115 protein-coding genes, 5 tRNA genes and 1 other RNA gene (2 of these 121 only partly in view) are annotated in these 111,266 nt (G+C 63.7%); 57 read left to right on the top strand and 64 right to left on the bottom strand.

The features are described 5' to 3' along the window. From FMA36_RS03760 to FMA36_RS03770, 3 genes are all read right to left on the bottom strand, one after another. Window positions 1-488, bottom strand: partial view of a DUF192 domain-containing protein gene (locus FMA36_RS03760; protein WP_159260936.1) — the 5' portion only. It extends 25 nt beyond the left edge of the window; 488 of the gene's 513 nt are visible here — the first part of the coding sequence; the start codon lies at window positions 486-488; the stop codon falls past the left edge of the window. Between the two features lie 36 nt (window positions 489-524). Further along, a complete protein-coding gene (locus FMA36_RS03765; RefSeq protein ID WP_159260938.1) occupies window positions 525-1,184 on the bottom strand; it encodes an MBL fold metallo-hydrolase in 660 nt (219 codons plus the stop codon). Between the two features lie 75 nt (window positions 1,185-1,259). Further along, a complete protein-coding gene (locus FMA36_RS03770) occupies window positions 1,260-1,640 on the bottom strand; it encodes a host attachment protein (protein WP_159260941.1) in 381 nt (126 codons plus the stop codon). A 129-nt stretch (window positions 1,641-1,769) separates the two neighbouring features. On the opposite strand from FMA36_RS03770, the gene FMA36_RS03775 reads away from it, so the two are divergent. The 4 genes from FMA36_RS03775 to FMA36_RS03790 all read left to right on the top strand — a co-directional run bounded on the left by FMA36_RS03775 (window position 1,770) and on the right by FMA36_RS03790 (window position 5,004). Then, window positions 1,770-2,855 (top strand): XdhC family protein, encoded by a 1,086-nt coding sequence (locus FMA36_RS03775; RefSeq protein WP_159260943.1) that lies wholly within the window; start codon window positions 1,770-1,772, stop codon window positions 2,853-2,855. Beyond that, complete coding sequence (locus tag FMA36_RS03780) at window positions 2,852-3,490, top strand: nucleotidyltransferase family protein (RefSeq protein ID WP_159260945.1); 639 nt, start codon at window positions 2,852-2,854, stop codon at window positions 3,488-3,490. The genes FMA36_RS03775 and FMA36_RS03780 overlap by 4 nt, the downstream gene beginning before the upstream one ends. 80 nt (window positions 3,491-3,570) lie before the next feature. Continuing rightward, the gene (locus FMA36_RS03785) at window positions 3,571-3,921 is read left to right on the top strand and encodes a RidA family protein (RefSeq protein WP_159260947.1); all 351 of its coding nucleotides are present in this window, start codon (window positions 3,571-3,573) and stop codon (window positions 3,919-3,921) included. Between the two features lie 336 nt (window positions 3,922-4,257). Further along, complete coding sequence (locus FMA36_RS03790; RefSeq protein WP_240906467.1) at window positions 4,258-5,004, top strand: CHAP domain-containing protein; 747 nt, start codon at window positions 4,258-4,260, stop codon at window positions 5,002-5,004. A 115-nt stretch (window positions 5,005-5,119) separates the two neighbouring features. Here the strand turns inward: FMA36_RS03790 and FMA36_RS03795 are convergent, their stop codons facing one another. The 14 genes from FMA36_RS03795 to rfaD all read right to left on the bottom strand — a co-directional run bounded on the left by FMA36_RS03795 (window position 5,120) and on the right by rfaD (window position 17,330). After that, a complete protein-coding gene (locus FMA36_RS03795) occupies window positions 5,120-5,581 on the bottom strand; it encodes a 23S rRNA (pseudouridine(1915)-N(3))-methyltransferase RlmH (protein ID WP_159260950.1) in 462 nt (153 codons plus the stop codon). Between the two features lie 3 nt (window positions 5,582-5,584). Next, window positions 5,585-6,034, bottom strand: coding sequence for a ribosome silencing factor (gene rsfS / locus FMA36_RS03800; RefSeq protein WP_159263575.1), 450 nt, complete (start codon window positions 6,032-6,034; stop codon window positions 5,585-5,587). Window positions 6,035-6,123: 89 nt separating this feature from the next. Then, entirely contained in the window at window positions 6,124-6,756 is a 633-nt protein-coding gene (locus FMA36_RS03805) for a nicotinate-nucleotide adenylyltransferase (protein WP_159260953.1), read from the bottom strand. A gap of 19 nt (window positions 6,757-6,775) precedes the next feature. Continuing rightward, window positions 6,776-8,059: a glutamate-5-semialdehyde dehydrogenase gene (locus tag FMA36_RS03810; protein ID WP_159260955.1), complete on the bottom strand. Its 1,284-nt coding sequence runs from the start codon at window positions 8,057-8,059 to the stop codon at window positions 6,776-6,778. A gap of 46 nt (window positions 8,060-8,105) precedes the next feature. After that, window positions 8,106-9,200 carry a redox-regulated ATPase YchF gene (ychF, locus tag FMA36_RS03815; protein ID WP_159260956.1) on the bottom strand — a complete coding sequence of 365 codons (1,095 nt, stop codon included), beginning with the start codon at window positions 9,198-9,200 and terminating at the stop codon, window positions 8,106-8,108. Between the two features lie 6 nt (window positions 9,201-9,206). Beyond that, window positions 9,207-9,779 carry an aminoacyl-tRNA hydrolase gene (gene pth, locus FMA36_RS03820; RefSeq protein ID WP_159260958.1) on the bottom strand — a complete coding sequence of 191 codons (573 nt, stop codon included), beginning with the start codon at window positions 9,777-9,779 and terminating at the stop codon, window positions 9,207-9,209. A gap of 43 nt (window positions 9,780-9,822) precedes the next feature. Continuing rightward, window positions 9,823-10,443, bottom strand: coding sequence for a 50S ribosomal protein L25/general stress protein Ctc (locus FMA36_RS03825; RefSeq protein ID WP_159260960.1), 621 nt, complete (start codon window positions 10,441-10,443; stop codon window positions 9,823-9,825). 113 nt (window positions 10,444-10,556) lie between these two features. Beyond that, window positions 10,557-11,147: a histidine phosphatase family protein gene (locus tag FMA36_RS03830; RefSeq protein WP_159260962.1), complete on the bottom strand. Its 591-nt coding sequence runs from the start codon at window positions 11,145-11,147 to the stop codon at window positions 10,557-10,559. An 83-nt stretch (window positions 11,148-11,230) separates the two neighbouring features. After that, the gene (locus FMA36_RS03835) at window positions 11,231-12,220 is read right to left on the bottom strand and encodes a ribose-phosphate pyrophosphokinase (RefSeq protein ID WP_159260964.1); all 990 of its coding nucleotides are present in this window, start codon (window positions 12,218-12,220) and stop codon (window positions 11,231-11,233) included. Between the two features lie 292 nt (window positions 12,221-12,512). Beyond that, window positions 12,513-13,499, bottom strand: coding sequence for a hypothetical protein (locus FMA36_RS03840; protein ID WP_240906468.1), 987 nt, complete (start codon window positions 13,497-13,499; stop codon window positions 12,513-12,515). A gap of 8 nt (window positions 13,500-13,507) precedes the next feature. After that, entirely contained in the window at window positions 13,508-14,299 is a 792-nt protein-coding gene (gene pgeF / locus FMA36_RS03845; protein WP_159260966.1) for a peptidoglycan editing factor PgeF, read from the bottom strand. Window positions 14,300-14,412: 113 nt separating this feature from the next. Next, window positions 14,413-15,450, bottom strand: a complete 1,038-nt coding sequence (locus tag FMA36_RS03850; RefSeq protein WP_159260968.1) for a class I SAM-dependent methyltransferase — start codon at window positions 15,448-15,450, stop codon at window positions 14,413-14,415. After that, a complete protein-coding gene (lgt, locus tag FMA36_RS03855) occupies window positions 15,447-16,301 on the bottom strand; it encodes a prolipoprotein diacylglyceryl transferase (protein ID WP_159260970.1) in 855 nt (284 codons plus the stop codon). Before lgt ends, FMA36_RS03850 begins: the two co-directional genes overlap by 4 nt. Before the next feature lie 48 nt (window positions 16,302-16,349). Beyond that, window positions 16,350-17,330 (bottom strand): ADP-glyceromanno-heptose 6-epimerase, encoded by a 981-nt coding sequence (rfaD, locus tag FMA36_RS03860; RefSeq protein WP_159263579.1) that lies wholly within the window; start codon window positions 17,328-17,330, stop codon window positions 16,350-16,352. Window positions 17,331-17,491: 161 nt separating this feature from the next. On the opposite strand from rfaD, the gene FMA36_RS03865 reads away from it, so the two are divergent. From FMA36_RS03865 to FMA36_RS03885, 5 genes are all read left to right on the top strand, one after another. Next, complete coding sequence (locus FMA36_RS03865; protein ID WP_159260973.1) at window positions 17,492-17,782, top strand: accessory factor UbiK family protein; 291 nt, start codon at window positions 17,492-17,494, stop codon at window positions 17,780-17,782. 151 nt (window positions 17,783-17,933) lie between these two features. Continuing rightward, window positions 17,934-18,437, top strand: a complete 504-nt coding sequence (locus tag FMA36_RS03870) for a type III secretion system chaperone family protein (protein WP_110569906.1) — start codon at window positions 17,934-17,936, stop codon at window positions 18,435-18,437. Next, window positions 18,437-19,273, top strand: a complete 837-nt coding sequence (gene proC, locus FMA36_RS03875; RefSeq protein ID WP_159260975.1) for a pyrroline-5-carboxylate reductase — start codon at window positions 18,437-18,439, stop codon at window positions 19,271-19,273. Before FMA36_RS03870 ends, proC begins: the two co-directional genes overlap by 1 nt. Window positions 19,274-19,330: 57 nt before the next feature. Continuing rightward, a complete protein-coding gene (locus FMA36_RS03880) occupies window positions 19,331-19,969 on the top strand; it encodes a TetR family transcriptional regulator (RefSeq protein WP_159260977.1) in 639 nt (212 codons plus the stop codon). 224 nt (window positions 19,970-20,193) lie between these two features. Then, window positions 20,194-20,268: transfer RNA gene (locus FMA36_RS03885), tRNA-Gln, on the top strand. A gap of 147 nt (window positions 20,269-20,415) precedes the next feature. Here the strand turns inward: FMA36_RS03885 and FMA36_RS03890 are convergent. Beyond that, entirely contained in the window at window positions 20,416-21,447 is a 1,032-nt protein-coding gene (locus FMA36_RS03890; protein ID WP_159260979.1) for an alpha-E domain-containing protein, read from the bottom strand. After that, window positions 21,429-22,895, bottom strand: a complete 1,467-nt coding sequence (locus FMA36_RS03895; RefSeq protein ID WP_159260981.1) for a circularly permuted type 2 ATP-grasp protein — start codon at window positions 22,893-22,895, stop codon at window positions 21,429-21,431. Before FMA36_RS03895 ends, FMA36_RS03890 begins: the two co-directional genes overlap by 19 nt. A 280-nt stretch (window positions 22,896-23,175) precedes the next feature. Here FMA36_RS03895 and FMA36_RS03900 point away from each other — a divergent pair, with 280 nt between their 5' ends. Then, window positions 23,176-24,087 carry a transglutaminase family protein gene (locus tag FMA36_RS03900; RefSeq protein ID WP_159260982.1) on the top strand — a complete coding sequence of 304 codons (912 nt, stop codon included), beginning with the start codon at window positions 23,176-23,178 and terminating at the stop codon, window positions 24,085-24,087. Continuing rightward, complete coding sequence (locus tag FMA36_RS03905; protein WP_159263581.1) at window positions 24,084-25,145, top strand: zinc-binding metallopeptidase family protein; 1,062 nt, start codon at window positions 24,084-24,086, stop codon at window positions 25,143-25,145. The genes FMA36_RS03900 and FMA36_RS03905 overlap by 4 nt, the downstream gene beginning before the upstream one ends. A 69-nt stretch (window positions 25,146-25,214) precedes the next feature. Here the strand turns inward: FMA36_RS03905 and FMA36_RS03910 are convergent, their stop codons facing one another. Further along, window positions 25,215-26,153 carry a LysR family transcriptional regulator gene (locus FMA36_RS03910; protein WP_159260984.1) on the bottom strand — a complete coding sequence of 313 codons (939 nt, stop codon included), beginning with the start codon at window positions 26,151-26,153 and terminating at the stop codon, window positions 25,215-25,217. A gap of 106 nt (window positions 26,154-26,259) precedes the next feature. Between FMA36_RS03910 and FMA36_RS03915 the strand changes: the two genes are divergently transcribed. Genes FMA36_RS03915 through FMA36_RS03925 form a run of 3 tightly spaced genes read left to right on the top strand, consistent with a single transcriptional unit; the run spans window position 26,260 to window position 28,999 of the window. Next, window positions 26,260-27,003: a (Fe-S)-binding protein gene (locus tag FMA36_RS03915; RefSeq protein WP_159260986.1), complete on the top strand. Its 744-nt coding sequence runs from the start codon at window positions 26,260-26,262 to the stop codon at window positions 27,001-27,003. Further along, on the top strand, window positions 27,000-28,415 hold the full coding sequence (locus tag FMA36_RS03920) for a lactate utilization protein B (protein WP_159260988.1): 1,416 nt from the start codon (window positions 27,000-27,002) through the stop codon (window positions 28,413-28,415). The genes FMA36_RS03915 and FMA36_RS03920 overlap by 4 nt, the downstream gene beginning before the upstream one ends. Next, entirely contained in the window at window positions 28,412-28,999 is a 588-nt protein-coding gene (locus FMA36_RS03925) for a LutC/YkgG family protein (RefSeq protein ID WP_159260990.1), read from the top strand. The genes FMA36_RS03920 and FMA36_RS03925 overlap by 4 nt, the downstream gene beginning before the upstream one ends. Window positions 29,000-29,047: 48 nt before the next feature. Here the strand turns inward: FMA36_RS03925 and FMA36_RS03930 are convergent, their stop codons facing one another. The 3 genes from FMA36_RS03930 to FMA36_RS03940 form a co-directional block, all read right to left on the bottom strand. Further along, a complete protein-coding gene (locus FMA36_RS03930) occupies window positions 29,048-29,317 on the bottom strand; it encodes an HU family DNA-binding protein (RefSeq protein WP_010514654.1) in 270 nt (89 codons plus the stop codon). A 470-nt stretch (window positions 29,318-29,787) separates the two neighbouring features. Next, complete coding sequence (locus FMA36_RS03935; RefSeq protein WP_159260992.1) at window positions 29,788-31,122, bottom strand: calcium-binding protein; 1,335 nt, start codon at window positions 31,120-31,122, stop codon at window positions 29,788-29,790. 151 nt (window positions 31,123-31,273) lie between these two features. Continuing rightward, window positions 31,274-33,334 carry an NAD(+) synthase gene (locus FMA36_RS03940; protein ID WP_159260994.1) on the bottom strand — a complete coding sequence of 687 codons (2,061 nt, stop codon included), beginning with the start codon at window positions 33,332-33,334 and terminating at the stop codon, window positions 31,274-31,276. 160 nt (window positions 33,335-33,494) lie between these two features. Here FMA36_RS03940 and FMA36_RS03945 point away from each other — a divergent pair, with 160 nt between their 5' ends. Continuing rightward, window positions 33,495-33,671 carry a DUF1328 domain-containing protein gene (locus FMA36_RS03945; protein ID WP_078526178.1) on the top strand — a complete coding sequence of 59 codons (177 nt, stop codon included), beginning with the start codon at window positions 33,495-33,497 and terminating at the stop codon, window positions 33,669-33,671. Here the strand turns inward: FMA36_RS03945 and FMA36_RS03950 are convergent. From FMA36_RS03950 to FMA36_RS03980, 7 genes are all read right to left on the bottom strand, one after another. Further along, a complete protein-coding gene (locus FMA36_RS03950; RefSeq protein ID WP_159260996.1) occupies window positions 33,625-34,134 on the bottom strand; it encodes a disulfide bond formation protein B in 510 nt (169 codons plus the stop codon). The genes FMA36_RS03945 and FMA36_RS03950 overlap by 47 nt on opposite strands. A gap of 6 nt (window positions 34,135-34,140) precedes the next feature. Further along, window positions 34,141-35,493 (bottom strand): alpha,alpha-trehalose-phosphate synthase (UDP-forming), encoded by a 1,353-nt coding sequence (locus FMA36_RS03955; protein ID WP_159260998.1) that lies wholly within the window; start codon window positions 35,491-35,493, stop codon window positions 34,141-34,143. Continuing rightward, window positions 35,481-36,236 carry a trehalose-phosphatase gene (otsB, locus tag FMA36_RS03960; protein ID WP_159261000.1) on the bottom strand — a complete coding sequence of 252 codons (756 nt, stop codon included), beginning with the start codon at window positions 36,234-36,236 and terminating at the stop codon, window positions 35,481-35,483. The genes FMA36_RS03955 and otsB overlap by 13 nt, the downstream gene beginning before the upstream one ends. Window positions 36,237-36,331: 95 nt before the next feature. After that, the gene (locus FMA36_RS03965; RefSeq protein ID WP_159261002.1) at window positions 36,332-36,943 is read right to left on the bottom strand and encodes a DUF2155 domain-containing protein; all 612 of its coding nucleotides are present in this window, start codon (window positions 36,941-36,943) and stop codon (window positions 36,332-36,334) included. Beyond that, window positions 36,940-37,158: a hypothetical protein gene (locus FMA36_RS03970; protein WP_159261004.1), complete on the bottom strand. Its 219-nt coding sequence runs from the start codon at window positions 37,156-37,158 to the stop codon at window positions 36,940-36,942. The genes FMA36_RS03965 and FMA36_RS03970 overlap by 4 nt, the downstream gene beginning before the upstream one ends. Continuing rightward, window positions 37,155-37,691, bottom strand: coding sequence for an outer membrane lipid asymmetry maintenance protein MlaD (mlaD, locus tag FMA36_RS03975; RefSeq protein WP_159261006.1), 537 nt, complete (start codon window positions 37,689-37,691; stop codon window positions 37,155-37,157). The genes FMA36_RS03970 and mlaD overlap by 4 nt, the downstream gene beginning before the upstream one ends. Window positions 37,692-37,750: 59 nt before the next feature. Then, on the bottom strand, window positions 37,751-38,119 hold the full coding sequence (locus tag FMA36_RS03980) for an NADH-ubiquinone oxidoreductase subunit NDUFA12 family protein (protein WP_159261008.1): 369 nt from the start codon (window positions 38,117-38,119) through the stop codon (window positions 37,751-37,753). A gap of 257 nt (window positions 38,120-38,376) precedes the next feature. On the opposite strand from FMA36_RS03980, the gene FMA36_RS03985 reads away from it, so the two are divergent. The 5 genes from FMA36_RS03985 (at window position 38,377) to FMA36_RS04005 (ending at window position 44,982) form a co-directional block, all read left to right on the top strand. After that, window positions 38,377-39,972: a TSCPD domain-containing protein gene (locus FMA36_RS03985; RefSeq protein ID WP_159261010.1), complete on the top strand. Its 1,596-nt coding sequence runs from the start codon at window positions 38,377-38,379 to the stop codon at window positions 39,970-39,972. Window positions 39,973-40,015: 43 nt separating this feature from the next. Then, a complete protein-coding gene (locus FMA36_RS03990; RefSeq protein WP_159261011.1) occupies window positions 40,016-40,483 on the top strand; it encodes a RidA family protein in 468 nt (155 codons plus the stop codon). A 77-nt stretch (window positions 40,484-40,560) separates the two neighbouring features. Next, on the top strand, window positions 40,561-41,715 hold the full coding sequence (locus FMA36_RS03995) for a GNAT family N-acetyltransferase (RefSeq protein WP_167518007.1): 1,155 nt from the start codon (window positions 40,561-40,563) through the stop codon (window positions 41,713-41,715). Between the two features lie 220 nt (window positions 41,716-41,935). Beyond that, complete coding sequence (locus FMA36_RS04000) at window positions 41,936-42,922, top strand: zinc-dependent alcohol dehydrogenase family protein (RefSeq protein ID WP_159261013.1); 987 nt, start codon at window positions 41,936-41,938, stop codon at window positions 42,920-42,922. Between the two features lie 284 nt (window positions 42,923-43,206). Continuing rightward, entirely contained in the window at window positions 43,207-44,982 is a 1,776-nt protein-coding gene (locus FMA36_RS04005; RefSeq protein ID WP_159261015.1) for a DEAD/DEAH box helicase, read from the top strand. A 401-nt stretch (window positions 44,983-45,383) separates the two neighbouring features. Here the strand turns inward: FMA36_RS04005 and FMA36_RS04010 are convergent, their stop codons facing one another. Then, complete coding sequence (locus FMA36_RS04010) at window positions 45,384-45,866, bottom strand: hypothetical protein (protein WP_159261017.1); 483 nt, start codon at window positions 45,864-45,866, stop codon at window positions 45,384-45,386. Window positions 45,867-46,181: 315 nt separating this feature from the next. On the opposite strand from FMA36_RS04010, the gene FMA36_RS04015 reads away from it, so the two are divergent. The 5 genes from FMA36_RS04015 to FMA36_RS04035 all read left to right on the top strand — a co-directional run bounded on the left by FMA36_RS04015 (window position 46,182) and on the right by FMA36_RS04035 (window position 50,576). Next, window positions 46,182-46,400 carry a hypothetical protein gene (locus tag FMA36_RS04015; RefSeq protein ID WP_159261019.1) on the top strand — a complete coding sequence of 73 codons (219 nt, stop codon included), beginning with the start codon at window positions 46,182-46,184 and terminating at the stop codon, window positions 46,398-46,400. Further along, window positions 46,397-47,068, top strand: a complete 672-nt coding sequence (locus FMA36_RS04020) for a S24 family peptidase (RefSeq protein WP_159261021.1) — start codon at window positions 46,397-46,399, stop codon at window positions 47,066-47,068. The genes FMA36_RS04015 and FMA36_RS04020 overlap by 4 nt, the downstream gene beginning before the upstream one ends. 88 nt (window positions 47,069-47,156) lie before the next feature. Continuing rightward, window positions 47,157-48,962: a translation elongation factor 4 gene (lepA, locus tag FMA36_RS04025; protein ID WP_159261023.1), complete on the top strand. Its 1,806-nt coding sequence runs from the start codon at window positions 47,157-47,159 to the stop codon at window positions 48,960-48,962. A gap of 144 nt (window positions 48,963-49,106) precedes the next feature. Next, a tRNA-Ser gene (locus FMA36_RS04030) sits at window positions 49,107-49,197 on the top strand. Window positions 49,198-49,667: 470 nt separating this feature from the next. After that, window positions 49,668-50,576: an SDR family NAD(P)-dependent oxidoreductase gene (locus FMA36_RS04035; protein ID WP_159261025.1), complete on the top strand. Its 909-nt coding sequence runs from the start codon at window positions 49,668-49,670 to the stop codon at window positions 50,574-50,576. Between the two features lie 18 nt (window positions 50,577-50,594). Here the strand turns inward: FMA36_RS04035 and FMA36_RS04040 are convergent, their stop codons facing one another. Beyond that, window positions 50,595-51,962, bottom strand: coding sequence for an 8-oxoguanine deaminase (locus tag FMA36_RS04040; protein ID WP_159261027.1), 1,368 nt, complete (start codon window positions 51,960-51,962; stop codon window positions 50,595-50,597). 146 nt (window positions 51,963-52,108) lie between these two features. On the opposite strand from FMA36_RS04040, the gene FMA36_RS04045 reads away from it, so the two are divergent. Beyond that, window positions 52,109-52,672 (top strand): DsbA family protein, encoded by a 564-nt coding sequence (locus FMA36_RS04045; RefSeq protein WP_159261029.1) that lies wholly within the window; start codon window positions 52,109-52,111, stop codon window positions 52,670-52,672. Window positions 52,673-52,777: 105 nt separating this feature from the next. On the opposite strand, the gene FMA36_RS04050 is transcribed toward FMA36_RS04045, so the two are convergent. Both FMA36_RS04050 and FMA36_RS04055 read right to left on the bottom strand, forming a co-directional pair. Next, window positions 52,778-52,852: transfer RNA gene (locus FMA36_RS04050), tRNA-Thr, on the bottom strand. A gap of 238 nt (window positions 52,853-53,090) precedes the next feature. Continuing rightward, complete coding sequence (locus tag FMA36_RS04055; RefSeq protein ID WP_159261031.1) at window positions 53,091-55,211, bottom strand: AsmA family protein; 2,121 nt, start codon at window positions 55,209-55,211, stop codon at window positions 53,091-53,093. 218 nt (window positions 55,212-55,429) lie between these two features. Between FMA36_RS04055 and ilvD the strand changes: the two genes are divergently transcribed. After that, a complete protein-coding gene (gene ilvD / locus FMA36_RS04060; protein WP_159261033.1) occupies window positions 55,430-57,292 on the top strand; it encodes a dihydroxy-acid dehydratase in 1,863 nt (620 codons plus the stop codon). A gap of 100 nt (window positions 57,293-57,392) precedes the next feature. Here the strand turns inward: ilvD and FMA36_RS04065 are convergent, their stop codons facing one another. Continuing rightward, the gene (locus FMA36_RS04065) at window positions 57,393-57,605 is read right to left on the bottom strand and encodes a hypothetical protein (RefSeq protein ID WP_159261035.1); all 213 of its coding nucleotides are present in this window, start codon (window positions 57,603-57,605) and stop codon (window positions 57,393-57,395) included. 494 nt (window positions 57,606-58,099) lie between these two features. Here FMA36_RS04065 and FMA36_RS04070 point away from each other — a divergent pair, with 494 nt between their 5' ends. Beyond that, a complete protein-coding gene (locus FMA36_RS04070) occupies window positions 58,100-58,756 on the top strand; it encodes a hypothetical protein (protein WP_240906469.1) in 657 nt (218 codons plus the stop codon). An 80-nt stretch (window positions 58,757-58,836) separates the two neighbouring features. Here FMA36_RS04070 and FMA36_RS04075 read toward each other — a convergent pair whose 3' ends face one another. Beyond that, window positions 58,837-59,019 (bottom strand): hypothetical protein, encoded by a 183-nt coding sequence (locus FMA36_RS04075; protein WP_159261036.1) that lies wholly within the window; start codon window positions 59,017-59,019, stop codon window positions 58,837-58,839. 111 nt (window positions 59,020-59,130) lie between these two features. On the opposite strand from FMA36_RS04075, the gene FMA36_RS04080 reads away from it, so the two are divergent. Both FMA36_RS04080 and FMA36_RS04085 read left to right on the top strand, forming a co-directional pair. Beyond that, a complete protein-coding gene (locus FMA36_RS04080; protein ID WP_159263586.1) occupies window positions 59,131-59,943 on the top strand; it encodes a DNA/RNA non-specific endonuclease in 813 nt (270 codons plus the stop codon). A gap of 185 nt (window positions 59,944-60,128) precedes the next feature. Beyond that, complete coding sequence (locus tag FMA36_RS04085; RefSeq protein ID WP_159261037.1) at window positions 60,129-60,392, top strand: hypothetical protein; 264 nt, start codon at window positions 60,129-60,131, stop codon at window positions 60,390-60,392. 106 nt (window positions 60,393-60,498) lie between these two features. Here the strand turns inward: FMA36_RS04085 and rpsI are convergent, their stop codons facing one another. After that, window positions 60,499-61,002 (bottom strand): 30S ribosomal protein S9, encoded by a 504-nt coding sequence (gene rpsI / locus FMA36_RS04090; protein ID WP_010510194.1) that lies wholly within the window; start codon window positions 61,000-61,002, stop codon window positions 60,499-60,501. 5 nt (window positions 61,003-61,007) lie between these two features. Next, window positions 61,008-61,490 carry a 50S ribosomal protein L13 gene (gene rplM, locus FMA36_RS04095; protein ID WP_159261038.1) on the bottom strand — a complete coding sequence of 161 codons (483 nt, stop codon included), beginning with the start codon at window positions 61,488-61,490 and terminating at the stop codon, window positions 61,008-61,010. A gap of 231 nt (window positions 61,491-61,721) precedes the next feature. On the opposite strand from rplM, the gene FMA36_RS04100 reads away from it, so the two are divergent. Then, the gene (locus FMA36_RS04100; RefSeq protein ID WP_159261039.1) at window positions 61,722-63,068 is read left to right on the top strand and encodes a hypothetical protein; all 1,347 of its coding nucleotides are present in this window, start codon (window positions 61,722-61,724) and stop codon (window positions 63,066-63,068) included. Next, the gene (locus FMA36_RS04105; protein ID WP_159261040.1) at window positions 63,068-63,934 is read left to right on the top strand and encodes an NAD(P)H-binding protein; all 867 of its coding nucleotides are present in this window, start codon (window positions 63,068-63,070) and stop codon (window positions 63,932-63,934) included. Before FMA36_RS04100 ends, FMA36_RS04105 begins: the two co-directional genes overlap by 1 nt. A gap of 43 nt (window positions 63,935-63,977) precedes the next feature. Here the strand turns inward: FMA36_RS04105 and FMA36_RS04110 are convergent. Then, a tRNA-His gene (locus FMA36_RS04110) sits at window positions 63,978-64,053 on the bottom strand. 44 nt (window positions 64,054-64,097) lie between these two features. After that, window positions 64,098-65,303 (bottom strand): aminotransferase, encoded by a 1,206-nt coding sequence (locus tag FMA36_RS04115; protein WP_159261041.1) that lies wholly within the window; start codon window positions 65,301-65,303, stop codon window positions 64,098-64,100. A 154-nt stretch (window positions 65,304-65,457) separates the two neighbouring features. Here FMA36_RS04115 and FMA36_RS04120 point away from each other — a divergent pair, with 154 nt between their 5' ends. The 6 genes from FMA36_RS04120 to FMA36_RS04145 all read left to right on the top strand — a co-directional run bounded on the left by FMA36_RS04120 (window position 65,458) and on the right by FMA36_RS04145 (window position 72,186). Then, window positions 65,458-65,796, top strand: coding sequence for a P-II family nitrogen regulator (locus tag FMA36_RS04120; protein WP_110569573.1), 339 nt, complete (start codon window positions 65,458-65,460; stop codon window positions 65,794-65,796). 122 nt (window positions 65,797-65,918) lie between these two features. After that, window positions 65,919-67,379, top strand: a complete 1,461-nt coding sequence (gene glnA, locus FMA36_RS04125; protein ID WP_078525224.1) for a type I glutamate--ammonia ligase — start codon at window positions 65,919-65,921, stop codon at window positions 67,377-67,379. Between the two features lie 185 nt (window positions 67,380-67,564). Continuing rightward, entirely contained in the window at window positions 67,565-68,608 is a 1,044-nt protein-coding gene (locus FMA36_RS04130) for an NAD(P)H-quinone oxidoreductase (RefSeq protein WP_206065180.1), read from the top strand. A 12-nt stretch (window positions 68,609-68,620) separates the two neighbouring features. After that, a complete protein-coding gene (locus tag FMA36_RS04135) occupies window positions 68,621-69,412 on the top strand; it encodes an alpha/beta fold hydrolase (RefSeq protein ID WP_159261042.1) in 792 nt (263 codons plus the stop codon). 126 nt (window positions 69,413-69,538) lie between these two features. Further along, on the top strand, window positions 69,539-70,702 hold the full coding sequence (locus FMA36_RS04140) for a TonB family protein (RefSeq protein ID WP_159261043.1): 1,164 nt from the start codon (window positions 69,539-69,541) through the stop codon (window positions 70,700-70,702). 29 nt (window positions 70,703-70,731) lie between these two features. Further along, window positions 70,732-72,186: an AMP nucleosidase gene (locus tag FMA36_RS04145; protein WP_159261044.1), complete on the top strand. Its 1,455-nt coding sequence runs from the start codon at window positions 70,732-70,734 to the stop codon at window positions 72,184-72,186. 96 nt (window positions 72,187-72,282) lie between these two features. Here FMA36_RS04145 and FMA36_RS04150 read toward each other — a convergent pair whose 3' ends face one another. The 5 genes from FMA36_RS04150 to FMA36_RS04170 form a co-directional block, all read right to left on the bottom strand. Further along, window positions 72,283-73,098 carry a TIGR00282 family metallophosphoesterase gene (locus tag FMA36_RS04150; protein WP_159261045.1) on the bottom strand — a complete coding sequence of 272 codons (816 nt, stop codon included), beginning with the start codon at window positions 73,096-73,098 and terminating at the stop codon, window positions 72,283-72,285. A 15-nt stretch (window positions 73,099-73,113) separates the two neighbouring features. Continuing rightward, complete coding sequence (locus tag FMA36_RS04155) at window positions 73,114-73,725, bottom strand: 5-formyltetrahydrofolate cyclo-ligase (RefSeq protein ID WP_159261046.1); 612 nt, start codon at window positions 73,723-73,725, stop codon at window positions 73,114-73,116. Window positions 73,726-73,734: 9 nt separating this feature from the next. Then, window positions 73,735-73,893, bottom strand: a non-coding RNA gene (gene ssrS / locus FMA36_RS04160) — 6S RNA. Between the two features lie 9 nt (window positions 73,894-73,902). Continuing rightward, a complete protein-coding gene (locus tag FMA36_RS04165) occupies window positions 73,903-74,244 on the bottom strand; it encodes a cell division protein ZapA (protein ID WP_159261047.1) in 342 nt (113 codons plus the stop codon). 3 nt (window positions 74,245-74,247) lie between these two features. Continuing rightward, complete coding sequence (locus tag FMA36_RS04170) at window positions 74,248-74,514, bottom strand: hypothetical protein (protein ID WP_159261048.1); 267 nt, start codon at window positions 74,512-74,514, stop codon at window positions 74,248-74,250. Between the two features lie 56 nt (window positions 74,515-74,570). Here FMA36_RS04170 and FMA36_RS04175 point away from each other — a divergent pair, with 56 nt between their 5' ends. From FMA36_RS04175 to thiE, 3 genes are all read left to right on the top strand, one after another. After that, window positions 74,571-74,981, top strand: a complete 411-nt coding sequence (locus FMA36_RS04175; RefSeq protein ID WP_159261049.1) for a hypothetical protein — start codon at window positions 74,571-74,573, stop codon at window positions 74,979-74,981. A gap of 58 nt (window positions 74,982-75,039) precedes the next feature. Beyond that, a complete protein-coding gene (locus tag FMA36_RS04180; protein ID WP_159261051.1) occupies window positions 75,040-75,960 on the top strand; it encodes a class I fructose-bisphosphate aldolase in 921 nt (306 codons plus the stop codon). Between the two features lie 83 nt (window positions 75,961-76,043). Next, on the top strand, window positions 76,044-76,676 hold the full coding sequence (gene thiE / locus FMA36_RS04185; RefSeq protein ID WP_159261053.1) for a thiamine phosphate synthase: 633 nt from the start codon (window positions 76,044-76,046) through the stop codon (window positions 76,674-76,676). A gap of 76 nt (window positions 76,677-76,752) precedes the next feature. Here the strand turns inward: thiE and FMA36_RS04190 are convergent, their stop codons facing one another. Together FMA36_RS04190 and epmA are read right to left on the bottom strand one after the other, a co-directional pair. Further along, window positions 76,753-77,775 (bottom strand): hypothetical protein, encoded by a 1,023-nt coding sequence (locus FMA36_RS04190; RefSeq protein ID WP_159261055.1) that lies wholly within the window; start codon window positions 77,773-77,775, stop codon window positions 76,753-76,755. Window positions 77,776-77,986: 211 nt separating this feature from the next. Beyond that, on the bottom strand, window positions 77,987-79,018 hold the full coding sequence (gene epmA / locus FMA36_RS04195; RefSeq protein ID WP_159261057.1) for an EF-P lysine aminoacylase EpmA: 1,032 nt from the start codon (window positions 79,016-79,018) through the stop codon (window positions 77,987-77,989). A gap of 51 nt (window positions 79,019-79,069) precedes the next feature. Here epmA and FMA36_RS04200 point away from each other — a divergent pair, with 51 nt between their 5' ends. The 6 genes from FMA36_RS04200 (at window position 79,070) to FMA36_RS04225 (ending at window position 84,801) form a co-directional block, all read left to right on the top strand. Next, entirely contained in the window at window positions 79,070-80,134 is a 1,065-nt protein-coding gene (locus FMA36_RS04200; RefSeq protein ID WP_159261059.1) for a lysine-2,3-aminomutase-like protein, read from the top strand. An 86-nt stretch (window positions 80,135-80,220) separates the two neighbouring features. Further along, window positions 80,221-80,787, top strand: a complete 567-nt coding sequence (efp, locus tag FMA36_RS04205; protein WP_078525250.1) for an elongation factor P — start codon at window positions 80,221-80,223, stop codon at window positions 80,785-80,787. A 105-nt stretch (window positions 80,788-80,892) separates the two neighbouring features. After that, window positions 80,893-81,714, top strand: a complete 822-nt coding sequence (locus FMA36_RS04210) for an inositol monophosphatase family protein (protein ID WP_165399199.1) — start codon at window positions 80,893-80,895, stop codon at window positions 81,712-81,714. A 73-nt stretch (window positions 81,715-81,787) separates the two neighbouring features. Continuing rightward, window positions 81,788-82,753: an OmpA family protein gene (locus FMA36_RS04215; protein ID WP_240906470.1), complete on the top strand. Its 966-nt coding sequence runs from the start codon at window positions 81,788-81,790 to the stop codon at window positions 82,751-82,753. 12 nt (window positions 82,754-82,765) lie between these two features. Next, window positions 82,766-83,812, top strand: coding sequence for a flagellar motor protein MotA (locus tag FMA36_RS04220; protein WP_159261061.1), 1,047 nt, complete (start codon window positions 82,766-82,768; stop codon window positions 83,810-83,812). 26 nt (window positions 83,813-83,838) lie between these two features. Next, a complete protein-coding gene (locus FMA36_RS04225; RefSeq protein ID WP_159261062.1) occupies window positions 83,839-84,801 on the top strand; it encodes a peptidoglycan -binding protein in 963 nt (320 codons plus the stop codon). An 82-nt stretch (window positions 84,802-84,883) separates the two neighbouring features. On the opposite strand, the gene FMA36_RS04230 is transcribed toward FMA36_RS04225, so the two are convergent. The 3 genes from FMA36_RS04230 to FMA36_RS04240 form a co-directional block, all read right to left on the bottom strand. Then, complete coding sequence (locus tag FMA36_RS04230) at window positions 84,884-85,498, bottom strand: tetratricopeptide repeat protein (RefSeq protein WP_240906471.1); 615 nt, start codon at window positions 85,496-85,498, stop codon at window positions 84,884-84,886. A gap of 76 nt (window positions 85,499-85,574) precedes the next feature. Further along, window positions 85,575-85,700, bottom strand: a complete 126-nt coding sequence (gene ykgO, locus FMA36_RS04235) for a type B 50S ribosomal protein L36 (RefSeq protein WP_003617324.1) — start codon at window positions 85,698-85,700, stop codon at window positions 85,575-85,577. Between the two features lie 98 nt (window positions 85,701-85,798). Beyond that, the gene (locus FMA36_RS04240) at window positions 85,799-86,737 is read right to left on the bottom strand and encodes a hydrogen peroxide-inducible genes activator (protein WP_159261064.1); all 939 of its coding nucleotides are present in this window, start codon (window positions 86,735-86,737) and stop codon (window positions 85,799-85,801) included. 127 nt (window positions 86,738-86,864) lie between these two features. Here FMA36_RS04240 and FMA36_RS04245 point away from each other — a divergent pair, with 127 nt between their 5' ends. The 3 genes from FMA36_RS04245 (at window position 86,865) to FMA36_RS04255 (ending at window position 88,295) form a co-directional block, all read left to right on the top strand. Continuing rightward, complete coding sequence (locus tag FMA36_RS04245) at window positions 86,865-87,407, top strand: peroxiredoxin (RefSeq protein WP_110569555.1); 543 nt, start codon at window positions 86,865-86,867, stop codon at window positions 87,405-87,407. Window positions 87,408-87,551: 144 nt separating this feature from the next. Further along, complete coding sequence (gene ahpD, locus FMA36_RS04250; RefSeq protein ID WP_159261066.1) at window positions 87,552-88,079, top strand: alkylhydroperoxidase, AhpD family; 528 nt, start codon at window positions 87,552-87,554, stop codon at window positions 88,077-88,079. Window positions 88,080-88,218: 139 nt separating this feature from the next. Further along, window positions 88,219-88,295: transfer RNA gene (locus FMA36_RS04255), tRNA-Asp, on the top strand. A 108-nt stretch (window positions 88,296-88,403) separates the two neighbouring features. On the opposite strand, the gene FMA36_RS04260 is transcribed toward FMA36_RS04255, so the two are convergent. The 11 genes from FMA36_RS04260 to tkt form a co-directional block, all read right to left on the bottom strand. Next, window positions 88,404-89,225, bottom strand: a complete 822-nt coding sequence (locus tag FMA36_RS04260; RefSeq protein WP_159261068.1) for a fructosamine kinase family protein — start codon at window positions 89,223-89,225, stop codon at window positions 88,404-88,406. Then, window positions 89,222-89,695: a low molecular weight protein-tyrosine-phosphatase gene (locus tag FMA36_RS04265; protein WP_159261070.1), complete on the bottom strand. Its 474-nt coding sequence runs from the start codon at window positions 89,693-89,695 to the stop codon at window positions 89,222-89,224. Before FMA36_RS04265 ends, FMA36_RS04260 begins: the two co-directional genes overlap by 4 nt. Further along, window positions 89,696-90,256, bottom strand: coding sequence for a gluconokinase (locus FMA36_RS04270; protein ID WP_167518008.1), 561 nt, complete (start codon window positions 90,254-90,256; stop codon window positions 89,696-89,698). Next, complete coding sequence (rpiA, locus tag FMA36_RS04275) at window positions 90,253-90,957, bottom strand: ribose-5-phosphate isomerase RpiA (RefSeq protein WP_159261072.1); 705 nt, start codon at window positions 90,955-90,957, stop codon at window positions 90,253-90,255. Before rpiA ends, FMA36_RS04270 begins: the two co-directional genes overlap by 4 nt. Window positions 90,958-91,055: 98 nt before the next feature. Then, on the bottom strand, window positions 91,056-91,805 hold the full coding sequence (gene pgl / locus FMA36_RS04280; protein ID WP_159263594.1) for a 6-phosphogluconolactonase: 750 nt from the start codon (window positions 91,803-91,805) through the stop codon (window positions 91,056-91,058). Next, window positions 91,798-92,628: a Cof-type HAD-IIB family hydrolase gene (locus tag FMA36_RS04285; protein WP_159261073.1), complete on the bottom strand. Its 831-nt coding sequence runs from the start codon at window positions 92,626-92,628 to the stop codon at window positions 91,798-91,800. Before FMA36_RS04285 ends, pgl begins: the two co-directional genes overlap by 8 nt. A gap of 28 nt (window positions 92,629-92,656) precedes the next feature. Beyond that, window positions 92,657-93,493, bottom strand: a complete 837-nt coding sequence (locus FMA36_RS04290; RefSeq protein ID WP_159261075.1) for a Cof-type HAD-IIB family hydrolase — start codon at window positions 93,491-93,493, stop codon at window positions 92,657-92,659. Next, window positions 93,490-95,019, bottom strand: a complete 1,530-nt coding sequence (gene zwf, locus FMA36_RS04295; RefSeq protein ID WP_159261077.1) for a glucose-6-phosphate dehydrogenase — start codon at window positions 95,017-95,019, stop codon at window positions 93,490-93,492. The genes FMA36_RS04290 and zwf overlap by 4 nt, the downstream gene beginning before the upstream one ends. 151 nt (window positions 95,020-95,170) lie before the next feature. Further along, a complete protein-coding gene (gnd, locus tag FMA36_RS04300; protein WP_159261079.1) occupies window positions 95,171-96,169 on the bottom strand; it encodes a phosphogluconate dehydrogenase (NAD(+)-dependent, decarboxylating) in 999 nt (332 codons plus the stop codon). Window positions 96,170-96,290: 121 nt separating this feature from the next. Further along, window positions 96,291-99,149, bottom strand: coding sequence for a bifunctional transaldolase/phosoglucose isomerase (locus tag FMA36_RS04305; RefSeq protein ID WP_159261081.1), 2,859 nt, complete (start codon window positions 99,147-99,149; stop codon window positions 96,291-96,293). Window positions 99,150-99,260: 111 nt separating this feature from the next. Then, window positions 99,261-101,321, bottom strand: a complete 2,061-nt coding sequence (gene tkt, locus FMA36_RS04310; protein WP_408885646.1) for a transketolase — start codon at window positions 101,319-101,321, stop codon at window positions 99,261-99,263. 403 nt (window positions 101,322-101,724) lie between these two features. Between tkt and FMA36_RS19940 the strand changes: the two genes are divergently transcribed. The 5 genes from FMA36_RS19940 (at window position 101,725) to FMA36_RS04330 (ending at window position 104,983) form a co-directional block, all read left to right on the top strand. Then, window positions 101,725-102,342 carry an MBL fold metallo-hydrolase gene (locus FMA36_RS19940; RefSeq protein ID WP_475704530.1) on the top strand — a complete coding sequence of 206 codons (618 nt, stop codon included), beginning with the start codon at window positions 101,725-101,727 and terminating at the stop codon, window positions 102,340-102,342. Next, a complete protein-coding gene (locus FMA36_RS19945) occupies window positions 102,296-102,748 on the top strand; it encodes an MBL fold metallo-hydrolase (protein ID WP_475704533.1) in 453 nt (150 codons plus the stop codon). Before FMA36_RS19940 ends, FMA36_RS19945 begins: the two co-directional genes overlap by 47 nt. A 102-nt stretch (window positions 102,749-102,850) precedes the next feature. Next, a complete protein-coding gene (locus tag FMA36_RS04320) occupies window positions 102,851-103,402 on the top strand; it encodes an ankyrin repeat domain-containing protein (RefSeq protein WP_159261085.1) in 552 nt (183 codons plus the stop codon). A 95-nt stretch (window positions 103,403-103,497) separates the two neighbouring features. Next, window positions 103,498-104,568, top strand: a complete 1,071-nt coding sequence (gene hisC, locus FMA36_RS04325; protein ID WP_159261087.1) for a histidinol-phosphate transaminase — start codon at window positions 103,498-103,500, stop codon at window positions 104,566-104,568. Window positions 104,569-104,701: 133 nt separating this feature from the next. Next, entirely contained in the window at window positions 104,702-104,983 is a 282-nt protein-coding gene (locus FMA36_RS04330; protein ID WP_159261089.1) for a hypothetical protein, read from the top strand. 253 nt (window positions 104,984-105,236) lie between these two features. On the opposite strand, the gene FMA36_RS04335 is transcribed toward FMA36_RS04330, so the two are convergent. Next, a complete protein-coding gene (locus FMA36_RS04335; protein ID WP_159261091.1) occupies window positions 105,237-106,553 on the bottom strand; it encodes an MFS transporter in 1,317 nt (438 codons plus the stop codon). Window positions 106,554-106,719: 166 nt separating this feature from the next. Between FMA36_RS04335 and FMA36_RS04340 the strand changes: the two genes are divergently transcribed. Beyond that, the gene (locus FMA36_RS04340) at window positions 106,720-106,932 is read left to right on the top strand and encodes a hypothetical protein (protein ID WP_159261094.1); all 213 of its coding nucleotides are present in this window, start codon (window positions 106,720-106,722) and stop codon (window positions 106,930-106,932) included. A gap of 348 nt (window positions 106,933-107,280) precedes the next feature. Next, window positions 107,281-107,733, top strand: a complete 453-nt coding sequence (locus FMA36_RS04345) for a hypothetical protein (protein ID WP_159263596.1) — start codon at window positions 107,281-107,283, stop codon at window positions 107,731-107,733. 127 nt (window positions 107,734-107,860) lie between these two features. Here FMA36_RS04345 and mdoH read toward each other — a convergent pair whose 3' ends face one another. Both mdoH and FMA36_RS04355 read right to left on the bottom strand, forming a co-directional pair. Further along, window positions 107,861-110,035 (bottom strand): glucans biosynthesis glucosyltransferase MdoH, encoded by a 2,175-nt coding sequence (gene mdoH / locus FMA36_RS04350; protein ID WP_159261096.1) that lies wholly within the window; start codon window positions 110,033-110,035, stop codon window positions 107,861-107,863. Beyond that, window positions 110,023-111,266, bottom strand: the 3' portion of a protein-coding gene (locus tag FMA36_RS04355; protein WP_159263598.1) for an OpgD/OpgG family glucan biosynthesis protein. 262 nt of this gene lie beyond the right edge of the window; the window shows 1,244 of its 1,506 coding nt (coding positions 263-1,506); the start codon falls outside the window, past its right edge; it ends in the stop codon at window positions 110,023-110,025. The genes mdoH and FMA36_RS04355 overlap by 13 nt, the downstream gene beginning before the upstream one ends.

Raw genomic sequence — 111,266 nt, forward strand, 5'->3', positions numbered from 1 at the left:
AGCACGTCGGAATCGACCTTGTCACCCACCACGATTCCCAGTTTTTCGGTAATGCCGGCCTGCAGTTCCAGGGTGGCGCGCACGGGGCCATGGCTGCTGATACGGGCCAGGCTGAGCGGCACGGCATTCTCGACAATGGAGGAGATGCGGTTATCCGCCCCGATAAAGACGATATCGAGCGAGGCCTTGGTGTTCTCCATCCACATGTCGCTCTGGCGCGGATAGGACCATACGAAGATCATTCCGGCATCAGCCGGCACGGAAGGGCGAAACATTTCACCCACCTGCTGCTCACGCGGGGTCATGGCCTTTTCCACCGTGAACACATGTTTTGTGCCATCGGCGGTGGTGATGGTGAGCGGCACAGTGGGCAGCGGGGCCTGCGCGTGGGTAGGTTCACCCGTTTCCTCCGCCGCCATGGCGGGAACGGACACTGCGGCCATGCATGCGGCCAGGGCCAGCCACCGGCCCGCCTTGAAGGACATCATAAGCAAATACTCTCCTGCACCCTTTAAATTTATCCGTCAGGCCAGGAAAGGATTGCCCTTCCGCTCCGCGCCGATTGTCGTTGCGGGACCATGACCGGGCAGGATCGTGACATCATCATCCAATGTAAGCAATTCCCGCCCGATCGCATCAATCAACTGCGCGTGGTCGCCATAGGGGAAATCGGTCCGCCCCACGCCACCCTTGAACAGGGTATCGCCAACAAAGGCGAAGCGGGCAGCGGAATCATAAAACACGACATGGCCGGGCGTATGGCCAGGCACATGACGCACTTCAAAGCTGTGGCCCAGAGCCTCAAGCTTTTCGCCATGCTGCACAAAACGGTCGGGCTTTACATTCTCCAGCCCGGTCAGGCCAAACAGGGCAGCCTGCTGCACAATGGTTTCAAGCAGGGGCGCATCCGCCTTCTCCGGCCCCAGCACCGGCACGGGGGTACCCTGCCGGGCCGAGAGTTCGCGCCGCAGGGCATCGGCCCCGCCTGCGTGGTCAAGATGGCCGTGCGTGAGCCAGATGGCATCAACCGTCAGGGCCTTGTCCGTCAGGGCGGCCATGATGCGGGGCACGTCCCCGCCCGGATCGACCACGACCGCATGATGCGTATCGGGGTTCCACAGGATGGAGCAGTTCTGCCCGAATGCGGTCACGGGCACGACTTCGAGTGACAGGGGTGCTGGCATGATAAAAAGCCCTACAAACAAAAAATGCGCCCCACGTTACCGCGGGGCGCACCGTTACTGAACCATGGCTGCGGCTCAGCGCTCCTTGGCGAGCGGCCAGCCGGTGGCCGGAATATCGAAATGCGGGGCCAGCTTATTGTCCGGCGTGTTGGTCAGGTCATGCTCGAGCACCTTCACCACCAGCGGGCGGGCTTCCACGTCCAGATGCTCGCGGATCTGGTGCATCACCTCACCGGGGGCCGCCAGCGCAAGACCCGGCGCTTCCTTCGCGCGGACGGCCTTGTTCAGGAACTCGGCAATCACCTTGCCATAGGCACCGTTGCGCGGGGCGTCCATGCCCTTGGCGTCGTCGCTCTTGAGGTGAGTGAAGGTGGCCAGGCCGTGTTCGCCGTGCTTGAGAATGCGGGCGTGAATGCTATCGGCCACAACATACCAGACCGGATCGACATAGCTCATATAAAATACTCCATTTATGTATCAGGCCATCCTGTGGTGGCCCGCGTGTTGTTACACTACATGGGGTGTTCGGGCATGCATGTCCAGCGGGTGACAGGCGCGCATACGTGCTGATAAAGTAAAGCTGCCATGACAAAGCTTTCCTCTACGCCCGATCCGCTGGATCTCCTGATCGAATGGGCCCGGGCCGGACTGCCCTGCGCCCTTGCCACCGTTACCTCGACCTGGGGCAGTTCTCCCCGGCCTGCAGGCAGCATGATGGCCGTGTGCGAGAATGGTCGCATTGAAGGCTCGGTCAGCGGCGGCTGCGTGGAAGGCGCGGTCATAGAAGAAGCCACGACCGTCATGCGCACCGGCAGGCCCGCGCCCCTGTCCTATGGCGTATCGAGCGATGATGCCTGGGCGGTGGGGCTGGCCTGTGGCGGGCTGCTTGATGTGTATGTGGCCGCCATCAGTACCCCCACCCACCCGCAGGGCACGCTGCCGCTGGAAATGCTGGAAACCGTAGCCGAAAAGCGCCGCGCCCGCGTGCCCGTAATCATGGCGACCGAGTTTGCCACCGGCGCGTGCCGCCTGCTGTATGACACTACCCCTGCCACCCCCGCCACATCCACGGACCCTGAAGCCCGGCTGGTCGCCCGCGCGCGCGAAGTTTTTGAAACTGGTCGCAGCCTGAGGCTGGAAGATGAAGCGGGGCAGGCCACGTGGTTCCTGCATCTGGTGCCCATGCCGCCGCGCCTGCTGGTGGTGGGGGCGGTGCATATTGCGCAGGTGCTGGCCCCCATGGCGCAGAGCACCGGCTTCTCGGTCACGGTCATTGACCCGCGCACGCAACTGGCCACGCCAGAGCGCTTTCCCGGCATTACGCTGGATACCGACTGGCCGGATGAAGCCCTTGAGCGATTGGGCATCGATAACCAGACCGCCATCGTCACCCTGACGCATGATGCCAAGCTTGATGATCCGACGCTGCAATACGCCCTGGGCAGCGAGGCTTTCTATATAGGCGCGCTGGGCTCGCGCAAAACGCAGGCCTCACGCGTGGCCCGACTGCATGAGAGCGGCTTTGCCGCGGATCAGATCGCGCGCATTCACGGCCCCGTAGGGCTTGCCATTGGCGCGGTAGGGGCAGCGGAAATCGCGCTCTCGATCCTGGCCGAGATCGTGGCCGTGCGGCACAATAAGCCATTGGGGCGGATATCGGGCTGGGCGTGACAGCAGCACCCGGGCGCATCGCCGCCATCGTGCTGGCGGGGGGTACCTCAAGCCGCACAGCACCCGCGCACAAGCTGCTTGCCCCGGATGCCACCGGCCTGCCCATGATTGCCCGCACCCTGCGCGCGGCCACGGCCAGCCGGGCAGACCCGGTCATGGTTGTGCTTGGCCACCGGGAGGCCGAGATCCGGCAGGCGGCATTACAGGGGCCGCAACCGGAGCGGCCGCCCCATTTCATCATCGCAACCGACCATGCCCATGGCCTGTCACGCACGCTGGCGGCAGGCATGCACGCCATTACTGGCGACCCCACCATAACAGGCGCGCTGATCTGCCTCGGTGACATGCCGCTGGTCGGCACGGAATTGCTCGACCGCATGATGGCCACATTTCATGCCCATCCCGGCTGCCCCGGCGTGCTGGCCGTACATGAAGGCAGACGCGGCAATCCGGTGCTGTGGAGCCGCACTCTTTTCCCCGCCCTGATGGCGGGCCAGGGCGATAGGGGAGCCCGCCACCTGCTGGCGCAGCATGCCCCAGCCATGCCCCGCGTGGCGGCAGGTGAGGAAATTGCGGCGGATTTTGATACCCCGGCGCGACTGGCTGAATTCAGGCGCCTTTTCGGGGGGAGTTGACCTCAGCCCGGCCCGGCGCGAAGAGGAAAGGCAGCGCATGTGGCACGCCGCATGCCAACCAACCAACCAGGATCCATAACATGAGCAAGATCATTCGCACCGAGCCCAACCCCATCCTGTCCAAGGTGGTGGAGTATCATGGCTTCCTGTTCACGCAGGGATTCGTGGCGCGCGACCTGTCCGCCGACGTCACGGCCCAGACCAAGGACGTGCTGGCCCAGATTGACGAGGCGCTGGAACTGCATGGCACCGACAACACCCGCCTGCTGCAGGCCCAGATCTGGCTGAAGGACATCAATGACCGTGACGCGCTGAATGCCGTGTGGGGCCCCTGGCTGCCCAAGGGCGGCGCACCGGCCCGCGCCTGTGTCGAGGCCAAGATGGCGCACCCGGACGTGCTGGTCGAAATCATGATCATCGCCACCAAATAAGACCTCGGGGCAGCGGGAAAGGTGCCTGTGAAACATGTCACATTTTTGCAACTTTCCCGCTTTCCCAGAATCATTCTACTTCTGTTCTCCTCGCTGAAATCCTTGGAATAAGCGACGGTAAATCAGGGCATAAACAGTCCGAATAAAGAATATATTCCTATTTTTTTGATCTGATCGTGTTTTTGGGGGAAATATGCAATGTTGCTCTTCATCCTCCACAGCGCAGGCTTGTCAGACTTGCAATGGGCTTGCTACTCGATGAACGCGATGTGAGCGGATCATTTTGAGAATCACCCGGATGCGGTGGAGAGATTGCGAAAAATGCGGATCAGAAACATGAAGCGTGGCGTCCTGCTTTCCGTCCTTACGGCCACTTTCGGATTCATGTTTGCTGAACAGGGTCAGGCCCGTGCCGTACGGCATGTCAGCCATGTGCACCCGACCGCTGCGCATACCACCACCTCTCCCCATGCCACGGTGCGCCATGCTGCCTATCATGGCACCCATACCTATGAGCGCGGGCATGTCATCCAGTGCGTGGCGTTTGCCAAGGCGGCATCCGATGTCGAGATTCGCGGCAACGCGGTAGACTGGTGGTATAACGCTGCAGGCCGTTACGCCCGCGGCAACGCACCGGAGGAGGGCAGCGTGCTCAACTTCCGTGGCACGCGCCGCATGCCGCTTGGCCACGTGGCCGTGGTGCGTCAGGTGGTCAATAACCGCACCATCGTCATTGACCAGTCGCACTGGGGCCAGCGCGGCATCAGCCGCGATGTGCCGGTTATCGATGTTTCCCCCAACAATGACTGGTCCGCCGTGCGCGTGGCGCTTAACAGCCGCAACGGCGCATTCGGCAGCATTTACCCCACCTACGGCTTCATCTACGCCCGGCCTGACACTACCTCGCACATGATGCTGAGCACCTACCAGAAGGCCATGCATAATCCTGCCGTCATGGCGCAGGCACACAGCACCACCCGCCGCAACAGCACGGAAGTGGCGGAAGCGCCCGAGGGCATTGCAGGGCGTGGCTCCTCATCCCTCGCCTATTCGGATGACGCGCCCAACCGTTCGCTGCGCTAAAAAGCCCACGCGGCACCAGGCCTGTCCCCAGAAAGTTTTTGGTGAAGCTTTTTAAAAAAAAGCGGTGCCTCAGGTCATGTACGCCATTTCTTCATGACGACCATACAGGCAGCCTTCAGTCAGGGCGCCCCGCACGATGATAGGGATGCCCGGCTGAAATGGCGCGGGCACGATAAAGCTGCTCGGCCAGCATGCCACGCACGAGCATGTGCGGCCATGTCATCTTGCCAAGCGAGAGCGTATGGTCGGCACGCTGCACAACAGGGCCATCGAGCCCTTCCGCCCCACCAATGACAAAACACAGCGGCCTTGGTGTCTCGATCCACTGTTCAACCGCGCGGGAGAAGGCCACGCTGTCGTAGGTGCGGCCACCTTCATCCATGGCGACGACAATGGCGCGATCGGGCAGGGCTGACAGGATCGCCTGCCCTTCCCTGCGTTTGATCTCGTTGGGCGCACCGCGCCCTTCGGGCAGTTCAACCAACTTGATGCGAGGCGAAAGCCGGGTGGCGTAACGCTCGAACAGGTCGCGCTCCACCCGGTCCTTCATGCGGCCCACGGCAATCAGGTGAAACAAGGCTTACGCCACCGGGCCTGCGGGCGCCTCCGGCGGCACGTCGAGGTCATCGCCCCACATACGCTCCAGCCCATAAAGCGCACGGGCTTCAGCCTTGAACAGATGCACCACGATATCGCCTGCATCAAGCAGCACCCAGTCGGAGCCGGTTGCCCCTTCCGTGCGCACGCGCTTGAGCCCGGCCTCGCCAAGCTTGCGGTCGATATGCGCGGCCATGGCAGCAATCTGCCGGTCGGCAAGGCCGGTGGCGATCACCATGCGGTCAGCAAAGGAGGCGCGGCCTGTCAGATCGATCACCACGATATCCTCAGCCTTGTCATCTTCAAGACTGGTGGTGATGATCTCCAGAAACTGCTCCACGCGCGGGTCAGGCTCACGCGTTTCAGCAGGGGTTGGGCCTGCCACGGCAGCCTTCTTGCGCGGCGTGCCCGGCACCTGCACGGCACTGCCCAGTGAACCCGTGACGGCACGCGGCGCGGCATGGGGGCTGCCGGTACGGCGCTTGGCGCCACTCTCGGCTATAGGCTTTCTGGTTATGGCTGTTACTCCCGTCGGCGGCCATGCGCGGCCTGCGATGCACGTATTTCTGTAGCTGATATAGCGTTCTGCGGCGCGGGAAGAAAGACCCATGCGGGCGGCATGCATGTTGCCAGCGTTCCCGCCCTGCGCGCAGGCAGCCGCCAGCGCGCAAGCCTGCGGGCAATCTGGCCGTGCAATGCGGCAGGATTATAGCCAGGGCGCGGCAATACGGCGAAGGGGGTCATACGCACGATATCGCGCCACCGTCGCCACCGGTTCATCTGCGCCAGCCCATCCGCCCCCATCAGCCAGACGAAATGCACCTGCGGAAAAAGCTGCCGGAGCCGCGCCAGCGTATCGACCGTATAGCGGGTGCCAATGCGGCTTTCGATATCGGTGGCCACCAGCCGCCTGCCCGAAACACCATCAATGCGCGCCCGCACCCCTGCCAGCCGCTGCGCCAGGGGAGCCATGCCCGCCACCGGCTTGAGCGGATTGCCCGGCGAGACAAGGAACCATACCTGATCCAGCCCCAGTTGCCGCAACGCCCGGCAGGCAAGCTGCACATGGCCTTCATGCATCGGGTTGAACGAGCCACCGAGCAGGCCCACGCGCATGCGCCGCCCGTCCCCATGGGTCGGGATTACAGGCGCCATGCCACCGCGCACGGCCAGATCAGGGCCGGACCTGCCCCGTGCCGATCACCTCGTAGCGGAAGGTGGTGAGTTGCTCGAGCCCGACCGGACCACGGGCATGGAACCGCCCGGTGGCAATGCCGATCTCGGCCCCGAAGCCGAACTCGCCGCCATCACAGAACTGGGTGGAGGCATTCCACATCACCACCGCGCTATCCGTGCCGTTGAGGAAGGTGGTGGCCGCCTGCGCATCTTCCGTCACGATGGCTTCGGTATGGGCGCTGCCATAACGGGCGATATGGGCCAGCGCATCCTCGACGCCATCCACCACGCCCACCGAGAGCACGGCATCAAGCCATTCGGTGGCGAAATCCGCATCGGTAGCGGCAGGCAGGTCGGGAATGATTGCACGCGCGCGCTCATCGGCGCGGAAGGTGCAGCCACGGGTGGCCAGATCCTCGATCAGGCCGGGCAGGATCTTTGGCGCAATGGCCTGATCCACCAGCAGGGTCTCGGTGGCGCCACAGATGCCGGGACGGCGCAGCTTGGCGTTGAGCACGATGCGCCGCGCCATTTCCAGATCAGCCGCCGCATGCACATAGGTGTGGCAAAGCCCTTCGGCATGGGCCAGCACCGGCACGCGGGCCTCGGCACACACGCGCTCGACAAGCGACTTGCCGCCACGCGGAATGATGAGGTCGATCAGCCCGGCGGCACCGAGCATGGAGGCCACATGAGCACGATCGGCATCGGGGGGGATCTGCACGCATTCAACCGGCAGGCTGGCAGCCGCAAGCCCCGCCTGCATGGCCGTATGAATCACGCGCGCGCTGTTCAGGCTGTCTGACCCGCCGCGCAGGATCACGGCATTGCCGGACTTGATGCACAGCGCCGCCGCATCGGCCCCCACATTGGGGCGGCTTTCATAAATCATGCCAATCACGCCCACGGGCGTGGCCACCCGGCGGATGCGCAGCCCGTTGGGCCGGTCCCACTCCGCCATGATGTGACCCACGGGGTCCGGCAGGGCGGCAATCTGTTCAAGCCCCTGCGCCATGGCCTCGACCCGCTCGGGGTTGAGCGTCAGCCGGTCGCGGAATGAAGCCGCCCCGGTAAACGCCGCCACGTCACGCGCATTGGCCGCGAGCAGTTCCGGCTGGGCCGCGCGCAGGGCTGCGGCGGCGGCGGTCAAGGCCTTGTTGCGGGTTTCTGTCGTGCTGCGGGCCAGCACGCGGGCCGCCGTGCGGGCGGCGAGCGCCATGGTGCGGATCACGCCCGGCTGCGGTGCGTCGGCCCGCGCGGGGGTTGCAACAGCCTGGTCCATGATCCGTAACTCCCTGATCTATCCCTGAACGGGCACCGTGCCCGTATCAGACGTTAAAGCGGAACAGCAGGACATCACCATCCTGCACCACGTAATCCCGCCCTTCGATGCGCAGCTTGCCCGCCTCACGGGCACCCGCCTCGCCATTGCAGGCGATGTAATCATCATATGCAATGGTCTCGCACGCAATGAAGCCCCGCTCGAAATCATTATGGATGACGGCGGCGGCCTGCGGAGCCTTGGTGCCTTCGGTAATGGTCCAGGCCCGCGTCTCCTTCGGCCCTACGGTGAAGTAGGTGCTCAGGCCCAGCAGGCGGTAGCCTGCGGCAATGACGCGGTCGAGCCCGCTATCCTTCAGGCCAAGGCCTTCAAGGAACTCGACCCGGTCTTCAGCGCCCAGCTGGCTCACTTCGGCCTCGATCGCGGCGGAGACAACAACCATTGCCGCCCCTTCCTCTTCCGCCCGCTTGCGCACGCGCTCGGAAAATTCGTTGCCGGTGGCTGCCGAGGCTTCATCCACGTTGCACACATACAGCACGGGCTTCGAGGTCATGAGCTGCAGGCGGCGCACTGCCTCCTCCTGCCCCGCCGGGATTGCCTTGCGTGCGGGCAGGCCCTCACGCAGGGCTTCGATCAGCGGCTCCATCAGTTCAACCTGGGCTGCGGCCTCGCGGTCATTGCCGCGTGCCTTCTTCTGGAGCGCCACGATCCGCTTCTCCAGCGATTCGAGGTCGGCCAGCATCAGTTCGGTCTCGATGATCTCGGCATCGCGGATGGGGTCCACGCCACCTTCCACATGGGTGATGTCATCATCTTCAAAGCAGCGCAGCACGTGGATGATGGCATCCACCTCGCGGATATTGGCCAGGAACTGGTTGCCCAGTCCCTCCCCGCGCGAGGCACCGCGCACCAGGCCCGCGATATCGACGAATTCGAGGCTGGTGGGCAGGATCTTCTGTGATTTGCCAATCCGCGCCAGTTCCGCCAGCCGCGCATCGGGCACGGCCACGCGCCCGACATTGGGCTCGATGGTGCAGAACGGATAGTTCGCGGCCTGCGCCGACGCGGTCTCGGTCAGGGCGTTGAACAGGGTCGATTTGCCCACGTTGGGCAGGCCCACGATGCCACAGTTAAAGCCCATACGCCCTTACTCCCCGGCCTGCGCGGCCATTCTTGTCATGAACAGTTCCGGCCTGCCATCCGCCAGCAGCGTGGCTTCATCAGCCAGCGTATCAAGCATCGGGTCCAGCCACTCGCGGTCCGTGCGGGAAAAATCGCCCAGCACATGGCCCGTCACACGCTCGCGGCTGCCGGGATGCCCGATGCCAAGCCGCACGCGCCAGTATTCTTTCGTGCCCAGCATGCGATCCATCGACCGCAGGCCGTTATGCCCCGCCGCCCCGCCGCCACGCTTGACGCGGATGCGGCCCGGCTCGAGGTCAAGTTCGTCATGGAAGGCGGTAATGGCCTCGGCGGGCAGTTTGTAGAAGGCTGCCGCCTGCTGAACGCTCTCGCCCGAGAGGTTCATGTAGGTCATGGGCTTGAGCAGCAGCACCTTGTGCCGCCCCACCATGCCTTCGGCAATCTCGCCACGGAAGCGCTTGCGCCACGGGCCGAACCCGTGGCGCTGCGCAATCCGGTCCACCGCCATGAAGCCGACATTGTGACGATTCCGGCTCATCCCCGTCTCGGGATTACCAAGACCGGTCCAGAGCAACATCGTTCAGTCTCCTGTAAGGCGTTTCGTGGCGGTGGGTGGGCAATCAGCCCTCGGCTGCGCCTTCGGCGGCCTCGGCTGCTTCGGGCTCTTCATCAACGCTCGGCGGTGCCACGTTGGCGATGACGAAGTTGTTGTCCTGCAGCACGGGGGTCACTTTTTCGGTGCCCTTGAGGTCTTCCCAGCGCACGTTGTCGTGGAAGTCGAGCTTGGAAAGGTCGGCGGTGAAGAATTCCGGGATATCGGCCGGATCAACCACCACATCAACCGTGTGGCGGACGATGTTCATCACGCCACCGCGCTTGACACCCGGCGAAACCTCTTCACCCGTGAAGCGGATTTCCACTTCCACATGCACCTTGTGGCCAGCGGCGAGGCGCTGATAATCCACATGGATCGGGGCATCGGTTACGGGGTGCAGCTGGATCTCGCGCAGCAGGGCGTGCACGGAAGCACCACCTTCAACGGAGATGTCATAGATGCGCGAACGCCAGCCGGACTTATGCAGCTCACGGTGCACGATGCGGGGGTCAAGCGCGATCAGGATGGGTTCCTGGCCGCCGCCATAGATCACGCCGGGCACGTGGCCGGCACGCCTCGTTGCACGCGCTGCCCCCTTACCAGCCTTCGCGCGCGAAGAGACTTCGATTTTGGTGAATTTGGTCACTTGTCTGCTCCTGAAACACAAGCGCGCGGGCCTCCAGGGGTGCCAGCGCGTGCGCGGCCTTTAACGGAAAACCACGCCTTATGCAATCACCAAGCCCCGACAGCCCCGGTTTTTCAGGAAAGCGCGGTGAGACTCCACACCGGCGTCGCCCCCGGCTCGGCCCACATGGGAGTGGCATTGGGCAGGCGCACGTTGGGCTTGAGGTGCATGGCCGCGCGCAGGGCGCGGAACATCGCGCCATGGCACACGATCAGCGGCACGCCATCTTGCTCAAGCGCACGATTGACCGCCGAGACCGCGCGCTCGCGCAGGTCGGCAAAGCTTTCGCCATCAGGGGGGGTATACTCGCCTGCAATCCAGCTGTCGTACCACGAGCCCATCGGCTTGCCTTCTTCCGACCCGAAGCAGACTTCCTTCAGCCCGTCATCAAGGGCGACCTCAAGGCGGGGGGCACCATTGGCTGCAAGCTGGTCGGCCACGATCTCGGCCGTGCGCCGCGCGCGCACCAAGGGAGATGCGACAATGCGCACGATCGGCGCATGATCGCGCCAGTGCCGCGCCAGTAGCAGGCCCGCCGCCTCGGCCTGGGCAATGCCCGTGGCGTTGAGCGGAATATCGGTGCGCCCCTGCGAGCGCCCCTGCGCATTCCAGTCCGTTTCCCCATGGCGCAGGTACCAGTATGGCCGGGTAATCAGGTCAGTCATGCGTCGTTCCTTCACTCTACTACGCCCTTGGGGGTAGCGCCGTGCGGGCGGGGCGGTCAATCCCGCGCCCTGCCTCAAAGCGTTCAGTCGAACAGCGAGGAGACCGAGCTTTCATCCGAGATGGCCTGCATGGCGCGTGAAATCAGGGCCGCCGTGCTGATCTGGCGGATATTGGCTGCATCCTTTACGGCCTCGGTGGCCTTGATGCTGTCGGTCAGGGTCAGCATGCCCAGCGGGGATTGCCCCACGCGGCTGACCGCGCTGCCAGTCAGCACGCCGTGGGTCACATATGCCTCGACTGCGGCGGCCCCATGCTTCATCAGCGCTTCGGCCGCGTTGCACAGCGAGCCGCCGCTATCGACGATATCATCGACCAGAATGCAGTAGCGGCCCCGCACGTCGCCAATCACGTTCATCACCTCCGACACGCCCGCGCGCTCGCGGCGCTTGTCGATGATGGCGAGGTCCACGTTCAGCCGCTGCGCGAGCTGGCGGGCGCGCACCACGCCCCCCACATCGGGCGAGACGATCATGAGGTTGTGCGGGCCGCCGGGAATGTCCATGGGCGGCGCGTCATAGGGCAGCGGGGGCTCGCCCTCAAGCTTCATGCGGCCACGGATGTCACGCGTGAACAGGGGGGCTGCATAGAGGTTATCAACGGGGATATCGAAGAAGCCCTGGATCTGCATGGCGTGCAGGTCCATGGTGAGCACGCGGTTGGCGCCCGCCTCCACCAGAATGTTGGCCACGAGCTTGGCGCTGATGGGCGTGCGCGGGCCGGATTTGCGATCCTGCCGCGCATAACCGAAATACGGCATGACCGCCGTGATGCGCCGCGCCGAGCCCCGTCGCAGGGCATCGAGCATGATCAGCAGTTCCATGAGGTTATCATTGGTGGGCGAGCAGGTGCTCTGGATGACGAACACATCCTCGCCACGCACGTTCTCATGAATCTCGACAAAAATTTCCATGTCGGCAAAACGCCGCACGGTCGCGTTGCAGAGCGGTAGCCCCAGTTCCGCCGCAACTTTCTCGGCGAGAGGCAGGTTGCTGTTACAGGCGACAATCTTCATCGTGTGACGCTCCCGGGCGGCGGTAGAGGCGCTGGAGGGCGGTTTTTTTCCGCCCCCGTTGTGTATGTGCGGCGTTCTATCAACCGGCACATGGCCTGTCACCTGCCTAAGGGTATGCAAACCTGCACGTCTGCCCCCCGTTGCCGATCCGTCACACCCTTATGGACCGCCAGGCAGGAAGGCGGCTTTTTTCCACAAGCTGCACCAGAACACCGCCTTTTTGGAAAAAGGCGGCACCAAAAAACGTTTATTATTCTTTATCAGGGCTCTGTTTTTAAAGATTCATTCAAGATCACGGCTGTGCGGGAGCAGCGGGGGATGCGCTGACTGCGGAGGCCGGAGCAGGCGCGCTGCCCGGCGTGGGCAGGGTGCCATCGGCGGCAAGCGGCGCGTTTTCCCGGCCGGAATAACGGGTGATGATCTGCCGCACGGCCCCGGCTGCCTCATCGGCGGCGGCCACGGCCACATCGCCCCAGCGGGAATCCAGCGAATGGGCCGCGATATCATGAATCTGGGTGGCGGCCCCTGCTTCATTCCCCTGCGCGTCGAGCACCTTCCATGTCAGCACGATATGCTGCTGGGGTGTCGTCGAGGTGGTGGTGACCGCATCATTGAGCACCACAGTGCAGCGCACGGTGTAATCCGCGCCGGTGGCCGTATGCCGCAGGTCTTCATGCGCATCGGGGAAAGCAGCGGTAAAGGCACGGGCCAGCGCGTGGTCACCATCGCCCGGCGCACCCTGCACGCCCGCGAAATAGACATGGGCGGGGCGGTTCTTGAGGCTGTTGGGGTCTTTTTGCATCTGGGCGGCCTGGATGCCGGTCAGCAGTTCGGCAACGCCGGGGGCCACCTCCTGCGCCGAGCGGGTCTCGGCCTGCCCGTCCGCCGCCTGCCATTGCGCCGCAGGCACCGCGGCACCGCTCATATGGCCGCGTTCCTCGCCCTTGGGGGTCATGACGGCATAGGTGGGAATGACCGTGCCATCCTGCGCCGTGGTGGTCATTTTCAGCCACCAGTCACCGGGCTTGACCGGCTGGCCCATGGCGGGCACCGACTGCGCGAGCATGGCCTCGACCATGGCATGCTGCCAGGCCTGCGTGCCGGCCTCATCCGTGCCTGATGCGGTGGAAACCGGCACGGCCAGCCGCGCGGTGGGGGGCTGCGCGCCGGAGCCATCATGGCGGAAGGGATGCGGCACATCCACGCAGCCACCCAGCAGGGAAAGCCCCACAAGGGCCGCGAGCGTGCCCGACCGGTGGGCAAAAATGTCTGACATCATGGCACCCCTTATACCGCCCGGCAGGCGATAACGGAAATCTGGTGCCCGATCGGCCCGCCGCCTGCCAGCGTGCGGCGCCGATGGCTGAAAAACCGCACATCATCACGCAGGGTATCGAGGCCGAGCGCCATGGCGGACCCTACCGTGCACCGTTCAAGGCGCATGACGCAGTAACCCGGCAGGTCAAACATGAAATGCCCCGCCCGCACAGCCGGACTGAAAAACGCGCCTGCCTCCGCATCACAGGCCAGCACGGCATCGCGCATGTCTGGCCCGACCTCGTAGCTGGCCGGTGCGATACACGGGCCGACGACAGCGGTGATCTCACCGGCCGCGCAGCCCAGCGCGCCCATCGCCGCCACCGTGGCCTCGATAATGCCGCCACACGCCCCCCGCCAGCCGGCATGGGCCGCGCCCACCACCGTGCCCTGCGCATTGCTGAACAGAACCGGCGCGCAGTCAGCCGTAATCACGCCCAGCGCCAGACCGGGCGTGGCCGTGACCAGAGCGTCCCCCTCCGGCCCGGCACCTGTTGGCCAGGGGGCAGTTACCGTCATTACGCGGTCGCCATGCACCTGGGTCAGGCCCAGCAGGCAGTCGGGCGAAACCCCGACATACTGCGCCACGCGGCGGCGGTTTTCACGTAAGGCGCGCGGATCATCCGCCGAGCGGGTCGAGCAGTTGAGCGTGGCATACGGCCCGGTGGAGACCCCGCCAAGGCGGGTGAAGAATCCATGCCGCACGCTTTCAAGGGCCGGGGCCCGCACCACCTGCGCATCCGTAATTGCGCTATCTGTCATCAGTGTTTCCCCTCATCCCGTAGCGGACAAATTTATAGAAGTTTTTGGGCGCCGTTTTTTTTAAAAGGCCGCGTTCTTCGAAGCTTTAAAAAAAAGCTTCACCAAAAAATTCCTTATGCTGACTGCGGTGCACCACTTCCACGCACTCCCGCAAAACCCGGCAACAGGCCCGTCATGCCCACCGACAGCCCCAGCACGCGAAACAGCCGCCCCATCTGCTCAGGCGCTGCCAGCCGCCGCGCGGCCGCCCTGATGTCGTGCGCCTGGTCGGGAGCCGCGCGGGCAAGCTGCTCGCAGCGCGCGCCCAGCCCGAGTGCACCCAAAAAATCGCCCTGCTTCACGCTGCCCCACACATCCACCCCGCCTGCCGCCTGTGCCATGCTGGCAAAATCGACATGAGCAGTCAGGTCCGCCGTGCCGGGATCACATAACGGATCAACCGGTTGGCCTGCCCGTAGCGCCTGCAGGCTGTCGCCCCAGGCCGGGGCATCGTAACCGTAATCAATCAGCAGCGCCGCCCCGCGCCCGCGTTGCAGACGGGCGGCAAGCGTGCTGACAAAATCGAGCGCGGGCTGGCAGGTTTCCAGCACGTCTCCCTCAGGAACAGACCGCGCCAGAGCCGGGTGGCCAGGAGGCAGAACAGCCGCCTGCTCTACAAAGCGCCCCGCCTGCACAAAGCGCTCCGCCCAGCCCTGCCCATGGCGCACAAACTGGCGGATGGGCAGCGCATCGACAAACTCGTTGCCCAGCAGGATGAACGGCCCCTCGGGCAGGCTGGCAAGACCGTCATGCCAGTTGACAGGGGTTGGCGTGGCATCCTTCAAAGCCACTTTCTGGCAGGCTCGCAGGCGGGGCGAGGTCTCGATCAGGTGCACCCGTGCTGCCGCATGGCAGGCAGGGGCCACCCGGCGCAGCAGGCGCAGGGCATCGGCCATGAGCGTGCCCCGGCCCGGCCCCGCCTCAGCCAGCACGAAAGGAGCGGGGCGGCCAAGCTGCTCCCACACCACGGCCACCCATGCGCCCAGCAGTTCACCGAACATCTGCGAGATTTCGGGCGATGTAATGAAATCGGCAAACGGGTCGCGGCCTGCATAATAGGCCGCGTTGGCCCGCGCCATGAAGTGGTCCAGCCGTTCGGGCTGCCCGGTCATGCCTTGCCCTCGGCGGCCTCTTCCGCCGGTTCTGCCATCACTACGGTGCGCGCGGGGCGCATACAGGCATTGAGCATAAGCCCCAGCCCGCCAATGGCCATGGGCACGCACAAAACCTGCCCCATGGTCACGCCAAAGGGCAGGAAGCCGATAAACGCATCGGGCTCACGGAAGCATTCGCACACCGTGCGCGCCACCGCGTAGCCAAACAGGAACAGCCCTGCGATGAAGCCGGGATGCTGGCGCACCTTCAGGCTGCGCGAGACGCACCACAGCAGGGTGAACAGCAAAAGCCCTTCGGCAAAGGCTTCATACAGTTCGGATGGATGGCGCGGCTCCGGCCCGGCATCGGGAAAGATCATGGCCCAGGGCAGCGAGGGCGAGGCAGGCCTGCCCCATAATTCGCCATTGATGAAGTTGGCGATGCGCCCCAGCCCCAGCCCGATGGGCACCACCGTGGTGATCCGGTCGGAAAAGGCAAGGAAGCTCAGCCCGTTGAGCCGCGTAAACGCGATCAGCGCAATGATCACGCCCGCAGCGCCACCATGAAACGACATGCCTCCATGCCATACCTGCAAAATGGCCAGCGGGTGCGTGAGGTAATAGCCAGGCTGATAGAACAGGATATAGCCCAGCCGCCCACCCAGCACCACGCCCAGCGTGGCCCATGTCAGGAAGTCATCGACCTGCAGCGCCGTGGCGGCCCGGGGGGGCAGGGCCGCGAGGCGGCGGGCAATGCGCCACCCCGCCACCAGGGCCACGATATAGGCCATGGCGTACCAGCGTATGGCGAACGGCCCGAAATGGACCATTACCGGATCAAACTGCGGAAAGACCAGAACAGGCAGCATGGGCCGACTTTCAGTAATCAGGAAGGAAGCAGGGGCAGCGCCCGATGCCTAGAGATAGGGATCAGGGGTGGCAAGATAGTCGTGCACGTAACGCCGCACGCCATCCTCCAGCGTGGTGAAGGGGTGGCTGTAACCCGCCGCCCGCAGCCTGCGCATGTCGGCACAGGTAAAGGACTGGTACTGCCCGCGCAGGGATTGCGGCATGTCGATGAACTCGATCCTGGGTGCCAAGCCCGCTGCATCGCACACCGCATGCGCAAGGTCGGCATAAGTGCGCGCAATGCCGGTGCCGCAGTTGAACAGCCCGCACACATTCGTATGGTCCAGCAGCCACAGCATGACATTGACCACATCACCCACCCAGATGAAGTCACGCGCCTGCGCGCCATCGGCCAGGCCCGGCACGTCGGAGCGGAACAGCGTGAGCGGCCCGCCTGCCCGCGCCTCGTCATACTTGACCTTCACCACCGAGATCATGCGCCCCTTGTGGTACTCGTTGGGGCCATAGACATTGAAGAACTTCAGCCCCGCCCATGACAGGCCTGAAAGTTCGCCACGCGCCAGCCGGCGTTGCAAGATCTGGTCAAACGCCTGCTTGGACCAGCCATACAGGTTGAGCGGGTTGAGCCTGTCCAGCCCCGCCGGGTCATCGCTGAACTGCTCGACCCTGTCCGCAGCCCCATAGGTCGCGGCCGATGAGGCATAGATGAAGCGCACCCCCTCATGCGCGCACCACTGGGCCAGCCGGCATGACAGGTCGACATTGGTGCGCCACACAAGATCGCCATCGCTTGCCGTCGTCTCGCTGATTGCACCGAGATGCACCACCGCCGACACATCGGGCCGGGTGGCCAGCCACGCATCAAGCGCCTCAGGCGCCACGATCTGCACGGGGGCATGGTGGCGCAGGTTGCGCCATTTGCCAGCGCTGCCCAGCCAGTCCACCACCACCGTGTCGACCCCGCGCGCGTGCAGGGCCTGCTGCATGCACGAACCGATAAAGCCCGCGCCCCCGGTAATCACGATCACTGCTCCGCACCCCGCTGCTGCCTGCACATTGATTGCGGCACCGAAGGCCGCCACAATCGTGCGGATAGCCCTGAGGCGGCAATGTGTCTATAGTAGCGCCTTTCCCCTTCGCGCGGCAGCCGGGTCACGGTGGCGGCGCGGAACGTCATGGAGTATCCACTATGTCCGACAGGCCCCGCATTTTTGATGACCTTGCCGGTGTGGCCGGCGGCGCGTTCTCGGCACTTGCTGGCGTGCGCGAGGAAATCGGCGCCATGGTCCGTGCCCGCGTGGATGAAACACTCGGCAGCCTGAACCTCGTGCGCCGCGATGAATTTGAAGTGGTGCGTGAAGTCGCGACCCGCGCGCGCCTGGCACAGGGCGAGATGGAAAACCGCATCGCCCGCCTTGAAGAGCGCGTCTCCGATCTTGAAGCCAGCATGACTTCCCCCACCCCCCATACTGGCGGCTGAGCACGAGGCTTGCAGCCAATGCCTGTGGGCCATAGTGTAACGGGACGGTCCGCGCCCTGATTCCCCGCAACAGGACACGGACCGGGTTGCAGAGACACGGAATCCGGCATCATGCCCGGATCTCCTCCACGACGGCTTCGGGGAGTGCCACATGCCTGCTCTGACTCAGATCACGACCTCTCGTAATACAAACCCGCTCGACCAGATGGAACAGATCGTGGGCGGGTACGACTGGAATTTCGAGCGCCGCAGCGATTCGGAAATGGCAGCCGAGGCACCGGGCAAATGGTGCGATTACGGCCTGTTCTTCTGCTGGTCGGAAGAGGTGAACGCCATGCACTTCACCTGCACGTTCGACCTCAAGGTGCCGCCCGAGCAGCGCCGCAACCTGTTTGAACTCGTGGCACTGGCCAATGAGCGGCTGTGGATCGGCCATTTCGGCATGGATCTTGAGCACGGCACGCCCGTGTTCCGCCATGCGGTGCTGCTGCGCGGCTCGCGCGGGGCCTCGATGGAAAGCCTTGAGGACATGATCGATATCGCGCTGACGGAATGCGAGCGCTTCTATCCCGCCTTCCAGTTCGTGCTGTGGGGCGGCAAAAAACCGGCGGAAGCGCTCGAGGCCGCCATGCTTGACTGCGCGGGGATGGCATAATGAGCGAACTCCTTCCGCCGCTGCTGCTCGTGGGATGCGGCAAGATGGGGGGTGCGATGCTCGACGGCTGGCTGAAGGAGGGGCTCGCCCCTTCCTTCATCGTTGATCGCCATCGCGACTCGGTGCCGCCGCCGCATCAGCTCGTACGCAGCATTGATGCGATTCCCGCCAGTTTCCGCCCCGGCATGATCGTGCTGGCCACAAAACCGCAGAAGGTGGATGCGGCGGTGCCCGCTCTTGCGCCCTTTGCCGCCCACGCCCCCGTGCTGTCCGTGCTGGCAGGCCGCACGGTGGAGAGCCTGGCTTCGGCACTGAGCGCCTGCCTGCCCGCAGGCAGCCCGCCCCCTGCCGTGATCCGCGCCATGCCCAACACGCCCAGCGCCATCGGGCAGGGCATGACGGTATGCTATGCCCCGCCCCCCGCCACCGCAGCCGATCGCAGGCTGTGCGCGCGCCTGATGAGTGCCGTGGGCGAAGTGGCCTGGATTGACCATGAAGACCAGATGGACATGGTCACCGCCATTTCAGGCAGTGGCCCGGCCTATGTGTTCCTGCTGGCCGAACTGCTCGAGCAGGTAGGAATCGACCATGGCCTGCCTGCCCCCCTTGCCCGCCAGATCGCGCGCCAGACGGTGGCAGGCTCCGGCGCGCTCATGCAGGCCAGCGGGCTTGATGCCGCTACCCTGCGCCAGAACGTGACCAGCCCCGGCGGCACCACGCAGGCCGCCCTTGCGGTGCTGATGGCGCCCGATGCCTGGCCCGCCACGCTCGATACCGCCCTTGCCGCCGCCGCGAGGCGCGCGCGCGAACTGTCAGGCCCGCAGCCCGTTTCATGACACAGCGGCAGCATGCGGCCCCCATTTCCATCCCTAACCCGGAAGATCAGACCATCCATGGATAACGACCTGTTTGACGCCACCCTTCTCCGCTCCGCGCTGGAGCGTGCCGGTTCGCACGGATGGCGGCACACCACGGTCGTTGATGCCGCGCGTGATGCCGGGCTGAGCCTCGAGACCGCGCGCAAGCGCTTTGCATGCAAGACCAAGCTGCTGTTCATGCTCGGGCGCCTGGCCGATGAATCCGCCCTGGTGGAAGACGAAACGGAAGGCAGCGTGCGCGACAAACTGTTCGACATGCTCATGCGCAGGCTTGATGTGTTCCAGCAATACCGTGAGGGCGTGCGTAGCGTGCTGCGCGCCCTGCCCACCGACCCTGCTCTGGCCCTGCTGCTCGGTGGGGCCACGCTGGAAAGCATGAAGTGGATCGCCACCGCCGCGGGCGTGGACACCAATGGCCTTGCCGGGGCACTGCGCCTGCAGGCGCTGGTGGGCGCATGGACCCTGACCCTGCGCACATGGGACCGTGATGACAGCGTTGACATGGGCCAGACCATGGCAGCCCTGGAGGAGGCGCTCAAACGCGCGGGCCGCTTTGTCTCCTTCGGGCCTGAAGCTGCGGAACCCACGGCGCCCGCAGGCCACGGCCACGACACCGACCCGCTGGTCGACCTGCCGCTTGAGCCTTCAGCCTGACGTGCCAAGGACACTGTTAAAAATAACTCATTGATAAAACATAATAAAACTTCTGAGCGCCGCCTTTTTTTTCAAAAAGGCGGCATTCTTTTGGAGCTTTTTGAAAAGAGCTTCCCCAAAAACTTCTTTCTGATGGCCCCGATGTTTCGGGGACAGACTTTTCAAACCGCGCCTGAGATATTAGAACAGCATCACGCCGCGCGAATCGCGTGACGTCAGCCTGTTGGGGCGTAGCCAAGTGGTAAGGCAGCGGATTTTGATTCCGCCATGCGGAGGTTCGAACCCTCCCGCCCCAGCCAGTTTCCTTTCTGAAAAAACTGTATGTGACCCTCCGGTCCGTATTTACGGGAGCGCGAAGGGATCTGCCTGCGCTGGAAAATAAAAGTTTTCGGGCGCCACTTTTTTTAAAAAAAGCGGCGTTCTTAAAAGCTTTTTACCCTTACCCGCTACCCGCTACCCGCCACTCGCAGGGCCACCGGGGGCCAGAAAGCATCGGCGATCTCGTTCTGGATCAGCCGCAATTCGCGCTGGATCCAGTCCATGTATTCATGCAGGCCGCGCAGGATGATGTCTTCCACCGTCTGTTCGGCCAGTGTCACGCGCAGTTCCTCCACCCGCTCCAGAATCGGCCCGCAATGGCGTAGCCGGTATTCCCCCGCCAGTGAGCCAAGCACGCTGTAGACACAGCGCAGGCTGGTGGAGAGCGAACGCGGAAACCCGTCATTCTTGAGCAGGAAGCCCACGATATTGGCAGGCGTCATGCCCTCGGGCAGCACGCGGCGAAAGGCGTGGTAAGCCGCCGCCGAACGCAGAACGGAAGTCCACTGGCTCAGGTCGATATCCGATCCCACCCCTTCCCCACTGGGCAGCAGGGTGTGGTATTTGATGTCGATCAGCCGCGTGATCTGGTCCGCGCGCTCAAGGTTTTTGCCCAGCAGGTAGAACAGCCAGGCCTGATCACGGTACAGCGTGCCCTCGGTTATGCCAAAATGGGTCTGGCAGTCCTGCTTGAGCCGCGTGCACAGCGTGGACAGATAGCTTGCCCCCACATCATCAGGCCCGAGGTCCATCGCCCAGCGGGTAAACACGTTGAGGTGCATCCACATCTCGGTCGAGATCAGCGGGCGCAGCACGCGGGCGTTCTCGCGCACGCACCGCGCCATGGATACGATCGAATCCGGGTTATCGGGGTCAATGATGTAGAATTCGACCACGGTGCGCTCGGTCGCCACCTTGTGGCGCAGGAAGAACGTATCCTCATCGGCATTGATGCGGATGACGCTGTCCCATCCCGCATCCATGTTGCTGGCATGCACCGATGTGCCCGTGACCTCGATCAGCCGGGCCATGTTCTCGATGCGCTCCATGTAACGCGCCAGCCACATCGTGCTTTCCGCATAACGCGAGAGCAGGTTGCGCAGGCCCGGCAGCACCGGGGTGGGAAAAACCGAAAGCTGTGTCATGACGCCAGCACCCATGTATCCTTCGCCCCGCCGCCCTGCGAGGAATTGACCACAAGCGACCCCTTGCGCAGCGCCACGCGCGACAGGCCGCCGGGCAGCACCCATGTCTCGCGCCCGGTTACGGCAAAGGGGCGCAGGTCCACATGCCGCGCCTCGACACCGGCAGGGCATAGCGTGGGCGAGACCGACAGGCTGATGACGGGCTGGCTGATGTAATTGGCCGGGTCCGCACGCAGCCTGCCGCGAAAATCCTCCAGCTCGGCCTGTGTGGCATGCGGGCCGATCAGCAGGCCGTAGCCGCCGGATTCGCCCACCGGCTTGACCACAAGGTGCTCAAGGTTGGCCAGCGTATAGGCCAGCCCCTCGGGCTCGGCGCAGATATGCGTCTCCACGTTGGTCAGGATCGGCTCTTCATCAAGGTAGTAGCGGATGATGCGCGGCATGTAGGCATAGACCGCCTTGTCATCGGCCACCCCGGTGCCGATGGCGTTGGCCAGCGTGACATTGCCGCGCCGGTAGGCATCGACCAGACCCGGCACGCCGAGCAGGCTGTCGGGGTTGAACACCTGCGGGTCGAGAAAGTCATCATTGAGCCTGCGATAGATGGAATGGACCGGCTGCAGCCCGGCCACGGTGCGCATGTACACCCGCCCGTCCTCCACGGTCAGGTCACGGCCTTCCACCAGCGGTATGCCCATCTCGCGCGCAAGGAACACATGCTCGAAATAGGCGGCGTTGTAGATGCCCGGCGAGAGCAGGACCACCTGCGGGTCATCCACGCCCGCGGGTGCCACCTCCGCCAGCGCGCGGTGCAGGCGGGGGCCGTATTCATCAACCGGGCGCAGGTCCAGCCCGGAGGCAAGGTCGGGCATGAGGCGCAGCATCATCTGCCGGTCCTCGAGCACATACGACACGCCTGAAGGCGTGCGCGCATTATCCTCAAGCACCAGAAAGCGGCCATCGCGGTCGCGCACGAGATCGGTGCCATTGATGTGCACGTACACCCCGCCGGGCACGTCGAGCCCCACCATGGCCTGACAGTAATTGGCGTTGCCCAGCACCAGCTGCGCCGGGATCACGCCATCACGCAATATGCGCCGCTCGTGATAGATATCGTGCAGGAACAGGTTGATGGCCCTGACGCGCTGCTGCACGCCACGCTCGACATGATCCCACTCGGATGCCGTCAGCACACGGGGAATGACATCGAATGGCAGCACACGGTCGATCGCCTCGCGGTCGGAATAGACGGTAAACGTGATGCCAAGGCGGTAGAACTGCGCCTCGACCGCAGCGGCGCGGCGGCGCAGCTCGGCCAGGTCAAAACGGGCCAGCCGGTCGCGCACCTGTTGCAGCCCGGCGGGCGGGATGTCCTTGCGGTTGAGCAGTTCACAGAAAAAATCCGGGACATCATACGTCGCGAACAGCCCGGCGGCCTGTGCCGCCATCTTCATGTCACTCATGCCCTGCCTCCGTTTGCGGGGAGGAGGATCAGGCGTGAAGGAGTCATGTCCACCCACCTGCTGTTTCATTTCGATCCGTTACTAGCGGAGCAAGAAAATCATCTCTTGCCAAGAACGAATCTGCAATCCCTTCCCTTTCGGGCCAGAATGCCGAAAAAATACAATATTGCTGCCACCGCCAATCCTGATACCGTGGGAGTGGCATACCCACCATGTCAGGACCGTACCATCGCCGGGATCACGATGGCAGGCAGAACAGTTTACCGAGGCTCAGGATTACATGAACGCGCGTGCCATGCTGGTCCACCACACACGCTACCGCTACGACCGGCCTGTTCATCTTGGCCCGCAGACCATCCGCCTGCACCCCCTGCCCGGCTGCGCCCCCCTGCTCGCCCACGGGCTGGAGATCAGCCCCGCGCCCAGCTCGCAGGCCTGGTGCCATGACCCGTTTGGCAACCGCGTTGCCCGAGTCACGTTTGACGAGCGTGTCACGTATTTCGATATTACCGTCCAGCTCACCACCGACCAGACGCCCACAGCACCCCGCCCCCTTGCCATCGCACCTGCCGCCCGGATCTGGACGGCGCAGAGCGTGGATGACAGCCCGTCGCTGATTGCGTACCGGCAACCCGCTCCTACCGATGCCCCGACCCGGCCCACGCCACAACTTGACGCGCTGGTGGAAAAATGGCGCGCGCGTCTGCCCCGCCCCACGGCCGAACTGCTCATGGACCTGACGCGCGCCATCGCAGCCGACATCACCTACCGCATCCGCCCCGAAGCAGGCGTGTGGTCACCCGAGGAAACCCTGGGTCATGCCGCGGGATCATGCCGCGATACCGCATGGCTGCTCATTGCCGTCCTGCGCCGCCTGGGCTTTGCCGCGCGTTTCGTGTCGGGCTACCTGTTCCAGCCCGAGCGCGACGCGCCGGAGCAACTGGGCTGCGAACTCCATGCCTGGGCGCAGGTGCATGTGCCCGGTGCCGGATGGGTGGGGCTGGATACGACATCGGGCCTGCAGGCAACACAGGGGCATGTGGCGCTGGCCGTTGCCCCCCGCCCGCAGCAGGCCGCCCCCGTGAGCGGGCTGCTTGACCAGTGCAAGGCCACCTTCGAGGCGACGATGCACACCACCGTGCTGCCCCCGCACGCCGCATGCGGGACGCTTCGGTCGAGCCTGTCTTCATGAAGCTGTTTTTCTGCCAGTCATGCCAGCAGATCCTGTTTTTCGAGAATACAGCCTGCGAGCGCTGTGGCCACACGCTGGGCTACCTGCCCGAGCAGACCGAACTCAGCGCGCTCGATGCCCTCGGCGGTGATTTGTGGAAACCCCTCGCCGCCCCCGATCAGGCGCGCGCGCTCTGCGCCAACAACGCCCATAGCGCATGCAACTGGCTGGCGCAGCCAGGCCAGGCCTACTGCATCGCCTGCAGTTTCAACCGCACCATCCCCAACCTGTCTGTACCCGGCAATATCGAGCGGTGGCAGAAACTCGAGGTCGCCAAGCACCGGCTGTTCTATAGCCTGCTGCGGCTCGGCCTGCCGCTGCGCAACCGCAGGCAGGACCCCGAGGGCGGGCTGGCCTTTGATTTTCTGGACAGCCAGCCTGATGGCACGCCCGCCATGACCGGGCACATGAATGGCATCATCACCATCGCCATCCATGAGGCCGATGATGCCCAGCGCGAACGCCTGCGGCTGGAAATGGGGGAATATTACCGCACCCTGCTCGGCCATTTCCGCCACGAGATCGGCCATTATTACTGGAACGTGCTCATCCGCGATGCGGGGCCCGAACGCCAGGCCACCTGCCGCGCGGTGTTTGGCGATGACCGGCGCGACTATGGCGCAAGCCTCGAGGCCTATTACGCCGCCCCCCCCGGCACCACATGGCAGGGGCGGTATGTCAGCCAGTATGCCACCTCCCACCCGTGGGAGGACTTTGCCGAGACATGGGCGCATTACCTGCACATCATCTCGACACTGGAGACCGCCTGGGCCTATGGCATGTCGCTCAACGCGCGCGGCGCACAGGCTCCGCCGCTACGCGCCAGCGTCACGCGCGACCCCTATACCGAGATGACCTTTGACGAAATCACGCAGGGCTGGCTGCCGCTGACCTATGCCGTCAACAGCCTCAACCGCTCCATGGGGCTGCCGGATTTCTACCCTTTCGTGCTCACGCCCGACATCCTGCGCAAGCTTGCCTTCATCCACGATTTGATACGCGAGAGCCGCGTGGGGTAGTCGGCACGGTTTTGTAAGAAAAACTGCCGGATGCCGCCTTTTTGAAAAAAGCTTCACCAAAAACTTTTGTCATTCCCCTTCAGCCTCACCGAGCACGATGGCGTGCGCACCGGCATGCATGCCGCGGCAGCACGCCCGCAGGGTCGAGATGAAATTGGACAGCAGCGGCACATGCTGGCCCGCGCGCATGGCAATGGCCAGTTCCGCCCGCGGCGCCTTGGCGCCGAGCGAATGATAGGTCACGCCGCCGGAATGGATCTGGTGCAGCGAACGCGGCACGACCGAAACCCCGAGCCCCGCCGCAACCAGCGGCACGGTCGAGGCGATCTGCGGGGCCTGCTGGCCCATGCGCGGCGTAAAGCCCGCATTGTGGCAGGCAGACAGGATGGCATCATGAAAGCCCGGCCCCAGTTCACGCGGGAAGATGATGAAAGGTTCATCGGCCAGCATTTCAAGTTCCAGATGCCTGTAGACAGCCAGAGGGTGCCCCTTGGGCAGCGCCACGACCGTCTCCTCCTCCAGCAGTGGCGAGACCAGCAGCCCCGCCCCATCGGGCACCGGCGGGCGCACGATGGCGATATCGATCGCGCGGTCATGCAGCGCCTTGCGCAGGGCGGGAGTGTTACTTTCCTCAAGGTAGATGGTCACATCGGGCCACACTTCACGGAAGCGGCGCACGGTCAGCGGAATCATGGGCAGCAGCGAGACCGCGCCCGCCAGCCCCACGCGGATATGCCCCTTCTCGCCCCGCGCCAGCCCCGTGGCGGTGGCGATGAACTGCTGCTGCATGCCCAGAAGCGCGCGGGCCTGATCAAGCAGCACAAGGCCGATATCGGTCAGCTTGACGCCACGCGTCAGGCGCTGGAACAGCAGAACGCCGAGTTCATTTTCCAACTGCTTGATCTGCTGGCTCAGAGGTGGCTGTTCCATGCCTAGCTGCTCTGCAGCCCGCGTGAAGCTCCCGTTCTCGGCAACCGCCACGAAATATCGTAAATGCCTTAAATCCATATCCCATATAAATTATATATGGGAATCTCCTTCAATATATATTTGACGAAATAACATGCCATGCGCCACGTTTCGCGCCAACCGTGCTGAGGATGAGTATCCCCTGATGAAAATTGGCCTGTTCATTCCGTGTTATATCGACGCTTTCTATCCCGATGCCGGGATTGCCACGCTGGAGCTGCTGGAAAAACTGGGGCAGGATGTCGAATATCCGCTGGACCAGACCTGCTGTGGCCAGCCCATGGGCAACTCCGGCTGCAACTCGGATGCCGCAGCAGCGGAAGCGCTGTTCGTGCGCAACTTCGCCAGATACGACAAGATCGTCATGCCCTCAGGCAGCTGCACGCACCATGTGCGTGACAATTTCGATGCAATTCCCCAGACGGATGAAGTCCGCCACGTGCGTGAGAACACCTATGAACTGGTGGAATTCCTGCACGATATCCTGAAGGTCGATGCCTTCCCCTGGGCCGAGTTCAACCACACCGTGGGCCTGCACAACAGCTGCGGCACGCTGCGCGCGCTGCGCACGGCCAGCATGTCGGAACTGGGCGAAAAGCCCTTCTCCAAGCCGATGGACCTGCTGAGCAAGGTCAAGGGCATCCGCTTCGCCACCCCCAAGCGGCCTGATGAATGCTGCGGATTCGGCGGCACCTTCTCGGTCACGGAAGAGGCCGTGTCGGCCAAGATGGGCGTGGACAAGGTGCGCGACCACCATCAGGCAGGCGCGGAATACATCGTCTCGGCTGATTCCTCGTGCATCATGCACCAGCAGGGCTGCGCCGAGCGCGCGGGCGTGCCGATCCGCTTCATTCACATTGCGCAGATCCTCAACGGAGCATCCCAATGAGCGACAAGCCCGTCAATCACGCCAGGGCGGCGGAGCACTTCATCGAGGATACGCCCCACCTGCAGTTCCATGATGAACGCCTGTGGGACATGCGCCAGAAGCGCGATGCCCAGATGCACATCCTGCCCGAGTGGCAGGAACTGCGCGAGGAAGCCTCGCGCATTAAGGAACACACGCTCTCACGCCTGCCCGAATACCTTGAGCAGTTCGAGACCAATGCCAGGAAGAACGGCATTCACGTGCACTGGGCGCGCGACGGGGCGGAGCACAACCGCATCGTGGGCGAGATCCTCAAGGCCCATAACGCGCGCAACCTGATCAAGAGCAAGTCCATGGTCACCGAAGAGTGTGACATGCGGCCCTATCTTGCCAAGCAGGGCGTGACCGTAACCGAAACCGACCTTGGCGAGCGCATCCAGCAGCTTGATGACCAGCTGCCCAGCCACATCGTGGTGCCGGCAGTGCACAAGCTGACTGCGGATGTGGCGAAGATCTTCGCCAAGGACTATCACACCGACCCCGAAATCCGCGATCCGCACCTGCTTGCCGAGGCCCAGCGCCAGGCGGCCCGCCCCGTGATCCTGCATGCCGATGCAGGCATGACCGGCGGCAACTTCGTGGTGGCGGAAACCGGCACGTTTGTGGTGTGCACCAATGAAGGCAATGCCGACCTGAGTGCCACGGTGCCCAACCTGCACATCGCCACCATCGGCATCGAGCGCCTCGTGCCGCGCATGGCGGATATGGGCGTGTTCATCCGCCTGCTCTCGCGCAGCGCGCTCGGCTCGCCCATTACGCAGTACACCACCCATTTCCGTGGCCCGCAGAAGGGGGGCGAGATGCATGTGGTGCTCGTCGATAACGGGCGTTCCGCACGCCTGGGCATGGAAGATTTCTGGACCTCGCTCAAATGCATCCGCTGCGGCGCGTGCATGAACACCTGCCCGGTCTATCGCCGCTCGGGCGGGCTGTCCTATGGCGCGGTATATTCCGGCCCGATCGGCGCGATCATCGACCCGACCTTCAACGAGCGCAAATACAGCACCCTGCCCTATGCCTCCACGCTGAACGGCAGCTGCACCAATGTCTGCCCGGTCAAGATCAACATTCACGAGCAGCTGTACAAATGGCGCCGCGTGCTGGTGCAGCACCACGAGATGCCGTTCGTAAAGCGCGAGATCATGCACATGGCGGGCAAGCTGATGGGTCAGCCCAGGATGTACCGCGCCGCCATCAAGGCCACCGAGGTCTCGCTCAGCACCATGCCGCGCTTCGTGCTCTATAACTGGCTCAACCCGTGGGGCAAGCACCGCGAAAACCCCCATCCGGTCAAGCAGACCTTCAATGACTGGTATCGCAAGAACCGCGAGACCGCAGCAAAGCCCGCCGCCGCACCGGAGACCAAGAAATGAGCACCGCACGCGACGAGATCCTGCAGGCCCTGCGGGCCAACCGCCCCACGCCGGAAAACCATCCGCTGCCGCCGGTAGCCACCCTTGGTGACCTTGATGCCAGCCGTGAGCGCTTCATCACCAGCCTCAAGATCCTGGGCGGTGACGTGCTCGAGCCGGTGGAGGGTGAAACGCTGGATCAGGCAATCCTGCGCCGCCACCCCGATGCCAAGGTGATCTGCTCCAACGTGCCCGAGGCACGCGGCACGCTGCCGGTCGAGAAGGTGAAGACCCCGCAGGATGCCGCCACCATCGACGTAACCGTGGTGCGCGCGCCCTTCGGCATTGCGGAAATGGGTTCGATCTTCCTGAGCGAGGCGCAGCTACCCATCAACTCGTTTGCCCATCTGGGCCAGCATATCGTGGTGCTGCTATCGGTTGATCAGCTGACCGCCAACATGCACACCGCCTATCAGGAGCGGCCCGAATTCAAGACCGCCAATTATGGCGTGCTGATGAGCGGCCCCTCCGCCACGGCGGATATTCAGGGCGTCCTGATCCGTGGCGCACAGGGCGTGCGTTCGCTTTCGGTCTGGTTTACCTGATTGCAAAAACGGCTCCTTCCGCGCAGGAAGGGGCCGGACATCAGAAGGTCAGACGGCTTTTTTCAGGTTCGGGCTGGCCTTGAAACGCACAGTCTTGCCTGCCTTGACCTTGACCGGCTCGCCCGTGCGCGGGTTGAGCGCCTTGCGGGCCTTGGTCTTCTTGACCGTAAACGTGCCAAAAGACGGCAGGGTGAAACCACCCTCGCGCTTCAGTTCCTTGACAATGGCGGCAATCAGGTCAGATGCGGCCTGATTGGCCGCAACGCCAGTGCAATCGATCGAATCCTGAATGACGGCTGCAATGAAGGCCTTACTCATCGGAACTGACTACTCCTTCCGGGCTGGAAATGAATTTCGTAAATATCCTGCACCCGTCTTGAAAACAGGCCAGTTGCCCCACCGGGCCGGACGGTCGCGGCTTGTAACCTGATGACTGAGGTTAGACCAGCAATTTTTTGTTATCACATGAAAATTATCGCTGATATGCGCAGCAATAACCGGCTGAATTCATAAAATCGCAGTCTTGGGCATCGATATATACGGTCATGAAAACTTCATATCGATAAGGCATCATCAGGAATTGATTTGAAATTAACCCATTGATGAAAAAAGATAAAATTTTACAGGAATTTTCTTTTTTTAAAAAAAGCCATGTTGTCTGAAGCTTTTTGAAAAAAAGCTTTACCAAAACTTCTTTTAATTTGCCGGATCTCGCATCAGCAGGCTGTTCTGACCACCTGCAGGGAAGCGTACAGGCTTGTTGGAGGGGGCGATTCCGCCCCCCGGTGTCAGCTTTTGAAATTCTGCGTCTTGAGGTCGGTCACGCCTACGAAGGTGATCTGGGTCTTGTCATCAAGGCTGACGGTTGTATTGCCCCCGCTGATGGTGGCCTGGTCGAGCATGGACTGGATGGAAGCCGGAGTCGCATCATAACCGGACAGGAGAATGGCGTTACCGGCCGACTTGCCAAAATCCTGGATGATGTCGGTGCCACCACCCTTGCCCTTGATGAATTCGAATTCGGTCGCGCCACTACCGCCCACAAGCGTATCGTTGCCCATGCCGCCCACAAGCGTGCTGCTGCCCTTGCCCCCTACAAGCAGATCATTGCCACTGCCTGCCACGGCATAGACTGCGCCTGCGGTTCCGCCATCAAGCGTTTCGTTGCCGCTACCGGCATAATACGTGGCCCTGCCGCTGGTGGTGGCGGTCAGGTCCACCCCTGCCGCGCCAAAAATGGTGGCGCTGCTGCCTGTTACGGTGTCGGCCACAAGCATGGGCGTGCTCGCGCTGATAAAGGTCAGTGCGGCCGACTGGCTGGCGTTGATCGTGCTGTCATCAAGGTCCTGCACCACCAGCGCGGTACCGGCATTGATGGTATCATGCGCGCCGCCATTGATGGTGACGGTCGCGTTGTCCGACCTGCTGTTGAAGAAACCATCGCTATCTGCGGTATTGACCGTATCGTATTCGGTATCCTGCACCACGACGCCATTGTACACATCGAGCGTGCTCTCAGCGCCACTGAACTGCGTGGCGGTACCGGTCACTGCGCCGGGAGCGGTCCAGTCGCCGGTCACGGTGGGGGTGCTGTCATAGGCATAGATGGTATCCGTGCCGCCCATGGTGTGGATGACATCCTGCCCCGTTCCGCTGAGGAAGAACGTGTCGCCCGCAGCAGCATAATAATCCACATTGCCTGAACCGCCGGCATAGACCACCGTGCCGTCATCGCCATCCATCACATTGGTCGAACCAGACCCGCCCTGGATGTTGATCGTCTGGTCGAGCACGCCGTTCGTCTCGCTGCCAATCTCCACCGTGCCGGCAGTAACATTGTAAGTGCCTGCTTTGGCCAGTGTCTCGATACGACCGTCCGAATCCTGCCTGAGCGCCCCGTCAATGGCAACCACGCCCACGGCCTGGGCGGCCAGCACCGCCCCCCAGGCGGGGTTGCTGCCATCCCCTTCCAGTGAGGTGATTTCGTTGGGGGATATCCCTTCATCAAGGGCATTCCGGGCATTCTGCGCCGCGTTCTGCTGCAGATCCTGCATCAACCCGGTCGTGTCCTGGTTAAGCCCCAGCGTGAGCCCGGTGGCACCGGCTACGGTCACGTATCCCATTCATTCCGTTCCTTGTCTCACGGCGGCAGGAACCGGCCTCGCCGCAGATGATCCGCTGCCCCTCCCTGCCGGTCAGACCGGGGGAAGCATTCTTTCAGGACCGTATTTGTCAGGAATGGGTTAAGAAATTCGGAATCAGGATTGATCTAAATCAATCCCGTGGCACGCGCTGCTCCAGTTCTTCTAGCCACAGTCTGGCATTGCCATCCGATGGCGCGCGCCAGTCCCCACGCGGCGACAGCGCGCCACCAGCCACCACCTTCGGCCCGTTGGGCATGGCCGAGCGCTTGAACTGGCTGAAACCAAAGAAACGGTTAAGGAACACCCCCAGCCAGTGGCGTATTTCCGCCAGGGTGTAAGTCCGCCTGCCATCGGCGGGGAAACCGGGAGGCCAGTCCCCACCCACCCCATTGCCCCAGGCATGCAGCGCCATGAACGCGATCTTGGAAGGGCGGAAGCCATGGCGCAGCACATGAAACAGGGTGAAATCCTGCAATGCATAAGGCCCGATCAGCGATTCCGTGCTCTGCACCGCCTGCGTTGCGGTGGCGGGCACCAGTTCGGGTGAGATCTCGGTGCGCAGGATGGCCTCGAGCACCGTGCAGGTACGCGCCTGCTCGCGCCCGCTGGCCATGACCCAGCGGATCAGGTGCTGGATCAGGGTCTTGGGCAGCCCTGCATTGACGTTGTAATGCGCCATCTGGTCGCCCACGCCATAGGTGCACCACCCCAGCGCCAGCTCCGACAGGTCGCCCGTGCCGATCACGATCCCGCCTGACTGGTTGGCCAGCCGGAACAGGAAGTCGGTCCGCAGGCCCGCCTGCACGTTCTCGAAAGTTACATCATATACCGCCTCGCCCGCGGCGAAGGGATGGCCCATCTGCTCAAGCATGAGGCGGGCTGCGGGGCGGATGTCGATCTCGCGCGCCTGCACGCCAAGAGCCGCCATGAGTTCATGCGCGTTGTCGCGCGTGGCCCCTGTCGTGCCAAAACCTGGCATGGTGTAGCCCAGCACCGCCTGCCGCCCCAGCCCGCATTCCTCCGCCGCGCGGGCAGCCACAAGCAGCGCATGGGTGGAATCCAGCCCCCCCGATACGCCAATGACCAGCGTTCTGGCGCGTGAAGCGAGCAGGCGGCGCTTGAGTGCGGTGACCTGAATGGTAAACGCCTCATAGCAGTCCTGATCGAGCAGCGCCGGGTCACTGGGCACGAAGGGAAAGCGCGGAATATCGCGCTGCAAGCCCAGCGGGGTTGCAGGCGGGGTGATGGACAGGTCGATGTGCCGCCACGCGCCAACCGCCACCTGGGCACGGTTATCGGCAAAGGTGCCCATGCGCAGGCGTTCCTGGCGCAGCAGGTCAAGATCCACATCGGCCATAAGCGTGACCTGCCCTGCGGGGAAACGCTCGCTTTGGGCCAGTGTGGTACCATTTTCAAAAATCGAGGTCTGCCCGTCCCATGCCACATCGGTGGTGGACTCGCCCTCGCCCGCCGCCGCATAGACATAGGCGCACAGGCAGCGTGCCGAGTGCGACTGGCACAGCAGCGTGCGCGTACGCGCCTTGCCTACCGTGATGTTGCTGGCCGAAAGATTGGCAATGACCGTAGCCCCGGCCAGAGCGGCATCGACGCCTGGGGGGTGAGGCACCCACATGTCCTCGCAGATCTCGGCAGCCACGACCAGCCCCTGCACCGCAAGCGCGTGGAACAGCAGGTCGGTGCCAAACGGCACAACCTCGCCGCCAAGGGTGACCACGCCACCGCGCAGCCCGGCGCCAGGCGTGAACTGCCGCGCCTCGTAAAACTCGCGGTAATTGGGCAGGTAGGATTTGGGCACCACGCCGACCACGCGCCCGTCATGCAGGGCGATGGCGCAGTTATACAGCGCATCCCCCACCGCCAGCGGCGCGCCGACCAGCACCAGCGGCAGCAGGCCCGCCGTCTGCCCGGCCAGCCAGCCAATCGCCTCCCGCACGCCATCAAGCAGCACATCCTGCTGGCGCAAATCATCAATGGCGTAGCCTGACAGCCCGAGTTCGGGGAACACGGCCAGCACGGCCCCCGCCTCGTGGCAGGCACTAATGGCGTGGTGCGTGCGGCGGGCGTTTTCCATCGGGTCAGCAAGGGCCACGGGCAGCGTGCAGGCCGCCACCCGGGCAAATCCATGATGGTACAGGCTATGAAAACCTGCCGTATCCGTGCCGTCTTTCATGGGCTGCCTCCCGCCTGATCTGCGCGCAACCCCGCTCGGGTCGCGACCGCGCCGGGGCCAAAATAACGTATTGCGATGAACCCGTCGCCCTCTGGCGCATTGTTAGGGGGCGGATGTCATGCCCGCGTCTGTCACAACATCGATCGGAAGGAACCGGATCATGGACCTGTTACGCTGGACCATCACATTCCTTGTTCTCGCCCTGATCGCCGCGGTTTTTGGCTTCGGCGGCATTTCGGACACGTTTGCCTATTTCGGCAAGGTGCTCTTCTTCATTTTCATCGTGCTGTTCATCCTTGGATTGTTTTTCGGCCGCGGCCGCGGAACTTCGCCCTGATCCGTAACCCCCGGCGCACGACAGGGATCAGCGCCAGCGCGTAGATCCCGCCCATCGCCGCCATGGAAAGCGGCACGCCGGGCACAAGATAGGTTGCCGCGTCGCACGGCTTGGCCGGGCTACGCGGCATGGAAGCCAGACGCTGCGCGAAACTGCCGCCATGAAACGTGGGCGCGCGGCATTCGGGCAGCGGACTGGACCACCAGCCCTGTTCCACGCCTACATGCAGCCCACCAAGAAAAGCTGCCACAAGCAGCACCGGCATGCACAGCCACAGCGCGCCACGCGCCGCATCACGCGGCAGCACGAGGCCCAGCAACCCCAGCCCCGCCAGCACCCGATAGGGCCAGCGCTCCCACAGGCACAGTCCGCAGGGCACATGGCCCAGCGTGTACTCACTCCACCACGCAACGCCAAGGGCAGCACACCCGGCCAGTACCATCAATAAAGCAGTTGAACGCATGAGCGGTTACGACCGCCCCGCAACAGGTGCCGCCTCAAGTGCCTGCAGGAAATCAGCCGCCCAGCTTATGGCCGTGGTGCTGCTCACCTCCTGCTCCAGCGCCTGCCAGCGCGTGCGCCGCTCCGCCAGCCCCATGGTCAGGGCGGCGTGCAGGGCATCGGCAATCTCATCGGGGTCATACGGATTGACCAGAATGCCTTCATCCATTTCCGGCGCGGCACCGGCAAAATGCGACAGGATCAGCACGCCCGGATTGGCCGGGTTCTGTGCTGCCACGTATTCCTTGGCCACGAGGTTCATGCCATCGCGCAGCGGCGTGATCAGGGCGGCTTCGGCCCGGCGGTAGAACCCGGCCAGCACCTCACGCGCCAGCGGGCGGGTAATGTAGCGGATCGGCGTCCAGTCAAATTCGGAATACGCACCATTGATCCGCCCGGTCAGCTCATCAAGCTGGCGACGGAGCTGGCGGTATTCCTCCACGCTGCCGCGCGAGATGGGAGCGACCTGCAGGAAGGTCACCTTGCCCCGATGCTCGGGGTAGCGCGCAAGCAGCGCCTCATAACCGCGAAACCGCTCTGGCAGGCCCTTGGAATAATCCAGCCGGTCCACGCCCAGCACCAGCTTGGCGCCGCGCAGGCTGCCTTCAAGCCGTTCGACCTCCGGGCCTTCCATGCTCTTTTCAGCCTGTGCGCGGAACTCATCGGGGTCAATGCCGATGGGGAAAGCCTGCCCGCGCGCGGCAAGGCCATTGACCTGAAGGGAATGGTTGAGGTTCTCGGCATCCTCGGGCGTCTGCACGCCAATCAGGTCGTAGCTCTGCATGTCCTCGAGCAGCAGGTCGGCACCGGGCAGCGAGCGCACGAGGCTCCATGGCGGGAACGGAATATGCAGGAAGAAGCCGATGCGGCACTTCACCCCAAGGTCACGCAACGCCTGCCCGAGCGGGAACAGGTGGTAGTCATGCACCCAGATCGTGTCATCAGGCCTGAGCAGGGGCAGCAGCGTGCGGGCGAACATGGCGTTGACCGCCAGATAGGTCTTCCAGTCCGTGCGGGAATAGTTCATCAGCCCGACACGGTAATGGAATAGCGGCCACAGGATGCCGTTGGAGAAATTCTGGTAGAACCCCTCATACTGCAACGGGGTCAGGTCAATGGTGGCGTAGGTGACGTTATCGACCTTGTCGAGCCGGGGCACCGGGTCGCCGCCATGCAGTTGCACCTGCTTGCCCGACCAGCCAAACCAGAGCGATTCCCCCTCGCGCAACGCATCTTTCAGCCCCACCGCCAGCCCGCCGGCGGGCTGGCTGCGCTCACGTGGGGAAGGCACGCGGTTGGATACGATAATCAGCCGCCCCATGCGCCATCCCCCCCCTGTGCCAACCGGGCCAGCCATGCACGGAAGGCCGTCGGATCAGGAAAATCATTGGGAATGCGAAAGCCCACGCCACCGAGGCTGACCGCGGCCCGCATGCCATCCTCATCGGTCACGTCATCGCCCACGAAAATGGGCAGGCGGCCTGCAAAGGGCGCGCTTTTCATCACCGCTTCGACCGCATGGCCCTTGTCAATGCCAGCGGGGCGGATTTCCCACGCCATCTTGGCGGCCTGCACATGAAACGCGCCGTTGGTGGCGCCAACCCATTCATCCGCGATCCGGCCAAGGGCCGGACCCGCATCGGGCGCGCCGCGGTAATGCAGCACCAGCCCTGCCTTCTTGTGCTCGATCCTTACGCCAGGATGGGCCGCGGCCAGCTTCTCCGCCTCATCCATCCATGCCTGGGGCACCGGAGGCAGCGCTGCGCGCTCAATGACCTGGCCCGGCGCATGGCGGATGGCGATGCCATGCTCGCCCGCTACGGCATAAGGCACATCAGGCAGGAAATGGTCGATCTGCTCGATGGGGCGACCCGAAATGACCGCGAGCGCATTACCGCATTTATCGCGCAGGCGGCACAATGTATCGCGCAGGCCGGGCGCCACGACCACGGATTCGGGCGTGGGCGCGATATCCACCAGCGTGCCGTCAAAGTCCAGAAGGAAGGCCGCCCGCGCGGGAGGCGGCAGCCGATCGAGCGAAGGGAGGGAGGGTGTCTTGCTCATGGTAGGTCTAGCCTCTGGCAAAGCGGGATAATACGCAAGCCCACAAGCTGCTGGACAGGGCTGCAGCATTTATACGACACAAATTAAATTATTTTCTAATGCAGCATGAGGGGCGCGGCTCCCTCATCAGCAGGCTCGGGCACCCGGGCAGGCAGCGGCGGGGAAACCGGCTGTGGTGCTCCGGGCGGGGCGGCAGGTGCCGCGCCTGCCGCAGGCGGCACGGGCTGGCCATCAGGCGTAACAGCGGGTGCGGTCTCAGTGGGTGCGGCCACAGCGGCGAGTGGCGGCGGGGCGGGGGCTACATTGTCACCCGCGCAACCCACGAGCTGCACATCATAAAGCGGGTTCTGGAACACGCCGGTGGCGGGCTCGGCTACCGCCATCCAGCCCTGAAAGGCAGCCATGCCCTCATGCGCGTCATGCACGTCGAGCCAGGCAGCGCTATCGGCAGGCAGGGTGGCGGGGCGCTGCAGGCAAGACGTGGCATGCAGGGTCAGGCTTTTATAGGGCATGTCCTGGCCTGTGGGCACGTTGAGCAGCACGACATGGGCATCAAGCTTGTCGAGCACGCGCACCACCGCCACCGTGCGCCCCTGCCACGTATCGGGCGGGTACATGGCGGGCGGCGCCAGCCATTCGGTGGCGTGGGCAAGGCACGGCAGGCCAGCGAGCAGCAGGGCGGGCAGACAACGGAGCACGCGCCTCATGCGTGGGGGCTCCGCAGGGTGTTGACCACGTCGATCAGGATCTGGCGCATGGCCGCCTCATCCACGCCCATCAGCACCGCATCCTCGAACGCATCTTGCAGTATACCCTGCACTTCCTGATGGTTTTCGCGCAGTACCAGCAATTTGTCGCGGCATGAAACCGGCGTGCCATCGCGCTGCGGCCACACGGTGGGCCGGGTGCTCTCACCGCTCATGGCGCATCTCCGCCCGGCGCGGGGGCTGTGGCCTGATTTGCCTTGTCCTGTCGGGCCTTGGTCAGCGTATCGGTCACCGAGAAGATGAATTTGCTGAGCAGTTGCTCGAGACTGATCGCGCCCTGTGTCTCGCCAATCGTGCCGCCGGGGGCAAGCATCTTGTCGTCGCCGCCGGGTGAGAGCGCGATGTATTTGCCGCCAAGCAGGCTGTCGCTGGTAATGATGGCCGCCGTGTCATCAGGCAGCCTGATGTCGGGCCGCACGGTAAAGGTCACCTGTGCGGCATAGGTTTTGGGGTTGACGCTCTCATCGACCACCTGCCCCACCGTAATGCCCGCAAGCCTGACATCCGAGCCGATGGACAGGCCATCAATATGGGCAAATCCGGCATGAAGCCGGTAGCCGGTTTCATGCGGGCGGCCCTTGTCGAGCACGGCATAGGCCAGCAGCCCCGCAAGCGCGGCCAGCACGGCAAAACCGGCAAGAAGTTCCGCTGGCTGACGGCCCGCGCGCCCTGAAACAGCAGCAACCATGGTGGCAAAGCTTCCCCAATATCCAATGGCGCGCACCCTAGCAGGTTACGCCACGGGTTTCATCCCTCGGGGTACCATGCCTCATAATCACTGGTGGTTGAAGCCCGCTGGCCGCCCCGGCAGTCGCTGCCCGGCGGGTGGTACGCATTGGCCGTGCCGGTCTGGTTGGGCTGCCACGGCTGCTGCCAGGGCTGGCGCGCGCTTTCGGGCAGGGGGGCGGCCTCCATGTGGTGCAGCCAGCCCCACCATTCGGGCGGCACGGCGGATGCGTCCTCGCCTTTGAGGTAGATGACCCAGCGCTCGTGGCGCGTTTCTCCGCCGCCGGTGCGGTTGGGAGTGCGGGCCTCATAATAACAGCGGCCATCGGCATCCTTGCCGACCAGCCGCCCCCTGAAGCGGGTATAGATACGGGTGCCTAGATTTGCCATGCCACAAGCCTAATCCGCCAGTACCCGCGCGGTCCACGCGCATATGCGTGCGCAACCCTCACATCTGCGGGATCAGCGCGGGGTGTGTGCCGAGGCGGCCTGCGCTTTCAGAAATGCCGCCTCACGGCGCGGTGATGGCCGTGCGCGCAGGCATTGCATAGTTATCCCCCATATCCACTGTATTCAGTGGCATGTATAGTTGCGACTCCGCAGCAAGCGGGTTCCGCTGGCGTGCAGCCGCCCGGTAAACAGGAAGCATGACAGCACGAAGCCACTGGAACGGCGTGCGTATGCGTACCGTTGAAGCCGCAGCGGACCCAGACGACGCGCCGCGTTCCGTAACCCTGCCCGCCGACTGGGATGACACGGCAGCCGAGGCCGTGGCCCGGCTGGCCCCCGGCCATGGCCCCGCCAACCTGCCCGAACTCGCGGCGCGATGGATCGATGACCTGTGCGCGGGCGAGGTGTCCGGCCCGGTCATTGGCCCGGTTGCGCGTGCGCTGTCGTGCCTGCTGCTCATGCGCCAAGCCGCGCCCACCGAAAGCCTGTGGCATGGCCACCATGACCGCAGGCCCGCCTTCGTGATCAACCTCGCCGCCTTTGTCGAGGCCGATAACAGCTTCATGGCGCACGACTTCGTGGCGGCCCTGCGCCTGCTTGCCCGCGTGCTGCGCACCCTTGCGCACCAGAAGCTGCACATGCGCAATGGCGAACTGCCCCTGCCCGAGCCCGAAGGCGGCGCGGTTGCGCATCTGCGCGCCGTGGCCCTGCCTACTGCCGGTGGAAGCCATGAGCACCCCACGGTTGCGGGCGCGCTGCTGCTCACCAACCTCGATGCCTGCCTTGCCGGGCTGGGGCTTGATTATGACAGCGAGGCCGGACGCGACGCGGCATGCAGCATCGTGGCGCTGGCCACCCTGGTCGCCCATGCGGGCGAAGGGGCGGATGCCATGCCGCTGCCCCCCGTGCGCAGCATCCTGCCCGGCGTGAGCCAGATCGCGCGCAGCGTGTGGCAGGAAGCGGCTGTCGAGACCGACCAGCCCGCCGCCCGCGTCGAGACCGGCTTTTCCATCCCCGGCCCCATCGATGCGCTGCTGGGCGTGGAAGCCTGCGGGCTGGCGCCTGTCTTTTCCCCGCTGCGGGCTGACGGGCGGCTGGCCATGAGCACGCTGGCCCGCCTGGCCAGCCGGGGCCTGACGCTGGAGGCAGCCTTTGCTGCAACCCTTGCAGGCGAGAGCGTGCTGCCCCTGCCGGGTGCCGTATCGCATCAGGCCATGCACCGCGCGCTGAGCGGGTTTGTGGACCGCGTGCCCGCCCGCCCTGATGCCACGCGCGACACGCTGGCCACCCGCGCGGGGCTGGAGCGCGGCGTGCGCCGCCACCTGCCCGCCCGCCATGGCGGCTTTACGCAGAAGACCCGCATCGGCGGCCACCGCCTGTTCCTGCGCACGGGGGAATATGCCGATGGCTCGCTCGGCGAGATCAGCTTCACACCCACGCGGGAAAGCCCGATGGTGCGCGGCCTGATGGACACGCTGGGCCAGGCCGTGAGCATTGGCCTGCAATACGGCGCGCCGCTGGAAAGCTATGTGGAAGCATTTGCCTACACCCAGTTCGGCCCTGCCGGCACGGTGGAGGGCGATCCGGTTGCATCCTACGCCACATCCATGCTCGACTATGCCTTCCGCGCCCTGTCTGATGCCTATCTGGGCCGCAGGCTACCCGATGCTCCGCATGAGGAGATGCTGGCCGAAAGCCCTGCGCCCATGCTGCCGCTCGACCTGCCCGGCTCCGGCAATGACGATGGCGATGACACGCCCCCCCGGCGGCGCGGGCTGCGGCTGGTCGGATAACCCGGCCCGGCATCCCGCCGCCTGAACACAAGGATTGTTGCCCATGTCCGATACAACACCCGAACAGCGCCTCAGACAGCTTGGCATCGTGCTGCCCACGCCTGCCACCCCCGTGGCCAATTACGTGGGCACCGTCATCAGCGGGTCATCGCTGGTGGTGTCCGGCCAGTTGCCGCTGGTTGATGGCAAGCTGCTGACCACCGGCAAGCTCGGCGGCACCGTGGCGGTGGAACTGGCGGTGGAAGCCGCGCGCTACAGCATGATCAACGTGATTGCGCAGGTTAAGGCCGCCGTGGGCGACCTCTCACGCGTCAGGCGCGTGGTGCGGCTGGGCGGATTCATTGCCTGCACGCCCGACTTCACGCAGCATGCCGCTGTCATGAACGGGGCCTCCGACCTGGCAGTGGCCGTGTTTGGCGATGCGGGCCGCCATGCCCGCTCGACCGTGGGCGTGCCCTCGCTGCCGCTCGACTCCGCTGTCGAGGTCGAGGGCCTGTTCGAAATCAGCTGATGTAACCACCACACACGTCCAAGGGAGCCTGTCATGACCGCACCGCCCCGCACCGCCTGCACTCCGGCGCAGGCATCATGACCGGCACCACCATGACCCTGCACCGTCGGATTGCCGAGATCCCGGCGGCGCAGTGGGATGGCTGCGCGGGCGATGACAACCCGTTTGTCAGCCACGCCTTCCTCTCCGCACTGGAAGACAGCGGCTCCACCGGCCCGCAGACCGGCTGGATGCCCCAGCACCTTGCCCTGCGCGACGCTGAAGGCCGCCTGCTGGCGGTCGCCCCGCTTTACGCCAAGGGCCATTCCTTTGGTGAATACGTGTTCGACCATGCCTGGGCGCGTGCCTTCGAGCAGGCGGGCGGGCAGTACTACCCCAAATTGCAGGTGGCCGTGCCGTTCTCTCCCGTGCCGGGGCCGCGCCTGCTCGTTCACCCCACCGCCGCCGATGCCGACAGCCTGCGCCTGCTGGCGGGCCGCGCGCTGCGGCAGGCCTGTGGGGAGATGGAGCTATCTTCCGTGCATATTACCTTCTGCACGACGCATGAATATGAACTGCTGGGTGAAAGTGGCTGGCTGCAGCGCCTTGGCGTGCAGTACCACTGGGATAATCAGGACTACACCAGCTTTGACGATTTTCTGGGCATGCTCGCCTCACGCAAGCGCAAGGCCATCAGGCGCGAGCGGCGTGATGCCAATGCCTGCGGGCTGACATTCCACACCTATCGCGGCACCGAGATTACCGAGGCGCTGTGGCAGGATTTCCATCACTTCTACCTCTCCACCGTGGACCGCAAATGGGGCAGCGCCTATCTGCAGCCCGCCTTCTTCCCGCTCCTGTCCGAACGGCTGGGCGACAGGGTGGTGCTGATGATTGCGAAGCAGGACGGCGTGCCGGTGGCGGGCGCGCTCAACCTGATGGGGCGCGATACGCTATATGGCCGCAACTGGGGACGGCGCGAGGGGGACTGGCCGTTCCTGCACTTCGAGCTGTGCTATTACCGCGCCATCGACTTCGCCATTGCCCACGGGCTGAAACGGGTGGAAGCGGGGGCGCAGGGCGAGCACAAGCTGCAACGCGGCTACCGCCCCTGCCTGACCCATTCCGCCCACTGGATCAGCCACCCCGGCCTGCGTGAGGCCGTGGCCGAATTCCTGCAACACGAGCGCGCGGCCATACGGGCCGAGCTGCCCGCCCTTGATGCCATGACACCCTACCGCACAGAAGAGTAAGCCCGGACATTCCCCCTAAAAGTTTCTGGTAAAGCTTTTTTCAGAAAGCTTCGACAGGCACGTCACCTTTTTGAAAAAAGGCGGCACCCGGGAACTTCTGTTTTTTTTGCAGTCCTTGTGATGATGCAGGTCATGCCGCACGGGCCATGACCATGCTAGCCTGCGGCATCATGGCACCAGCGGCCAGCAGGCCGCCCTGTACAGCCAAAGGAGCGCCACCATGTACGCAATGCGACTGCTCGCCCCCCACACCCCCCTGCAATGGACCGAACTGCCCGACCCGCAGCCGGGGCCGGGGCAGATCCGCGTGACCGTAGGCGCGTGTGGCGTGTGCCGCACCGACCTGCACGTGGTCGATGCCGACCTGCCCTTCCCCGGTCATGCGCTTACCCCCGGCCACGAGATCGTGGGCCGGATCGACGCCATCGGCCCCAATGTGGAAGGGCTGCATATAGGTCAGCGCGTGGGCATTCCGTGGCTCGGGCATACCTGTGGCTGCTGCCACTATTGCCAGACCGACCACGAGAACCTGTGCGACCACCCGCTGTTCACCGGCTACACGCGTGATGGCGGCTATGCCACGAAAGCGGTGGCGGATGCACATTTCACCTTCCCCCTGCCTGATGGAGATGACGACGTAGCCACGGCCCCGCTGCTCTGCGCGGGGCTGATCGGCTGGCGCTCGCTGGTCATGGCAGGCAAGGAGGCGCACAGCATCGGGCTGTATGGCTTTGGGGCCGCGGCCCATATCATTGCGCAGGTGGCGGTGTGGCAGGGGCGCAAGGTCTATGCCTTTACCCGCCCTGGTGACACGAAAACCCAGGAATTCGCCCGCTCGCTCGGTTGCGTATGGGCTGGTGGCTCGGATGAGGCCCCGCCCGAACAGCTTGACGCCACCATCATCTTCGCCCCCGTGGGGGCGCTTGTGCCCGCGGCCCTCAAGGCCGTGCACAAGGCCGGGCGCGTGGTATGCGCGGGCATCCACATGAGCGAGATCCCGGCATTTTCCTATGACCTGCTGTGGGAGGAGCGCCAGATCATGTCGGTGGCCAACCTGACCCGGCAGGACGGGATCGACTTCCTTGAACTCGTGCCGCGCGTGGGCATCCGCACCACCACCACACCGTATGCGCTCAAGGATGCCAACAAAGCGCTTGATGACCTGCGCCACGGCCGCTTTGAAGGCGCTGCCGTGCTGGTGCCCTGAAAAACCGGGAAAAGTTTCTGGTGAAGCTTTCTTCAAAAAAGCTTCGAAAAGAACGCAGCTTTACAAATGAAGGCGGCATCCGGAAACTTTTTTCCGCCCCCGGTCCGCATTGAACGGTGCCTGCGCGCACGCGCAAAAATGCCCCGGCCATTATTAATTCTGGCTTTTGGGGCAATCATTCTTTATGCACCGGCCTTCTCCCCTGACGCATGAACACGGCCGGCGGCCAGTTTCCTTCCTGCGTCGCCCATGTTCTTCATGTTTTTGTCCGGATTGCCCGATACATGCCGTTTCCCGAAACCCACCCCGCCCTGCAACGCGCGCTGGACGAGCGTGGGTACGATAACCCGACTCCCGTCCAGAAAGCGGTCCTGGATGTCGCAGCCGAGGGGCGCGACCTCCTCGTCTCCGCCCAGACCGGCTCGGGCAAGACCGTTGCCTTCGGCATCGCCATGGCCGACACCCTGCTTGGTGGCGCCGAGCGCTTTGGCCCCGCAGGCCCGCCGCTGGCCGTCATTATTGCGCCCACGCGCGAACTGGCCATGCAGGTCACGCGCGAGCTGACCTGGCTGTATGCCCCCGCAGGCGGGCGCATCGTGTCGTGCATTGGCGGCATGGATGCAAGGCGCGAGGCGCGCGCGCTCCAGATGGGCGCGCACATTGTGGTCGGCACGCCAGGGCGGCTGTGCGATCATCAGTCCCGTGGCCGTCTGGACATGTCGGACCTGCGCGTGGTCGTGCTTGATGAAGCCGACGAGATGCTTGACCTCGGCTTCCGCGATGAACTCGAGCAGTTGCTCGACGCCATGCCCAAGACCCGCCGCACGCTGCTGTTCTCGGCCACCATCGCCAAGGAAATCGCCTCGCTGGCGCGCCGCTACCAGAACGACGCCGTGCGCATTGATACGCTGTCGGGTGCCAAGCAGCATGCCGATATCGAATACCGCGCCATCGTGGCCGATGCGCGCGAACTGATCCCCGCCGTTGTCAACGTGCTGCGCTATACCGACAGCCAGACCACCATGGTGTTCTGTGCCACGCGTGAGATGGTGCGCCACATGCAGGCGGCCCTGGTCGAGCGCGGTTTCTCTTCCGTCGCCCTTTCGGGTGAGCTGGGGCAGAACGAGCGCACACGCGCCATCGACAGCCTGCGCAAGGGCCAGGCCAATGTGTGCGTGGCGACCGACGTGGCCGCCCGTGGCATCGACATCCCCGCGCTGGCGCTGGTGGTGCATGCCACCCTGCCGACCGACCCGGCAACGCTTTTGCACCGTTCGGGCCGCACGGGCCGCGCGGGCCGCAAGGGCGTGTGCGTGCTGATGGTGCCCATGTCGCAGCGCCGCCGCGCCGAGCGCCTGATGCAGGGTGCCAAGATCACCGCCACATGGTCCGGCGTGCCGACGGCCGCCGAAATCCGCGCCAATGACGCCAAGCGCCTGCTGGCCGATCCCGTGCTGAACCAGGACGTGGCGGAAGCCGATGCCGAACTGGTGGGCCAGCTTGTTGAAGGCCGCACGAGCGAGCAGCTTGCTGCTGCACTGCTGCAGATGTACCGCGCCCGCCTGCCCGCGCCGGAGAACGTGCGCCACATCACGCCCGATGCCCCGCGCCCCGTGCGTGAGCGCCCCGAGCGTGATGGCCCCCGCCCCCCGCGCGAGAGCTATGGCAGCGGCGAGCCGGGCGCCTGGTTTGCCATGAATGTGGGCCGCCAGGAAAAGGCCGACCCGAAATGGCTGATTCCGCTGATCTGCCGCCTTGGTGGCGTGCGCAAGGCGGATATCGGCGCCATCCGCATCAACGACAGCCAGACGCTGTTCGAGATCACGCCGGAATCGACCGAGAAGTTCCGCTCGTGCATCGCCGCGATCGAGAATGACGAAGTGCAGATCTCACCCGCCGCCGCTCCGGCTGGTGGTGCAGGCCCGCGCCGCAGCGGTCCGCCGCGTGGTGGCCGCCCCTTCGCCCGCAAGCCCGGTGGTGGCGGTGGTCGCCCTGGTGGCGGGTTTGGCGGTGGACCGCGCGGGGCTGCTTCATCGCGCAAGCGCCCGCCACGTTCCTGAGCGCCAGACGTCTTTTTTTGTTTCCTTCATGCCCGGCATCGTCCGGGCATGTTGCGTTTCAGGGCTGTAAAACAGAGCCATCTCGCATGCGACGCGCCTGTTCCTTTTCAGTGGCCTGTCCTCTGTACTTCCAGCCCCCATGCCGCGTGCGCACATAGCACGGTGGGGAGCAGGCCGCAGACGAAGGGTACTGCTACGTGCCGGATCACACACCGGCTGCTGGCGAAGCATTTTTTCAAAACAGTTTCATGAATGCCGTCTATTTGAAAAACCGCAATAACCAGAGAATTTCTGGAAACGGTTATTTCATAAAGGTATAAAAAAATGCCACCTTTTTGAAAAAGGTAGCATTTCAAAAGCTTTGATATTTTTTATCTTAAAAATTGTTCCAGAACAGTTCTTTACTGACTGTTCTGGTTATTGCCGCCAAACAGGCCGCTCACGTCGGAGTTGGTCTGGCTTTTGAGGTTATCCCACCGCTGGCGTTCCTCGCTGCCTGCATCACGCAGTTTGTCGAGGCGGTTTTTGGGCGCGTTGCGAATCGCATCAAGCCGGTCACGGCCGTTCTGGATCTTCTGGTCAACGCGATCGCGGTCATCGGTCAGATTCTGCTTTTCATTATCCCACCGGCCTACCGTGTTCTGGCGCAGCGTATCCTTGCGGTCCTGATAGCTCTGCTCAACGTTCTGCCGCTTGTCCTTCCATGCCTGCTCACGGTCCTGCAGCCGGGTGTTGGCGCAGTCACCGGCCTGTGCCACGCGACCGAGCACATCCCACTTGGAGGTGGTCTGGCTGCCATCACAGTCAGCGGCCCGCGCCGTTATGGACACGCCCGTACCTGCCGCGACAACTGCCAGAACAAGCATATATTTACGAAAATTCATTAACGGAACCTTGTACAAAATGGTTTCTACCTGAAACTTTACAGAAACATATGTCAGATTCCGGTCAGAAACATGACAATGCACTGTCATCATTCCTGAATATAGTAATCAGAAGCTGAAAGCGTAGCGCATGCAGCACATGCCACCTGCCCTGCAAACGCAGGTGAGCCCGATACCCATGGTGGACAGCCCGCGATAATGGCACTATGTGACGCTTAAACACATACTATTCCGAATTATAACCCTGAACCCGGTTGCCCTCCGCCGCCTTTGTTGCGGCAATGCTGCCGCCTGCCAGCAATGGTCCCTGCCGCGATGTGGAATGAACCATACCTTGAAACCTGCTGCCGCTCGGCCCTGCACCGGCTGAAGCTGAGTGGTGAAAACGGACGCCCGACCGGCCTGCGCGATGACCCCTGCCTGCGCAGGCTCACAGGCATGGGTCTGGCCCGCATGCATGGCGAGACCCGCTTCGCCATGACCAAGCAGGGGCAGGCCCGCCACCGGACCGAAATACTGAAACTGGCCCCATGATCACCCATGCCGACATCTGGCGCGCAATCGACCGCCTCGCCGCCGAGCGCGGACTGACCCCTTCCGGCCTTGCGCGGGCGGCCGGGCTGGACAGCACCACCTTCAACCCATCCAAGCGGATCACGCCCTCGGGCCGCCCGCGCTGGCCGGGCACCGAGAGCCTGGCCCGCACGTTAAGCGCCACCGGCATCTCGTTTGAGGGGTTCAGCCGCCTGCTCGCGGGGCATGGTGACCCCGAGGCGGATGGCAAGGTGCATCATTCCCACCTCAGGATCGCCCCGTTCTCGCAACTGGCGCATCCTGAACTGTTCGACGAGACCGGCATGCCTGAAGGCGAGCGGTGGGAAAAATGGGACTACCACGGCATGGCGGACCATCATTCCTATGCCGTGCACGTGGATTGCGATTCAATGGAGCCGATTTTCCGCAAGAATGGCACGCTGATCATCTCGCCCACGGCGGCCATACGCGTGGGCGACCGCGTGCTGCTCCATACCGCGCAGGGCATGGCCTGCTGCGGGCATGTGACCGAGCGCTGGCATGATGCACCCGTGACCGCCCCGCTGCATGAGCTTGTGCGCATCCGCGGCCTCGGTGCCATTGACGGGCAGGAAATCATTCTGGATGGCAACACGCGCATCCATCGCATCACGATGGCGTGCATGTAGGCAGGCGCGCAGCCCTACCCCGATATTTTCCTGCCCGGCATGACAGGTAGCGGCTGACTTTCATGCAAATTTACACTATGTCTCGCCCATGACCGACACGCCCCTCTCCCTGATCCGCAATTTCTCGATCATCGCGCATATCGACCATGGCAAATCGACCCTGGCCGACCGCCTGATCCAGGCCTGCGGCGCGCTGACACAGCGGGAAATGACCAATCAGGTTCTGGACAACATGGATCTGGAACGTGAACGCGGCATCACCATCAAGGCGCAGACCGTCCGCCTGACCTACCCGGCGGAAGATGGCAAGACCTACGTGCTCAACCTCATGGACACGCCTGGCCATGTCGACTTCGCCTATGAGGTCAGCCGCTCGCTGGCCGCATGCGAGGGCTCGCTGCTCGTTGTTGATGCATCGCAGGGGGTGGAGGCGCAGACCCTCGCCAACGTGTATCAGGCCATCGACGCCAATCACGAGATCGTGCCGGTGCTCAACAAGGTTGACCTGCCCGCCGCCGACTGCCCCCGCGTCAAGGAGCAGATCGAGGAAGTGGTGGGCATTGACGCCGAGGACGCCGTCGAGGTTTCGGCCAAGACCGGGCTGAACATCGAGGCCGTGCTTGAAGCCCTGGTCAGGCGCCTGCCGCCACCCACCGGCGATGCGGAGGCGCCGCTCAAGGCCCTGCTGGTTGATAGCTGGTACGACCCGTATCTGGGTGTCATCACGCTGGTGCGCGTGAAGGAAGGGCGGCTCAAGCGCGGCATGCGCATCCGCATGATGTCATCTGGCGTGGTGCACCTTGTGGACCAGGTGGGCGTATTCGCGCCCCGCATGACCAACGTGGCCGAGCTTGGCCCGGGCGAGATCGGCTACATCAACGCCGCCATCAAGACCGTGGCCGACACCAATGTGGGCGACACCATTACCGATGACCGCCGCCCCGCCGAGACCCCGCTGGCAGGCTTCAAGCCCTCCATCCCGGTGGTGTGGTGCGGCATGTATCCCATCGTGGCCGATGACTTTGAAAAGCTGCGTGACAGCCTTGCCAAGCTGCGGCTCAATGATGCCTCATTCCACTACGAGGCCGAGACGTCCGCCGCCCTTGGCTTTGGCTTCCGCTGCGGGTTCCTTGGCCTGCTGCACCTCGAGATCATCCAGGAGCGGCTGAGCCGCGAATTCGACCTTGACCTGATCGCGACCGCGCCTTCGGTGGTCTATAAGATGCAGTTGACCAATGGCGAGACGGCGGAACTGCACAACCCCGCCGACATGCCCGACCTGTCGCTGATCGAGAAGATCGAGGAGCCGTGGATCAAGGCCACCATCATGGTGCCCGATGAATATCTGGGCGCGGTGCTGACCCTGTGCAGCGAACGCCGCGGCGTGCAGGAAGACCTGACCTATGTGGGCAACCGCGCCATGGCGGTTTACCGCCTGCCGCTCAACGAGGTGGTGTTTGATTTCTACGACCGCCTGAAATCCGTCACCCGCGGCTATGCCAGCTTTGACTACCAGATGGACGGTTATGAGGAGAGCGACCTCGTGCGCATCTCCATCCTCGTCAACCAGGAACCGGTGGATGCGCTATCCTTCATCGCCCACCGCTCGGCCGCCGAGACGCGCGGGCGCTCCATCTGCGCCAAGCTCAAGGAACTGATCCCCCGCCAGTTGTTCAAGATCGCGGTGCAGGCCGCCATTGGCAGCCGCATCATCGCGCGCGAGACCATTGGCGCCATGTCGAAGGACGTGACCGCCAAATGTTATGGCGGTGACATCTCGCGCAAGCGCAAGCTGCTGGAAAAGCAGAAGGAAGGCAAGAAGCGCATGCGCCAGTTCGGCAAGGTCGAGATCCCGCAGAGCGCCTTCCTCGCAGCGCTCAAGATGGACCAGTAACCCCTGCCCCGACCACCTGCCGCGCCGAATTGCGGCGGGTGGTCGCGGCATGCCGTTTTTCGCTTGCGCGGACGGAATTTGGTGATATGTTCCGCACCCATCGGATACCGCCACCCAAGCGTGTGGCCAGACTTCGATACGGCTGGAGAGATGGCCGAGCGGCTTAAGGCGCACGCTTGGAAAGCGTGTGTACGTTAATAGCGTACCGTGGGTTCGAATCCCACTCTCTCCGCCATATGATGATTTCCCCTATCAAATCAGTCAGCTTTCTACGCGCGATATCATATCGTGCCGTATGCCCTGATGTACGAATCTCTGTTCTTATCCCGATTTCATCGGCTCAATTGCCATCATTGCACCCCAACCGGCAGGTGCACGACCTGTTCCCACGCGAACCGGAAAGCATGATGTAACGGTGCGCGCAGGGTTTTGCAGTAACCAGGCATTGCCATGCGGCGGGTACTGCAAATATCTGAAATATAGCTGCACACATGCGCCAATGATGTGCGGAACATGACATTCCCCTATTCATTTCCTTTCCTTTTCATGACCGGAAAAGGGCTTTCCACACGTGCAGGCTCTATCGTTGCGTCAATCCGCACGGTCATATCGTAACAAAGAGTGACTGCTGCTTATCGACGGATTATTTTATTCCAGATAGCATGGCCTTTGTCCGTCACGGGGATGACATGATTCCGTCATGGCATGACAAAACAGCTTGCGGAATATCCAGTCTGGCGCGTATCAGGCGCGACAACAGGCATTGCGCTCAGGGAAGTACGAAGATCATTGGAAAAGAGTGCGTTAAACGAAAAACCCGGTGCAGGTGAAGGCCGGGTTGCCGTTGTCACGGGGGCAACGGGCGGCATCGGGCAGGCTCTCGTCCGTCGCATGCGCGCGCGGGGTTATACCATCCTCACCCTGTCGCGCCAGGCACGGGCCGCGAGCGCCGGCATCACGACCGTCATGTGTGACCTGACCGATAGCGAGAGCATAAAGCACGCCGTAGCCGATATCGCCGCCCATACGCCCAAAGTGGATGTGCTGGTGCACTGCGCGGGTGTGATCACGCCGCAGGCCGTGGGTGAACTCGACAGCGCCACGATTGCCAGCCAGATTGCCGTTGACCTGACCGCGCCGATCGAACTGACCAATGCCCTGCTGCCCATCATGCAGCGCAAGGGACACATTGTTTTTGTCAATTCCATGGCAGCGGCTTTTCCGCTTGCGGGCAGCAGTGTCTATACGGCGGCCAAATTCGGCCTGCGCGGGTTTGCGCGCGCGCTCGAGCAGGAATTGCGGCCCCGGCGTATTCAGGTTTCCTCCATCTATCCCGCCAGCGTCAACACCCCCATGCTTAGCCAGGAAATGGCGGCGGGCGGGTCAATCTACAACTTCATCGATCCGCCGCAGGAACCCGATGTCACGGCAGGACGCATTCTTGAATGCTGCGAGCGTGGCAGCCGCGAAATCTTCAGTTCCGTGTTCGACAAGCTGTTCACCCATGCCTGCCTCACCTCCATGCGGCTGCTCAACCTGAGCCTGCCAGTCATGAAACTGCTCGGGCGCAGGGGCTACCGCCGCTACCAGCGCGGCCTCACCACCCGGCCCTGACCCGCGCAAGGGCCGGATTCAGGCTTTGAGCAGCAGTTCGCGCGCCAGTTCGTTATGCCGGTGGGCCAGGCGGTCAGGGTCGTGTTCGGTAAACTGCCCGTCCCGGATCAGCACGCGCCCGTTGACAATGGTGCAGGACGTGCGGCGGGGCGTGCAGAACACAAGGGCGGCCACCGGGTCGGCCTGTGCGCCGGCATGGTCGATGCCGCGCAGGTCAAACGCCACGATATCCGCCGCCATGCCTAGCGCAAGATGGCCAATATCATCGCGCCCCAGCACCGCCGCCCCGCCGCGCGTGGCCAGTTCCAGCACTTCACGCGCCTGCATCATGGGCTGGCCGTCCGGTGTTTCGAGCAGGCGGCCAAGCAGCATGGCCTGCCGAGCCTCGCCCAGCATGTGGCTACCATCATTCGAGGCCGAACCATCCACTCCCAGCCCGACGCGCATGCCCGCCGCCACCATGCGGCGCACGGGGGCAATGCCCGAGCCAAGGCGCATGTTGGAGCACGGACAATGCGCCATGCCGGTATGGGTGGCGCCGAAACGGTGGATGCCGGCATCATCAAGCCGCACGCAGTGGGCATGCCACACATCGGGGCCGATCCAGCCGGTATCCTCGGCATATTCGGCAGGCGTCATGTTGAATTTTTCGCGGCTGTAGGCGATGTCGCTGGCGTTTTCAGCCAGATGGGTATGCAGCATGGTGCCGGTGGCACGCGCCAGGGCGGCGGCATTGCGCATGAGGTCGCGGCTGACCGAAAAAGGCGAGCATGGCGCGACCGCAATGCGCTGCATGGCCAGCGGCTCGGGGTCATGATAGGCCGCGATCACGCGTTGGGTATCGGCCAGAATCGCGTCCTCATTCTCCACCACGCTGTCAGGCGGCAGGCCGCCTTTGCTTTCACCCACGCTCATTGCGCCACGGGCGGCATGAAAGCGCATGCCCATCTGCCGTGCCGCCTCGATCTCGTCATCAAGCCGCGCGCCATTGGGGAACAGGTACAGATGGTCACTGCTTGTGGTGCAGCCTGACCATAACAGTTCGGTCATGGCCGTGCAGGCGGAAACACGAATCATCTCGGGTGTCAGCCCCGCCCATATGGGGTAGAGCGCCTGCAGCCACCCGAACAGCGAGGCATCCTGCGCTGCGGGAATGACGCGGGTCAGGGTCTGGTACATGTGGTGATGGGTGTTGACCATGCCGGGCATGACCACATGGCCGGTCATGTCCATGACCTCGTCTGCTGCGGGCAGCGGATCGGTGGCGGTGCCGATGGCCGCCACCTGCCGGTCACGCACCAGCACCCACCCGCCTTCAATCTCGCGCCGCGCGGCATCCATCGTAACGAGACGCAGGGCATTCTTGAGCAAAAGGGTACACGCCATGGGCCACCACCATACAGAAACGGAAAAACCGTATGCTTATGCCGCATTTTGCACGCCATGCCCATGGAACCACGCAAACGGGTATGGTTTCTAGAATTCTGAAAACCGGCTTTTGCCCCCCCTACCCTGAATGAGGAGTTCCCAACATGGCAGCACCCGCCGATACCCTGCATGTCGATCCACTCGTATGGGGCCATGGCCCGAAAATATTCGAAGCCTTTCTGGAGCCGACATGCCCGTTTTCCGTCCGGGCCTTCACCAAGCTGCCCGAATTGCTCGGGGCTGCGGGGCCAGAGCGCATCACCATCAAGATCCGCCTGCAGTCGCAGCCGTGGCACATGTTCTCGGGCGTGATCGTGCGCTGCATCCTCGCCGCCGCAACCCTGCCCGACGGGCGGGAAGCCGCCCGTGCCGTCATGGCAGCCGTAGGCGCGCACCGCGAGGAATTCGAGTTTACCGACCACTGCGCCGGACCGAACATGGATGCGACGCCCAACGACATCATCCGCCGGATCGAACGCTATAGCGGGCTGCAGCTTGCCACGGCCTTTGCCGTGCCCGCATTGCAGAAGGCCATCAAGTGGCAGTGCAAATATTCGCGCCAGAACGGCATTCACGTCTCGCCCACCTTCATGGTCGATGGCCTGATCGACCCTGCCATCAGCAGCGGTGATACGGTGGAGCAATGGATGGCACGCATTTTTGCCTGACCGGCGATAAAGGCCCGGAGCGCTGCCTTTATTTTAAAAAAGGCAGCGTTTTCCAAAGCTTTTTGAAAAACGCTTCACCAGAAAATTTTCATGATTTTATGGGAATGGTGCCGGGTGAGGGATTTGAACCCCCGGCCTTCGGTTTACAAAACCGCTGCACTACCACTGTGCTAACCCGGCATTATAGCACTGCTGCTATACTGTTTCCCCTTTTTGCCGAAATGTCCCGCACGGTCAAGCAGGGATTCGCGGGACTGAAGACTGCATGAAAAGCCCATGCGGAAAACATCGTGCAAACAGAGAAAAGTTTTTGGTGAAGCTTTTTTCAAAAAGCTTTAAAGAACGCCGCCTTTTTGGAAAAAGGCGACACCCAAAAACTTTTATTATTTATTATCAATGCATTAAATGAAGTAACCCCTTAATGCGCTGCCATTTTCTTGGCCCAAGCAGCATGGATGCGCGCGCGTTCGGCGGCACTCAGCCCGCCACTGCCAACCGACGGAGCCGGAGCATTCGGAGCACTTGCCCGCGCATGTCTCCCGTGGCGCACCGGGCGCGAGGCATGCGGCGCAATGCCTGCGGCAGGGTTCTCGTTCACGTCCTGGATTGCGCTGGCGCAGGATGAGTTCTTGCCCACGCCGTCTTCAATGGTGGGCAGCAGGCCGATGGGCGAGAACACGAAACCCGTCAGCACCGAGGCCACGGCGCGGCCGATAATCTCGGCGCCCGGACGGATATTGGGGCTTTTGAGCGGCCCGGTGATGTAGAGCGGGCCGGGAAAAGAGGCAACGGCGAAATGCCGCGAATGCGTGAGCAGCGTGTAGTCGATGGTGTTGTTGCTGAACTTGATGTCCCCCTTGCCCACCGTGCGCGTATCACCTGTTTCCAGCAGCATGGTGCGGGTATGAAAGACACCCTCATTGAGCGGCATGTCGGCTATGAGGCATTTGAGGTCGGTACGCGCGGGCAGGCCAAGGGCCGAGAGCAGCGCCTTGCCCAGTTCCAGCCCCAGCAGGTCGGGCAGGATGGCGGAAATATCACCACCCTCATCAAGGGCCACAGTTATACCGCCATTGCCGCTGCCCACGATCTGGGCCAGCGACTGGCCATGGCCATGCACCATGATGTGGCCGCCAATAATGCCCTGCCCGTGCAGGTTGCGGCCCATTGCCTGCATGAGCCGGGCAAGGTTGATCTGTTCCATGTCGATGCGGATGCGCGCATCCACCCCGTTGCCCTGCGGTACGAAGGTGCCACTGCTGGCCAGCCGGCCACGGCCCACGCCAAAGTTCAGGTGGTGCACATCGATCGTGCCATCGCGGATATCCGCCAGCACGTCGATATTGTCGAGCGGGACATGCTGGTTCTCGATATGGTCGCCATGATAGGCGAGATGGACATTGGTGGCCTTGAGCTTGGGCATGTTGATCGGCGTTGTGGGCAGCACGGCGCCACTGGCCTCATGCGCCTTTTCCTCCGCCGCCTGCTGCGCGGTGGAGGGATGATCACCCGGCGTCGCGCCAAAGAAACCGCCCAGATCGGCCAGATCCACATGCCGTGAATGCAGGTCGGTATCGACAAAGGTCACGGCCTGATGCGGGTCCACGCTGATCGTGCCCCCCAGATCGCTGGAGCCGACCGTGCCCTCGAATTCATGAAAGCGCACCCGGCCATCAACATAATCAAGCCCGCCCGCCACATGGTAGGCAGGGGTTTGCGGAATCACCACGCCGGTCAGCGGATAAAGCAGCGACATGTCCGGCCCCGCCAGCGTCAGCCGCAGCCGCGCGCCCCTGAACGAGAGCGGATCATCCACCGACCCCACCAGCGTCAGCCGCGTAGGCCCGTGGCGCACGTCTACATCCACCGGGTAGGGCTTTGTCCTGTCTGCCAGCGAGACCAGCGCCCCGCCCGAGAAATGGCCGATAATCGCCTGCCCGGTATAGGTGCCGCGTATGTCAGCCACGATGCGGGGCTGCACATCGCCCTTGCCGGGCGTGGTATGCACCTGTGCGCGCATGTCGCTGCGCAGGCCCGCATGCACGAGGTGGAGCTGGCCGTCATTGATGTTGAGTTCGCCAATCTGCGGCATGCCGCCTGAAGAACTGCCGCCACTGTCAGGAAACTGGTAGTTGGCCCGGCCCCCGCGCTGCTCGTTGAGTTCAACCACCGGCCTGTCCAGTGCTATGACCGGCAGGTCGATCCGGCCACCAAGCAGGTGCCACAGGTTGAGGCCCACCATCAGGTGGTCGGCAGTGGCGAAGGGCGGCAGCTTTTCAAACCCGTCCGGCTCGTCAATCCGCACGTCATCGGCCGTAACGCGGATCACGCGCCCGATATGCACATGCAGGTGCGCCACCGTCACCTTGCGGCCCAGAGCGGCCCCTGCCCTGCGCTCCACGATGGGAATGAACCAGTCCCATGACCAGAAGATGACCAGCGCCATGATTGCAATAGCCAGCACCCCCAGAACCGGAAAACGTATCTGTGCCAGCACCCCGCGCCGTGCCGTGCTGTTCTTGGGTTCCGGTTGAGGCATTGCTGCATGTGCTCCTTGTGCAGATGGTGGTCAGCCATCAGATGAACGACTGGCTACAGGGTGGAGTTGCGCCCACACCCCCCGTAGCCTTGCACGTTCCGGGTTAACGGCTGGTTCAGGCCGGTGCGCTTTAGGGTGGCGCGGGGGGCGTGCGTCCTGTATGCGATCAGGCAACTTTATCCCCTTCTGTAACCAGATTGACGCGAGAGGTCACTGTCATGCCCGCCTATCGTTCCCGCACTACGACCCATGGCCGCAACATGGCCGGTGCGCGCAGCCTGTGGCGTGCAACCGGCATGAAGGATGGCGACTTCGGCAAGCCGATCATCGCCATCGCCAATTCGTTCACGCAGTTCGTGCCCGGCCATGTCCATCTCAAGGATATGGGCCAGCTTGTGGCGGGCGCCGTGGCCGAGGCCGGTGGCATTGGCCGCGAGTTCAACACCATTGCGGTCGATGACGGCATCGCCATGGGCCATGGCGGCATGCTGTACAGCCTGCCCTCGCGCGAGCTGATTGCCGATGCGGTGGAATACATGGTCAACGCCCACTGCGCCGATGCGCTGGTGTGCATCAGCAACTGCGACAAGATCACGCCGGGCATGCTCATGGCGGCGATGCGGCTCAACATTCCCACCATCTTCGTCTCTGGCGGGCCGATGGAAGCGGGCAAGATCCTCAATAACGGCACCGAGCAGCAGGTTGACCTCATTACGTCAATGGTGGCGGCGGCCAACTCGGATGTCAGCGATGAGCAGTCGGCCACGATCGAACGTTCCGCCTGCCCCACCTGTGGCTCGTGCTCGGGCATGTTCACCGCCAATTCCATGAACTGCCTGACCGAGGCGCTCGGTCTGGCCCTGCCGGGCAATGGCAGCCTTGTCGCCACCCATACCGACCGGCGCGAACTGTTCGAGCGCGCGGGCCGCGACATCGTGGCCCTGGCAAAACGGTGGTATGAAAATGATGATGCTACCGCCCTGCCGCGCGGCATCGCCACCAAACCCGCGTTCGAGAACGCCATGACGGTTGATGTCGCCATGGGTGGCTCGACCAACACCGTGCTGCACCTGCTGGCCGCAGCACATGAGGGCAAGGTGCCCTTCACCATGGCCGATATCGACCGCCTCTCGCGCCAGGTGCCCAATCTGTGCAAGGTCTCGCCCTCGCGCATGGATATCCATATGGAGGACGTGCACCGCGCGGGCGGCATTCCCGCCATCATGGGCGAACTGGCCCGTATGGGGCTGCTGAACATGGACGTACCCAGCGTGCATGCAGCCGATCTCGGCACGGCACTGGCACGGTGGGACATTGACACCAAGACTGCAGATGAAGCGGCCCGCACCTTCTTCCGTGCAGCACCCGGCGGCGTGCGCACCACGCAGGCATTCTCGCAGTCCAGCCGCTACAGGGCGCTTGATACCGACCGGGCGAATGGCGCGATCCGCGATGCGGAACATGCCTACAGCCGCGATGGCGGGCTGGCCGTGCTGTTTGGCAACCTGGCTGAAGATGGCGCCATCGTCAAAACCGCTGGCGTGGCTGACAACCTGCTCACCTTCACCGGGCCTGCCCGCATCTTTGAAAGCCAGGATGCCGCCGTCTCGGCCATTCTGGGCAACGAGATCGTGGCGGGCGACGTGGTGGTGATCCGCTACGAAGGCCCAAAAGGCGGGCCGGGCATGCAGGAAATGCTGTACCCGACCAGCTACCTCAAATCGAAGGGCCTGGCCGAGAAATGCGCCCTGATTACCGATGGCCGGTTCTCGGGTGGCAGTTCGGGGCTTTCGATCGGCCATATCTCGCCCGAGGCGGCGGAAGGCGGCATCATCGGCCTGCTTGAGGAAGGGGACACGATCGAGATCGACATCCCCAACCGCATCCTGCGCACCACCGTAAGCGATGCCACGCTGGCCGCCCGGCGCGACGCCATGGAAGAGCGCGGCGAGCGCGCCTGGCAGCCGGACCGCACGCGCACGGTCTCGGTCGCACTACAGGCCTATAGCGCGCTGACCACCAGCGCGGCCCGTGGCGCCGTGCGTGATGTCAGCCAGATTGGCCGCCGCACCAGCCGCTGAACGGTTCGGAGTACCGCTTCCCTGCAAGGAGGCGGTACCTTTTTTTCGAAGCTTTTTGAAAAAAGCTTCACCAGAAACTTTTGTTTTTTTAAGGGATACCTTACGCGCCCGGCAGGCAGGTCCTGCCGCGCCCCATGCGGCGGAAAGTAGCCGTGACATGGTGCCGCAGCGCCGCAAGGTCGGGCAGAATGGCGTTATGCAGCGAGCGCACGCTTTCATGCGTGGCATAAAAGCGCAGCGACGTGGCCAGCCCGGTGATGATGGCAGCCCCCACGAACACGCCATCCACTTCTATAATCTTTGAATCAAACATAACTTCCTGCCCTGAACGGCCCTTTGCACCAGCGCGCCGTACGGTTTCCCCTTGTGTGGAAAAAACCCGCATGCCGGTCATGGCCTGTTTCTTGCTATTGTCGTAACGCGCCAACGCGGCCTGGACCGAAGGGTTTCCCGGCGCATTGGCTCTTAAAAACATTTTTTTACAGACACTTGCGTCATATTTTGCAACGCCGTGCCGTATCGTGTCGCCGCATGCTGTAGCATTTGCCGGCAAGGATAGAAAGAGCATTATTGTGGCATTTCAAGGGCCGGTTTACACCATGACAAAATGATACTGTAACAATACATATGAAATATAATATATTTTTAATAATTCTACAAAACAGGCCTTCAATTACATAGATTTGATATGCAACCCTGCCATGAGGCATACCCCGCCTGCCGGGCAGGGGTGGCAAGACGCCGCTCTTCATGACAGGAAAGGAGCCAGAACTGTTTTCCTTACCCTGAATACGGACTGCTCCCGCCTTGCACCGCCCTGCATGCTTTCCCCATCCGCACCGCCTGCGCCGCCTGCTTCAGGTTGCGGGGGCCTGTCTGGCCGTGACCGTGCTACCTGCCCGGGGCCATGCGGCACCGGCCTATCCCGCCCCGATCATGGGGCCGCAGACCACGGCCCATGCCTGGGGCATCGACACCCGTTTTGCCCAGAGCACACCCTGCCGGGTGGAGATGAGCATCAACCAGACCACCTTCCTGGCCCACATGCCGGAAATGATTCAGGCAGGACTGTTCAACACGCAGGTCACACCCGCACTGCAAAAACAGATCCCCCATTACCTCATGAACACATTGCAGATTGATGTGACGCCAGGCTTCGTGCATGCGCTGTTCACCCAGCGCGGCGCGCCCGCAAGCTGTCATTTCGACTGGTTCTATACTGCCCCCGATGGCACCCGCCACCCGATGGTGAGCTTTGACATGACCCGCGCGGCCGATGCGCGGATTGACTGGGCGCATCTGCGCTTTGGCGATATGGCGGCGGCCACCCGCAACCCGGTAATAGACCCCCGGTTCGATGCGCTGGTCAATCAGGAAACGGTAGATGTCACCATAGCCCTCGGCCGCGCCACGCCAGATACCGACCTGCCGCCGCCTTCAAACGCAGGCAAGGGCGCGCGATAACCATCCCCGCAAAGTCTGCCAGTACCGTCTTTTTTAAAAAAAGCTTTACCAGAAAATTTTATTACTCTTCTTTTGGTGCGCTAGGGGCGGTGCCTCAGGAACTGGAGCGCCAGATCCGTCAGGGCCGCTGCCAGCAGCAGAACCGTCACCACGCGCAGCACCAGCCGCAACCGGCGCTCACGCGGGGTCGGGGCCAGTTCGCGCCGGTTCATGACAAAGGGCTGCGACTGCTGCGGATTGCCTTGATCGGGTCGTTCAGCCATTGCCCTGTTCCATTAGATGTTTCATGGATAAGCCGCCGTTTTACCAGAACAGATGGATAACACCAGAGCGTGCCCCACCCCTTTCTCCGCCCGCGCACGGCCTGGTCCGCGCTGCTTTTTGCCACGGCCCTGCTCGCCAGCCTGCCCCACCACGCAGCCTACGCGCAGGGCTGTACGGAACTCGGCGCAGGCCAGCAGTTGCCCGTGGTGGATAACCCCAAACTGGCGCGTGATACGCAACTCCTGTGCAGCACCCGCTTTGCCGTGCTGTATTCCGCCCTGGCACGTGAGCCGCTCTGGGTGGCCGAGCACCTTGATACCGCCATGGTCCGCGCCGCCATGCAGACCCCGCGTGAAGGCGAATTCCATCCTGATACGCGCATTGCCCCCGGCGCACGCGCTGAACTTGAAGATTACGTGCGCTCCGGCTTCGATCGCGGGCACATGGCGCCCTCGGGCGACATGCCCGACCGGCAGACGCAACAGGAAACCTTCGCACTTTCCAACATCGTGCCCCAGCGCGCGGCGCTGAACCGGGGCCACTGGGCCGAGATCGAATCCGCCGTGCGTAGCCTGGCCCTGCGCACGGGCAATCTTTACGTGGTCACCGGCCCGGCCTTCCACTCAAGCAGCCTGTCGGCCATCGGGGCGGACCGGGTGCTTGTGCCTACCTCCACATGGAAGGCAGTCTATGACCCCCGCAGACAGCAATCTGGCGTGTATGTCTGCCATAATGTGGCACGCAGCCCTCGTTGCAGCCATGTCAGCGTGGCGGAACTGACCCATATCACCGGTGTCGATCCCTTTCCCGCGCTGCCAGCGAACATCAAGCAGACCTGCATGACGCTGCCGCTTGGCCATGCCCGCACCGCCACGAAGCACGCGCGCCGCCGCACCCGGCGGCGTGTCTATTATCGCTGGTAAGAGTGCATTGATAAAAAAGATAAAAGTTTTCGAGTGCCGGCTTTTTCAAAAAGCCAGCGTTCTCTGAAGCTTTTTGAAAAAAGCTTCACCCAAAACTTCTGATTGTTTGTGGGCTGGCTTTTCAACCGGCCGCCGGGAAATATTCCGAATGAGGCCGTATCCCCTCATTCACAGGAGAGATGACCATGACCGCCCATTCCCCCGCCCTCGTGCCTTTTGCCGATAACAGCGCCAGCCGCACCATTGGCGGCATGACGGTGGAAAACGGCACCGACAGCATCGCTTTCTATGGCCAGACGGATTTCAGCCGCGACAAGGCCGGTCTGGCACGCGCCCAGGCGCTGCTTACGTTTATGCAGCAGGTGGTCACAACGCTTGAAGCACAGAAAGACCTGCCCGATGCCCTGCCGCCGCGCAAACCCGCCAAGGTAGACAATCCCTTCATGTAAAAGGGCATCCTGCCCTTCCCAAACGCACAACGGGGCCGGTCCATTGCTGGACCGACCCCGTTGAAAAACCCGTTCCCCGCGGCACAGGGCTGCGGGAAAATCCGGATCAGCGCTTGCTGAACTGGAAGGAACGGCGGGCCTTGGCGCGGCCGTACTTCTTACGTTCAACAACACGCGAATCGCGCGTCAGGAAGCCAGCGGCCTTCAGGATGCTGCGCAGCGCGGGCTCGTAGTGGGTCAACGCACGGCTGATGCCGTGACGGACCGCACCGGCCTGGCCGGACAGACCACCACCAACGACCGTGCAGTACACGTCGAACTGGTTGTAGCGGTCAGCCACGAGGAAAGGCTGCGTGATCAGCATGCGCAGCACGGGGCGCGCGAAGTAGGTGCCGACCGGACGGCCATTGACGATGATATCGCCCTTGCCCGGCTTGATCCACACGCGGGCCACGGCATCCTTACGGCGGCCGGTGGCATAGGCACGGCCCTGCGCATCGCGCTTGGCTTCGTAAACCGGAGCGGCTTCCTGCGAGGACGTCACCTGACCAGAAGCAACGGCTTCCTTGAGGTCAGCGAGCGTGCCTGTACGTTCTTGGGTTTCAGACATATGGTTCAGCCCCCGACCTTCTGGGTGTTGACGGCATTCTTGCGGTTGAGCGATGCAACATCGAGAACCTGCGGCTTCTGCCCCTCATGCGGGTGTTCGCTGCCGGCATAGACATACAGGTGCTTCATCTGCGCGCGCTGCAGCGGGCCGCGCGTGATCATGCGCTCGATGGCCTTGCGCACGACATGGCCGGGGTTCTTGCCGGTCAGGCGCTGGGTGATGGTGCGCTCCTTGATCCCGCCGGGGTAGCCGGTGTGATAGTGGAACAGCTTCTGGTCAACCTTGTTGCCGGTCAGGCGAACCTTCTCGGCGTTGATGATGACGATATTGTCGCCACAATCAACGTGCGGGGTGAACTGCGGCTTGTGCTTGCCGCGCAGGCGCTGGGCAACAATGGCGGCCAGACGGCCCAGAACGAGGCCCTCGGCGTCGATCAGGGTCCAGCCACGCGTCACCTCGGCGGGCTTCAGCGAAAGTGTGGTCTTCATGGATCTAGTGTTCCGTCCAGTAATGTAGCGGTAACAGGTGGCGCGTTATCAGCCGCATCATGTGCAAACGTCAAGCACATAATCCCTTAAGGGCGGCATTTTTCCGCTAAAAAATCGTGTGTGGTATCATGATACCGCCATCTTTCGTATCACGACCTTCCCACGGGCGATTGCCGAGGGGGGGCACAATGCGATAGCAGTCAGTTCAAGGTCATTACGGATATCAGCCTCGTGAAGAAACTCTATCCCGCCATTCCCCTGCTTGTTCTTGTGCTGCTGGTTGGCAGCTGGGGGGTGCACCACTTTGCCCAGCACAGGCTTGAAGCCGGCATAGCCGACTTCCGCGCCTCCATCGGGCCGAACGCCACGTTCAGCTATGCCACGGCCCGGCCGCGCACGCTGGCGCGCGGCGCGCATTTCACTGCCGTCACCTACCATAACCCCGCCATGACGCTGATCGCGGCTGACGTGCGGCTTGGCGGGCTGACCGGCAACAACGTGCAGGGCGAGAAAATCGGCAGCATCGTGCTGCGCGATGTCAAGATCATGACCCAGACCAGCTCCATCTCGCTCGATGAGGTGGACCTGCGCAACCTGGTGCTGCCCAATACCGACCGCGCGAGCGCCGATGCCAGCCGCCCGCTCGGCTTCGATTCCCTCGTGCTTGATAATGGCACGTTCACCAACATGCATCTCGCCGTGCCCACCAGCCAGACCGATGTCACCGTCGCCCGCATGACCGTGGAGCAGTACGGAATGGGCCGCACCTCGCATCTCGATCTCGACCGGCTGGCCACCCAGATCAACCTCACGCCCACGCGCCGCATCTCGGTCGATCACATCAAGATCGACGGGCCGGATTTTGCCAGCGAGGTCGCAAGCCTGATCCAGTCGGGCCACCTGATCCATGAAAGCCATCCGCACACGATGAATCTGAAAAAGGTGGAGATCGACAGCACCCACCCCATGCTCCAGATCGACCATGTCGCCACCTCCAGCTTCTCCACCGCAACGGAGGACAAGATGGACACGACGCTGGGCAATCTTACGCTGTGGTCCACCGGCAATGATAACCAGACGATTCTCAATGCGTTCGGCTATGACCATTTCAACGGCAACATCCATATCAACAGCACCAGCGACCGCAGTGCCGGGCGCGTGCATCTCGAGCCGATGACCATCGAGTCGGCCGATATGGGCAACCTGACCGTGGTGGCCGAACTCGACCAGATTCCCTTTGATGACATGGCCATCATTCCCGAGACCGCCCGCATCGTCTCCGCCGCCATGACATGGGAGGATCACTCCCTTGCCAGCCATGTGCTGGCAGGCCTGGCAAAGAGCCGCAATACCGACCCCGAAATCTACCGCCAGAACCTGCTGGCCTCGCTAGCCGCCTCCGATGATGCCTCGCTGCGCGCCATGGGCCGGTTCCTGCAATCCCCGCAGGACCACCCGCTGCAGATCGCGCTGCGCCCGATGAAACCGGTCAACCTGATGATGCTGGGTGTTGCCCTGTCGATGGCGGGCGACCCGTCGGTCGCGGCCCCGCTGGGCCTGACCATTTCCACGCCCTGATGCCCTGCTCCGGCCCCGTGCATGTCATCGGGGCCAATGGCCGCTCGGGGCTGGCGCTGTGCCGGGCGCTGCAGGCCGGGGGCCGCGATATCGTGCCCATCGTGCGCGACATCGCGCGCTGGCAGGCAACCTGCCTGCCCGTTCCTGCCCGGCTGGCCGACCTTGCGCATGACCCCGCCCGCCTGCGTCACGCCCTGCGTGATGCCACCACCATTGTCCTGACCGCCCATGCCCGCCACCTGCCCGCAGTAATCGCGGCGGCTCCGCCACAGGCCCGACTCGTGGCATTGGGCAGCACGCGCATCTTTACCCGCTGGCCCGATACCCATGCGCGCGGCGTGCTGCACGGCGCGCAGGCGCTGGCCCGCTCGGGCCGCGATGGCGTGCTGCTGCACCCCACCATGATCTATGGCGCAACGGGCGAGAACAATGTGCAGCGTCTGGCCGCCCTGATGCGCCGCCTGCCGCTACTGCCGCTACCGGATGCCGGGCGCGCACGGCTCCAGCCCATCTGGCAGGGCGACGTAACCCGTGCGCTGCTCGCCGCCATCGGGCGCGACTGGCATGGGCCACAAAGTCTGATTATCGCAGGGGGGGATCAGGTCAGCTACCGGGATTTTACGCGCATGGTGGCCATAGCCGCCGGGCTGAGGCCGCGCCCGGTGCTGCCGGTGCCGGGTGCCGTGCTGATGGTGCTGGCGCGGCTCAGGCTACCCGGCCTGCCCGTCATTACGCCTGCCGAGATCCGGCGCCTCATGGAAGACAAGATTTTCGATATTGCTCCCATGCGCACGCAGCTCGGCCTTACGCCGCTACCGCTTGCGGCGGGACTTGCGCGCACGTTCAGACCGGCGGCTTTCTGCTGAAAGCCGCACCAGAAAACGTTTTTATTTTCAGGGAAATACGGGTTGGGGCGAACGACGGGGCTCGAACCCGCGACCACCGGTACCACAAACCGGCGCTCTACCAACTGAGCTACGTCCGCCACAACTGGAGCGGTTATTTAGAGAAGCCGCGCAGACCCGTCAATTACCCTTTTTGCATTTTCATGACATTTTCCGCGCAGAGCTGCGCACGCACACCCTGCAGGCGCTGCACCGCCTGCGAAATGACGCCCGTTTTCTTGCAGAACGCAAAACGCACATACCGGTCGGGAATATCCGTACCCGTATCATCATAGAAAGCCGAGACGGGAATGGCCGCCACGCCCACCTTGCGCGTCATCTGCTGGCAGAAGGCCACGTCGCCCCCCGCAAAGCCAAGCGGCGCGATATCGGCAATAAGGAAGTAACTGCCATCGCACGGCAGCACGTCGAATCCGGCCCGGCCCAGCCCTTCGGCCAGCCAGTCGCGCGCGGAGCGCATGCTCTCGGCCAGCCGCTCGAAATAGGCCGTATCCTTATCCAGCCCCACCGCCACGGCGCGTTGCAGGTTGGGCGCCACGGTAAAGGTGAGCAACTGGTGCGCCTTGGCCACGAGGGCGGCCAGCGGCGCGGGCGCGGTGACATAGCCTACCTTCCACCCGGTCATGGAAAAGCTCTTGCCTGCGCTGCCAATGCGGATGCAGCGCGCGCGCATGCCCGGCAGCGCCATCAGCGGCACGTGGCGGGCGGGAGAGAAGGTCAGGTGCTCATACACCTCATCGCACACGGCATAGGCATCGTGCTTTGCCACCAGGCCCGCGATGAATTCCAGCTCATCACGCCTGAACACCTTGCCCGTCGGGTTCATGGGGGTGTTGAGCAAAATGGCCTTGGTGCGCGGGGTGAAGGCGGCGGCAAGTTCCGCGCGCGGCAGGTCCCAGCGCGGCGGGGCAAGGCGCACGGTGCGCACCACCGCGCCAAGCAGGCGCAGCACCGGCAGGTAGGTGTCGTATAGCGGTTCGAATACCACCACCTCGTCGCCCCGGTTGACCAGCGCCATGAGCGAGGCGGTGATGGCCTCGGTCGCACCGCATGTCACCACCACTTCCCGCGCGGGCTCGACGGTAATGCCGTAAAACCGCGCATTCGACCGCGCCACCGCCCCCTGCAGCTCGGGCAGGCCGGCAAGCGGGGGGTACTGGTTACGTCCGTCACGCAGGGCGCTGGCGGCGGCCTCGACAAGGTCGGCCGGGCCTTCGGTATCGGGAAAGCCCTGGCCGAGATTGATGGCGTCATGCTCCACGGCCAGGGCCGACATGACGGAGAATATGGTGGTTGGCAGCCCTGAAAGCATCGCGTTGGCGGGTTTCATCGTCTTATCCTGTCCGTGTGCGCATAGGTGCAGGCAATGCGCATTTTTGCCCATATCAACCGATTGCCTGAAAATGAAAGCCGTGCAACCCTGCCACGGCAACACGGGCGGAATGCGCTACAGATTCCATGAAACGGAAGACAGACCAACAGGCATGAAAAAGATCGAGGCCATCATCAAGCCCTTCAAGCTCGACGAGGTGAAGGACGCCCTGCATGAGATCGGCCTGATGGGCATCACCGTAACCGAGGCCAAGGGCTTTGGCCGCCAGAAAGGCCATACGGAACTGTATCGCGGCGCGGAATACATCATCGACTTCCTGCCCAAGGTAAAGCTCGAGATCGTCTGCCCCGATGACATGACCGAGCGCGCGGTCGAGGCCATCATGGCCGCCGCCCGCACCGGCCGCATCGGCGATGGCAAGATCTTCATTACCCCGGTCAGCGAAGTGATCCGCATCCGTACGGGCGAACGGGGGCCTGACGCCATCTGAGGGTTGGCCTGCAAACATGGGTCTCATGGCCGCTGGCCTATCGACAGCAGCCCTGCGTTTCCGTAACCATAACCGCCGCGCCGCATGGAACGGCATACCAAAGTCAGGACAGGTAATTTAACATGGCAAAAAAAGCACAGGCTTCAGCCTCGGTTTCCACACCGTCGCATTCTGCTGAAGCCATCGCGAAGGTCTTTGAAATCATCAAGGAAAACGCGGTCGAGATGGTTGACCTGCGTTTCACCGATCCGCGCGGCAAGTGGCACCACACCACCCAGTACGTCACCACGATCGAGGATGACACCTTCCGCGAAGGCTTCATGTTCGATGGTTCCTCCATCGCGGGGTGGAAAGCCATCAACGAAAGCGACATGATCCTGCTGCCTGACCCGACCACCGCGGTGATGGACCCGTTCTCCGCCAAGCCGCAGCTGATCCTGATCTGCGATATCGTGGAGCCCTCCACGGGGCAGTTCTACAACCGCGACCCGCGCGCCACCGCCAAGCTCGCCGAGCAGTACCTCAAGTCGACCGGCCTGGGTGATACCGCCTTCTTCGGCCCCGAAGCCGAATTCTTCATCTTTGACAGCGTGCGCTTTGGCACTGGCCCGAACTTCGGCACCTATGAGCTGGAAAGCATCGAAGGCCCCGGCGCGTCGCTCAAGGACTACCCCGAAGGCAACATGGGCCACCGCCCCGGCGTAAAGGGTGGCTACTTCCCGGTTGCTCCGGTTGACAGCGAAGGCGACCTGCGCGCCGAAATGCTGACCACCATGGGCGAGATGGGCCTGCCCATCGAGAAGCACCACCACGAAGTGGCGCAGTCGCAGCACGAGCTGGGCACCAAGTTCGACACGCTGGTCCGCTCCGCCGACTTCATGCAGATCTACAAATACTGCGTGCACAACGTTGCCCATTCCTATGGCAAGACGGCAACCTTCATGCCCAAGCCGATCTATGGCGATAACGGCTCGGGCATGCATGTGCACCAGTCGATCTGGCGCAATGGCAAGCCCACCTTCGGCGGCAACGGCTATGCCGACCTGTCCGATGAGGCGCTGTACTACATCGGCGGCATCATCAAGCACGCCAAGGCGCTGAATGCCTTCACCAACCCGTCCACCAACTCCTACAAGCGCCTGATCCCGGGCTTCGAGGCCCCCGTGCTGCTGGCTTACTCCGCCCGCAACCGTTCCGCCTCGTGCCGCATCCCGTATGCGACCAGCCCGAAGGCGAAGCGCGTCGAGGTCCGTTTCCCCGATCCGACCGCGAACCCCTACCTTGCGTTTGCCGCCATGCTCATGGCCGGCCTCGACGGCATCAAGAACAAGATCCACCCCGGCGATGCCATGGACAAGGATCTGTACGACCTGCCGCCCGAGGAGCTCAAGCAGATCCCGACCGTGGCAGGCTCGCTGCGTGAAGCCCTGACCGCGCTGGAAGCCGATTACGAGTTCCTGCTCGCCGGTGGCGTGTTCACCAAGGACCAGATCGAGAGCTACTGTGAAGTGAAGTGGCAGGAAGTCTACAAGTTCGAGCACACGCCGCACCCGGCCGAGTTCGAGATGTACTACTCCGTCTGATCCCATCTCCCCACGGGGAACGGGACCGACACGAAAAGCGCCGGAACCTTGCGGGTTCCGGCGCTTTTTTCATGTCCGGGCCCCACGGCCGCGCGCACGTTTGCTCGATTGCACGGCCCGCGCACTGGTCGCAGCTCTCATATCGCCTACACCTTGAGGAGCCTCCACCAACGCAAGGACAGACCATGACCCAGGCACTCCCCGCCACCATGCAGGCCGTGACCGTGAGCGAACCGGGCGGCCCCGATTCCCTGCACATCGCCACCGTGCCCGTGCCCACGCCCCGCGCGGGCGAGGTGCTGGTGCGGGTAATGGCCGCAGGCATCAACCGCCCCGACATCATGCAGCGCCAGGGGCTGTACCCGCCGCCACCGGGGGCCAGCCCCCTGCTGGGGCTGGAAGTAGCGGGCGAGGTCGTGGGCGTGGGCGAAGGCGTGCCGCCCGATGCCTTCCCTGCCCCGGGCGCGCGGGTGTGCGCGCTGGTCAATGGCGGGGGCTACGCGCAGTACTGCACCGTGCCTGCGGGCCAGTGCCTGCCCTGGCCTGCGGGGTTTGACGCGCTGCATGCGGCAGCCCTGCCCGAGACGTTTTTTACCGTGTGGTCCAACCTGTTCATGACAGCGGGGCTGAAACCCGGCGAGAGCGTGCTGGTGCATGGCGGCACCAGCGGCATCGGCACCACGGCCATCCAGCTCGTGCGTGCGCTGGGCAGCACGGTTTACGCCACCGCCGGCACGGACGAGAAATGCACGCTGTGCACCACGCTGGGGGCGAAGGCCGCCATCAACTACCGCACCGAGGACTTCCCCACCCGCATAAAGGAACTGACGGATGGCAAGGGGGTCAATGTCATTCTCGACATGATTGGCGGGGCCTATATGGAGGGCAATCTCAAATCCCTTGCCGTGGCAGGGCGGCTGGTCATCATCGCGCTCCAGGGCGGGGCCAGGGCCGATGGGGTCAGCCTCGCGCGCATCATGACCCGCAGGCTGGTGGTGACCGGCAGCACGCTGCGCCCGCGTGATGCGGCCTACAAGGCCGAAATCGCCCGTGAACTCGAGACCCATGTCTGGCCGCTGCTGGCCCGGCGGGCCATCCGCCCGCTCATCCATGCCACCTTCCCCTTTGCGCGGGTTGCCGACGCCCATAAACTCATGGAAAACGGAACCCATATGGGCAAGATCATGCTGGACCTGCAACAGCCGCCCCGACAGACGACCGGACGATAGGAACACAAGCTGGTGCTACTGAACGTCATTGAGCGCGGACCCGAGGAAACCGGACCCGACACGGCCGGCAGGCCCCCCATTGTCCTGTTGCACGGGCTGTTCGGGCGAGCGCGCAACCTTGGCTTCTTTCAGCGCAGGCTCGCGCACACCCGGCGCACGCTCGCCATCGACCTGCGCAACCATGGCGAAAGCCCGCACGGGCTGATGGACTACAACACCATGGCGGGCGACCTGCTGGAAACGCTGGCCCACCACAATGCGCTGCCCGCAACGCTGGTCGGCCACTCCATGGGCGGCAAGGTCGCCATGACCCTGGCCCTGACCCGGCCGGGCATGGTGCACAGCCTGCTCGTGGCCGACATTCCGCCCGCGCGCACCGGCCACGGGCAGTTTGCATTGGGCGAGCAGATGCTGCGGGTGCCGTTTCCGCCCTTTCTCAACCGGGCGGGGGCGGAGCGGCTGCTGCAGCACTACATCCCCAACACCGATGTGCGCGCGCTGATGTTGCAGAACATCCGCGTGGGCGAGAACCCCGGCTGGAGCATCGGCCTGCGCGAGATGGTGGAATCCATGTCCAATGTCGAAAGCTGGCCCTACATCCCCGAAGGCTATACCTATCCCGGCCCCACGCTGTTCCTGGCGGGCGGGAATTCGCCCTATATCCGCCCCGAACATTATGCCATCATGCGCAGGCTTTTTCCGTGCTACCGGCTGGAACTGATTGAACGGGCGGGGCACTGGCTGCATGTCGAAAATCCGGAGAGATTCGCCGAACTGCTGGAAAACTTTGTCGAAAGCTACTGAAGTAGCTCTCCGTTACGCATCCGGTCCTTGACAGCCCCCCCCCCGCGTCAGTTATGCTGGCAACATGCCCGGGCAGGCAGGCAGGCCCCGGCAACAGACCCACATGGCGGAGACCCGCAGCCTTTCATGACGGTGACACTCAGTCCCTCCTCCCGGCGGCCAGAAGCCGTGGAGCCCGTACTGATCCCCCGCGACCCGCCGCCCGGGGGCGGCCTGCCACGCAATGGCCGCACGGAACAGTACAACCCGCCCGAGCGCGAAAGGCTGCTGCCCGGCAACCCGGTGCCGCCACCGCCCGGCTACCGCAAGCTGCGCCCCATGATCTCGGGGCTGATCCGCCCCGACACGGTGGAAACCCCGGGGCCAGGGCGCGCCATTGCCATATCGGGGCTGCTGCATGCCGCCCTCCTGGCCGCGATCCTGATCGAATCCGCCCATCACAGCCAGCACGGCACGCCCGACGCCACGCAGACAGAGCCGCAGGTGGAGATGGTGTTCTCGCCCCCCACCTCGAGCGGATTGCAGGGCCAGTCCTCGCCCGACATGGCGGGCGGCCAGAACGCGCCAAGGCAGCAGCAGGACAAGCAGCCCTCGCCCAGCGCGCAGCAGAATACACACAACCCGCAGCAGAACAGCGAGGACTCATCGCCCTCCGCCAATGCCTCCAGCGAGGACACCCCCTCCGCCCCGGCACTGAGCGAGGCGCCCTCCGACCTGTCGGTGCCGCAGTCGCAGCAGCAGGACAAATTCAATCCCGCCATGCAGAACTCCGGCCACGGCAGCCGCCCGGCCCAGCAGTCACAGAGCCAGTCCTCGCCCAATGCCTATGCGGCATTGCAGCACCCGATGAACTGGTCGCTCTCCGCCTCCCCCCTGCCCAAGCGCAACAGGCAGGGCCGCGCGGGAGGCACGGGCGGGCCAATCGACCTCTCGCTCGGGCCGGTGGTGCAGAATGGCAAGATCAATGCCCCCTACTCCACCAGTACCCAGATCAAGGGCGTGAGCGACGATTACGGCGAGGAACTCGAACGCTGGATCCGCAGCCACATGTACTACCCGATGGACGCCGTAAAAGCAGGCGAGGAAGGCCCCTCCTCGGTGCATGTGGAACTCGACCGCGACGGCCACGTGAGCAAGGTGCGCCTGACCGGCCAGTCCGGCTCGTATTACCTTGATGCGGCGACGACAGGCATGTTCCGCAACGCCCAGCTTCCCCCCGTACCGCCCGACATGCAGGGCAACTCCTTCCCCATCGACCTGACCATCAACTACATCCTGATCCGCCGCTGAATGCACGGGCAAAAGGAGATTTCATCGCCATGGACACAGCACGACTCCTGCAGCAGGCCGGGCATGACTTCCACGCCTTCGACAATGCCGATGCCGCCGTGGCCCGCATTACCGAACTCTATGACCATGCCGCCGGGCTGATCCGCCACGCCTTCGCCACCCGCGACACATCGGGCCTCGCGGATGCGGTCTATCCCTACCTCGCCTTCATGCCCGCCAAGGCCCTGCCCGCCGATGGGCCGCGCCCGCCCTTTGACGTGGTGCTCGAGCCCGGCTTCTATGGCACCACGCTCACCCGCCCCGCCCTGTTCGCAGCCTACTGGCGCGAGCAGATCGAAAGCCTGCTGCGCCATTACCGCACGCCGGTCATGGTGGGTCTGTCGCGCCAGCCCATCCCGCTCTCCTACGTGATGGAGGAAGCGGTCACGTCACTTACCGAATCGGACCTTGCGTGGATCCAGGCCCATTTCGCGCTGCCTGACCTGCACGTGACCGACGATTCGATTGCAAACTGCGAATACATCCCCCGCCCCGACGTGCCGCGCCCGCTTGCGCTGTTCACCGGGCAGCGCACCGATTACTCACTGGCGCGACTGCATCACTATACCGGCACGGCGCCACGGCATTTCCAGCGTTTCATCCTGCTGACCAACTACCAGCGCTATGTCGATGCGTTTCGGGAATACGGGCATGCGCAGGTGGATGCGGGGTCGGAATACACCACCTTTGTCGAACCGGGCGAGATCATCCACACCCGCGATGCCCCCCACGCGCCCACCCATGCAGGCCAGAACCTGCCGCAGATGCCCGCCTACCACCTGTGCCGCCCCGATGGTGATGGCATCACGCTCATCAACATTGGCGTAGGCCCCGCCAATGCCAAGACCATTACCGACCACCTGGCCGTGCTGCGCCCGCATTGCTGGCTGATGGTCGGCCACTGCGCGGGGCTGCGGCGCAGCCAGAAGCTGGGCGACTACGTGCTGGCGCATGGCTACCTGCGCGATGACCATGTGCTTGATGACGACCTGCCGCCCTGGGTGCCCGTGCCCCCCATTGCCGAGGTGCAGATGGCCCTGCAGGACGTGACCGCGCGCGTAACCGGCCTGCATGATGCCGAGGTGAAGACCCGCCTGCGCACCGGCACGGTCATGACCACCGACAACCGCAACTGGGAGCTGCGGCTGGGCGCGCTGTTCACGCGCATCAACACATCCCGCGCCATTGCGGTGGACATGGAATCGGCCACGATTGCGGCCAACGGCTTCCGCTTCAGGGTGCCTTACGGCACGCTGCTGTGTGTTTCGGACAAGCCGCTGCATGGTGAACTCAAGCTGCGCGGCATGGCCAATGCCTTCTACCGCGAGCGCGTGCGCCAGCATCTGGTGGTGGGAATCGAGACCATGCAGCAGTTGCGCGCCCAGGGCGTGGACAGGCTGCATTCGCGCAAGCTGCGCGGCTTTGACGAGCCTGCGTTCCGCTAGGATATCAAAAGTTTTTAAGTGCCGCCTTTTTTCAAAAAGGCGTCATTGTTTTGAAGCTTTTTGAAAAAAGCTTCACCAAAAACTTTTATCTGCTGATCAGAAATCAGGCAGCGTGGGCGCAAGATGCCCCCCCTGCCGCACCGGCGCCATGCGGCGGGCCAGCCCGGTGGCATCATCGGTTTCCACCATCATCCCCGCTATGCTGGCCTCGCCCTCGGCGGGTTGCAGCCGCTCACCGGGCATCTTGCGCACGAATCGGGCGATGGCGGCATCCTTGCCCATGCCGATCACGCTGTCATAGTCGCCGCACATGCCCGCATCGGTCTGGAAGGCCGTACCATGGGGGAAGATACGGTGGTCGGCAGTCGGCGTGTGCGTATGCGTGCCAATGACCAGTGACACGCGGCCATCAAGGAAATGGCCCATGGCCCATTTCTCGCTCGTGGCCTCGGCATGCACATCCACTACGGCGGCGTGCATGGTCACGCCCAGCCGGTGGCGCGAGAGGATATCGGTCACGCTGCGGAAAGGGTCATCCATCGCATCCATGAACTGCCGGCCCATGATGCTGACCACCAGCGCCTTGCGGCCATCGACAAGTTCCACCACCACGCTGCCCTGCCCCGGCGTGCCGGGCGGGTAGTTGGCGGGGCGGATGATGCGGGGTTCGCTGTCGATATGGCCGATCAGGTCGCGCCGGTCCCAGCTATGGTTGCCCAGCGTGATGACATCGGCCCCTGCCGCAAGCAGGTCGCGACCGATGGCGGGCGAGAGGCCAAAGCCGTGGCTGGCGTTCTCGCCATTAACCACCACAAGGTCGAGGGCAAGATCGCGCCGCAGGCCGGGCAGGCGTGAAATGACGGCCTCGCGCCCCACGCGCCCGACAATATCGCCCAGAAACAGTATTCTCAAGAAAACAGCCTTTATCTACCGCGTCCGCCCGTCACCACGACACCGGATCCATTCACGCTCGGTCACGATCGCGGGCAACGCCACGTCATACCGGCCGGTCGGGATGCACGCCACCTCCTGAAAGGAAAAGCCAAACCCCACCGCCCGCGCCGCGGGCAGGCTGGCCAGCGTACGATCATAATAGCCCCCGCCATATCCCAGCCGCATGCCCCGCCTGTCAAATGCCAGCAGCGGCACGCACACCACATCGGGCTGCACGATGGGGCCAACAGGGTGGGATGTGCCATAGCGGCCTGCCTGCATGGCGCAGCCCGGCTGCCACAGGCGGAAGGCAAGCCTGTGGCCCTTCGGCGTGGTTTCGGGCAGGGCAATGCACAGGCCATCGGCATGGAGCGCATGCATGACGGGTTCGAGCGCGCTTTCCCCGGGCAGTGGCCAGACAAGGGCAATGGCATCGCCTGCCGTGGCCATGGCGCGCAGGGCGCGGACCATGCGGTGCTGGAGGGATTTCTCGGCCATCTCACGCCCGGGGGCTGTGGCGAAAGCGGCCCGCCTGCTGGCCATGATGCCACGCAGGGCCTGTTTGGCATGCGCGGTGGACCACGATTCGTTTGCGATGGAAGTCATGGAAAATGATACGGAGCCACCATGGCCGTTGGTCGGATCAGCCCTCCCGGACCTGCTGACGCAGGTGGGCGCCAGATAACGTGACCACGATCACGACAGTGCCAGCTCCCTAGGAAGTGCTTATCGGCCCAGGGGTTGAATCATGCCTGACGCACCCGGCAGCCCCGCCCTTTCTATCTAGTCCTCTTCCATTGCGTCCGCAATGTTTTCCGCACGTTCAACAAGGTGGGCAAGCTGTTCGGTGCGGCGTGCGTTCTCGATGCGCGCCTGCCGGCCCTGCGCAAGCTGGTGGGCGGTGTCCGATGACATCTTTTCCGCCGTCAGGTCATGGATTTCGTCGGCCATGAGCAGGGCGGCGAGCGCAAGCAGCCGCCCCTCGCCGCTATGGCCGCCAAGCTCGCGGATGCGCTCGATCCGGCGCTCGACTTCCTGCGCCATGGCCTGGAGGTGTTTCTCCTGCCCTTCCTTGCACCCCACGGCGTAGGAAAAACCGTTGATGCGCACGGTAACCTGGCTCATGGCCTATTCCTCCCCGCTGGTGGTTTTCCCACCTTCATCAAGCACGTCGCGCACGCGGGCAATGAGCACGTCGATGTTGGCGGCAAGCGCCTGCAGGTCGACATCTGGCGCTGCTGGCGGCTGGATGGCGGCCTGGGCGGTACGGCGATCAAGAGCGAAGGCGATGCGATTGAGGGCGAGTTCAAGGCGGTCAGCCGGATTCTCTCCAGCCTCCGAGGGGGAGCGCGCGGCGTCCTGTTCCGGTGGCATGATAATATCAGACACGTTCATCCTTTCCCTCGTTCCTCCCCTTGAACTGATCGCGCGGTGCGGTTTCAACGTCAAGCATGATCGACAAACATGACCATTATATGCCGCTTATCACGGTATCAGACGCAGGAGAGCTGGCGCTGGTCACCACCACGGCAGCATCGTTACGCATGGACTGCGCCGTGGTTTCCCCGCCGGGCGCGGGGTGTTTCATGGGGGTACCGTGGTGGGCGGCGCTGGTGGCGGACTGCCCGCTGCCCGCCTGGCTGGACTGCGGGCAGGCGGCGGGCCATGCGGCGGCCGCCCTGCGCGCAGGATTGAGCGGTGTCATTGTCAGCGCCACGGCCGCGCAGCACCATACGCTCGTATCACTGGCACGCATGACGGGTGGCCACGTGCTTCGCCAGCGCCCGCACGCGCTGGAACTACCGGCAAAGGGTGCGAGGGATGCGCTGGAAAGATACCTGCGTGCCCCCGACATACCATGACAGAACCGTCCGGGCAGGCGCAGGATGCACGGACACCCATTTGCAAGGGGAACGAGAAATGACACTGACACCGCAGGTCAAGGCAATCCTTGACCACTACGAAAGTGACACGCCGGGCACCAAGGCCAACCTTTACCGGCTCATGAACACCGGCAAGCTCGCCGGTACCGGCAAGCTGGTGATCCTGCCGGTTGACCAGGGCTTCGAGCATGGGCCGGGCCGTTCCTTCGCCCCCAACCCGCCCGCCTATGACCCGCATTACCATTACTCGCTCGCCATCGAGGCGGGGCTGAACGCATTCGCAGCCCCGCTGGGCATGCTCGAGGCCGGGGCCAGCACGTTTGCGGGCCAGATTCCCACCATCCTCAAATGCAACAGCTCCGACAGCCTGACCACACAGAAGAACCAGGCCGTGACCGGCACGGTTGCCGATGCGCTGCGGCTGGGCTGCTCGGCCATCGGGTTCACCATCTACCCTGCCAGCGACTTCCAGTTCCACCAGATGGAGCAGTTGCGCGAGATGGCGCGCGAGGCCAAGAACGCGGGCCTTGCCGTGGTGGTGTGGAGCTACCCGCGCGGCCCGATGCTCGACAAGGCGGGCGAGACGGCCATCGACATCTGCGCCTATGCCGCCCACATCGCCGCCGAGCTTGGCGCGCACATCATCAAGGTCAAGCCACCGACCGAGGATCTGTGCCTGCCCGCGGCCAAGAAGGTCTATATCGATGAGAAGGTCGATATCGCCACCCTGCCCGCGCGAATCCGCCATGTGGTGCAGTCGGCCTTTGCGGGCCGCCGCATCGTGATCTTCTCGGGGGGCGAGCACACCACCACCGAGCACCTGCTCGAGACCATCCGCGGCATCCATCAGGGCGGCGGGTTCGGCTCGATCATCGGGCGCAACACCTTCCAGCGCCCCCGTGCCGAAGCGCTGAAACTGCTCGGTGACATTACCGACATCTTCGCGCAGAAGGTCTGATCCTTCTGTCAGTTCCCCGCATGGCGAAGCTGGCCATGCGGGGGGTGTTCGCCACCGCCACGGTGGCATAGGATCGGCCCGACATGACCGATTGCCAGCTTTACCTCATCACCCCCGAATCGCTTGATCCGGCCGCTTTCGCCCCCCGTCTTGCCGAGGCGCTCGACGCAGGCCCGGTTGCGGCGGTGCAACTGCGCCTTAAAAATGTTGATGACGACACGATCCGCCGCGCGGTGGACGTGCTCCAGCCCGTGACCCATGCGCGTGACGTGGCCTTCATCATGAACGACCGGCCCGACCTTGCCGTAAGCTGCGGCTGCGACGGGGCGCATGTGGGCATGGACGATACCGATGTGGCCACCGCCCGGCGCATGCTCGGCGAGGAACGCCAGCTTGGCGTGTCCTGCTATGACAGCCGCGATATGGCCCTGCGCGCGGGTGAGGCCGGGGCGGATTACGTGGCGTTTGGCGCGTTCTTCCCCTCGCCATCAAAAGAAACCGAAGTCCGGGCCGATCCGGCGCTGCTCACATGGTGGAGCAGCATGATCGAACTGCCAGTGGTGGCCATTGGCGGCATCACACCTGCAAACTGCGGCACGCTGGTGCGCGCGGGGGCGGATTTTCTGTCGGTCATCAGCACGGTGTGGTCGCACCCTGAGGGGCCGGGTGCAGGCGTAAAGGCCATGAACGCAGCGATTGCCGCAGCGGAAGAATAAAAATTTCTGGTGAAGCTTTTTTCAAAGAGCTTCGAAAGATGCCGCCTTTTTGAAAAAAAGCGGCACCCAGAAACTGTTAATTTATGGCCCGTGCCTGCTGCTGGCGCAGATAGCCCGCCCAACGCCGCACGGTTGGGCTACGGTCTGCCTCAAGCACAGGCACAATCGTAGCCAGATCGGGAAAATCCCGCCAGCAATACGCCAATGCCCGCAGCGCCGTGCGCCTGACCATGGCTGAGCGGTCAAGCAGGGCCGTGGCAATCAGGGCATTACGGTCAACGGGCAGCGTGACATTCCGCCGGGTCAGTTCTGGCGCGGGGCGGTTGAGGCCCAGCGATTTGTTCACCCATTCCTGCCGGATGCCCGTTTTCCATCGCGCCTGCCCCCATAACAGCACCTGTAGCGCCGTTGCCCGCACGCTGGCCTGCCGGGCCATACTGGCCAGCATGGGCAGCGCAACATCAAGCAGCGGCGTGCGCAGGAAATAGCGTAGGGTCACCGCCAGCGGGCCATCGCATGCGGTGGCAAACCGCGCGACCAGCAGCACCCGCACGCTGGGGCGGGTGAATAACTGGTCCATGCAGGCAGCCTGCGCGGGTGCCCAGCGGGTCCAGTCCTGCCAGCTTGCCCGCAGGGCCAGGCCCATGGCGACCGCAATATCGGGCGCAACCTGCGGGAACAGCCTGCCTGCACACCGTGCAGCGGCCTCGCGCACGGGGCCAGCCCAGTCATTGAGGCGCATGGCAAGGGCTGCCAGCATGAAAGGCGAGCGCGGCACGGTAACCAGCGCCTTCAGGGCCGCCTCACGCACATAGCCATCTCGATGCAATGTCAGGACCTGTGCCAGCATGGGCATGGTGGCCAGCACGCCGCATATGAGGCGGCGATCTTTTTCGGAGTCCACGGGGTAATAAAAACAGCACAGCGCGTTTCTGATCCGCACACTGGCCGTTAAAATCTGCTCCGCCGGCAGGGCATCAAGCCCTGCAACGCTCGCCGCGACAAGGGCGGTGGGCGGCGAGATTCCTGCCAGCAGGCATTGGCCAAGCGCAACGAGGTCGGTCTTGACCGCAGGAGGCAGGTCGTAATCCGTCAACATGGTAAGAAAAGCTCCATGACCGGGTTCAGGCGCCCCGAATGGGGTGAATACCTGCCGGCAGGAGGCCGGTGATCTTTTTACCAGCAAAACCGCAGGCTGCAAGTCATAATATACCTGAAAGAATAAAAGTTTCTGGGGAAGATTCTTTCAAAGAACTTCGAAAGACGCCGCCTTTTTGAAAAAAGGCGGCACCCAGAAACTTTTATTATTATCAGATATTTGTTGCTGCATCCCCCAGCCACTGCACATCGGCAATCCGGTTCGTGCCCGCCGCCAGCATCACCAGCCGGTCAAAACCCAGCGCAATGCCTGCGCAAGGCGGCAGGGTGCCAAGGGCGGACAGAAAGGCTTCATCCATCGGCCAGTCCAGCCCGGATTCGCCAGGGTACAGGGCTGCGCGCCGTGCCCGGTCGGCCTCAAAGCGGGCGCGCTGCTCGTTGGGGTCGGTCAGTTCCTCGAACGCATTGGCCAGTTCGATGCCCCCTGCATAAAGCTCGAAACGCAGCGCCACGCGCGGGTCGGCGGGATCGCGCCGGGCCAGCGCCGCCTGGCTTGCGGGCCAGTGGGTGAGAAAAGTGGGGCGCGTGCGGCCGATATGCGGCTCGATGCGCGCCATCATCAGGCGGAAGAACAGGTCCTCCCACGTCTCGCCCCGGCGCAGGTCACAGCCTGCCGCCTCAGCCAGCGCCGCGGCGTCGCCCTCATGGGCAAGAATGTCCACCCCCGCATAGCGTGCGAAGGCTTCGGCAACCGTCAGGCGCTCGAAGGGGGCAGTCGTGCTGATTTCATCTCCCCCTGCCCGCACCACCGGCGGCAGGACCGCGCGCAGCAGGGATTCGGTTTCATCCATCAGCCCTGCCAGCGTGGCACCCGGGCGGTACCATTCCAGCATGGTGAACTCATGGGCATGCAGCCTGCTGCCCTCTTCATTCCGCCACACGCGTGCAAGCTGGTACACGGGCAGGCCGGTGGCGGCGACGATGCGCTTCATGGCAAATTCCGGGCTCGTATGCAGCCACAGCCTCTCGCGGCTGCCATCAGCACCCGCGCGCTCGGTGGCAAAGACCTTGAGGTGCACTTCCTCGCCCGGAGTCGGCACGGCGTAGGGGGTCTCGACTTCCGTATAATTCCGCGCATCAAAAAACGCCCGCACGCCGCGCAGCACGAGGTTGCGGCGCAGCAGCAGGGGCAGCCGGTCGGCAATGCGGGCACAGTCGGGGCGTGGGGGCTGGGACTCGGGCATGGGGCACGCTCTTTGGTTGCAGCGGACGGTTGCGCGCAGTACAGCCCCCGCATGGCACTCCCGGTCAATCCCCCCCAGCCCGCGCGCACGCTGCGCAGCGTGGCCGACCTGCTTGCGGCAGGGCTGATTACGCCCGCGCAGGCTCCAGCGCTGGAAAACGTGGCGAAACACTACGCCACTGCCATTCCTCCCGCCTTTGCCAGCCTGATCGAAACACCCGATGACCCGATCGGCCGCCAGGTCATTCCCGATGCGACGGAATGCCACGCTGACCCCACGGAAGACCCGGACCCGATTGGCGATGACGCGCTCTCCCCCGTGCCCGGCATCGTGCACCGCTATGCCGACCGCGCGCTGCTCAAGCCGCTGCTGGTCTGCCCGCTTTACTGCCGCTTCTGCTTCCGCCGCGAGCATGTCGGCCCCGGCGGCGGCGTGCTTGATGAGGCCGCCCTCGAGACAGCGCTCGACTGGCTGCGCACGCACCCTGACATTCATGAAGTCGTGATGACCGGCGGCGACCCGCTCATGCTCTCGGCGCGGCGCATGCGCATGATCATGCAGGCCCTTGAGGGGATGGAGCATATCCACACCATCCGCATCCACTCCCGCGTGCCGGTGGCCGACCCCGACCGGCTTGATGAGGAAATGGCCGCAGCACTCGAGACCACGCGCTCGATGTGGCTGGTGGCGCACATAAACCACGCACGCGAACTCACGCCCACAGCCCGCGCCGCCATCCGCCGCGTGCAGGCGCGCGCCATACCGGTTTTGGGCCAGTCCGTGCTGCTGCGCGGCGTGAATGATACGCCAGAAGCCCTCGAGGCGCTTTTGCGCGCGCAGGTGGCTGCCCGCATCCGCCCCTATTACCTGCACCAGCTTGACCCTGCGCCGGGCACCGCACGCTTTCATGTGCCCATACGCGAGGGGCAGCGCCTGCTCGCAAGCCTGCGCGGGCGGATGACGGGCATTGCGTGGCCGACCTATGTGCTCGACATTCCCGGCGGGCATGGCAAGGTGCCGATCGGGCCGGATTACCTGCGCACCGGGCCCGATGGCATGCTCAACGCACTGGCGCCCGATGGCACGCTGCACCGCCTTGCGCGCGAACAGGGGTGAAAAGAGGGGCGCCAAACCTTGCCCTTCCGCGCGCGGGGCGCTAGAAGCCGAACCGCCATACTTCCCACAACCATACAGGGACCACCATGAAGCAGCAGGCAAACCTGATCCGTGCCGGGCAGGTCATCGAGCACGACGGCCGTCGCTGGACGGTCCTGAAGCAGCAGATCATCACGCCGGGCAAGGGCGGCGCATTCATCCAGGTGGAAATGCGCGACCTCAAGACCGGCAACAAGACCAACGAGCGCTGGCGCACCGCCGATACCGTTGAACGCCTGATGACCGAGGAGAAGGAATACACCTACTCCTACATGGACGGCGACAACATCGTGCTCATGGACCCCGAGACCTTCGAGCAGCTGCTCCTGCCGCTTGACCTGCTTGGTGATCAGGCTCCCTTCCTGCAGGACAACATGACCCTGGTGCTCAACCTCGTGGAAGGCGACCCGGTTGGCGTGACGCTGCCCGCGCAGGTCACGCTTGAGGTGGTCGAGGCCGACCCGGTGGTGAAGGGCCAGACGGCCAGCTCGTCCTACAAGCCTGCCCGCCTGTCCAATGGCGTGAAGACCATGGTGCCCCCCTTCATTGAAGCCGGCGAGCGCATCGTGGTCCGCACCGAGGACAGCAGCTACGTCGAGCGCGCCAAGTCCTGATCCCTAAAGGGCCGTGGCCTGCCTGCCCGCAGGCCGCAACCCGTTTTTCCTTCACCCCTTACACCCGTTCCACCGCCGAACCAGACAGGACCGATCACCGTGGCAATGCGACTCTCTCCCCATATGACGGTGATGCAGAACGCTGCCCAGAAGGCCGCACGCCGCCTTCTGCGTGACTTCAGCGAAGTCGAGCAGCTTCAGGTCAGCATCAAGGGCCCGGGCGATTTCGTCTCGCAGGCCGACCTGCGGGCCGAAACCACCATCCACGAGGAACTGGCCCGCGCCCGGCCCGGCTATGCCTTCCTGATGGAGGAAAGCGGTGCCTCGGGCAGCGAGGGCTGGACATGGCGCTGGGTGATCGACCCGCTCGATGGCACCACCAACTTCCTGCACGGCGTGCCGCACTGGGCCATTTCCATCGGCCTGCAGCGCCGCCTGCCTGACGGCACGATCGAGATCGTGGCGGGGCTGGTCTACAACCCCGTGGTCAACGAGATGTTCTGGGCCGAAAAAGGCGTGGGCGCGTTCCTCAACGACCGCCGCCTGCGCGTTTCCGCCCGCCGGTCGATGAACGAGGCGCTGTTCGCCACCGGCATTCCGTTTGCCAAGGTCTCGGCACGCAACCGCCTGTCGTTTGCGCGTACGCTGGGGGCCCTCATGCCGCAGGTGGCTGGCATCCGCCGATTCGGCGCCGCCGCCCTCGACCTGGCCTGGGTCGCGGCAGGCCGGTATGATGGCTACTGGGAACTGGGCATCAAGCCGTGGGACTGCGCAGCCGGCATCCTGCTCGTGCGCGAGGCCGGTGGCTACGCAACCGACCCGGCGGGCGAGGATCTGAACGATCTTCCGGCCTCCATCGATGCGGTGGTGGGCAACCCCCACATGCACGGCCCGCTGCGCGAACTCGTGGCAAGCAGCATCGGCTGATGCACGGCACGGGCCCCTGTGGCCCGTTTGCCGATTGCGCCCCCGCCTGCAGCCCGGTAGCCTGCCGGGCATAATGCAGCACACATTCCCCTCCCTTCCCCGCCGGTCCGCGCGCGTGCTGGCCGTGCTGGGCGTTGCCACCTGCGCCCTGCTGGGCAGTGCGCACGCACAGGTCACCACCAGCAAGAGCGCGCTTGACGCCCTTGGCGCACCCAAAAAACGCGCCGCCATGCTGCCTGATGGCGGCAGCATGAGCATGTCGGGCACCACCACGCCTGATGCGCCGGAAAATGCGGCCAGCGCGCCGCCTGCGGCCCAGGTGCCGCCCACGCCCACGGCCCGCCCCCGGAAGGGTGCCAGCACCCCGCCACCCGCCACTCATCACACCGCAGCGGCTCCGGCACCGCAGGCCGCCACCCCCACGGCAGCGCCCGCCGCGACAGCCCCCGCCGCAACAACAGCCCCGGCCAGCACGCACGCGACAGCCGCAACGCCCATGCCAAGCAGCAGCACGAACGCCGTAGCCCCCGCTGCCGCCATTGCCGCCCTGCCGCCCGTCGCAGCCAGACCGCCCGATAACCCGGTGCTGCGCCCGCCCGAGACCCCCGTGCCGCTGCACCCCTTCACGCCCCCGCCCGAGGTGAAGGCCGACCCGCAGGCCCGCGGCCGGGCGGAAAAGGTGACAGGCGGCACGCGCCTGCACTTTGCCACGCAGTCAGCGGACATGAATCCGCGCATGATTGCGGCCCTGCAAACATTTGCCACACTCATGCAGAAGCTGCCTGACCAGCACATCAACATCGTGGCCTATGGCGAAGGCCGCCCCGATGATCCCTCAACGCCACGGCGGGTTGCCTTGAGCCGCGGGCTTGCCGCGCGCTCGGTGCTGATCCACGCGGGCGTGGCGCCCACCCGCATCTATGTCCGTGCCGTCGGCCTGCCTGATGAGAACGCCCAGGGCGCGGGTGCGGATTGTATTGACGTGACCCGTTCCGGTGTGGTGGCCTCAACCACCCCTACCGACCCACCGGCGCATTAAGGAAACCACTGCGTGACACGACCGACGACCTACCTTTTACGGGTTCTTGTGTTTCTTCTGGCTGTCGGGGTTGTCGCAGCCCTGCTTTCCACCACCCTCTATCAGGCATTCTGCAACAATCCCTATCTTGATGGCCTGATCATCGGCATCCTGCTTCTGGGTGTGGCGTGGAACATCATCATGATCCTGCGCCTCATCCCCGAGGTACGCTGGGTCAACATCCTGCGCCACCCGCGTGAGGGGCTGACCACGCCCCCGCCTCCGCGCCTGCTCGCCCCCATGGCCTCGATGCTGGCCACCCACGACAAGGGCCGCAGGCTGACGTTGTCCGCCCCGGTCATGCAGTCGCTGCTCGACAGCCTGTCCGCCCGCCTTGACGAGGGGCGCGAGCTTTCGCGCTACCTCACCGGGCTGCTCATCTTCCTCGGCCTTCTTGGCACGTTCTATGGCCTGCTGCTGACCGTAGGCTCCATTGCCGATGTGATTGGCAACATGTCGGTGGGCAGCGGCGACACCAACGCCATGTTCGACCAGCTCAAGACCGGGCTTGCAGGCCCGCTGCATGGCATGGGCACGGCATTCTCGGGCTCCATGTTCGGCCTCGCGGGTGCTCTCGTGCTGGGCTTCCTTGACCTGACGGCAGGCCAGGCCCAGACCCGCTTCTTCAACGAGCTTGAGGAATGGCTGGCCACCATCACCCGCCTCTCGGCAGGCGGGCTGCAGGTGGGCGGCAATGATGCAAGCGTGCCCGCCTATGTGCAGGCGCTGCTCGAGCACACTGCCGAGAACATGGAAAAGCTGCAGGCGCTGCTGGCCCGCAGCGAGGAAACGCGCGCGCAGGAGCAGCGCCTGCTGACCGCGCTGAACGACCGCCTGGCCCAGTTGGCCGACAACCGGGGCGAGGACCACCTGCAGGGCATCGAATCCCTGCTTGCCCGCCTTGTGCAGGAATCGGCGGCCGGCCGCGAGCAGATGGCAGCCGACATCCGCAACGACCTGCGCCTGCTTGCGCGCACCATTGCCGCAAGCACGCCCGGAACGGGCCACTCCGCTTCCTGACCGCAGACTAAGGCAAGGTTTATTTCATGGCGCGCCGTTCCCGTCGCTCGATCCGTTCCGAACTGAATGCCTGGCCGGGCTATGTTGATGCGCTGTCAACACTGCTCATGGTCATCATCTTCGTGCTGCTGGTGTTCGTTCTGGGGCAGGCTTTCCTGTCCGTTACCCTGAACAAGCGCCAGCAGGCCCTTGACCAGCTCGAGCACGAGGTGGCCCGTCTGGCCCAGATGCTCTCGCTCGAGCACAGCCACACCACAGCGCTCCAGACCGAGATCGCCACCCTGCACAAGGAGCACGAGGCGGACGTGGCCACCGCCACCTCGCTCACCGCCCAGCTCAACCAGCAGACCAGCGAGCGCGATACCGCCCAGAGCCGTGCCACCGCCCTTGATGCCCAACTGGCCCAGCTCAACGCGCAGCTCAGCGCCGTCAGCGCCGCACTCGAAGTAAGCGAGCAGGCCGTGCAGGAGCGTGACCACAAGATTGACAACCTTGGCATGCAGCTCAACGTGGCGCTGGCGCGCAAGGTGGAGCAGTTGCAGCAGTACCGCTCCGAATTCTTTGGCCGCCTGCGCAGCGTGATGCAGGACCACAAGGGCGTGCAGATCGTGGGCGACCGCTTCGTGTTCCAAAGCGAGGTATTGTTCCCCGTAGGCAGCGCCGACCTGTCGCCTGAAGGCGTGGAGGAGATCAAGGTCCTGGCCAGGACCCTGAAGCAGGTCGCCGCCCAGATTCCACCCGATGTGCCGTGGATCCTGCGCGTGGATGGCCATGCCGACCGGCTGCCCATTCACACCGCCTTCCCCAGCAACTGGGAGCTCTCATCCGAGCGCGCCATTACGGTGGTCAAGCTGCTGATTGCCGAGGGCATCAACCCGCACCATCTGGCCGCGACCGGCTTTTCGGACTACCAGCCGCTTGATAACGGCACCACGGCTGAAGCCTATGCCCGCAACCGCCGCATCGAGTTCCGCCTGACCGACCGCTGACAGGGAAGAAACGAGATCACCCGACCGCCGCCTTTTTGAAAAAAGGCGGCGCCCATAAACTTTTGTCTTTCGGTTATGCCCTTCAGGTGGGCTGGCCAAAGGCCTTCAGGCGCAGCTGCTCGGTCTGGTGGGCAGCATCAGGGATGGTGGGCTCAAGCTGCATCACATGCTGCCACGCTTTCCACGCGGCCTGCCAGTCGCCGCGCTGCGCTTCCGTCTCCTGCAGAATCTTCCAGGCCATGACATCGCGCCCGTCATGATGGAGCGCCACGCCAAGGTCGGCCACCGCACCATCAGGGTTGGCGGCGGCAAGGCGAGCCTGCGCGCGGTTGCGCCACAGCACTTCTACATCGGGCTGGAGCAGCAGGGCATCATCCATGTCCTGCTCGGCATCAAGCGGGCGCTGGGCATCAAGGTCATCCTGCGCGCGACGCACCAGCAGCGTGGTGGTGGGCGCCAGATCCTTCAGGCGCATCTGCTCGATGCGCCCGAGCAGGTCGCGCGCGCCGCGCGCGGTGGCCGTATGGGCCAGTTCCGTCTCGAGGCTGTCGAGCGACGGCTCGGCGGATGTGCTGCCCTGCGCCTTGCTCGGCGGACCTGCGTGCCGGTCGAGCCCGTGGGCCGGAACATCCGCCGCATGGGCAGCCAGGGGCAACAGGCTGGCCGCAAGCATGATTACGCACGAAAAGCCACGCATGCAGGTTACTGAAAACCTGCCTGCGCGGCTTTGCGGCTGTTCAAAGATGAACCGGACGGTCAAGGCCGCCTGGCAATCAGCCCTGACGGGCCTTCATGCGCGGGTTCTTCTTGTTGATGACATAGACCTTGCCACGGCGACGGACCACACGGCAGTCCTTGTCCCGAACCTTGGCCGACTTCAGGCTGTTTCTGATTTTCATGATCCGACCCTCGACTAGCGGCGATGTGCCGCAAAAGAGGCGCCCGAATACCCTTGCCAGCGCCATGAGTCAACTCCAGCGGCGGATTCTGGCGCCATTTACAGCAGGAAATTCGCCTGCGGAATGGAATCTGGCACAAAAAGCGGGGCGATGGCCTGAAAATCCGCCAGGCGGGGCGAACGTGGCCGCCAGGCCAGGCCAATGGTGCGCCATGCCTGCGCGCCGCTTACGGGGCGCACGGTCACGCGGGTCCAGTCCATCAGCGGCGAATCGACCGCCAGCTGCGGCAGCAGCGCCAGCCCCATGCCCGCCGCCACCATTTCCACCAATGTAAACAGCGATGTGACGGCGCACTGCGTCTCGTCCTCCGGGCGCGACGACCAGCCACCCGCCTGGCGGCACATGGCCAGCGTCTGCTCGCGCAGGCAGTGCCCGTCCTCGAGCAGGATCATGCGCTCATGCGCAAGGTCAGTCACCGGCACCACGTCAAGGCGGGCAAACGGGTGCGCGCGCGGCATGACCAGCATGAAGGGGTCGCGCCACAGCGGCAGGGTCTGGCTATCGGCGCAGTCGCACGGCATGGCCAGCAGCACGAGGTCGAGTCGGCCCAGAGCCAGTTTTTCCATCACGTTATGGGTCAGATCCTCGCTCAGCGATAGGCGCAGGCGCGGGTACTGGCGCGGCAGACGGCCCACGAGGGCAGGAATGACAAACGGCCCGATGGTGGGGATGACGCCCAGCCGCAGCAGCCCGCTCATCGGCTCACGCGAGGCCACGGCCATGTCGAGCACGCCCTGCAGCGCCTCGAGCGCGTGGCGGGCCTGGCACACCACCCTGTCGCCCAGCGGGGTGAACACGACCTTCTTGCCCACATTACGGTCGAGCAGTTGCACGTCCATCTGGCGCTCAAGGGCCAGTATTCCGGCGGAAAGCGTGGACTGGGTTACGGCGCAGGCCTTGGCCGCGCGGCCAAAATGGCGCAGCTCGGCCAGCGAGACCAGATAACGGAGCTGCTGGGCGGAAGGCATCGGAAGCATCGATAATGCCGATCAATATACACATAAATTATTCACTGGTATGATAGCAGCATCCCCGCCATAGATACAGTTGCCGGGTTGCAATACCGACCCGTTCCATATTTTAACCCAAACAGGAGATTTCCTGATGCTGACAGTCGGTGACAAGTTTCCCGCCTTCAACCTGACCGCCGTTCCCGGTGGGCCCGAAGGGCTCAAGGGCGAGTTCGTGCAGATCACGGACGCATGCAATGAAGGCAAGTGGAAGGTCGTGTTCTTCTGGCCGCTCGACTTCACCTTCGTCTGCCCGACCGAGATCGTGGCCTTCGGCAAGCTCAACGGTGAGTTCAAGGACCGTGACGCCGTGGTGTATGGCGTATCGATCGACAGCGCCTTCGTGCACCTGAACTGGCGCCTCAACCACGAGGAACTCAAGAACCTCGAGATCCCGATGCTGGCCGACATCAAGCGCGAGTTGATCGAAAGCTGCGGCGTGATGGCCCAGCAGGCTGGTGCAGCCCTGCGCGCCACCTTCATTGTCGACCCCGAGGGCATCATCCGCCATGTCAGCGTCAATGACCTGTCGGTTGGCCGCAACCCGCAGGAAGTGCTGCGCATCCTCGACGGACTGCAGAGCGACGAGCTGTGCCCGTGCAACTGGAACAAGGGCGACGCCTTCATCAAGGCCTGATCCCTCTCCTGTCCAGGTTACCGTGCGTGGGCTCCGGCCCCGCGCGGCAGCCCGCGCCGCCTGCCCCGACCCCTGCCGCGCGCAGGCGTGGGGACAAGCGGGGCCATGCCCCCTGATACCCCCAGACATCCATGGAGAAAGCCCATGTCGATCGACTCCATCAAGGCCGCGCTGCCCGATTACGCCAAGGACCTCAAGCTCAACCTCGGCTCGCTGGCCAATGACATCACGCTTACGCCCCAGCAGCTTGGCGGCACGTTTGTCGCCTCCGCCATTGCCACGCGCAACACGGCGCTGACCCACGCGCTCGTGGCTGAATATGGCCCCAAGCTCACCCCCGAGGCGCTCGAGGCCGCGCGTGCGGCAGCCGCCATCATGGGCATGAACAATGTCTATTACCGTTTCGTGCACCTTGTGGGCGGCGACTATGCCAGGATGCCCGCACGCCTGCGCATGAACATCATCGCGCGGCCCGGCGTGGAGAAGGCGGATTTCGAGCTGTGGTCCATGGCGGTCTCGGCCATCAATGGCTGTGGCATGTGCATGGAAAGCCATGAGAAGCAGTTGCGCGCGGCAGGCATCAGCACCGAGCAGATCCAGACCGCGGTGCGCATTGCCGCAACCGTGAGCGGCTTGGCCGTTGTGCTTGAAGGCGTGGAAATTCCCGCCTGAACGCAGCCCCTGCTTTGAAAAAACGCCATGAATCGGAAGATCATGGCGTTTTTTTTCGCCTGCCCTGTTGCCATGACCGGGCCAGCCTGTTATTTGCCCTTTCACCGAATGGTTGCCACCCCGCGGGGTTGCAGCGGATGCGGGTGTAGCTCAGTTGGTTAGAGCGCCGGCCTGTCACGCCGGAGGTCGCGGGTTCGAGCCCCGTCACTCGCGCCACTTTACGGTGCCCTCCCAAAATTAAAAACTGTCTCTATAAGTAAAGAAGTTTTTGGTGAAGCTTTTCCCAAAAAGCTTCAGGAAGAACGTCGCTTTTTTAGCCTGAACCTATCGTGCCCCGGCATCATCAAGATACTGCGCCACCATGGGCCGGTATGTTGCACCAAACAGCCGCAGATGCACCAGCGCGATCCAGAGCCGGTAGATGGCAAAACGCACCGCATGCCCTGCTTCCAGCGGGCCTTCAGCCATATAGAACGCTGCTGGCGGCTGCGAAAACACACCCACTGTTGCCAGATCCACCTCCGCATGGCCGTAATAGCAGCATGGGTCGATCAGGCCGGTTACGCGCCGGTTCGCCACCAGCACGTTGCCACTCCACAGGTCGCCATGCAGCAGGGCGGGCGCAGGCGTTGCGGGCAGCAGGTCCGGCAGGCGGCGCATGAGTTTTTCAAGGCTGCGGGCCACGTCTATGGGCACATGCTCCAGATGCACGCCAAGGCGGTGCCCAGCCCAGAATTCGGGCCAGTTCTCCATCCATGTATTGCGCACAGGCACCGTGCCAAGGGCGTAATCCCCCACCCAGCCATAGCGCGTCACGCCGCCTTCAGGGCGGGCTTCATGCACCTGTGCCAGTACGCAGCCCAGATCGCCCCAGCAGGTGGCCAGCGTGCCATCAGCGGGCCGGTATTCCATTACCAGCGCATCCGCATCCACCGCCAGCACGGTGGGCACGGGGGCGCCACTCTTACCAAGGGCACGCAGCATGGCGGCCTCGGCCAGCGGGTCGGGACCGTTCTTGGCTACTACCGTGCGCCCGTCATTGAGGTAAACCAGCAGGGTCTGGGCAATGTCGCCGCCCTGTAACGGGTGCCAGTTCCACAGCCCCGACCCCAGCAGGGTGGCGGCGTGGCGGGCGAGGCGACTCATGGCCGGCCCTGCAGGAGCCTGACCAGCGCCTCCGCCCCGGCGCTGACATCGCGCCATGTGGTCTCGAACCCGCTGGCATCGCCATAATACGGATCGGCCACCGCCTCGCCCTGCCTGCCGGGCACGTGGTCGAGCAGCAGCGAGAGGGCGGCACGCGCGCCCTCGGGCCGCATGGCGCGCAGATGGGCAAGGTTGGCGTGGTCGAGTGCTATGATGTGCGTAAAGCGGGTGAAATCAGCAGGCCTGACCACGCGGGCGCGGTAGCGGCCCATGTCGATGCCATGCTGCCGCGCCACAGCACAGGCGCGCCGATCGGGTGGCGAGCCGGCATGCCAGTTGCCCGTGCCTGCCGAATCGACCACCACCTCCAGCCCGGCTGCCCCGGCGGCCTGCCTGAATGCGGCCTCGGCCAGAGGCGAGCGGCAGATATTGCCCATGCACACGAACAGAACAGCAGGGCGGGCGGTCATCTAGCCCCCTTTATGTTCGGGAAATTTCTGCGCCAGAATTCCCAGCGTCTCGGCTATGAGGGCGGCGGGCGTTTCCTCAAGATGCACCACGATGGGGTGCTCATCCGCCGTGGGCGGCTCGAGGGTGGAAAGCTGGCTGGGCAGCAGGCTGGACGGCATGTAATGCCCGCGCCTGCGCTTGAGACGATCGTAGAGCGTGTCCTCAGGAATTTCCAGATAGATGAACACGATATCCGCCGCCCCATCCGCACGTAGCAGGTCACGGTAGGAGTGTTTGAGCGCGGAGCAGGTCAGGATGCCCCCCTGCCCCGACGCCACGCGCCCGAGCAGCCATTTGTGGCATTGCTCCAGCCACGGCAGGCGGTCGGCATCGGTCAGGGGAATGCCTGCGGCCATTTTTTCCACATTGGCGCGCGGGTGCAGCAGGTCGCCTTCCTGATAGGGCCAGCCCAGCACGTTGTGCAGCCCTTCGGCCAGCGTGGTCTTGCCGCAGCCCGAAACCCCCATGATGACCAGAACCAGCGGCCTGATGCCCTGGTCCTGCAATTGCCGCCCGGTCATGCCACTTCCAGCCGCTGCAGGCCATCGGCGGTCGCCACGATCACCTCCGACGTGCGGCCAATGAACAGCCCGGTCTCGATCACGCCCACGATCTGCTCAAGCTGGCGCTGCAGGCCAACGGAATCGGCAATCGGGCCGAAGTGGCAGTCAAGGATCATGTTGCCACCATCGGTCACGAACACATTGCCGCCCCGATCCAGGCGCTGGGTGATCCTGGCACCAAGCGCTTCAAGCTGGCGGGCGGTGCTGGTCCAGCCAAAGTTGGCGACTTCCACCGGCACGGGCACGCGCGCGCCCAGCCGCTCGACCAGCTTGCTGTCATCCACCACCACCACGAATTTGCGCGCGGCGGCAGCCACGATCTTCTCGCGGAACAGCGCACCGCCCAGCCCCTTGATCAGGTTGAGCGTACCGAGTTCGACCTCATCGGCACCATCGATGTCGATATCGATCTGCGGATGGGTGGCGAAGGTAACCAGTTTGATGCCGTGCGAGCGCGCCTGCTCGGCCGAGCGCTCGGATGTAGGAATGGCACAAAAGCGCAGGCCATCCGCCCAGCGGCGGCCAAGCTCCTCGATCATGAAGGCCGACGTGCTGCCCGAGCCAAGGCCGACCACCATGCCTTCCTTGACCATGTCGGCGGCTTCGATGGCGGCCTGCCGCTTCAGTTCTGCCCGTGGGTCCGCGTTATGGGTGGACATGCGCTGCTTCCTCTTCCTGCGGGGCATCCCGGCTGCGGGTGCCCCGTCGTTTTTATTTGGCCCTGCACCGTATCACGCCGATACGATACGCCACGCACTTATTGCCCCGCCGCCGCCTTGTCCATAAGCCAGATGAGTTCGCCCTCGGTCGTGATATGACTGGCAGGCTCCGCCGGATCGCCCGCGCGCACTTTTGCAAAGGCTTCACGCTTGCCGGCACCCGCGAGCATGAACACCACATGCCGGCTGGAATGGATGGCGGGATAGGTGAGCGTAAGACGTGTATGCGGCGCATCATCAGGCACGCAGGTCGAGACCCAGAGCTTTTTCTCCTCCAGCACGGGCTGGCGGGGAAAGAGCGAGGCGGTATGCCCGTTATCGCCCAGCCCCAGCATCACCACATCGAATAACGGGCGACCGGGTTCCAGCACCCTGCCGCCATAAACCGCTTCAAGCTCCGCCTGATACCTTGCCGCCGCCTGCGCCGGGTCGCCCGAGGTGGGCATGGGGTGCACGTTGGCGGGCGGCACCGTTACGTGCGCCAGCATCTCGGTCTCGACCATGTTGTAATTGCTGGCCGCATCACTTTCGGGCACGAAGCGCTCATCGCCAAAGAAGAACTGCGTGTTCGTCCACGGGAAGCGATCACGATATTCAGCAGACGCCAGGATCTGGTACAGCCGCTTGGGCGTGGACCCGCCTGAAAGGGCCAGCACGAACGGGCCATCCTTTTTGGCCAGCGCCTGTCCGGTCAGCCACTTCGCCATGTGTTGGGCAATGGCCTCGGCATCGGGCAGCACCACCATCGCGCCCGTTTTCACATCATGTCCACCGGTCATCTCACGCATCCCCCAGCACGAATTTCTCGATTCCATTGGCGAATCCTTCCTCCTCGCACGAGGTGGAGACATAGGTCGCCTGCTTCTGCACCTCGGGGCTTGCCTGCCCCATGGCGATCGACATGCCGCTCTTGCGGAACATCAGCACATCATTGGGCTGGTCGCCCAGTGTCACCATCTGGCTGGCGGGAATGCCCAGCAGGCGTTCGAGCGTCATCACCACGCCGCCCTTGTTGGCGTCCCTGTTGGTCACGTCCACGTAGTACGGCTGCGACAGCGCGGCCGAGGCCGTATCACCCAGCGCCTGCTGCAGGTCATGCTCGAGGCGCTTCATCAGATCGAGGTCATCGCTCACCCCGGTGATCTTGACCACCTGATCCAGCTTCGCCTCGACATTGCCGACCACGGGCGGGAACTTGACCGTCCACTGCTCGCGCGCCACGTGCGGAGCGTCGAGTTTGGAGACGATCCAGTCATTGCCGTTATACACCCATGGGTCGGCCTTGTGGTCGCGGATGATGCCGATCACCTTGCGCGCGGTCTCGACTGGCAGGGTGCGGGCCTCGATCACGGTAAAATCGGGTTTGACCATCATGCCGCCATTGAAGCCCGCGATCGGCTCTGAAATTTTCAGCGGATCGATCACCATCTTCATGCCCTTGGGCGGGCGGCCACTGGTAATGGTGAACAGTATGCCCCGCTCACGCAGGCGCTCGACCGCGCGGATGGCGCGTGGGGTCAGGATCTTGTCCTTCGTGACCAGTGTGCCATCCACATCGGCCAGCACCAGCCTGATCTGGCCTGCTGGCGTTCCGGCTGCGTCGTGGGGCATGTCGCCTCTCCCTTCTGTGCCGTGCCCCTCAGGAGCGGGGCAGGACAAAGTTTTCCATCGCGTAGGCCCAGCCATCATCGGTGTTGGGCCGGGTTACGAAACGGGCATGGGCCTTGACGTTATCAAGCGCGTTGCCCATCGCGATGCTGACCCCCGCTTCCTTCAGCATGGGGATGTCGTTGTTCATATCCCCGATGCATGCCGTATCCCGGATATCAATATCCAGCAATTTAGCCAGTTCTTTTGCTGCATAGCCCTTGTTCGCCTGCGGGTGCGTAATATCAAGGTAGATGGACGAGGACTGGTGTACGCTCGCCTTGCCCCCCAGCATGTTTGCAAGGTCGCGTTCCACGCCCGGCAATGCGGCCGGGTCGCTGGCCACGCCCATGATCTTGCCCACGTCGACATAATGACCGGCAAAATCATCCACCCGCACGGGCGTGGTCTGCACCACTTCGCGCTCATGGGCGACCTGTGGCGTGTCATCACGGCGCACCAGCCAGTCATGGCCAATGAACAGCCATGGCTCGACCCCGTGGTCGATCAGGAATTCAACTGCCCTCTGCGCCACCACCGGCTCAAGCGACAGGCGCTCGCGGATGGTGCCATCAGGCGCGCAGATCAGGCCGCCATTAAGCCCCGCGATGGGCTCACGGATATCAAGGGCGCGAACGAACTGCATCATGCCGCGCGGGGCGCGGCTGCTGATGAGGCTGAGCCTGATACCCGCCGCCCGCAAATCGGCTGCCGCCCTGTGGGCAGCGGGGGTAATCACACGCTCGGGCGTAATCAGGGTGCCATCGATATCGGACACCACAAGCCTGACGGCATGCGGGCGGGAAACGGGTGTGGTCATGGGCATCATCCAATTTTAAGCCAGTGGCGGTGGTCGCGGGCCAGCAGGGCATCGGCGGCTTCCGGCCCTTCGCTCCCGGCGGCGTAAAAGGCAAGGCTGCGGGCATCCTGCCCCCAGTCCAGCACCGGCTGCACGGCGCGCCAGCCTGCCTCGATATTGTCGGCGCGCTGGAACAGGGTCGCATCGCCAATCATGCAGTCATAGATCAGGGTCTCATACCCCGTGCTTGGCCCTTCGCTGAACCATTCGGCGTAATCAAACTTCATGCGCACGCCGCCCAGCCTGACCGAGGGGCCGGGAATCTTGGCCGAGAACTGCATGGTCACCCCTTCGGTCGGCTGGATGTGGATGACCATGATATTGGGGGCAAGCTTGTCCACCGGCGTGTCACGGAACAGGGCATAGGGCGCGGACTTGAAGTGGATGGCGATCTCGGTCTTGCGCGCCGCCAGCCGCTTGCCGGTGCGCACGTAAAACGGCACCCCCGCCCAGCGCCAGTTATCGATGCCGAATTTCATGGCAACGTACGTCTCGGTCAGGGAATGCGGGTCAACACCCGGCTCCTGCCGGTAGCCCGGCACGGCCTTCGTACCCACCATGCCCGGCGCGTACTGCCCGCGCACCACGTCGGCTGGGGCAAGGGGGTGTATGGCGTCGAGCACCTTGGTCTTTTCGTTGCGCACGGCATCGGCATCGAACGAGATGGGCGCCTCCATCGCTGTCATGGCCAGGAGCTGCATGACGTGGTTGGGCACCATGTCACGCAGGGCGCCGGTGCCTTCATAGAATTTGGCCCGCTGTTCCACGCCCACGGTCTCGGCTGCGGTGATCTGCACGTGGTCGATGTTCTGGCGGTTCCATAGCGGCTCAAAAAACCCGTTGGAAAAGCGCAGGGCGAGGATGTTCTGCACCGTCTCCTTACCCAGATAGTGATCGATGCGGTAGACCTGCTGCTCCTCAAGCATGTTGAGCAGCCGCGTATTGAGCGCGATGGCCGATTGCAGGTCGTGGCCGAAGGGTTTTTCCACGATCACGCGGCGGAAGGCATCCGGGCCTTCGCGCACCAGCCCCGCCTCGCCCAGCCGGTCCACGATGGGGCCAAAGAAGCGGGCCGCCACGGCCAGATAGAAGATGCAGTTCTGCCCCGCCGTGACCTCGGCTACGGCCTGATAGGTCTGCACGGATTCAAAGTCGCCCTGCACGTAGCGGATGCGTGGCAGCATCCACGCCCACACATCCTCGCGCAGGCTGACGGCCTCCGCACCCCGGCGGGCGGTAAAATCCTCAAGGGCCGTACGCACGTTGTCGCGCAGCTGTTCATCGGTCAGGTCCGCGCGGTCAACGGCCACGATGCCAAAGCCATCATCAAGCAGCCCGGCACAGGCCAGATTGTATATGGCGGGGAGCAGAAGGCGGCGGGTGAGGTCGCCGCCACCACCAAAGATGACGAACGAACCCGGCGGGCTGCGCCGGGGGGCGGCTTCATGGTGCGTGTCACCCACCTGCGAGACTGCTGAGGCGATAATGTTTTCCATTGTGCTGCTGTCCCTGAACTGTGTTCGCTATAATCCTCCCCCGGCTGTTCCGGTTGCAGTCATTAAGCGCTGTCATTTCATGGGGAACAGCCAGAGCCTGCCCAGATGCCTAGCATCCGGGCAGGCAGTCAGTTACCGGCCAGGCGTCGGGTCAGTTATTCGTACCCTCAATGTGACCGCCAAAGCCAAAACGCATGGCGGACAGCATCTTCTCGGCAAAGTTGTTGCCGGTGCGCGAGCGGAAGCGCGTAAACAGCGAGGCGGTGATGACGGGCACGGGCACCGCTTCCTCGATCGCGGCCTCGATGGTCCAGCGGCCTTCGCCGGAATCGGCCACGTCGCCCTTGTAGTTAGACAGGTCCGGGTTGCCTGCCAGCGCACTGGCCGAAAGGTCGAGCAGCCACGACGAGACCACGCTGCCGCGCCGCCACACCTCGGCAATATCGGCCATGTTCAGGTCGAAACGCTGGTTCTCGGGCAGGGCATCGATGTTCTTGGACTTCATCACGTCAAACCCTTCGGCGAAGGCCTGCATGATGCCGTATTCGATCCCGTTATGGACCATCTTCACGAAATGGCCCGAACCCGCCGGGCCGCAATGCAGGTAGCCCTGCTCGGCGCGCGGGTCAAAGCCGGGCTTGTCGCGGCCCGGCGTGCGCGCAATGTCACCAATGCCCGGTGCGAGCGCTGACAGGATCGGGTCGATATGATCGGTGGCTTCCTTCGTGCCGCCGTACATCATGCAGTAGCCGCGCTCCAGCCCCCACACGCCGCCCGAGGTGCCGACATCGACATAGTCGATGCCCTTCCTGACCAGCTCGGCCGCGCGGCGGATGTCATCCTTGTAGAAGGAATTGCCGCCATCGATCACGATGTCGCCCTTGCCCATCAGGCCAGCAAGTTCCTGCACCGCCTGCTCGGTCACTTCACCCGCGGGCAGCATGAGCCAGATGATCTTGCGGCCCGTAAGCTTGCCTACCATGTCCGCAAGCCCGGTGGCGGCGGTGGCGCGGCCCCCTTCGGCCTGCTCGCACACCTTGGCGGTCACGGCAGGATCACGGTCAAAAGCCACCACATCATGGCCATGGCGGGTCAGGCGGATGGAAATGTTGCCGCCCATCTTGCCAAGGCCAACAATACCGATTTGCATGATCTAACACTCCTGGAAGCGGGATAGGCCCGTAGTCCTATCGCCTCGGGCGCCATTTCCCAATGACTCCCGTCAAACAAAAAACCCGCCCCGCCAGAGGCGGGACGGGCGGGCGGCTGGCTCAGACCGCGTGGGCGATATCAAGCCCGAGTTTTTCAAGCCCTGCTTTCAGGTCGCCATGGATGTGCACCCGCAGCACGCGGCGGCCACGTTCGGCAAGCACCTCCATGTCGCCCCGCGCCTGGGCTTCCTTCACGATGCTGAAGGTATATTTCTCACCCGGCACCGGCAGGTTCACTTCATCATCGCAGGTGATCTGCACGAACACGCCCGTGTCAGGCCCGCCCTTGTAGGCCTGACCCGTGGAATGCTGGAAGCGGGGGCCAAATTCGGCCGCCGTTGCCAGCTTCAGCCCGTCACGCAGGCCAAGCCGCGCCTTCTGGATCCATTCGCGCGTGAAGGTGTCACGGTCGATATAGGCCAGCAGGGCCACGTAATCACCAGCCTTGGCACGTGCAAAATGGGCCTTGAGAATGGCCTCCGCCGTCGTGGCGCCGCCAAGCGCCTGCACGTTTTTGGGGTCGGCATAGAAGGCGAACGGGCCATCCTTGGCGAACGGCTCGTAGGGCGGGAGTTTGCCGGTCTCGTTATAGGCGGTGGTGATCTTCTTGGTCTCGATCTTCGATTCCTCGACATCGGGCTGGTTGAACGGATTGATCCCGATCACCGCACCGGCCACCGCGGTCGCGAACTCCCAGCGGAAGAACTCCTCAAGCACCTGACGGCGCTCATGCAGCTCGATGGTCACCACCGGCTCGCCTGCCTCGACCAGGGCCGCGAAGGCGGCATCCTGCTTCGGGCACGGATCCTCGGCCAGGCGCAGATAGGTGAACACGCGGTCCTTGCCATATACGCCCGGCTTGCCAATCGTCTCGTCATCGATGGGGATCAGGCCACGCCCGTCCTTGCCGGTCGATTCCGCAATCAGCTGCTCGAGCCATGCACCCATGTCGTAAATGCCGGGGGATGCGATGATCGTCACCTTGTCGCGACCAAAGTCGCGTGCGGCCACGCCAAGCACGGCGCCGAGCACCACGCCGGGGTTCTGCGCAGGCGGCACGGAGGCGGCACAGGACTTCTCGCCGCGCTGGGCGGATTCGAGCAGCAGCCTGAGCGGCAGGCCCGCCACGGCGGCGGGCACCATGCCGAAATCGGACAGCACGGAGTAGCGGCCACCGATCTGTTTCTCGCCGTAGAAGATCTTCCAGAAGCCGTCCTTCTTCGCCACGTCTTCCATGTGCGAGCCGGGATCGGTCACGGTGATGAAGTGCGAGCCCACTTTGTCGCCGAGCACCTTCCTGGCCTGATCGAAGAAATAGGCCTTGAGGATGTTGGGCTCGAGCGTGCCGCCGGACTTGGACGAGACGATGAACAGCGTCTTGCTGATGTCGATCTTTTTCTCGAAATCACGCACCTGCTGCGGGTCCGTGCTGTCGAGCACGTAAAGATGCGGGAAGCCCTCATGCTTGCCAAAGGTCTGGGCCAGCACTTCCGGGCCGAGGCTCGAGCCGCCCATGCCCAGCAAAAGCGCATCGCGGAAGCCGCGCGCTTTCACCTCGGCCTGGAAATCCTCGAATTTGGAGAGTGCGGCCACCTGGTCATCGGTGATGTCGAGCCATTTAAGCCAGCTTGCCTCGTCCTTGCCGGTCCAGACAGTGGCGTCCTTGTCCCACACGCGGCGCACGGTGCCGTCCTTGCGCCAGGCTTCCAGCTCTGCATCGACTGCCTTGTGCAGGTCGGCAGGCAGCTTGAGCGCGGTCGAGGTGACCTTGTTGCCCAGGAACGCCGCCTGCTTGGCCGCGACCGAGCCGAGCAGGTCGTCAAACGCATCGGCAAAGGAGGCCACGCCTTCATCGACCAGCTTGCGCGTAACACCATCAAGGTCGAGGCCAAGGCTCTTTGCCTCATCGAGTACCCGCAGCGCCCCCGTCACGTCCTGTGTCAGCGTTTCGGCCACCTTGCCATGTTCACGGAAGGCATCAAACGTGGCTGGCGGAATGGTGTTGACCGTGTCGGGGCCGATCAGGCCATCGACATACACCACGTCGCTATAGGTCTTGTCCTTGGTGCCGGTGCTTGCCCACAGCAGGCGCTGCGGGTTCGCACCCGCCTCGGCCAGCTTTTTCCAGCGCGGGCTTGCGGTCACTTCGCGCCAGTATTCATAGGCTGCCTTGGCATTGGCGATGGCGACCTTGCCGCGCAGCGCCTTGAGTTCAGCCGAATGCCTGTCGCCTGCGGCCACGCGGGCGTCGATTTCCTTGTCGATCTTCACATCGATGCGACTGACGAAGAAGGACGCGACCGAGGCGATGCCCTTCACGCTCTCGCCCCGGCTCAGGCGGTCTTCCAGCCCGGTGATGTAGGCTTCGAGCACCTTCTTGTAGGCATCGATGGAGAAGAGCAGTGTGACGTTGATGCTCAGCCCTTCGGCAATGGCGGCGCGGATGGCGGGAACGCCTTCCTCCGTGCCGGGAATCTTGATCATAAGGTTGCGGGCACCGACCGCTTTCCACAGACGCAGCGCCTCGTGCAGCGTGCCCTTGGTGTCACGCGCAAGATAGGGCGACACCTCGAGGCTGACATAACCGTCGAGCCCCTGCGTCTGTTCATAGACGGGGTAGAGCACTTTGGCTGCGGCCCGGATGTCATCAATGGCAAGCAGTTCGTACAGCGCGCCCGCGTCAACTACCTGATGTGCCAGCACATCGCGGATCTGGGCATCGTAGTCGGTGCCCTGGCCCATCGCCTTCTGGAAGATGGCGGGGTTGGAGGTCACACCCTTGAGGCCATCTTCCTCGACCAGCTTCTTCAGGCTGCCATTTTCGGTATAGGAGCGCTGGATGAAGTCCAGCCAGGGGGACTGACCCAGACGCGCCAGTTCCTTTAATGGATTTTCAGCACCAGATTCACGCGCACTCATTGACTGTGCTTCCTTTACTTTTCAGCAATACGGCAAACCCGCACTACCAATACTACTTTGCTCAAAAACACGACAGGCAGGACTGAATGTCCTGCCTGCCTGCGTGTTCTTTTATTTTCCGGCCTGCCTGCGGGCGGCGGCCAGCACGGCATCTACCGTGAAACCAAACTTCACTTCCAGTTCGCCCGCCGGGGCGGAAGCGCCAAAACCGTGCATGACAATCGTCTCGCCCGCAAGGCCGGTATAGCGGTCCCAGCCAAGCTGTGCGGCCTGCTCGACTGCAACACGGGCAGTAATGTCAGGCGGCAGCACGCTGTCGCGGTAGGTCTTGGGCTGTGCCTCGAACAGATCCCACGACGGCATGGAGACGAGGCGCACCTTGATGCCCTCCGCCTTCAGCTTTTCCGCCGCCTTGATGATCAGTCCCACTTCGCTGCCTGTTGCCATAAGGATCACATCGGGACGCCCGTCCGCATCTGCAAGGACATAGGCCCCTTTTGCCAGCCCCGATGCAGGCGCATAGGTCTTGCGGCAGATGGTGGGCAGATTCTGGCGGCTCAGCGCAAGCACGCTGGGGCGGTCGGTAATCTGCACCAGCGTGCGCCAGGCTTCGGCCACCTCGTTGGCATCGGCGGGGCGCAGCACGGTCACGCCGGGGGTGGCGCGCAGCTGGGCAAGCTGCTCGATGGGCTGATGGGTTGGCCCATCCTCGCCCACGCCAATCGAGTCATGGGTGAAGATATAGGTCACCGGCAGCTTCATCAGCGCGGAGAGGCGGATGGGCGGCTTCATGTAATCGGAGAAGATCAGGAAGCCCGAGCAGTAGGCCCGGATGCCATACAGCGCCAGACCGTTGCTGATCGAGCCCATGGCATGCTCGCGCACGCCAAAATGCAGGTTGCGCCCGCCATAGGTGCCGCCCCACTGCGGCGGCTGGAAGTCGCCCGCGCCCTCGAATGTGAGGTGCGTCTTGGTGGAAGGCGAAAGATCAGCCGAGCCACCCATCATCCACGGATAGTTTCTGGCAATGGTGTTGAGCACCTTGCCCGAGCTTGCGCGCGAGGCAACGCCCTTGGCATCCGCATCAAAGACCGGGATGTCCCTGTCCCACCCTTCGGGCAGGGTGCCTGCAAAGATGTGGTCAAGCTGTGCGGCCTCGGTGGGATATTTGGCGCGGTAGGCAGCAAAAAGCTCGTTCCACGCCTTGCTCGCCGCCGCCCCGCGGGTGGCGATGCCTGCACGGAAATGCTCGGTCACACCTTCGGGTACATAGAAGCTTCTGTCTTCCGGCCAGCCGTAGAATTTCTTGGTCTCGCGGATTTCCTCCACGCCCAGCGGCGAACCATGCGCTTCCGCCGTGCCCGCAAGGTGCGGCGCACCCCAGCCGATGATGGAGTGGACGATGATCAGCGTGGGCCGCGAGGTCTCGGCCTTCGCCTCGGCCAGCAGGCGGCGCAGGTCGCCGGTGTCGTTGGCGTCCTTCAGTTCAAGAACGTGCCAGCCATACGCCTCGAAGCGCTTGTGCACGCTTTCGGTAAAGGCGATGTGGGTCGAACCCTCGATGGAGATCTGGTTGCTGTCATAGATCCACGTCAGGTTGCCAAGCTTGAGGTGGCCCGCGATGGAGGCTGCCTCGCTGGCAACGCCTTCCATGTTGTCGCCATCGCCGCACAGCGTATAGACGTGGTGATCGAACAGCTTGAAGCCGGGGCGGTTATAGCGCTCGGCCAGCCATTTTTCCGCCATCGCCATGCCAACGGAATTGCCACAGCCCTGCCCGAGCGGCCCGGTCGTGGTCTCGACGCCTGCGGTGTGGTGATATTCCGGGTGGCCGGGGGTGAGCGAGTCCAACTGGCGGAACTGCTCGAGGTCTTCAAGCGTGAGCGCCGGGCGGTCATGCGTGACCCCGCCGGGGCGCACATCGCGGACGCCGGCAAGATAGATGAGCGAGTAGAGCAGCATCGACGCATGGCCGACCGACAGCACGAAGCGGTCGCGGTTGGGCCATAGCGGGTCGGCCGGGTCATAGTTCAGCACGTCGCGCCACAGCCCGTAGCCCACGGGTGCCAGCGCCATGGGCGTGCCGGGATGGCCGGAATTCGCTTTCTGTACCGCGTCCATGGATAGCGTGCGAATCGTGTTGATGCACAGCGTATCGATATTGGTGGGCATGCCGCCACCTCCTTCAGGAGCCATGAGGGGTGATGTGTACAAGGAACGCATGAGGGACCGGCCTCCTTACAGCCATGGTTGTTGTTCCGACCAAACCGGGCCGCGTGCCGGAAGCCGACAACCCTTTATTGTTATTCTTCCACACCGCCCGCCCGCCCCGCATGCGCGCGCAAGGCAGCGGGAGGGCGCAGGGATAAAGGCTTTTCACGGCGCGTACCTTCTCACGACCTTCGGGACGGAACAAGCCATCTCATCAAGCCGTTACCCAATCCACGCCACAGATGCCAGCGCATGCGCACGCCGCCGGTTCCGCCCGACCTCACCTGTGGGCCGTGAATTTGACACAGGCCTGCCTCCCGTTCACCTGTTGTCACTGGATACGCCGGCAGATGGAGACCCACGCATGCCCCAGCTACCCGCCAGCGACCACACGGATGGCACGCGTTTTTTCAACCCGCCCGCCATCTGCCCCGAGGGCATGCAGCCTGCGCGCCTGCGGCGCCTCGCCATCCTGAAATGGCAGTGGAACCGCCCGAAATCGGACTGGCCGGCCTGGATTGAAAACTCCACCCCCACCGGCGACCCGCATGCGCTGCCTGCGCCCGACACGGTGCAGTTGACCTTTATCGGGCACAGCACCTTTCTCATCCGCCTGCCCCGGCCCGATGGCACGGCGCTCACCATCCTGACCGACCCGATCTTTTCGCAACGCTGCTCCCCGCTGTCTTTCCTCGGGCCAAAGCGGGTGCGCGCGCCCGGCCGCAGGCTGGCCGACCTGCCGCGCATCGATATCGTGCTGGTCTCGCACGCGCATTACGACCATATGGATCTGCCCAGCCTGCGCGCCATCGCCCGCCGCGGTGACAACCCGCTGGTGATCACACCGCTTGCCAATGCGCGTTTCATGCGCAGGACCGGGCTCAGACGCATCATGGAGCTGGACTGGTGGCAGGCCGGCCACCGGTGGCATCCACATCACCTGCACGCCTGCCCGCCATGGCGCGGCCCGCACGCCCTTTGACCGCAATACCAGCCTGTGGGGCGGATTCATGGTGCAAGATGAGGCGGGCCACCAGCTGTTCTTTGCAGGCGACACCGCCGACGGCCGCCACTGGCGCCTGATCCGCCAGCGCCTTGGTGCGCCCGACATAGCCCTCCTGCCCATTGGCGCGTACGAGCCCCGCGCGCTGATGGAGCGCGTGCACACCACGCCGGAGGAGGCGCTGTCTGGCCTGCGCCAGCTTGGGGCGCGACATGGGATTGGCATGCATTTCGGCACCTTCCGCCTGACAGATGAACCCATGGACGAGCCGGTCACGCGCCTTGCAAAAGCCGTGCGCGACGCGGGCCTGCCGCCCGATACGATGGGCATCATGGCCCATGGCGCGTGCTGCGGCATTGCGTGGGATCAGCCCAATGATGCATGATTGCCCGATGTTCTTTTCAGATGAACCGTCCTATCATCGACCGCTCATGACGGGACCGGCCTCCGCCCCCGTTTCGCGCAATCCGACCAGCCAGGCAGGCACATGAGCAAGACAATCGCCCACGGCGACCCCGCCGCCGACGCACCCGAATCCTTCAGCAACGCGGAAATCGAGACCCTGTTCCTCTCCGCGGCAAGGGATGGGCAGACGGATCTCGTTACCGAATTCCTCAAGGCGGGCATCAACCCCGATACCCGCAACGACAAGGGCTACACCGCGCTGATCCTGGCTGCCTATAATGGCCACGAATCCACCGTGCGCGCCCTGCTTGAAGGGGGTGCCAGCCCCGACCTGCAGGATGCCAAGGGGGCGACAGCACTCGCGGGCGTGGCCTTCAAGGGCGACCTGGCGTGCGCGCGCGTGCTCGTGGCCCATGGCGCGGGCATCGACGTGCCCAATTTCGTGGGCCGCACGCCGCTGATCTTTGCTGTGATGTTCAACCGCGACCCCATGGTCACCTTCCTGCTCGAGCACGGCGCCAACCCCGACCTGCGCGATGGCGAGGGCATCAGCGCGCGCCTGTTCGCCACCCGGCAGGGCAACGCTGCCCTGCTCGATGCCATGAAGCACGCGACCCCTGCCGCGCAGGGCTGAACCACCCTCCCCCTTTTTTCATCCCTTATCCCGCCGCCACAGCCTGCGTTGCCGTGGCGTGCCTTCATGTTCATGACCTTGTGGAATTCACCCTGATGAGCCGTTTCTGGAGCCCGATCGTACACAGCCTGACCCCGTATGTGCCGGGCGAACAGCCCAGGATGGCCAACCTGATCAAGCTGAATACCAACGAGTGCCCGTACGGCCCTTCACCCAGAGTAATCGAGGCCATCAGGGCGGCGACCAACGACACGCTGCGCCTCTACCCCGACCCCACGGCCCATGCCCTGTGCACAGCCATCGCCACCGCGCATGACGTGCCGGCAGACCATGTGTTTGTGGGCAATGGCTCGGACGAGGTGCTCGCCCATGCCTTTCAGGGGCTGCTCAACCATGATGCCCCCCTGCTCTTTCCCGATATCACCTACAGCTTCTACCCCGTCTATTGCGGGTTGTACGGCATACGCCACGAGACCGTGCCGCTTGATGAAACGATGGGCATCGACATTGCAGCCTATCGCAGGCCGTGTGGCGGCATCATCCTGCCCAACCCCAATGCACCCACCGGCATGGCCCTTGGGCTGGACGCCATCCGCGCCCTGCTGCGCGACCACCCTGATGCAGTAGTGGTGGTGGATGAAGCCTATGTCGATTTCGGCGCCGAGACAGCCATCGCGCTGGTGGCCGAGCACCCCAACCTGCTCGTGGTGCGCACGCTGTCGAAATCGAGCGCGCTGGCGGGGCTGCGGGTGGGCTATGCCATTGGCCAGCCTGACCTGATCGCAGCCCTGACCCGCATCAAGGACAGTTTCAACTCCTATCCGCTTGACCGTCTGGCGCAGGTGGGCGCCATTGCCGCGATTGAAGATCGGGAATGGCTTGCAAATACAAGCGCCAAGATCATAAGCTCACGCGACAGGCTGACAGACAGCCTGGGAAAGATGGGGTTCGAGGTCCTGCCATCACGGGCGAATTTCGTATTCGCCCGGCATCCGGACCGTGATGCAGCACAGCTTGCCGCAGCCCTTCGGGCGCGCGCGATCATTGTGCGTCATTTCCGGACCCCGCGCATTGCACAGTGGCTACGCATCACCATTGGTACGGATGCCGAATGCCAGGCCCTGATACAGGGGCTGGCCGAAGTGCTTGCGCTGAACGAGGGGTAAGCCCCCCGGTTCATCATGCATCGCGCCGCCGCCCTGCCCTTCGGGGCGGGTGGGCGTGGGTGCGTGCTGCGCCTCTTTCCATCACACGGTTAACAACTCATTTCCTGGACCACAGGTCCACAGGATCCTTATCATGCGCGCATTCCACGGACAGATGTCCGATAACCAGCCGATCCGTCGCACCCTTGCCGAAAAGCAGAAGCAACTGCGCGACCTGCGCGAGACGCTGGCCTCCATGAAATCGCATACTTCACCCGCCCTGCGCGAAAGCGTGCAGAAACGCATCCGCCAGCTTGAAAGCGAAGTGACCGCCGCCCCCGCCCTCAAGGCAGGCGACCGGCGCAATACGCAGGCAGCCCCTGGCGGCACCGACCGCCCGCGCTCCCCGCGCAGGCGGCCCGAACGCAGCATCTGACCAGCACGAAAAGGCCGGAGCCCTCAGGGTTCCGGCCTTTTTTCATGACGTGACACCGGGCCGTAGACACCAGAAACAAAAGTTTTCGGGTGCCGCCTTTTTTCAAAAAAGCGATGTTCTTTCCAAAGCTTTTAAAAAAAGCTTCACCAAAAACTTTTGATTTTTACGGGTATGCCACAAAAAAAACGGGCCTGCCCTTTTGGGGCAGGCCCGCTTCACCCGCACAAACCATGCAGGCTGGCGAAAGAAAGGATCAGTGACCCAGGGTCACTTCCTCCGCCACATCACCGCGTGCAGCGGCTTCATCAATGTAGCGGCGCGCTTCGGGCGAGACCGTCAGCACCAGCGTCAGCGCGGCCGAGGCCACATACAGGCCACAGAAGATCCAGATGATCCCCTCGATGCCGTGCCAGCTTTCGAACCACGTCACGATCGCCGGACCAACCCAGGTGCTTGCACCAGCGCCCAGACCCAGGGCGGACAGGGCGGCAGCCTTTTCCTTCGGGCAGATCTGCGGCACCAGACCGGACAGCGGCACGAAGGCGGCAATGGTTGCGCCATACAGCGCGCCCATCACGGCGGCAATGGCGAAGTTGCCGGGGAACATCTGCGGCACGTAGTAGAACAGCGGCACCGTGATCGCGGCACCAACGCAGCCGAACAGCGCGACAACGGTGCGGTGGCCCAGACGGTCCGCCGTGATGCCGGACACGAGGTTCACCAGAATGTTCGACAGGAAGATGATCGACAGGAGCTGCAGCCACTGCGACAGCGAGAAGCCGATGACCTTGGTGAAGAACGCCGGCATGATCACCAGGAACGCATATTCCGACGACGTGTTGATGGTGCGCACGATCATGGCGACAAACGTCTTGGGCTCGCGCCACAGGATGCTGATCGAGCTGAAGAAGATCGTGGCGGGCTTGGTGCCCACGGGGGCCAGGCGGCGCGAACCGATGGGCTCACGCGTCATGAGCAGGGCCAGCAGGCCACCGAACATGACCAGACCCAGCGAGGACCAGAACGTTGCCATCTCGCCAATCAGCGGAATGGAGAAGCTGGCGAACAGCGAACCCAGCGTGGGCAGACCACCCGAGAACGCGAACCAGAACCAGCCCGCAGCCGAGCCAAGCTGGCGCGGCGGTGTTGCGGCGGCAATCCAGACCAGAAAGCCATAGGTGAACAGCGGGTAGCCAAAACCACGCATGGTGTAGGCAGCCAGCATGATGGGATAGCTGTTCACGGCCACGCCAAAGGTCAGGAACAGAACCTCGAACACGCCCCAGATGGCAAGGCCAATCCACATGACCCGCTTGGGGCCCCACAGATCGGACAGCGGCCCCGAAGCCCAGGAAGACAGGGACACGGTCACGCCATAGATGGTGAACAGGAGCGCCGTATCGCGCGATGAAATGCCCTGCCCCTCGAGATAGGGCGCCAGGTAGCCAGCCTCGACACCATCACCGATCATGAAGAACAGCAGACCGACGAACCCCCAGAACAGGGGGGCCGGAATGCCAAGCCGATCGGCCAGGGACGTTGATTCGGACAGATTGTCTGTCTGTTTCAAGGGGAGAGTCTCCTCTTTCACAGGCAGCCGACACGAAAACGAGCGGCCCCGCCTCATTGCGGAGCGTCGATGCAGGCTGCGTCCGCACAGTCCGGCTTTCCGGAAACACCAGTGCGGAACTCAGTTTCACAAGTCGGGTGTGCAACCACCCGTGCGGGTCACGATCATGAGGGACAGGCAGGCGGCACAAGCGCCAAAACGCCAGCGCATATGCCTGGCAGACCTGCTGTTCATGCGTGTGACCAGCCATAAAGTCATCAATCCGGCAGGAAAACGCGCCCGGTGGCACGACTTTCATAACAATACGATGAAAAAACACACAAACCGCGCCGAAAAAATCGCACGATGCTGTGATTTCCCAGCGCCGGAAAGACCATGAATTGGCCAGATATACAAAATCGTTTCAGTATCGAACGATTTCACAGTGACAGGATAGTTTCTGACCTCCGCCAAGACACGAAAAATATATTCAGTGGGGATAATCTATACTCAAAAAGCCTCGTGAATGTAAGGGAATTTTCAAATTTTTGACACGATTCTGATTTCTTCCTTATTATATCAATAAGTTTCAGATGATATTTTTATGCATGGACTGCATGCATCGCCCACCATCCCCACCTTTCGCACCGGATGGGTTCCTGCCATAGTCGGGGCCGCACCCCGGTGGGGAGCAGATGCGCCCGCGCTGCACCATCGCGGTCGGGACAGGACAAACGGAACGGTCATGGTGAACATCAAGCTGTCTTTACGCCTCGCCGCGCTGCCGGTTGCATTGCTGCTTGCGCCTGCGGGCTTGAGCACGCTGGCGCATGGGCAGAGCCTGGCCACGCAGAAGGTGCAGCGCGCCATGGACGTGCTGCGCCTCAAGCCCGACCTCGCCAGCAAGGCGTGCCTCGACAAGCTTGACGACCTGCACAAGATGGAAAAGGTGATTGAGGAGGCGGGCGAGAGCGCGCACAACCCCAACCTGTCGCTCGCGCATGATGTGATGGAATCCGACTACGAGGACGCCACCGAATCCTGCGTGCCTGATGCCGCCAAGCTGTGCGCCAACCCCGGATCTCTTGCCAGCGCCAACCAGAAGAAACTCTGTGACGCGCTTGACACCATCATGTCGGTTGATGGATCGGATGAAGGCGATGAAGCCGTAGCCCCCCCGCAGGGTACATCATCGGACTGACCGACCTTCAGCCATCCTGAAAGCCTAAAAGGGTCTGGTGAAGCTTTTTTCAAAAAGCTGAAAAAAACGCCGCCTTTTTGAAAAAAGGCGGCGCCCGGAAACCTTTGTTATTTCAGGCCAGTATCCCTCAGGGCAACTGCGCCAGCAGGTGCAGTCCTTCAGCACTGCCCAGAACGGCTGATTTCTCCGCCCGGTTGAGTTCACGCACTGCCGTAGCCAGGTCTGGTGCCTCACGTAGCTTGAGCAGCCCTACGAGCAGGGCCGGATTGATCGGGTCGCCCCGCCTGCGCGGCGGCGGCAGCATGATCTCGTGCACCCGCAAGAGCCCCCCACGGGCACGCAGGGCCGCAATGGCCTCCTGTATGGGGCGGCCTGCCATCTGGTCCATATAGACCACGGCTTCATGCAGCACCGGCGGCGGGTCCGTCTCCTCGGGGATGAGGAGCAGCCGCGCGCGGCGCAGGATCTGCCCTGCCGCCTCACTGCCGGTCAGGGCGGCAAGCGGAATGGCGCAGACCAGCCCGAGGGTGACCGGCAGCATCCACAAAAACAGCGGCAGCGACACGCTCCACGCCGCCCCCGCCAGCGCAATGCCCAGCACCGTATGCACCCAGTACAGCCGTACGTTCTGCATGATCTGCAAACCGCCCGCGTCACGCCGCTGCGCATTCCAGCCGGAATCACGGCCAAGCAAGATGGACAGCACGCCCGCTGTCTGGATCATCATGGCAATCGGCGCGATCAGGCCGCCGATCAGCGTTTCGACCAGAATGGAGGCCCCCGCCATGATCCCGCCCCCGCACCCCCGGCGCAGCGGAGCATCAATGAGCAGCAGCCCATAGGCCAGAATTTTGGGAGCCAGCAGCACGATCATGGTGCCGATGAACATGTATTCCGCCTGCACGGGGTCAACATGTGGCCAGTGTGGATAAAGCAGCTTGGTATCGCCAAAATATTCCGGCTTGTAGAAGCGGTTCTGCAACGAGACCACAATGCCCACAAGCAGGAAGATCAGCCATAGCGGCGCCGTGACATAGGAGCCGATGCCCATGAGCATGTGCATGCGGCTGACCCAGTGCAGCCCACGCGCGGGCAGCACCTTGGCGTGCTGCAGGTTGCCCTGGCACCAGCGCCGGTCGCGGATGGCGATATCGGTCAGCGATGGCGGGCTTTCCTCATACGAACCCATCAGGGCGGGCACCATATGTATGGCCCAGCCGCCACGGCGCATCAGGGCGGCCTCGACAAAGTCGTGGCTCAGGATCGCGCCGCCAAAGGGCTTGCGGCCTGGCAGGTGCGGCATGCCCGCCTGCTCGGCAAAGGCTGCCGTGCGGATGACCGCGTTATGCCCCCAGTAATTGCCCTCCGACCCATGCCACCAGGCAATGCCGTGGGCGATCAGCGGACCATAGACGCGCCCTGCGAACTGCTGCATGCGCGCAAACAGCGTGCGCCCGTTCACGATTACCGGCAGGGACTGGATCAGGGCCACGCCGGGATTGTTTTCCATGGCCGAGGTCAGGCGCACGATCACGTCGCCCGACATGACGCTGTCGGCATCGAGCGTGATCATCTGCTGGTAGGCCGCGCCGTAGTTACGCACCCATTCACCAATATTGCCGGCCTTGCGGTCGGTATTGACCGCGCGCCTGCGGTAGAACAGGCGCCCGCCCCAGCCCGTGGCGCGGCACAGGGCCATGTAGGCGGCTTCCTCCGCCACCCAGATGTCAGGATCGGTGGTGTCGGACAGGATGAACACGTCAAACGCGCGTTCCTGCCGCGTGGCGCCCAGGCTGTCGATGGTGGCGCGCAGCCCGGCCATGACACGGCCCGGATCTTCATTATAGGTGGGCATGAGCAGCGCCGTGCGGGTGGTGACCCGCGGCAGCGCGCCACTGCGCTTGATGCCAAGCCCCAGCCCGCCATGCGCCAGCATGGAGGCAAAGCCCGCCAGCGCCGAGGTAAAGGCCAGCGCGATCCACAGGAACAGCATGACGAACAGCAGCAGCATGACCATGCCCGCCACCGAGCGCTGCACGGCATTGAACACGAGGTCCATCTCGTAACCGGCCATGCCGGTCATGACCACGGCACCGCCAATGACCACAAGCCGCCGCAGCCCGATCAGCCGCCATTCGGTAGCGGGCATTGCGGGGCGGCCGTGCCGGTCGGGTTCGGCTTCGAGCGCGCGCACGGGCATGTCGAGCGGGGCCTGGGGCGGCAGGGCGGCCCAGCCCTGCGGCAGCAGGCTGGCAGGGGGTACCGGCCGGGCCGGGCGCCGTGGCGCCCCTACGGCGTCCATCGATAGACCCATTCTTCCGATACGGGGCCATTGTCATCGGCCAGCACGCAGTTCAGTTCCGCCACCTTGGCATCACCGGGTGCAAACTCGAACGTGCTGCGCCAGCCATGGATGGGCTCGACCGGCTCGACCACCACATTGCGGATTTCACCCGCCGAGGTGCGGCATTGCAGGTGGAAATGCGGGTTATCGGGCAGCTTGTCGAAGGGTGTGCCGACAAAATCGAGATCGAAGAAGCGCGTATGCGAATCATCGGTCGCATCGCCTACGCGGGTGGCGGCAATACGCGCGAGCCTGGTGGGCCAGGGCGTGTCCCACCCCCAGTACATGCGGTAGGTGAACACGTATTCGCGGCCTGCCGCCAGCGGCTCCTGCGGGCGCCAGAACGAGACGATGTTGTCATTCACCTCGTTGGGGGTGGGAATTTCCACCAGGTCGACAGCCCCTGCACCCCAGTCCCCGATCGGCTCGATCCATAGCGAGGGACGCTTTTCATAATTCAGCGCCACGTCCTCGAAATCGGTAAAGGCACGCTTGCGCTGCATCAGGCCAAAGCCATGCGGCCGCACATCGGTAAAGGCGGAGAACTGCAGGTCACGCGGATTGCGCAGCGGCCGCCACAACTGCTGCCCGCTGCCGGTCCACATGGAAAGACCTTCGCTGTCATGAGCGGCGGGGCGCCAGTCATCCACGCGCGAGCGGTCATTGGCGTCAAAATAGAACATGCCGGTGAGCGGCGCTATGCCGGATTCGGCTATCGCCTTGCGCGGGTAGAGCGAGGACTGCACGTCAAACACCGTGGTCTCGCCGGGGCGGATGGTAAAGCGGAACGCGCCGGTGAGCGAGGGGCTGTCGAGCAGCGCATGCAGCACCACGCTATCCACCCCCGCCTTGGGCTTTTCCAGCCAGAATGCGCGGAACAGGGCGAATTCCTCGCCCGTCGGGTCGCCGGTGCCATTGGCGAAGCCACGGGCGGACAGGCCATAGGTCTGCCCCTTGGCTACGGCGCGGAAATAGGACGCGCCCAGAAAGACGCAGAACTCCTCCATCACACCCGGCGTATTGATGGGCGCGCGCAGGCGCAGACCGGCAAAACCGATATCATCATTCACCCGCAGGGCGGGATCGTTAAAGGTAAACATGTCGGGGCTGAAGGCGATGGGGCGGCTCTGGCCATCAACCACCTCGTTCATGTCGATCCGTGGTGCGTACAGATAACCACGGGGAAAGA

It is taken from the genome of Komagataeibacter xylinus (genome assembly GCF_009834365.1).
Classification (GTDB): domain Bacteria; phylum Pseudomonadota; class Alphaproteobacteria; order Acetobacterales; family Acetobacteraceae; genus Komagataeibacter; species Komagataeibacter xylinus_D.

Coding starts and splice junctions, on each gene's coding strand:
- FMA36_RS03895 (WP_159260981.1), bottom strand. CDS start 22,895: ATGAGTGACATGAAGATGGCGGCACAGGCCGCCGGGCTGTTCGCGACG.
- FMA36_RS03920 (WP_159260988.1), top strand. CDS start 27,000: ATGAGCGACAAGCCCGTCAATCACGCCAGGGCGGCGGAGCACTTCATC.
- FMA36_RS03910 (WP_159260984.1), bottom strand. CDS start 26,153: ATGGATTTAAGGCATTTACGATATTTCGTGGCGGTTGCCGAGAACGGG.
- FMA36_RS04270 (WP_167518008.1), bottom strand. CDS start 90,256: ATGACCGGGCGGCAATTGCAGGACCAGGGCATCAGGCCGCTGGTTCTG.
- FMA36_RS04145 (WP_159261044.1), top strand. CDS start 70,732: ATGGACACAGCACGACTCCTGCAGCAGGCCGGGCATGACTTCCACGCC.
- FMA36_RS04285 (WP_159261073.1), bottom strand. CDS start 92,628: ATGCCCCACGACGCAGCCGGAACGCCAGCAGGCCAGATCAGGCTGGTG.
- FMA36_RS03835 (WP_159260964.1), bottom strand. CDS start 12,220: ATGAAGATTGTCGCCTGTAACAGCAACCTGCCTCTCGCCGAGAAAGTT.
- otsB (WP_159261000.1), bottom strand. CDS start 36,236: ATGAGCAAGACACCCTCCCTCCCTTCGCTCGATCGGCTGCCGCCTCCC.
- glnA (WP_078525224.1), top strand. CDS start 65,919: ATGGCAAAAAAAGCACAGGCTTCAGCCTCGGTTTCCACACCGTCGCAT.
- FMA36_RS03770 (WP_159260941.1), bottom strand. CDS start 1,640: ATGAGCTATGTCGATCCGGTCTGGTATGTTGTGGCCGATAGCATTCAC.
- FMA36_RS03880 (WP_159260977.1), top strand. CDS start 19,331: ATGGATAACGACCTGTTTGACGCCACCCTTCTCCGCTCCGCGCTGGAG.
- FMA36_RS03870 (WP_110569906.1), top strand. CDS start 17,934: ATGCCTGCTCTGACTCAGATCACGACCTCTCGTAATACAAACCCGCTC.
- lepA (WP_159261023.1), top strand. CDS start 47,157: ATGACCGACACGCCCCTCTCCCTGATCCGCAATTTCTCGATCATCGCG.
- ykgO (WP_003617324.1), bottom strand. CDS start 85,700: ATGAAAATCAGAAACAGCCTGAAGTCGGCCAAGGTTCGGGACAAGGAC.
- FMA36_RS04265 (WP_159261070.1), bottom strand. CDS start 89,695: ATGACCGCCCGCCCTGCTGTTCTGTTCGTGTGCATGGGCAATATCTGC.
- pgl (WP_159263594.1), bottom strand. CDS start 91,805: ATGCGTGAGATGACCGGTGGACATGATGTGAAAACGGGCGCGATGGTG.
- FMA36_RS03785 (WP_159260947.1), top strand. CDS start 3,571: ATGAGCAAGATCATTCGCACCGAGCCCAACCCCATCCTGTCCAAGGTG.
- FMA36_RS04240 (WP_159261064.1), bottom strand. CDS start 86,737: ATGCTTCCGATGCCTTCCGCCCAGCAGCTCCGTTATCTGGTCTCGCTG.
- FMA36_RS04120 (WP_110569573.1), top strand. CDS start 65,458: ATGAAAAAGATCGAGGCCATCATCAAGCCCTTCAAGCTCGACGAGGTG.
- FMA36_RS04200 (WP_159261059.1), top strand. CDS start 79,070: ATGGCACTCCCGGTCAATCCCCCCCAGCCCGCGCGCACGCTGCGCAGC.
- FMA36_RS03925 (WP_159260990.1), top strand. CDS start 28,412: ATGAGCACCGCACGCGACGAGATCCTGCAGGCCCTGCGGGCCAACCGC.
- FMA36_RS03775 (WP_159260943.1), top strand. CDS start 1,770: ATGACAAAGCTTTCCTCTACGCCCGATCCGCTGGATCTCCTGATCGAA.
- FMA36_RS04305 (WP_159261081.1), bottom strand. CDS start 99,149: ATGAGTGCGCGTGAATCTGGTGCTGAAAATCCATTAAAGGAACTGGCG.
- mdoH (WP_159261096.1), bottom strand. CDS start 110,035: ATGGACGCCGTAGGGGCGCCACGGCGCCCGGCCCGGCCGGTACCCCCT.
- FMA36_RS04330 (WP_159261089.1), top strand. CDS start 104,702: ATGCGCGCATTCCACGGACAGATGTCCGATAACCAGCCGATCCGTCGC.
- FMA36_RS03965 (WP_159261002.1), bottom strand. CDS start 36,943: ATGAGGCGCGTGCTCCGTTGTCTGCCCGCCCTGCTGCTCGCTGGCCTG.
- proC (WP_159260975.1), top strand. CDS start 18,437: ATGAGCGAACTCCTTCCGCCGCTGCTGCTCGTGGGATGCGGCAAGATG.
- FMA36_RS03950 (WP_159260996.1), bottom strand. CDS start 34,134: ATGCGTTCAACTGCTTTATTGATGGTACTGGCCGGGTGTGCTGCCCTT.
- FMA36_RS04115 (WP_159261041.1), bottom strand. CDS start 65,303: ATGAAACCCGCCAACGCGATGCTTTCAGGGCTGCCAACCACCATATTC.
- pgeF (WP_159260966.1), bottom strand. CDS start 14,299: ATGACAGATAGCGCAATTACGGATGCGCAGGTGGTGCGGGCCCCGGCC.
- ychF (WP_159260956.1), bottom strand. CDS start 9,200: ATGGGCTTTAACTGTGGCATCGTGGGCCTGCCCAACGTGGGCAAATCG.
- FMA36_RS04065 (WP_159261035.1), bottom strand. CDS start 57,605: ATGTTTGATTCAAAGATTATAGAAGTGGATGGCGTGTTCGTGGGGGCT.
- zwf (WP_159261077.1), bottom strand. CDS start 95,019: ATGGAAAACATTATCGCCTCAGCAGTCTCGCAGGTGGGTGACACGCAC.
- FMA36_RS03900 (WP_159260982.1), top strand. CDS start 23,176: ATGAACGCGCGTGCCATGCTGGTCCACCACACACGCTACCGCTACGAC.
- FMA36_RS03790 (WP_240906467.1), top strand. CDS start 4,258: ATGAAGCGTGGCGTCCTGCTTTCCGTCCTTACGGCCACTTTCGGATTC.
- pth (WP_159260958.1), bottom strand. CDS start 9,779: ATGTTGCTCTGGACCGGTCTTGGTAATCCCGAGACGGGGATGAGCCGG.
- hisC (WP_159261087.1), top strand. CDS start 103,498: ATGAGCCGTTTCTGGAGCCCGATCGTACACAGCCTGACCCCGTATGTG.
- FMA36_RS04290 (WP_159261075.1), bottom strand. CDS start 93,493: ATGATGCCCATGACCACACCCGTTTCCCGCCCGCATGCCGTCAGGCTT.
- FMA36_RS03830 (WP_159260962.1), bottom strand. CDS start 11,147: ATGACTGACCTGATTACCCGGCCATACTGGTACCTGCGCCATGGGGAA.
- efp (WP_078525250.1), top strand. CDS start 80,221: ATGAAGCAGCAGGCAAACCTGATCCGTGCCGGGCAGGTCATCGAGCAC.
- FMA36_RS03840 (WP_240906468.1), bottom strand. CDS start 13,499: ATGATGTCAGACATTTTTGCCCACCGGTCGGGCACGCTCGCGGCCCTT.
- FMA36_RS04045 (WP_159261029.1), top strand. CDS start 52,109: ATGGCAGCACCCGCCGATACCCTGCATGTCGATCCACTCGTATGGGGC.
- FMA36_RS04015 (WP_159261019.1), top strand. CDS start 46,182: ATGTGGAATGAACCATACCTTGAAACCTGCTGCCGCTCGGCCCTGCAC.
- FMA36_RS03955 (WP_159260998.1), bottom strand. CDS start 35,493: ATGGGGCGGCTGATTATCGTATCCAACCGCGTGCCTTCCCCACGTGAG.
- gnd (WP_159261079.1), bottom strand. CDS start 96,169: ATGCAAATCGGTATTGTTGGCCTTGGCAAGATGGGCGGCAACATTTCC.
- FMA36_RS03970 (WP_159261004.1), bottom strand. CDS start 37,158: ATGAGCGGTGAGAGCACCCGGCCCACCGTGTGGCCGCAGCGCGATGGC.
- FMA36_RS04130 (WP_206065180.1), top strand. CDS start 67,565: ATGACCCAGGCACTCCCCGCCACCATGCAGGCCGTGACCGTGAGCGAA.
- FMA36_RS04055 (WP_159261031.1), bottom strand. CDS start 55,211: ATGCCTCAACCGGAACCCAAGAACAGCACGGCACGGCGCGGGGTGCTG.
- FMA36_RS03865 (WP_159260973.1), top strand. CDS start 17,492: ATGTCCGACAGGCCCCGCATTTTTGATGACCTTGCCGGTGTGGCCGGC.
- FMA36_RS03980 (WP_159261008.1), bottom strand. CDS start 38,119: ATGGCAAATCTAGGCACCCGTATCTATACCCGCTTCAGGGGGCGGCTG.
- mlaD (WP_159261006.1), bottom strand. CDS start 37,691: ATGGTTGCTGCTGTTTCAGGGCGCGCGGGCCGTCAGCCAGCGGAACTT.
- FMA36_RS04225 (WP_159261062.1), top strand. CDS start 83,839: ATGGCGCGCCGTTCCCGTCGCTCGATCCGTTCCGAACTGAATGCCTGG.
- FMA36_RS03765 (WP_159260938.1), bottom strand. CDS start 1,184: ATGCCAGCACCCCTGTCACTCGAAGTCGTGCCCGTGACCGCATTCGGG.
- FMA36_RS04105 (WP_159261040.1), top strand. CDS start 63,068: ATGCCCTGCTCCGGCCCCGTGCATGTCATCGGGGCCAATGGCCGCTCG.
- FMA36_RS04165 (WP_159261047.1), bottom strand. CDS start 74,244: ATGAGCCAGGTTACCGTGCGCATCAACGGTTTTTCCTACGCCGTGGGG.
- rpsI (WP_010510194.1), bottom strand. CDS start 61,002: ATGTCTGAAACCCAAGAACGTACAGGCACGCTCGCTGACCTCAAGGAA.
- FMA36_RS04010 (WP_159261017.1), bottom strand. CDS start 45,866: ATGAATTTTCGTAAATATATGCTTGTTCTGGCAGTTGTCGCGGCAGGT.
- FMA36_RS04245 (WP_110569555.1), top strand. CDS start 86,865: ATGCTGACAGTCGGTGACAAGTTTCCCGCCTTCAACCTGACCGCCGTT.
- FMA36_RS03915 (WP_159260986.1), top strand. CDS start 26,260: ATGAAAATTGGCCTGTTCATTCCGTGTTATATCGACGCTTTCTATCCC.
- FMA36_RS04085 (WP_159261037.1), top strand. CDS start 60,129: ATGACCGCCCATTCCCCCGCCCTCGTGCCTTTTGCCGATAACAGCGCC.
- FMA36_RS04215 (WP_240906470.1), top strand. CDS start 81,788: ATGCAGCACACATTCCCCTCCCTTCCCCGCCGGTCCGCGCGCGTGCTG.
- ahpD (WP_159261066.1), top strand. CDS start 87,552: ATGTCGATCGACTCCATCAAGGCCGCGCTGCCCGATTACGCCAAGGAC.
- rpiA (WP_159261072.1), bottom strand. CDS start 90,957: ATGTCCACCCATAACGCGGACCCACGGGCAGAACTGAAGCGGCAGGCC.
- FMA36_RS03890 (WP_159260979.1), bottom strand. CDS start 21,447: ATGGGTGCTGGCGTCATGACACAGCTTTCGGTTTTTCCCACCCCGGTG.
- FMA36_RS03985 (WP_159261010.1), top strand. CDS start 38,377: ATGACAGCACGAAGCCACTGGAACGGCGTGCGTATGCGTACCGTTGAA.
- FMA36_RS04210 (WP_165399199.1), top strand. CDS start 80,893: ATGCGACTCTCTCCCCATATGACGGTGATGCAGAACGCTGCCCAGAAG.
- FMA36_RS04190 (WP_159261055.1), bottom strand. CDS start 77,775: ATGTTGACGGATTACGACCTGCCTCCTGCGGTCAAGACCGACCTCGTT.
- FMA36_RS03945 (WP_078526178.1), top strand. CDS start 33,495: ATGGACCTGTTACGCTGGACCATCACATTCCTTGTTCTCGCCCTGATC.
- rplM (WP_159261038.1), bottom strand. CDS start 61,490: ATGAAGACCACACTTTCGCTGAAGCCCGCCGAGGTGACGCGTGGCTGG.
- FMA36_RS03990 (WP_159261011.1), top strand. CDS start 40,016: ATGTCCGATACAACACCCGAACAGCGCCTCAGACAGCTTGGCATCGTG.
- FMA36_RS04005 (WP_159261015.1), top strand. CDS start 43,207: ATGCCGTTTCCCGAAACCCACCCCGCCCTGCAACGCGCGCTGGACGAG.
- FMA36_RS04180 (WP_159261051.1), top strand. CDS start 75,040: ATGACACTGACACCGCAGGTCAAGGCAATCCTTGACCACTACGAAAGT.
- FMA36_RS04340 (WP_159261094.1), top strand. CDS start 106,720: ATGAGGGACAGGCAGGCGGCACAAGCGCCAAAACGCCAGCGCATATGC.
- FMA36_RS03930 (WP_010514654.1), bottom strand. CDS start 29,317: ATGAGTAAGGCCTTCATTGCAGCCGTCATTCAGGATTCGATCGATTGC.
- FMA36_RS04260 (WP_159261068.1), bottom strand. CDS start 89,225: ATGAGTCGCCTCGCCCGCCACGCCGCCACCCTGCTGGGGTCGGGGCTG.
- FMA36_RS04075 (WP_159261036.1), bottom strand. CDS start 59,019: ATGGCTGAACGACCCGATCAAGGCAATCCGCAGCAGTCGCAGCCCTTT.
- FMA36_RS04140 (WP_159261043.1), top strand. CDS start 69,539: ATGACGGTGACACTCAGTCCCTCCTCCCGGCGGCCAGAAGCCGTGGAG.
- FMA36_RS19940 (WP_475704530.1), top strand. CDS start 101,725: ATGCCCCAGCTACCCGCCAGCGACCACACGGATGGCACGCGTTTTTTC.
- FMA36_RS04155 (WP_159261046.1), bottom strand. CDS start 73,725: ATGACTTCCATCGCAAACGAATCGTGGTCCACCGCGCATGCCAAACAG.
- FMA36_RS04020 (WP_159261021.1), top strand. CDS start 46,397: ATGATCACCCATGCCGACATCTGGCGCGCAATCGACCGCCTCGCCGCC.
- FMA36_RS03850 (WP_159260968.1), bottom strand. CDS start 15,450: ATGACCGGGCAGCCCGAACGGCTGGACCACTTCATGGCGCGGGCCAAC.
- ilvD (WP_159261033.1), top strand. CDS start 55,430: ATGCCCGCCTATCGTTCCCGCACTACGACCCATGGCCGCAACATGGCC.
- FMA36_RS03805 (WP_159260953.1), bottom strand. CDS start 6,756: ATGGCGCCTGTAATCCCGACCCATGGGGACGGGCGGCGCATGCGCGTG.
- thiE (WP_159261053.1), top strand. CDS start 76,044: ATGACCGATTGCCAGCTTTACCTCATCACCCCCGAATCGCTTGATCCG.
- FMA36_RS04035 (WP_159261025.1), top strand. CDS start 49,668: ATGACAAAACAGCTTGCGGAATATCCAGTCTGGCGCGTATCAGGCGCG.
- FMA36_RS04320 (WP_159261085.1), top strand. CDS start 102,851: ATGAGCAAGACAATCGCCCACGGCGACCCCGCCGCCGACGCACCCGAA.
- FMA36_RS04040 (WP_159261027.1), bottom strand. CDS start 51,962: ATGGCGTGTACCCTTTTGCTCAAGAATGCCCTGCGTCTCGTTACGATG.
- FMA36_RS03935 (WP_159260992.1), bottom strand. CDS start 31,122: ATGGGATACGTGACCGTAGCCGGTGCCACCGGGCTCACGCTGGGGCTT.
- epmA (WP_159261057.1), bottom strand. CDS start 79,018: ATGCCCGAGTCCCAGCCCCCACGCCCCGACTGTGCCCGCATTGCCGAC.
- tkt (WP_408885646.1), bottom strand. CDS start 101,321: ATGCCCACCAATATCGATACGCTGTGCATCAACACGATTCGCACGCTA.
- FMA36_RS03905 (WP_159263581.1), top strand. CDS start 24,084: ATGAAGCTGTTTTTCTGCCAGTCATGCCAGCAGATCCTGTTTTTCGAG.
- FMA36_RS04170 (WP_159261048.1), bottom strand. CDS start 74,514: ATGAACGTGTCTGATATTATCATGCCACCGGAACAGGACGCCGCGCGC.
- lgt (WP_159260970.1), bottom strand. CDS start 16,301: ATGCTGCCTGTTCTGGTCTTTCCGCAGTTTGATCCGGTAATGGTCCAT.
- FMA36_RS03810 (WP_159260955.1), bottom strand. CDS start 8,059: ATGGACCAGGCTGTTGCAACCCCCGCGCGGGCCGACGCACCGCAGCCG.
- FMA36_RS04230 (WP_240906471.1), bottom strand. CDS start 85,498: ATGCGTGGCTTTTCGTGCGTAATCATGCTTGCGGCCAGCCTGTTGCCC.
- FMA36_RS03940 (WP_159260994.1), bottom strand. CDS start 33,334: ATGAAAGACGGCACGGATACGGCAGGTTTTCATAGCCTGTACCATCAT.
- FMA36_RS03995 (WP_167518007.1), top strand. CDS start 40,561: ATGACCGGCACCACCATGACCCTGCACCGTCGGATTGCCGAGATCCCG.
- FMA36_RS04175 (WP_159261049.1), top strand. CDS start 74,571: ATGATCGACAAACATGACCATTATATGCCGCTTATCACGGTATCAGAC.
- FMA36_RS04000 (WP_159261013.1), top strand. CDS start 41,936: ATGTACGCAATGCGACTGCTCGCCCCCCACACCCCCCTGCAATGGACC.